We start from the raw sequence: 112,127 nt of genomic DNA on the forward strand, positions 1-112,127 counted from the left end.
GTGTCAGTGGAACTTTGGCAGCAGTGCGTGGAGCTTCTGCGCGATGAACTGCCTGCCCAGCAATTCAACACCTGGATCCGTCCGCTACAGGTCGAAGCCGAAGGCGACGAGTTGCGCGTCTATGCGCCTAACCGTTTCGTTCTCGATTGGGTCAATGAAAAGTACCTGGGTCGTTTGCTCGAGCTGCTAGGCGAAAACGGCAGCGGTATTGCGCCTGCCCTTTCCTTGTTGATAGGTAGCCGTCGCAGTTCGGCTCCGCGTGCTGCGCCCAACGCACCGGTCAGTGCGGCCGTGGCTGCCTCGCTGGCTCAAGGCCAGGCGCACAAGCCTGTACCGGTAGCTGCGGTCGAACCTGTTGCAGTGCCGGTGGCCGAGCCGGTATTGGTCGAGGATCTTGCCGAACCGTCCGCACGCGACAGCTTCGATGCCATGGCCGAAACGGCTGCGGCACCCGTCGTTGGCGGTCGGGCCGAACAGCGCACCGTGCAGGTTGAAGGTGCGCTCAAGCACACCAGCTACCTGAACCGTACCTTCACCTTCGAAACTTTCGTCGAAGGTAAGTCGAACCAGTTGGCGCGTGCGGCTGCCTGGCAGGTCGCGGACAACCCCAAGCATGGTTACAACCCGCTTTTCCTTTATGGCGGTGTGGGCCTGGGTAAAACCCACCTTATGCATGCTGTGGGTAACCACCTGCTGAAGAAGAACCCGAACGCCAAGGTCGTGTACCTGCATTCGGAGCGCTTCGTCGCGGACATGGTCAAGGCTCTGCAGCTGAACGCTATCAACGAATTCAAACGCTTCTACCGCTCGGTGGATGCGTTGCTGATCGACGATATCCAGTTCTTTGCCCGTAAAGAGCGTTCGCAGGAAGAGTTTTTCCACACCTTCAACGCCCTGCTTGAGGGCGGCCAGCAGGTAATCCTGACCTCTGACCGTTACCCCAAGGAGATCGAAGGCCTGGAAGAGCGCTTGAAGTCGCGCTTTGGCTGGGGCCTGACGGTGGCCGTCGAGCCACCCGAACTGGAAACCCGTGTGGCCATCCTGATGAAGAAGGCCGACCAGGCCAAGGTCGAGCTGCCGCATGATGCGGCCTTCTTCATTGCCCAGCGCATCCGCTCCAACGTGCGTGAGCTGGAAGGTGCCTTGAAGCGGGTGATCGCCCACTCGCACTTCATGGGCCGCGATATCACCATCGAACTGATTCGCGAGTCGCTGAAAGACCTGCTGGCGCTGCAGGACAAACTGGTCAGTGTGGATAACATTCAGCGAACCGTCGCCGAGTACTACAAGATCAAGATCTCTGATCTGTTGTCCAAGCGGCGTTCACGTTCTGTCGCTCGTCCACGCCAGGTGGCCATGGCCCTGTCGAAGGAGCTGACCAACCACAGTCTGCCGGAAATCGGCGACATGTTCGGTGGTCGCGACCACACGACCGTGCTGCACGCCTGCCGCAAGATCAACGAACTGAAGGAATCCGACGCGGACATCCGCGAGGACTACAAGAACCTGCTGCGGACGCTGACGACCTGATGGCCGTCTGCGCAGCTAATTGAAGGCAAGGGACTAGACCATGCATTTCACCATTCAACGCGAAGCCCTGTTGAAACCCCTGCAACTGGTCGCCGGTGTCGTCGAGCGCCGTCAGACCTTGCCGGTCCTGTCCAACGTATTGCTGGTTGTGCAAGGCCAGCAACTGTCGTTGACCGGTACCGACCTGGAAGTCGAACTGGTAGGCCGCGTGCAACTGGAAGAGCCGGCTGAGCCCGGCGAAATCACTGTCCCGGCACGCAAGCTGATGGACATCTGCAAAAGCCTGCCGAACGACGCCCTGATCGATATCAAGGTCGACGAGCAGAAGCTGTTGGTCAAGGCCGGCCGTAGCCGTTTCACCCTGTCCACCCTGCCAGCCAATGACTTCCCGACGGTGGAAGAAGGCCCGGGCTCGCTGACCTGCAACCTGGAACAGAGCAAGCTGCGCCGGCTGATCGAGCGCACCAGCTTCGCCATGGCCCAGCAGGATGTGCGCTACTACCTGAACGGCATGCTGCTGGAGGTGTCCCGCAACACCCTGCGCGCAGTGTCCACCGATGGTCACCGCCTGGCGTTGTGCTCCATGACCGCGCCGATCGAGCAAGATGATCGCCATCAGGTCATCGTGCCACGCAAAGGTATCCTGGAGCTCGCGCGTTTGCTCACGGACCCGGAAGGCATGGTCAGCATCGTGCTGGGCCAACATCACATCCGTGCCACCACCGGTGAATTCACTTTCACCTCCAAGCTGGTGGACGGCAAGTTCCCGGACTACGAGCGCGTACTGCCCAAGGGCGGCGACAAGCTGGTGGTCGGTGACCGCCAGGCCTTGCGTGAAGCCTTCAGCCGTACCGCGATTCTTTCCAACGAAAAGTACCGCGGCATTCGTCTGCAACTGGCTGCTGGCCAACTGAAGATCCAGGCCAACAACCCGGAGCAGGAAGAAGCAGAGGAAGAAATCAGCGTGGACTACGAAGGTAGCTCGCTGGAAATCGGCTTCAACGTCAGCTACCTGCTCGACGTGCTGGGCGTAATGACTACTGAGCAAGTTCGTCTGATCCTCTCGGATTCCAACAGCAGTGCCCTGCTGCAGGAAGCGGGCAATGACGATTCTTCCTATGTTGTCATGCCGATGCGCCTGTAACCCATAGCAGGCGACATGTCCCTTCGACGTATCATGGTCACCGCGGTGCGCAATTTGCACCCGGTGACTCTCTTACCCTCCCCCCGTATCAACATACTTTATGGCGCCAACGGCAGCGGCAAGACCAGTGTGCTTGAGGCTGTGCATTTGCTGGGGCTGGCGCGCTCTTTCCGCAGCACACGCCTGAACCCGGTGATCCAGTACGAACAGGCTGTCTGTACCGTGTTTGGTGAAGTGCAGTTGACCGAGGGTGGCACCAGCAACCTGGGCGTCTCCCGGGAGCGCCAGGGGGAGTTCACTATTCGCATCGATGGGCAGAATGCGCGCAGCGCGGCGCAACTGGCGGAGTTGTTACCGCTTCAGCTCATCAACCCAGACAGTTTCCGCCTGTTGGAAGGTGCCCCGAAAATTCGTCGCCAGTTTCTGGATTGGGGGGTGTTCCACGTGGAACCTCGCTTCTTGCCAGCCTGGCAGCGGCTGCAGAAGGCGCTGCGGCAGCGGAACTCATGGTTGCGTCATGGTACACTTGACCCAGCTTCGCAAGCCGCCTGGGACCGGGAACTGTGCCTGGCCAGCGCGGAAATAGATGAATACCGTCGCAACTACATCAAGGCCTTGAAGCCCGTCTTCGAGCGAACCCTGAGCGAACTGGTCGAGCTGGACGGGTTGACCCTGAGCTACTACCGAGGCTGGGACAAGGACCGGGAACTGCAAGAAGTACTCGCCTCCTCTCTCCTTCGCGATCAGCAGATGGGCCATACCCAGGCCGGTCCGCAGCGTGCTGATCTGCGTCTTCGTCTGGCTGCCAACAATGCAGCCGACATCCTGTCGCGTGGTCAGCAAAAGCTGGTGGTGTGTGCATTGCGCATTGCCCAGGGCCACCTCGTTAGTCAGGCTCGCCGCGGTCATTGTATTTATCTCGTGGATGACTTGCCGTCCGAACTGGACGACCAGCATCGCCGCGCGCTGTGCCGCTTGCTTGAAGAATTACGCTGCCAGGTGTTCATCACCTGTGTAGATCAAGAATTACTGAGGGAAGGCTGGCAGACGGAAACGCCAGTTGCTTTGTTCCACGTGGAACAAGGCCGTATCACCCAGACCCACGACCATCGGGAGTGAAGGCATGAGCGAAAATCAAACGTACGACTCCTCCAGCATCAAGGTGCTGAAAGGTTTGGATGCCGTACGCAAGCGTCCCGGCATGTACATTGGCGACACCGATGATGGTAGCGGCCTGCACCACATGGTCTTCGAGGTGGTCGACAACTCCATCGACGAAGCCCTCGCCGGTCACTGCGATGACATCACCGTCATTATCCATCCGGACGAATCCATCAGTGTGCGCGACAACGGTCGCGGCATTCCGGTCGACGTGCATAAAGAAGAAGGCGTTTCCGCAGCCGAGGTCATCATGACCGTGCTGCACGCCGGCGGTAAGTTCGACGACAACTCCTACAAGGTATCCGGCGGCCTGCACGGCGTAGGTGTTTCGGTCGTGAACGCCCTGTCCGAGAAGCTGGTGCTGACCGTTCGCCGTAGCGGCAAAATCTGGGAACAGACTTACGTTCACGGTGTTCCTCAAGCGCCTATGGCGGTTGTCGGTGACAGTGAAACCACAGGTACCCACATTCACTTCAAGCCTTCGGCTGAAACCTTCAAGAACATTCACTTCAGCTGGGACATCCTGGCCAAGCGTATTCGCGAGTTGTCGTTCCTCAACTCGGGCGTTGGCATTCTGCTGAAGGATGAGCGCAGCGGTAAGGAAGAGTTCTTCAAGTACGAAGGCGGTCTGCGCGCATTCGTCGAATACCTGAACACCAACAAGACGCCGGTCAACTCCCAGGTGTTCCACTTCAACGTCCAGCGTGACGATGGCGTGGGTGTTGAAGTTGCTCTGCAATGGAACGACAGCTTCAACGAAAACCTGCTGTGCTTCACCAACAACATTCCGCAGCGTGACGGCGGTACTCACCTGGTGGGCTTCCGTTCCTCGCTGACCCGTAGCCTGAACAGCTACATCGAGCAGGAAGGCCTGGCCAAGAAGAACAAGGTGGCAACCACTGGCGACGACGCCCGTGAAGGCCTGACCGCGATCATCTCGGTGAAGGTGCCGGACCCCAAGTTCAGCTCGCAGACCAAAGACAAGCTGGTCTCCTCGGAGGTGAAAACCGCCGTGGAACAGGAGATGAACAAGTACTTCGCCGACTTCCTGCTGGAGAATCCGAACGAGGCCAAGGCTGTCGTTGGCAAGATGATCGACGCCGCCCGTGCCCGTGAAGCAGCACGTAAAGCCCGTGAGATGACTCGCCGCAAAGGCGCGCTGGACATCGCCGGCCTGCCAGGCAAACTGGCCGACTGCCAGGAGAAGGACCCTGCCCTTTCCGAACTGTACCTGGTGGAGGGTGACTCCGCCGGTGGTTCGGCCAAGCAAGGCCGTAACCGTCGTACCCAGGCGATCTTGCCCCTGAAGGGTAAAATTCTCAACGTCGAGAAAGCGCGCTTCGACAAGATGATCTCGTCCCAGGAAGTGGGCACGCTGATCACCGCGCTGGGCTGTGGTATCGGCCGCGAAGAGTACAACATCGACAAGCTGCGTTATCACAACATCATCATCATGACCGATGCTGACGTTGACGGTTCGCACATCCGCACCCTGCTGCTGACCTTCTTCTTCCGTCAGCTGCCGGAGCTGGTCGAGCGCGGCTACATCTACATTGCCCAGCCACCGCTGTACAAGGTGAAGAAAGGCAAGCAGGAGCAGTACATCAAGGACGACGAGGCCATGGAAGAGTACATGACCCAGTCGGCCCTGGAAGATGCCAGCCTGCACCTGGACGAGTCGGCGCCAGCGGTTTCCGGTGTGCAGCTGGAAAGCCTGGTGAATGAGTTCCGCGGCGTGATGAAAACCCTCAAGCGCCTGTCGCGCTTGTATCCGGAAGACATCACCGAGCACTTCATCTACCTGCCGGAAGTGACCGTGGAGCAGTTGGGTGACCACGCTGCGATGCAAGCCTGGCTGGTCAAGTTCCAGGAGCGCCTGAGCAACAGCCAGAAGTCGGGCCTGGTGTATCAGGCCAGCCTGCGCGAAGACAAGGAGCGCAACGTATGGCTGCCGGAAGTGGAAGTGACCTCCCACGGCCTGGCCAGCTACGTCACCTTCAACCGCGACTTCTTCGGCAGCAACGACTACCGCTCGGTTGTTAACCTGGGTGCCAAGCTCGCCACTCTGTTGGGTGACGGTGCATACGTGCAGCGTGGCGAACGCCGCAAGGCGATCAGTGAGTTCAAGGAAGCACTGGACTGGCTGATGAACGAAACCACCAAGCGCCACACCATCCAGCGCTATAAAGGGCTGGGTGAGATGAACCCTGAGCAGCTGTGGGAAACCACCATGGACCCGACCGTGCGCCGCATGCTCAAGGTCACCATCGAAGATGCGATCGCAGCCGACCAGATCTTCAACACCCTGATGGGTGATGCGGTCGAGCCGCGCCGTGACTTCATCGAAAGCAACGCGCTGTCGGTGTCGAACCTGGACTTCTGATCAGGTGTGATCCGCCACGCACTAAAAAGCCCGCTGATGCGGGCTTTTTAGTGTCTGAAAATCAGTAACCGCTGAGAATGTTAACGATCACACCACTGGCAATAGCCACCAGCACGTAGTCGCCATTCACATACAACCAGCGATGGTCACGCGGTGGCGCATACAAGTGGCGGGCTTTCCAGTCAGTCACCCAGTAGCGGTCGCCACGGTAATGTGGGTCAACCACATGCCCTCGTTGCCACTGCTGGTGAGGCACCGGCATGCCCTGCTGCGGGCGGAAGTTCGGGTTGCGGTAATCGGGTGCACGGCCGTTGTCATGGCGGCCCTGCTGCTTTGGCTGGCCATGCGGCGGGTTGCCTTGGTGCGATGGGCCATCATCATGCCGGTCGGGTGGGCCCGGTTGTGCGAAGCTGGCCAACGGTGCGCTGAGCATGAGCGCGGCGCAGATCACGGTTAGGGTTTTCTTCATTTGAGACGGTCCTCTGCCTGTTAACGCCTGGCGTTCACTGACTGCCAGATTCGGATAACTGATCAGACCACGATTTTTGCCCTTTAATGTCAGGGCGCAGGTAAAGGTCCGGTAAAGTCTGGCGTACGCTTAGTTCAGCCCGAGCGATTTCAAGCGGCGATACAGCGTGCGCTCACTCATGCCAAGATGACTGGCCAGCTCACTGCGTGAGCCCTTGAACTGCTCCAGCGCCTGCGCAAGTTCACCCAGGGCATTGCGACGGCCGCGTCCCTTGACCACCTCGTCAGGCCCGATATCTTCCGGCAAATGCTCTGGCCGGATCAGCCCGTCATCGGCAAACAAACGGGCGCGCTCCAGAATGTTACGCAACTCGCGGATGTTGCCCGGAAATGGATGTAACCCAAGCTGCTGCAAGGCATCCTCACTCAGGCTGGGCGTAGGCTTGCCAGCCATTCGCTGTAACAGGCTTTGCGCGAGCAGTGGCAGATCTTCTACACGCTCGCGCAGCGCAGGCAGGCGAATGGGGAAACCGCTGATGCGGTAATACAGGTCTTCACGGAAGGTGCCCTGCGTGACCATTTGCTTGAGCGGTTTGTGTGTGGCCGAAACCAGGCGGAAGTCCGAGTGCACCGTGCGCAGGCTGCCCACCGGGCGGAAGCTGCCGGATTCGATCAGACGCAGCAGCTTCACCTGCATCGCCAGCGGCACCTCACCGATTTCGTCGAGAAAAAGGGTGCCTCCATGGGCCGCCTCGGCCAGGCCGATCTTGCGTTGGTTGGCGCCGGTGAACGCGCCTTTTTCATAACCGAACAACTCGCTTTCGAACAGCGACTCGGTCAGGCCAGTGCAGTCGACCACCACCAGCGGGCCGTTGGCTCTGGGGCTGCCCATATGCACCGCACGGGCGAACAGCTCTTTACCGCTACCCGATTCACCCTGTAGCAATACCGGGATCTGCGCTGGCGCCGCACGTTGCAGGCTGGCCAAGGCGGCCTTGAAGGCTGGCGCGCGTCCGACCAAGCCCTGCTCCTGAGGTTGCGCTGACGCGAGGGTGATGGTGGTCAGGCGCTCGACAAAGGCCACCACCCTGCCCTGCTCATCCAGGATCGGGCGCAGTTCGACATCGACATGCTCGGGGCCACGTGGTGTGTGATGAATGTGCAATACCCGCTCCGGCACCTTGCTGTCCCAGGCTTTGCGCATCGGGCAATGCTCGCCGGCCTGGTCGCAGGGCACGGCGTAGTGATGCGAGACCTTGTGGCATTTTTCGCCCAACGGGGCTTGCTCGTGGTGGCCGAACTGGCGGCGATAGGCGGCGTTGGCGGCCAGGATGTTGTAGTCGGTGTCCAGCACGATGGCCGGGAGGGCATCGTGCTCAAGGTAGGAAACCAGCGCTAGGATAAGGGGATGAGCTTCAGGCATGACGGCACCGTTGGATGACCGGCGCAGGGTAACAAGGACTGCCAAACACTGCCATTGGCTGACAGTCGACTGCCACATGGGCTGCCAGTATTGCTGCCAGTTGTTTGCAGTAGGCCGGTTTCATTGGCCCAAGCACGTTAAAAAGCCTGGCATGCATCTTGATAAACCTCCTGTTACTGCCTACGCCTTACAAGGCGGGGCGGATAAATTGGAGAACGTGATGATCATCGGCAACAACCTTCACGTGGACGCCTTTTACGACAAGGCGACCTCGACCATCAGCTACCTGGTCATGGACCGTGAAACCCGGCAGTGCGCATTGATCGACAGCGTGCTTGATTACGATCCCAAGTCCGGGCGCACCTGCAGCACATCGGCGGATCGCCTCATCGCACGCGTGACCGAACTGAATGCCAGCGTGCGCTGGGTGCTGGAAACCCATGTACACGCCGACCACCTTTCGGCGGCTGCTTACCTGAAGGAAAAGCTGGGCGGACACACCGCTATCGGTGCTCACATCACCCAGGTGCAGAAAGTGTTCGGTGCGCTGTTCAACGCTGAGCCTGGCTTTGCCCGGGATGGCAGCCAGTTCGATGTACTGTTCGTAGACGAGGAAGGTTTTCGCATTGGCAACCTGCATGCCCGTGCACTGCACACCCCGGGGCACACGCCCGCGTGCATGAGCTTCATGATCGAAGACGCTGGCGAAATTGCGGTGTTTGTCGGCGATACCCTGTTCATGCCCGACTACGGTACTGCCCGCTGTGACTTCCCGGGTGCCGATGCCCGCACCCTGTACCGCTCGATCCGTCGATTGCTGGCTTTCCCCGACCAGACACGGCTGTTCATGTGCCACGACTACCTGCCGGGTGGCCGCGACATGCAGTACGTCACTACCGTGGCCGAGCAGCGCGCCAGCAACATCCACATTCATCAGGGCATCGACGAAGACAGTTTTGTCACCATGCGTGAAGCGCGCGACAAGACCCTCGACATGCCGGTGCTGATCCTGCCTTCGGTGCAGGTGAACATGCGCAGCGGCCAGTTCCCCGCGCCGGAAGAGAATGGCGTGAGCTACCTGAAGATTCCGCTGAACACGCTGTAACCGCCCTGCCCCATAATCAGATTTCCAGGATTTACCGCCATGCCTGCCTTGTTGTCCCCTGCCAATATCGACCATCACAAAGTGGTCATCGTCGGTGCCGGTGCCGCCGGTATCGCTACCGCTTCCAGCCTGATAAGCCGTGACCCGTCGCTGGACGTTGCCTTGATCGACCCCGCCGAAGTGCATTACTACCAACCCGGCTGGACCATGGTCGGTGCCGGTGTGTTCAAGGCTCCGAGCACCGCCCGCACCATGGCCTCGACCATTCCGCGCGGGGTACGCTGGGTCAAGGCGCGGGTGCAGGCTTTCGATCCGTTGGGCCAGTTGGTCGTCCTCGAGGACGGTCGCGCCATCAGCTATGAACAGCTGGTAGTCTGCCCTGGCCTTACGCTGGACTGGGCGGCCATTGACGGGCTCAGCGAAACCCTGGGCCGCAACGGTGTCACCTCCAACTACCGCTACGACCTGGCGCCCTATACCTGGGAGCTGGTGCAGAAGCTCAAGCAAGGCCGTGCCATATTCAGCCAGCCGCCCATGCCGATCAAATGTGCGGGCGCGCCGCAGAAGGCGTTGTACCTGTCTTGCGACCACTGGTTACGCCACGGCCATCTGGGAGCGGTGAAAGCCAGCTTCTTCAATGCTGGCGCTGTGTTGTTCGGTGTGGCGGACTATGTGCCCGCGCTGATGAAGTACATAGACAAATACGCCGTGGACCTCCACTTCTCCCACCGACTGGTGGCCGTGGATGGCCCGAACAAGCGCGCCACTTTCGTGTGCACCCTGCCCGACGGCAGCAGCGAAACGCACATCGAGGCCTTTGACATGCTCCATGTGGTCCCACCCCAGGTGGCGCCGGCCTTCATTCGTGAAAGCCCCTTGGCCGATAGCGCGGGCTGGGTCGATGTCGACCCGCATACCCTGCGCCACCGCAAGTACATCAACATCCATGCCCTGGGTGATGTGGCCAACACCAGCAATGCCAAGACTGCTGCGGCTGCCCGTAAGCAGGCGCCGGTCGTGGCCAACAACGTGTTGGTGGCATTGGGCAGGTTGCCTACCCTCGCCCAGTACGATGGCTATGGCTCGTGCCCGCTGACTGTAGAGCGCGGCAAAATCGTCCTGGCTGAGTTCACCTATGGCGGCAAGCTGGCACCGAGCTTCCCCAGTTGGCTGCTGGATGGCCGCAAACCAACGCGCCTGGCCTGGTTGCTGAAGGCGCAAGCGCTGCCACCGTTGTACTGGCAAGGCATGCTGAAGGGCCGCGAGTGGCTGGCTCGGCCGCAGCCGTTGGGTGCAGAGGGTGGGAAGTGATCGAACATCAATTGTTGGGGGCGGGCCTGGGCGCGATCATCGGCGCGGTCCTGGCATTGACCGGCGCAGGCGGTGGCATTCTCGCAGTGCCTTTGCTGGTGTTCGGGCTGGGGCTGTCGATGGTGGAGGCCGCTCCGGTCGGCCTGCTGGCCGTAGGCCTGGCTGCTGCGGTTGGCGCGGTGCTGGGGCTACGACAGGGGCTGGTGCGTTATCGGGCGGCGCTGTTCATTGCGATGGTGGGTGTGGTTGCCGCGCCGTTCGGGCTGATGCTGGCGCACCGCTTGCCGAACACACCCTTGCAGTTGGTGTTCGCGGGTGTGTTGGTGTATGCCTGCCTGCGTATCTGGCGCAAGGCTGCCAAGGAGCTGCGCGGTGAGGCCAATGACGCCCATCGCTACATCGAACCCTGTGTGTTGAACCCGTTGCAGGGCCGTTTGCGCTGGACCCTTCCCTGCGCGCGCGCCCTGGCATTCACCGGGGCGTTGTCCGGGTTACTGTCCGGCCTGTTGGGTGTGGGTGGAGGGTTCGTCATCATCCCTGCGCTGAACCGCTATACCAACCTGCGCATGGCCAGCATCGTTTCCACGTCGCTGGCAGTAATCGCCCTGGTATCCACCGGCAGTGTGGTCAGCGCCAGCCTGGCGGGGGTCATGCATTGGCAGGTAGGCGCCCCGTTCGCCGCCGGCGCGGTGCTTGGTTTGCTGCTGGCACGGCCATTGACGGCCAGGCTGGCCGGGCCGCGTTTACAGCAGATGTTTGCAGTGGCCGGTTGGGTGGCGGCCTTGCTGCTGGCCGGCAAGGCACTATTGGGCTAGCAATTCGTGCTGTTCTGCCGCACATAGCGCCAGCAGGTAGTCCCACACCACCCGCAGGCGCACCGACTTGTGCAACTCGCGCCGGGTGCAGATCCAGTAGCTGCGCTGGATGGTCTCGCCCGGTAGCACGCGCACCAGCGTCGGGTCGTGGCGAGCCATGTAGTTGGGCAGCACGGCGATGCCCAGGCCGGCACGGGCAGCGGCCTGTTGGGCGATTACGCTAGTACTGCGAAACACCACATTCGGCGCCCGGCAGAAACTGTTCAGAAACAGCAGTTCCTGGCTGAACAGCAGGTCGTCTACGTAGCCGATCCAGCTGTGCCTGGCCAGGTCTTCGCGGTTGCGCAGGGGCGGTGCGCGGTCCAGGTAGTCCTGGCTGGCGTACAGGGCCAGGCGGTAATCGGTGAGTTTGCGGGTGATCAGCAGGTCGGCATTGGGCCGTTCCAGGTGGATGCTGATTTCTGCCTCTCGATTGAGGATGCTGACGAAACGCGGTACGGCGACCAGCTCCACTTCCAGGCCGGGGTAGCGCTCGAACAACGCGTTCATGCGAGGGGTGAAGAACATGATGCCGATGCCTTCGGTCACCCCCAGGCGAATCTTGCCCAACGGGGTGATGGCCTGAGTGATTTCTTCCTGGGCCAACAGCGCGACGTTTTCCATGGCTTCGGCGTGTTTGAGCAAGGCCTGGCCCGAGGGGGTCAGCTCGTAGCCTTGGGCATGCTGCACGAACAGCGCGGTGCCCAGGCTTTGCTCGATGCTCTCGATGTGCCGAGCCACGGTACTGTGGGTGGTGTTGAGGCGCTTGGCGGCGGTCAACAGACGGCCGCTGCGTTGCAGCTCAAGAAAAAACCGTAGATCGTTCCAGTCGAACATGCTGATCCTTTTTGGCAGTTCGTTCCGGCCCGCGAATGGGCCTGTCCAGGCTTGCCCCTGTGCTAAAACGCACAGCGGCTGCGCGAAATCTCGTGTTTCCTCCACGAAATTACTCACTAAGATGGATCGGGACAAGAATAAAAAACAGGCCCGAGGTTGCACATGCCATCAGCCGATTCTGTCTTCGACTACGTGGTCGTAGGGGCCGGTCCCGCCGGTTGCCTGCTGGCCAATCGTTTGTCCGCCGACCCTTCCTGCCGCGTCTTGCTGCTGGAAGCGGGGGGGCGCGATAACTATCCCTGGATCCACATTCCCGTGGGTTATCTCTACTGCATAGGTAACCCGCGCACTGACTGGTGTTTCAAGACCGAAGCCCAGGCTGGTCTTGGCGGTCGGGCACTGGGCTACCCGCGCGGCAAGGTGCTTGGTGGCTGCTCCTCGATCAACGGCATGATCTACATGCGTGGCCAGGCGGCCGACTATGATGCTTGGGCCGAGCAAGGTAACGACGGTTGGGCCTGGAAAGATGTATTGCCGCTGTTCAAGGCCAGCGAGAACCACTTTGCCGGCGCCAGCGAGCACCACGGCGGTGACGGCGAATGGCGGGTCGAGCGCCAGCGCTACAGCTGGCCGATTCTCGATGCTTTCCGCGATGCCGCCGAGCAAAGTGGCGTCGGCAAGGTCGATGACTTCAACACCGGCGACAACCAAGGCTGTGGATACTTTCAGGTCAACCAGCGCAGCGGCGTACGCTGGAACGCCTCCAAAGCCTTCCTGCGACCGATCAAGGACCGCGCCAACCTCACCGTGCTGACCGGCGTTCAGGTTGATCAGGTACTGCTCAACAATACCCGGGCGCGGGCGGTGAAAGCATTTTGGCAAGGCGCTTGGCACGAGTTTGCGGCGCGCCGCGAGATTATCCTTTGCGCCGGCGCCGTTGGTTCACCTGGCATTCTGCAGCGCTCCGGTATCGGCCCGCGCCAACTGCTGGAAAGCCTGGGTATCGGCGTTCGCCACGACATGCCAGGGGTGGGCGGCAACCTTCAGGACCACCTGCAACTGCGCCTGATCTACCAGATCCGCAACACCCGCACCTTGAACCAGATGGCCAACAGCCTCTGGGGCAAGATGGGTATGGGCTTGCGCTACCTCTATGATCGCAGTGGCCCGCTGGCCATGGCGCCGAGTCAATTGGGTGCATTTGTGCGTTCGAGCCCGGAGCAAGCTACCGCCAATTTGCAGTACCACGTGCAGCCGCTGTCACTGGAGCGCTTCGGCGAGCCGTTGCATCCGTTCCCTGCGTTCACCGCTTCGGTGTGCAACCTGCGCCCGGCCAGTCGCGGGCGTATCGATATTCGCAGCACCGACATGAACAGCACGCCGCTGATCGACCCCAATTACCTCAGCGACCCACAGGACCTGCGCGTCGCTGCCGATGCCATTCGTCTTACCCGGCGCATCGTCCAGGCCCCTGCCCTCGCGGCGTTCGAGCCCAAGGAATACCTGCCGGGCCCGGCCCTGCAAACCGAGGAAGAACTGTTCGAGGCCGCTGGCAAAATCGGCACCACCATCTTCCACCCGGTCGGCACCTGCCGCATGGGCTCCGGCGCATTGGATGTTGTGGATAACCAGCTGCGCGTACACGGCATCCCCGGCCTGCGCGTAGCGGATGCCTCGATCATGCCGCAGATCACTTCCGGCAATACCTGCTCACCCACCCTCATGATCGCCGAAAAGGCGGCGCAACTGATTCTCAAAGGAGCTGCGACCCAAACCTATCTGAATGAAGACGCCTTACCGACGCCCTGACCGGGTGCGTGCAGTACCGGCGGCTTGCGGTCAGAGGCTGCCGACAGTGGAACAACAAGAATAATCACTGTGGCCTGCGGGCCGAGGACAGCAACGATGTCGGATTACATCCAAGAGCAGGGTGCGGCGGCCAGCAGCTCCAGCCGCCGTGAAGAACGCAAGATCATTTTCGCGTCATCCCTCGGGACGGTTTTCGAGTGGTATGACTTTTTTCTCTATGGCGCGTTGGCAGCGGTCATCAGCAAGCAGTTTTTTGCGGGTGTGAACGACACCACCGCCTTCATCTTCGCCCTTATGGCCTTCGCCGCCGGTTTCCTGGTGCGGCCCTTCGGTGCACTGGTGTTCGGCCGCCTGGGCGATATGATCGGGCGCAAGTACACCTTCCTGGTTACCATCGTGCTGATGGGCCTGTCCACCTTCGCGGTGGGGCTGTTACCCACCTATGCCAGCATCGGCATCGCAGCACCGATCATCCTGGTGATTCTGCGGATGTTGCAGGGGCTGGCGCTGGGCGGTGAGTACGGCGGTGCTGCCACTTATGTGGCGGAGCACGCACCACCCGGCAAACGTGGCTTCCACACCGGTTTCATCCAGTCCACCGCTACCCTTGGGCTGCTGCTGTCGCTGCTGGTAGTGCTGGGCAGCCGCTACATCAGCGGCGACCAGTTCGAAACCTGGGGCTGGCGCCTGCCGTTCCTGCTGTCGATCGTGCTGCTGGCCATCTCCACCTGGATTCGTATGAGCATGCACGAATCGCCGGCGTTCGTGAAAATGAAGGCCCAGGGCAAGATCAGCAAATCGCCGATCCGTGAGTCGTTCACCTCCTGGCCAAACCTGAAGGTGGTACTTACCGCCCTGTTCAGCATCAACGCCGGGCAAGCCGTGACCTTCTACACGGCACAGTTCTACGTGCTGTTCTTCATGACCCAGATGCTGAAGATGGACCCGGCCCAGGCCAACACCCTGCTGATCATCAGTGTGGTGATTGGTGCGCCGTTCTTCGTGTTCTTCGGCTGGTTGTCCGACCGTATCGGCCGCAAGCCGATCCTGATGCTCGGCCTGCTGCTGGCCACCGTGCTGTACTTCCCGCTGTTCAAGGCGCTGAGCCACTACGCCAACCCACAGATCGATGCCGCCAGCCGCCAGGCGCCGATCGTGGTAACCGCCGACCCGCAAGGCTGCACCTTCCAGTTCGACCCGGTGGGCAAGGCGCGTTTCGACAGCCCGTGCGACAAGGTCAAGACGTTCCTTGTCAAGCAGGGCTTGCCGTACAAATCGGTGAGCGTGGCGGGCAGTGATGTAGTGGTGAATATTGGCGACAAGGCCATCAATGGCTTCGACGAAACCGCCATGCGCGCGGCAATCGAGCAGGCGGGCTACCCAGCCAAGGCCGACCCGGCGCAGGTCAACCAGGTGATGGTGGTGGTGCTGATCGTGGCGATGATTCTGATTGCGACCATGACTTACGGCCCCTTGGCGGCGGTAATGGTCGAACTGTTCCCGACCCGTATCCGCTACACCTCGATGTCGCTGCCCTACCACATTGGCAACGGCTGGTTCGGCGGCTTCCTACCGACGGTCTCGTTCGCGCTGGTGGTGTACACCGGGGATATTTTCTACGGGCTGTGGTACCCGATTCTGGTGACCGGGGTGAGCCTGGTGGTGGGGATCTTCTGCCTCAAAGAAACCAAGGATGTGGATATCGACAAGGTCTGATGCTGTCCACACGCCATAAAAAAACCGGCTGTAAAAGCCGGTTTTTTATGCCCCGAAAAAACTTATGCACGATTTTAAGAAAAATGTCATACGTAGAAATAAACAGCTAATTCAATTACTTAGGGATCACTTGAAGCATTTGATGGAAAAACTGCTCACAAGTTATCCACAGAAAATCAAGCTGTCTGTTCCTGGGGTTTTTCCGCTGCTGGCGGCAGCGAACCCATGGCCCGCTGAGTCGCCTCGTTCCACGCTGCGGCGCGGTCGTTGAGCTCTGCAATGGCACGTGGCCCGCTGCCATTGGCGTACATGGGTTCGCCAATGACCACCTCGATGGTGCCAGAGCGTTTGCCCCAACCCGTCTTTGGCCAGAACTTGCCCGCGTTGTGGGCAATCGGCAGTACCGGCAGCCCGGCATTTACCGCCAGAGCGGTACCGCCACGGGAAAACTTGCCCACCGTGCCGAAGGGCACGCGGGTGCCTTCCGGGAAAATCAGCACCCAGGTCTTCTGCTTGAGCAGTTCGTCACCCTTGCTCGCCACCTGGCGCAGGGCTTCCTTGGGGTTGTCGCGGTTGATCGCGATCGGTCGCAGCATGGCCATGGCCCAGCCGAAGAACGGCACATACAGCAGCTCGCGCTTGAGCACTTGGCTCAACGGCGAGAAGTACTGGGACAGGAAGAAGGTTTCCCAGGTGCTCTGGTGGTTCGACAGGATCACGCAAGGCTCATTGGGCACGTTCTCGGCACCCGTGATCTTGTAGTCGATGCCGAGGATGGTGCGCACCAGGAACAGCGCGCAGCGGCACCAATATACGTTGATGAACTTGTAGCGCTTGGGAAACGACAGGAACGGCGCGACGAAAAAGCTCAGCGAGCACCACAGCAGCGAACTGGTGCCCAGCAGCAGGTAAAAAAGAAAGATTCTGATCGCCTGCAGGATCGACATAGTGGCTTGTACCATTGCGGGGCATGCCCGCCTGAGAAAAGTGCGCCCGAAGGCGCACTGTTTAAATTAGTTCTCTGGCGATAGCTGCCAGATCGTCGAAAATCAGTGTAGTTTCAGGGACACCTTTTTCCAGGGTCCGCTCGCCCTTGCCGGTTTTCACCAACACGGGTTGTGCACCGACGGCCAGGGCGGCCTCCAGGTCACCTTTGCTGTCGCCAACAAACCAGATGCCCTCAAGGCCGACCTGATAATGCTCGGCAATGGCCCGCAGCATGCCAGGCTTGGGCTTGCGGCAATCGCAGCCTTCATCCGGCCCATGCGGGCAATACACGATATGGCCCACCTCGCCGCCCTGCTCGGCCACCAGCACGCGCAGGCGCGCGTGCATGGCCTTCAGGGTTGCCAGTGTGTAATAGCCACGGGCAATGCCGGACTGGTTGGTGGCCACGGCCACCGTCCAGCCCGCCTTGCTCAACTGCGCGATCGCTTCGACCGAGCCCGGGATCGGCACCCACTCTTCCAGCGTCTTGATGTAGGCATCGGAGTCATGATTGATGACCCCGTCACGGTCGAGAATCAGCAGTTTCAAGGCTTACCCCAGCAGCGAAATGTCGGCCACGCCCAGGAACAGACCGCGCAGGCGGCTGAGCAGGGCATAACGGTTGGCGCGTACCTTGGCGTCTTCGGCGTTGACCATCACCGCCTCGAAGAAGGCGTCGACCGGGTCACGCAGGGCCGCCAGGCGGGCCAGCGATTCGCTGTACTGGCGTGCAGCAGCCATTGGTTGCACGGCCTGGTCGGCCTGCTGAATGGCCGAGTACAGGGAGAACTCGTTGGCATTGTCGAAGTACTTCGGCTCGACCTGTTCGGCGATGGCGCCTTCGGCCTTGCTCAGCAGGTTCGACACACGCTTGTTCACCGCAGCCAGGGCTTCGGCTTCCGGCAGCTTGCGGAAGGCCTGCACGGCCTGTACGCGCTGGTCGAAGTCCAGGGCAGAACCTGGCTGCAGGGCACGTACCGACAGGTAGGTGGCCACGTCGATGCCTTCGTCTTCGTAACGTGCACGCAGGCGGTCGAAGATGAATTCCAGCACCTGCTCCGACAAGCCGGCAGCCTTGACCTTGGCACCGAACTGCTTGACGGCGAACTCGACCGCACCGGTCAGGTTCAGGTCCAGCTGCTTCTCGATCAGGATACGCAGCACGCCCAAGGCAGCACGGCGCAGGGCGTACGGGTCTTTGCTGCCGGTTGGCAGCATGCCGATACCGAAGATACCCACCAGGGTATCGAGCTTGTCGGCGATGGCCACGGCAGCCCCGGTAAGGGTCTGCGGCAGCTCGGCGCCAGCACCGCGCGGCATGTACTGCTCGTTCAAGGCCAGGGCTACATCTTCCGGCTCACCGTCGTTGAGCGCGTAGTAGTAACCGGCAACACCCTGCATTTCAGGGAATTCGCCAACCATCTCGGTGGCCAGGTCGCATTTGGACAGCAGGCCGGCACGGCCAGCGCGCTGGGCGTCGCCGCCGATCAGCGGGGCGATGAAGGCAGCCAGCTTGGAAACGCGCTCGGCCTTGTCGTACACAGTGCCCAGCTGGGCCTGGAACACCACGTTCTTCAGGCGCTCGTTGAAGGTTTCCAGCGGCTGCTTTTTGTCTTGCTTGAAGAAGAACTCGGCGTCGGTCAGGCGTGGGCGCACGACCTTCTCGTTGCCTTGCACAATCTGCTTCGGGTCGCGGCTTTCAACGTTGGCCACGGTAATGAAGCGCGGCAGCAGCTTGCCTTCGCTGTCCAGCAGGCAGAAGTACTTCTGGTTGTCCTGCATGGTGGTGATCAGGGCTTCCTGCGGCACTTCGAGGAAACGCTCCTCGAACGAGCACACCAGCGGCACCGGCCATTCGACCAGGGCAGTCACTTCGTCCAGGAGCGCTGGCGGCACGATGGCGGTGCCTTCCTGCTGCATGGCCAGTTCGGCGGTACGCTTGCTGATCAGCTCGCGACGCTCCGCGAAGTCGGCCAGCACGTAGGCCTTGCGCAGGTCTTCGACGTAGTTGGCCGGGGTGGTAAGGACCACGTTCTCCGGGTGGTGGAAGCGGTGACCACGGGATTCACGGCCGGCCTTCTGCGACAGGATGGTGCAGTCGACCACCTGGTCGCCCAGCAGCATTACCAGCCATTGGGTCGGGCGTACGAACTCTTCACGGCTGGCCGCCCAGCGCATGCGCTTGGGGATTGGCAGGTCGTTCAGCGAATCTTCGACGATGGTTGGCAGCAGGCCGGCAGTGGCCTTGCCCGGGATGTGCTGAGAGAAGCGCAACTTGGGGCCGCTCTGGTCGATTTCGGCCAGCTCCACGCCACACTTCTTGGCGAAGCCCAGGGCAGCCTGGGTCGGCTCGCCGTCTTTGAAAGCAGCCTGCAGGGGCGGGCCGTCGATGTTGATGCTGCGGTCAGGCTGCTGCACGTCCAGCTGGCGAATCAGCACGGCCAGGCGACGCGGTGCGGCATACACCTGCTTGCCGGTGTAGTTCAGGCCAGCGGCCTGCAGGCCCTTCTCGATACCGGCCAGGAAGGCTTCGCCGAGGCTGGCGAGGGCTTTCGGTGGCAGCTCTTCGGTGCCCAGTTCTACCAGGAAATCTTGAGCACTCATTGTGCAGCCTCCAGCTTAGCCAACACTTCGTCACGCAATTCAGGGGTGGCCATCGGGAAGCCCAGGCGTGCGCGGGCTTGCAGATAGCTTTGTGCCACGTCCCGGGCCAGGGTACGGACACGCAGGATGTAACGCTGGCGCTCGGTAACCGAGATGGCGCGGCGGGCATCCAGCAAGTTGAAGGTGTGCGAGGCCTTCAGGACCATTTCGTAGGTCGGCAGCGGCAGCTCCAACTTGATCAGGCGGTTCGCTTCGCTTTCGTAGAAGTCGAACAGTTCGAACAGCTTGTCGACGTTGGCGTGTTCGAAGTTGTAGGTCGACTGCTCCACTTCGTTCTGGTGGAACACGTCGCCATAGGTGACCTTGCCGAACGGGCCGTCGGCCCACACCAGGTCGTACACCGAGTCGACGCCCTGGATGTACATGGCCAGGCGCTCCAGGCCGTAGGTGATTTCACCGGTGACCGGGTAGCACTCGATGCCGCCTACCTGCTGGAAGTAGGTGAACTGGGTGACTTCCATGCCGTTCAGCCAGATTTCCCAGCCCAGGCCCCAGGCGCCGAGGGTTGGCGATTCCCAGTTGTCTTCGACGAAGCGGATGTCGTGCACCAGCGGGTCCAGGCCGATGGCTTTCAGCGAGCCGAGGTACAGCTCCTGGAAGTTGGCCGGGTTCGGCTTGAGCACCACCTGGAACTGGTAGTAGTGCTGCAGGCGGTTGGGGTTTTCGCCATACCGCCCGTCGGCAGGGCGACGGCTAGGCTGCACATAGGCGGCGTTCCAGGTTTCTGGACCCACGGCGCGCAGGAATGTAGCGGTGTGGAAAGTGCCGGCGCCTACTTCCATATCGTAGGGCTGAAGCACCACACAACCTTGAGCTGCCCAGTAGTTTTGCAGGGCGAGGATCAGGTCTTGGAAGGTACGCACGGCTGGCGTAGGCTGGCTCACGAAATTCACCTGTATCTGGGGATGCGGATGTAAAGAGCGGGAGTATAACCTGATTCGCCTCGCCCTCTACTCATTGGAGCCTTATGCCACGCTGCTTTTGGTGTACCGACGATCCGTTGTACCAGGCCTACCATGACCAGGAATGGGGAACGCCACAGCGTGACCCGGCGTTGCTCTTCGAGATGCTTTTGCTCGAAGGGTTCCAGGCGGGGCTTTCGTGGATCACTGTTTTGCGCAAACGCGAGCGTTATCGCGAGGTGATGTACGGCTTCGACCCTGTGCAGTTGGCTGCCATGAGCGACGAACGTATCGAAGAACTGATGCAGGATGCCGGCATCATCCGCAACCGGCTCAAACTCAAGGCCGCCCGGCGCAACGCGCAGGCCTGGCTGGCTGTGGATAACCCTGCCGATTGGTTATGGTCGTTCGTTGGCGGGGAGCCGAAGGTCAACCATTTCGCGGGCCGCAGCGATGTACCAGCGGTCACCGATGAAGCCAAGGCCATGAGCAAGGCCCTGCAGAAAGCCGGCTTCACGTTCGTCGGCCCGACCATCTGCTACGCCTTCATGCAGGCCACCGGCATGGTCATGGACCACACCACCGATTGCGATCGCTACGCCGCCTTGCTGCGTTGAGGGGTTACAATGCGCGCCTTGCTGAAATAAGGAATTCGCCTGTGGAAAAGTTCAAGGGCGCCCTGATGGTCGGGGTGCTGCGCCTGTTTGCCAAGCTGCCCTGGGGGGCTGTGCAGCGCGTCGGCGCGGGTATTGGCTGGCTGATGTGGAAGATCCCCAACAGTTCGCGCAACGTGGTGCGCATCAACCTGGCCAAGTGTTTCCCGGAGATGGACCCGGTTGCCCGGGAGCAACTGGTTGGCCAGGCGCTACGGGATATTGGTAAGTCCTTTGTCGAAAGTGCCTGTGCCTGGATCTGGCCGCCGCAGCGTTCGCTGGAGCTGGTCAAGGAAGTGCACGGCCTGGAAGTGCTGGAGCAGGCCCTGGCCTCGGGCAAGGGCGTGGTGGGTATCACCAGCCACCTGGGCAACTGGGAAGTGCTGAACCACTTCTACTGCAACCAGTGCAAACCGATCATCTTCTATCGCCCACCGAAGCTGAAAGCGGTGGATGACCTGCTGCGTGAGCAGCGTGTGCAGATGGGCAACCGCGTGGCGCCTTCGACCAAGGAAGGCATTCTCAGCGTGATCAAGGAAGTGCGCCGGGGTGGCCAGGTGGGCATCCCTGCCGACCCGGAGCCGGCGGAATCGGCGGGTGTGTTCGTGCCGTTTCTCGGTACCCAGGCGCTGACCAGCAAGTTCGTGCCGAACATGCTGGCCGGTGGCAAGGCGGTGGGGGTGTTCCTGCATGCGCTGCGGCTGCCGGATGGCTCGGGCTTCAAGGTGTTTCTGGAGGCGGCGCCGGAGGCGATGTACAGCACCGACGTGACCGAGTCGGCGGCGGCGATGAGCAAGGTGGTCGAGCGCTATGTGCGCGAGTACCCGAGCCAGTACATGTGGAGCATGAAACGCTTCAAGAAGCGCCCGGCGGGCGAGCCGCGCTGGTATTGAGATTGTTGGGGGCGCTTTGCGCCCCTATCGCGACACAAGGCCGCTCCTACAAGGGATCGCGGTCACCTGTAGGAGCGGCCTTGCCGGGGCGCCGGACCGGTCGGATGGGCTGCAAAGCAGCCCCGGCGATCTCAAGCTTTGTTCAATTTCTTGAGAAAAACTGCCATTTCCTTCTCGGCCTGCTTGTCCCCATGGGCCTGCGCCGCCGCGATCCCGTCCTCCCAGGCCTTGCGTGCCGCCGTCAGGTCGCCCTGCAACTGATGCGCCTTGCCCAGCAGCTTCCAGGCCGCCGAATACTTCGGATCCTGCTCCACACACCGAGCCAGGTGCTCCGCCGCTTCAGCGCCGTTGCCTTCATCCAGCCAGGCCTTGCCCAAGCCAAACCGCAACAGCGGGTTATCCACACCCTTGGCCAGCATCTTCTCCAGCGATTCGCGCATGCCCTCTTCTCCTAGAAGAAACTCAAGCCGACGTGGAACAGCTTCTCCACATCCCGAATATGCTTTTTATCCACAACGAACAGGATCACATGGTCACCCGACTCGATCATGGTGTCGTCGTGGGCAATCATCACCTCTTCGTCACGAATGATTGCGCCAATGGTGGTGCCCGGTGGCAGGGCGATGTCTTCGATGGCTTTGCCCACCACCTTGCTCGACTTCGAATCCCCATGCGCCACCGCTTCGATGGCCTCGGCCGCGCCACGGCGCAGCGAGTGCACACTGACAATGTCGCCACGGCGCACGTGCGCCAGCAGGGTGCCGATGGTGGCCAGCTGCGGGCTGATGGCGATGTCGATATCACCGCCCTGCACCAGGTCGACATAGGCCGGGTTGTTGATGATGGTCATCACTTTGCCCGCGCCCAGGCGCTTGGCCAGCAGCGACGACATGATGTTGGCTTCGTCGTCGTTGGTCAGCGCCAGGAAGATATCGGCGTCGGCGATGTTCTCTTCGAGCATCAGGTCCTTGTCCGAAGCGCTGCCCTGCAGCACCACAGTGCTTTCCAAAGTATCGGAGAGGTGCCGGCAACGGGCCGGGCTCATCTCGATGATCTTCACCTGGTAGCGGCTTTCGATGGCCTCGGCCAGGCGTTCGCCGATCTGCCCGCCCCCGGCGATGACAATGCGCTTGTTGGTTTCGTCGATGCGGCGCAGCTCGCCCATCACGGCGCGAATGTCCTTCTTCGCGGCAATGAAGAACACTTCGTCGTCAGCTTCGATTACCGTGTCGCCGCGTGGGGTGATCGGCCGGTCGCGGCGGAAGATGGCCGCCACGCGGGTATCGACGTTGGGCATGTGCGCACGAATCTGGCGCAGTTGCTGGCCGACCAGCGGGCCACCGTAGTAAGCCTTTACCGCCACCAACTGGGCCTTGCCTTCGGCGAAGTCGATCACCTGCAGCGAGCCCGGGTGTTCGATCAGGCGCTTGATGTAGTTGGTCACCACCTGCTCAGGGCTGATCAGCACGTCGACCGGGATATGGTCGTTGTCGAACAGCTCTTCACGGGTGAGGTAGGCCGACTCGCGTACCCGGGCGATCTTGGTCGGGGTGTGGAACAGCGAATAGGCTACCTGGCAGGCGACCATGTTGGTTTCATCGCTGTTGGTCACCGCCACCAGCATGTCGGCGTCGTCGGCACCGGCCTGGCGCAGTACCGTCGGCAGCGAGCCCCGGCCCTGCACGGTACGGATGTCCAGGCGGTCGCCCAGGTCGCGCAGGCGCTCGCCATCGGTGTCGACCACGGTGATGTCGTTGGCTTCGCTGGCCAAGTGCTCTGCCAGCGTACCGCCTACCTGGCCTGCGCCGAGGATGATGATCTTCATCCGCTACTCCCTACCTTTTGTTCTTATCCGCGCGAGGCGGCGATCTTGATCAGCTTGGCATAGTAGAAACCGTCGTGGCCGCCTTCCTGGGCCAGCAGCTGGCGACCGTGGGGCTGGCGCAGCCCGGCCTCGGTGGCCAGGTCCAGCTCACGGGCGCCCGGGGTGCGGGCCAGGAAGGCGTCGATCACTTCGGTGTTCTCGGTCGGCAGGCTGGAGCAGGTGGCGTACAGCAGCATGCCGCCCACTTCCAGGGTTGGCCACAGGGCATCCAGCAGCTCGCCTTGCAGCGAAGCCAGGGCCGGAATGTCGTCGGCCTGACGGGTCAGCTTGATGTCCGGGTGGCGGCGGATCACGCCAGTGGCCGAGCACGGGGCGTCGAGCAGGATGCGCTGGAACGGTTTGCCGTCCCACCAGCTGGCGGTGTCGCGGGCGTCGCAGGCGATCAGTTCGGCGTCCAGTTGCAGGCGGTCAAGGTTCTCGCGTACGCGGGTCAGGCGCTTGGCTTCAAGGTCGATGGCCACTACGTGGGCCAGGCCGGCTTCGGCTTCGAGCAGGTGGCAGGTTTTGCCACCAGGGGCGCAGCAGGCGTCCAGCACGCGTTGGCCGGGGGCCAGTTCAAGCAGGTCGGCAGACAGCTGCGCGGCTTCGTCCTGCACACTCACCCAGCCTTCGGCGAAGCCTGGCAGGCCGCGCACGTCACAGGCCTCGGCCAGCACAATGCCGTCACGGCTGTACTGGCAAGCGCTGGCGCTGACGCCCGCCTCGGCCAGCAGTGCCAGGTAGGCATCGCGGCTGTGGTGGCGACGGTTGACCCGCAAAATCATCGGCGGGTGAGCGTTATTGGCGGCGCAGATGGCCTCCCACTGCTCCGGCCAGAACGCTTTCAGCGACTTTTGCAGCCAGCGCGGGTGGGCGGTGCGTACCACCGGGTCGCGCTCCATGCTTGCCAACAGCTCCTCGCCTTCGCGCTGGGCGCGGCGCAGTACGGCATTGAGCAGCCCTTTGGCCCACGGCTTCTTCAGCTTGTCGGCACAGCCGACGGTTTCGCCGATGGCGGCGTGGGCGGGAATACGTGTATAGAACAACTGATACAGGCCGACCAGCAGCAGCGCCTGCACATCGGCATCGGCGGCCTTGAACGGCTTTTGCAGCAGTTGCGCGGCCAGCAGGTCGAGGCGAGGCTGCCAGCGTGCGGTGCCGAACGCCAGGTCCTGGGTCAGGCCACGGTCGCGCTCGTCGACCTTGTCCAGCTGCGCCGGCAGCGAGCTGTTCAGCGAAGCCTTGCCGCTAAGTACAGCGGCAAGGGCACGGGCGGCGGCGAGGCGTGGGTTCATTGGCCCAGCACCTTGCCAGCGGCGAATTTCTCGCGGCGGCTGTTGAACAGGTCGCTGAAGTTCAACGCTTTGCCGCCTGGCAGTTGCAGCCGGGTCAGGCTCAGTGCCTGGTCACCACATGCTACGACGAGGCCGTCCTTGCTGGCGGAAAGTATTTCGCCGGGGGCGCCCTTGCCTGTGGACAAGTTGGCGGACAGCACCTTCACGCTTTCGCCATCGAGGGTGCTGTGGCACACCGGCCACGGGTTGAAGGCGCGGATCAGGCGCTCCAGCTCGACAGCCGGGCGGCTCCAGTCGATGCGCGCCTCGTCCTTGTTCAGCTTGTGTGCATAAGTAGCCAAGGCATCGTCCTGCACTTCGCCTTGCAGCGAACCGTCGGCCAGGCCGGCGATGGCCTGGACTACAGCAGGCGGGCCCATCTCAGCCAGGCGGTCGTGCAAGGTGCCGCCGGTGTCGTCGGCGCTGATCGGGGTCACCACCTTGAGCAGCATCGGGCCGGTGTCCAGGCCTGCTTCCATGCGCATCACGGTTACACCGCTCTCGGCGTCGCCAGCTTCCACGGCACGCTGGATCGGTGCCGCACCGCGCCAGCGTGGCAGCAGGGAGGCGTGGCTATTGATGCAGCCCAGGCGCGGGATATCCAGCACCACCTGGGGCAGGATCAGGCCGTAGGCGACCACCACCATCAGGTCTGGCTTCAACGCAGCCAGTTCAGCCTGTGCGTCGGCGTTGCGCAGGGTTTGCGGCTGGAACACCGGGATGTCATGGGCCACGGCCAGCGCCTTGACCGCACTTGGCATCAGCTTCTGGCCACGGCCGGCAGGGCGGTCAGGCTGGGTGTAGACAGCCACGATTTCGTACGGGCTGTCGAGCAGGGCCTTGAGGTGTTCGGCGGCAAACTCTGGAGTGCCTGCAAAGACGATGCGCATGGAGTTCTCGCTTCAAAAAAGAAAAAGGCTTGCCGGAGCAAGCCTTCTGGAAGGTGGGGATCAGGCTTGCTGGCGGTGCTGCTTTTCCAGCTTCTTCTTGATCCGGTCGCGCTTGAGCTGCGACAGGTAGTCAACGAACAGCTTGCCGTTGAGGTGATCGAATTCGTGCTGCACGCACACCGCCAGCAGGCCTTCGCATTCCAGCTCGTACGGCTTGCCGTCGCGGTCCTGGGCCTTGACCCGTACGCGCAGCGGGCGGTCGACGTTCTCGTAGAAGCCCGGTACCGACAGGCAGCCTTCCTGATACTGGCCCATGTCATGGGTCAGCTCTTCGACCGTGGGGTTGATGAAGACGCGCGGCTCGCTGCGGTCTTCGCTGAGGTCCATGACCACGACCTGCAGGTGCACGTTCACCTGGGTGGCGGCCAGGCCGATGCCAGGGGCTTCGTACATGGTTTCAAACATGTCGTCGATCAGCTGACGCAGGGCGTCGTCGAACACCGTCACCGGCTTGGCGATGGTGCGCAGGCGCGGGTCCGGGAATTCGAGAATGTTCAAGATGGCCATAAGGTCAGGCAGTCACTGTGCGTTCGGTTGAAAACTGAGCACACATAATAAAGGGAAACGGGGATTTCGGCACCTGGCAAGCTCGTCTAGGGTGTTTATGGGCTTGATAGCCTTCAATCAATGGACAGCTTTTCAAAGTGTTACTCACAGAGTTATCCACAGGTTGTGCCACGTAAATGGCCCTGTTTCGATCAAGGATGATCCCTATGCCAATTCACCATTCGTCGCTCTGTTCGCCTGCCGAACTGGATGCACGATTACGCCTGCACTGCCTTACCGGGATGGGACTGCGACGTTTTCGCACGTTGTTCGATGCCTTTGGCAGTGCCTGCTCTGCACTCAGTGCACCGGGTTCGGCCTGGCGTGCACTGGGCATCCCACAGATCACCATCGACGCGCGGCGCAGTGCCGAAGTGCGCGATGGCGCACTGGCCGCAATGGCCTGGCTAGAGCGACCTGGCCAGCATTTACTGATGTGGGACGGCCCCGATTACCCTGCATTGCTGGCGGAAATCGACGATGCGCCGCCGCTGCTTTTTGTGGCTGGCGAACCTGCGTTGCTCGAACGTCCACAGCTGGCCATTGTGGGCAGCAGGCGTGCCACACCACCGGCGCTCGACACCGCTGCGGCATTTTCCCGCTACCTGGCGCAGGCCGGTTTTACTATCACCAGCGGCTTGGCTGTGGGTATCGATGGTGCCGCTCATCGGGCGGCGTTGCAGGCCGGTGGGGGTACGATTGGCGTGCTTGGCACGGGGTTGCAAAAACTTTATCCACAGCGGCACCTGGAGCTTGCACAGGCGATGATCGACCATGGCGGCGCACTGGTTTCCGAGTACCCGCTGAATGCCGGGCCATTGCCCGGCAACTTCCCACGGCGCAATCGCATCATCAGTGGGCTGTCGCTGGGCGTGCTGGTGGTCGAAGCCAGCCTGGCCAGTGGTTCGCTGATCACCGCCCGCCTGGCGGCCGAGCAAGGCCGCGAGGTGTACGCGATTCCGGGCTCCATTCACCACCCGGGTTCGAAGGGCTGCCACCAGTTGATCCGTGATGGCGCGCTGCTGGTGGAAAGCGTGGATCAGATCCTGGAAAGCTTGCAGGGTTGGCAAAACCTGCCGCCCGCCATTGTGGACAAATTCGACCATCCCCTGCTTGCCCTGCTGCATGCCGCGCCGCAAACCAGCGAAAGCCTGGCGCATTGCAGCGAGCTGTCGCTGGCCGAAGTACTGGCGCAACTGACCGAGCTGGAGCTGGAAGGCCGGGTCAGCAATGAAGCCGGGCGTTGGTTTGCCCGTGCGGGCTAAGTACACTGCACACAAGCAAGGTATATAGGCGGAGAGACAGCAATGGTGAGCAGTTTTCGTGTGCAACAAGCCGCACGTGAGGTACGGGCGGGCGCAGTGATCGCCTACCCGACGGAAGCGGTCTGGGGCCTGGGCTGCGACCCGTGGAACGAGGACGCGGTGTATCGCCTGCTGGCGCTGAAATCGCGGCCTGTGGATAAAGGGCTGATCCTGATCGCCGACAACATCCGCCAGTTCGACTTCCTGTTCGAGGACTTCCCAGAAGACTGGATCGACCGCATGGGCAGCACCTGGCCGGGGCCGAACACCTGGCTGGTGCCGCACCAGGACCTGTTGCCTGAATGGGTGACCGGGCAGCATGACACCGTGGCGCTGCGGGTCAGTGATCACCCGGTGGTGCGTGAGCTGTGCGCGCTGGTGGGGCCGCTGATTTCCACCTCGTGCAACCCGGGCGGGCGCCCGGCGGCGAAGACCCGGTTGCGGGTGGAGCAGTATTTCCATGGCCAGCTGGACATGGTGCTGGGCGGCGCGCTGGGGGGGCGGAAGAACCCGAGTGTGATTCGGAATCTGGCTACTGGCGAAGTTGTTCGGCCGGGCTGATATCGCTGGCGAGGGCTTTGCCCTCGATCGCCGGCAAGCCAGCTCCCACAGGTACTGCACCAGACTTGAAGCTGGTGCGGTCGGTGTGGGAGCTGGCTTGCCGGCGATTGGGCCGCACAGCGGCCCCAGAAACCCGCAGATTTTTCTGATTTTGTCTTGAATGGCTGTCTGGAGCTCAGTTTAGGAAATTTCCTACTGCTCGCGTCCTAAGCTGTCACCTTCCCTGCATAAACCCCTGCCTCTAGCTTGCTAGCCATGCGTCGCATCAGCGGCGCTCGATCTAAGTCGCTAGCAAGAGCCGTCGCATATCGGCGGGAGCACTGGGAAAAATGCCGCTATTCGAAAATGCCGAGTACCTGATAAGGGCGAATCTTGAGCAGCTTGCGTCCAACCACCGGGTCAGGGCGGTGGAAATTGGTAAGTTCACCGCTGATCAATTCGACGCGATCAATAGGCAGAAGGACGGGCAGGATTTGCCACAGCTTGAGGACCCAGGCATCGTTTTCATCGGTAGCCATGCCTACAGAAGCCGGGTAGTACGAGATGGTTACACCATCGATGACATGATTCTGCAGATCAAGGCAGCACTGGCTGCGACGTCGATCTGGAAAAGCGCCACGCACATGACAGCCCTTCGCAGCACGATTGGCCGCAATGATGGCTATGGTAACGAGGTCTTCGATGAGGCGATTTTTGAACTGACGGCACGCAAGCCCAAAGCAGAGCTCTATTCCATTGTCCCTAAAGGAGATAGAAACAAACCCAAAAAATAAAGGCCGCTTAAGCGGCCTAAATAGTGGGGATGCACTCGCCCGGATAACTTGAAACTCAACCGGCGCACCAGCACACCCTCAAGCAGAAAGGCTACGCTTCCGGGTTTGTATGGTCAAGCTGGGACCTATTTCTCACGCGCTGTACGTGGAGCTCATTTTGGGATTCAAGGGAATGCGTCTGGCTCAAGGGATTAGAACAGTCGACCCCACTGTCCTGCGCGCCGACAGCTCCGTCTGCGCCTTGGCCGCCTCACTCAGCGGATACCGCTGCTGGATATCCACAACCAGCTTGCCACTCGCAATCATCGCAAACAGGTCATCAGCCATGGCCTGGGTGTTCTCGGCATTGTTGGCATAGCTCGCCAGGGTAGGCCGGGTGACATACAGCGACCCCTTCTGCGCCAGAATCCCCAGGTTCACCCCGCTCACCGCGCCCGAGGCATTGCCAAAGCTCACCATCAACCCGCGCGGTTGCAGGCAATCCAGTGAGGTCAGCCAGGTATCGGCGCCCACGCCGTCGTACACCACCGGGCATTTCTTGCCATCGGTCAGCTCCAGCACGCGCCTGGCGACATCTTCACGGCTGTAGTCGATGGTTTCCCACGCCCCCAGCGCCTTGGCCCGCTCGGCCTTTTCGGCAGAACTCACGGTACCGATAAGCTTGGCGCCCAAGGCCTTGGTCCACTGGCACGCCAACGAACCCACGCCACCCGCTGCCGCGTGGAACAGGATCACGTCACCCGCTTTCACCTCATAGGTCTGCTTCAGCAAGTACTGCACGGTCAAACCCTTGAGCATCACCGCCGCCGCCTGCTCGAAGCTGATGCTGTCGGGCAGCTTGACCAGGTTGGCCTCCGGCAGTGTATGCACCTCGCTGTACGCACCCAGCGGGCCGCCGGCATGGGCCACGCGGTCACCCACCTTCAACCGAGTAACGCCTTCGCCCACGGCCTCGACCACACCTGCGGCCTCGGTGCCCAGGCCCGAAGGCAGGGTCGGCGGCGCATACAACCCACTGCGGAAGTAGGTATCGATGAAGTTCAGGCCGATGGCATGGTTACGCACGCGCACCTGCTGCGGCCCCGGTGGGGCGGGTTCGAATTCCACAAACTGCAGCACTTCCGGGCCGCCATGCTGGCTGAACTGGATACGCTTGGCCATCTCGCACTCCTGTCGTCGGGATCGGGAAAAGGCCTTCTATCGGACGCCTTTGCTTGATCGCCGTCAACTGCGGCGCGCGCGCTGGCGGTGGTATGCTACGCGGCGAATTCTTCCCTGCCCGTTCCTGGTGACCCGATGACTAGCCGCACCGAGGCCGTGAAAGCCTACCTGCTCGACCTGCAAGACCGCATCTGCTCTGCCCTCGAAACAGAAGACGGCGGCGCCCGCTTCGTCGAGGACGCCTGGGTGCGCGAAGCCGGTGGCGGGGGCCGCACGCGGGTGATCGGCGACGGCAAGGTGATCGAGAAAGGCGGGGTCAACTTTTCCCATGTGTTCGGTGCGGGTCTGCCGCCCTCGGCCAGTGCCCACCGCCCTGAGCTGGCGGGCCGTGGCTTCGAGGCCTTGGGCGTGTCGCTGGTGATTCACCCGCACAACCCGCATGTGCCTACTTCCCACGCCAACGTGCGCTTCTTCATTGCCGAAAAGGAAGGTGAAGAGGCCGTGTGGTGGTTCGGCGGCGGCTTCGACCTGACCCCGTATTACGGCAATGAAGAAGACTGCATCCACTGGCACCGTGTGGCCGAGCAGGCCTGTGCGCCGTTCGGCGCCGACGTGTACCCGCGCTACAAGGCCTGGTGCGACCGCTACTTCCACCTCAAGCACCGGGGTGAGCCACGCGGCATTGGCGGGCTGTTCTTCGATGACTTGAACGAGTGGGATTTCGACACCTGCTTCGCCTTCATCCGCGCCATCGGCGATGCCTACGTCAACGCCTATCTGCCGATCATCCAGCGCCGCAAGGACACGCCCTACACCCCGCAGCAGCGCGAGTTTCAGGAATATCGTCGCGGTCGCTACGTGGAGTTCAACCTGGTCTACGACCGTGGCACCCTGTTCGGCCTGCAGTCGGGTGGCCGTACCGAGTCCATCCTCATGTCGCTGCCGCCGCAGGTACGTTGGGGCTACGACTGGAAGGCTGCGCCCGGCAGCGAAGAAGCGCGCCTGACCGAGTACTTCCTGCAAGACCGCGACTGGCTTGGCCAGTAAGCCTGTGGACAACCAAGGAACCGCCATGGACCAGTACGTCGTTTTCGGTAACCCCATCGGCCACAGCAAGTCGCCGCTGATCCACCGCCTGTTCGCCGAGCAGACCGGCCAGGACCTGGAATACGCCACCCTGCTGGCACCGCTGGACGAGTTCAGCGATTGCGCGCGCGGCTTCTTCAAGCAAGGCAGTGGCGGCAACGTCACGGTGCCGTTCAAGGAAGAGGCCTACCGCCTGTGCGACAGCCTGACCCCTCGTGCACAGCGCGCTGGGGCGGTGAATACACTGAGCAAGCTGGCTGACGGCACGTTGCAGGGCGACAACACCGATGGCGCTGGCCTGGTGCGCGACCTGACGGTGAATGCCGGGGTCGAGCTGGCCGGCAAGCGCATTCTCATCCTCGGTGCTGGCGGCGCCGTGCGTGGCGTGCTGGAGCCGATTCTGGCGCACAAGCCGCAGTCGCTGGTAATCGCCAACCGCACAGTGGAAAAGGCCGAGCAGCTGGCGCGTGAGTTCGATGAACTGGGGCCGGTGGTGGCCAGCGGGTTTGCCTGGTTGCAGGAGCCGGTGGATGTGATCATCAACGCAACCTCGGCGAGCCTGGCCGGGGAAATGCCGCCGATTGCCGATAGCCTGGTCGAGGTGGGGCGCACGGTTTGCTACGACATGATGTATGGCAAGGAGCCGACGCCGTTTTGTCAGTGGGCGACCAAGCTGGGCGCGGCCAAGGTGCTGGACGGGTTGGGGATGCTGGCGGAGCAGGCGGCTGAAGCTTTCTTTATCTGGCGTGGCGTTCGGCCAGATACCGCGCCGGTGTTGGCGGAGCTGCGCCGGCAACTGGCTCGGGGCTGAAATTGTCGGGGCTGCAAAGCAGCCCCAAGAATTTAAGCCTCACTCCTCAAACCGGATCGGGCAAAATTCCACCCCTTCCAGCTTCTGCAATTCCTCGATCACCTGCGGCCTGGCCCGGTGCAGGGTCAAACTCCCCCCTGTGCGCATCAACCGCCGCGCCTCGCGGTGCAACATATCCACACCCGAGTAGTCGATAAAATTCACCTGCCGCGCATCGATCACCACATGCGGTCCCTGGCAGCGCTGCAAGCGCACTTGCAGGTAATGCGCGGCACCAAAGAAGATCGACCCGCCCACCCGCAACACATCCGCGTCCCCTTCACGGCTTTGCTGCACCCGTGGCCGTGACGTGCGCTTCAAATAGAAGAACAGCGACGCCAGCACCCCGGCATAGATCGCCGTCTGCAACTCCAGCAACAACGTCGCCGCCGCCGTCAGCGCCATCACCAGAAACTCCGAGCGGCTGACCCGGAACAGCGCACGAATCCCCCGATGGTCCACCAATCCCCAGCAGATCAGCAAAATGCTGCCAGCCATGGCCGGTATCGGCAGGTGCGCGATCAGGCCGGCGCCGGTAACGGCAAATAACGCCACCCACAGCGCCGAAAAAACGCCGGCCATGGGCGAGCGGGCGCCGGCCTCATAACTCAGGCCCGAGCGCGTGAAGGAACCGGCAGACAGGTAACCGGAGAAAAACGCCCCCGCAATGTTCGACAGGCCCTGTGCCCGTATTTCCTGGTCAGGGTCGATCAGCTGTTCCGAACGTGCCGACAACGAGCGGGCTATCGACAGGCTGGTAACCAGCCCCAGCATGCCCACCGCCACGGCGCTGGGTAACAGGCGCAGCATGAGTTCCACGTCGAGCAAGGGCAGCGGGCTGAAGGGCGGAAGTTGTCCGGTAAACGCGGTCACTCGCGGCACATGGCCAAACAAGCCTGGCAGCAGCCAGGCAGCCAGGCTGACCAGCATCAGGCTTATCAACAGGCTCGGCCAGCGGGGACGCCAAAGTTTGAGCGCCACGCCGATTACCACGGTGGCCAGGCCCAATATCAGGGATGGCAGGTCGACTTCGCCAGCATGGCTGGCCAGATCCTGCACGGTTTTCAGCGCGGTAGCCTGGCTGGGCAGGTCCATGCCCAACAGGTTGGGCAGTTGGCCCAAGGCGATGACGATGGCGGCGCCCAGGGTGAAACCGAGCACCACCGAATGGGAAACGAAATTGACCAGCGCGCCAAACCGCAAAAGCCCCAGCAGCAACTGGAAGATGCCGCCGAGGAATGTCAGAAGCAGTACCAGCGTGATGTAATCGGCGCTGCCCGCTACGGCCAGCGGGCTGATGCTGGCATAGAGGACGATGGAAATCGCGGCGGTCGGGCCGCAGATCAGGTGCCAGGATGAACCCCACAGACAAGCGATCAGCACTGGCACAATGGCGGCGTACAGGCCGTATTCGGCGGGCAGGCCGGCGATCAGGGCATAGGCGATGGATTGCGGCAGGGCGAGGATGGCACCGCTCAGGCCCACCAGCAGGTCCTGGCGCAGGCTGCGGCCCGATTGGCGGGGGAGCCAGGTGAGGAAGGGCAGCAGGTGGATGATGCGATGCATGGGTTATCCACAATCCTTAAGGTTTCGCCAAACCCTGTGGGAGCGGGCATGCCCGCGAAGAAGCCACCGCGGTGGATGGCACCGGCTTCGCCGGTGTTCGCGGGCTTGCCCGCTCCCACAGGGGGGGTGTGTTGCTTGCGAGATTACAGCTTGGCCTTGACGGCCTCCAGGGCATTGCCATCGGCTTTGGTAGTGACCCCAGCCAACCACCCATCCAGCAACTCGGGATGCGTCTTCACCCAAGCCCTGGCCGCATCATCAAAGCTGATCTTCTTGTCCACAACCTCGGCCATGATGCTGTTTTCCATGTCCAGTGTGAACTTCAGGTTACCCAGCAGCTTCGCCGCATTCGGGCAGGCTTGTGGATAACCCTTGCGGGTCAGCGTATACACCTCGCCCTTGCTGCCGAACCACTTTTCCCCGCCGGTCAGGTAATGCATTTTCAGCTTCACGTTCATTGGGTGCGGCGTCCAGCCGAGGAAGGTGATGAACTGCTGCTTCTTCACCGCCCGGTCGACCTGCGCCAGCATGGCCTGCTCGCTGGACTCCACCAGCTTCCACTGGCCGAGGTTGAAATCATTCTTGTCGATGATTTCCTTCAGCGACAGATTGGCCGGTGCGCCGGAGCCGATGCCGTACAGCTTCTTGTCGAACTGGTCGGCATGCTTCTGCAGGTCGGCAAAGTCTTTCACCCCGGCATTCCACACATAGTCGGGCACCGCCAGCGTGAACTCTGTTCCCTCCAGGTTACGCGACAGCTGCTGCACATCGCCGTTGGCGATGAACTTGTCATGGAAGCCTTGCTGTGCCGGCATCCAGTTGCCGAGGAAGGCGTCGACACGGCCGTCCTTCAGGCCACCGTAGATGATCGGTACGGCCAGGCTGTCGATTTTCACCTGGTAGCCCAGGCTTTCCAGTAACAGGCGGGCCACGGCGTTGGTCGAAGCGATATCGCTCCAGCCTGGATCGGCCATTTTCACGGTGCTGCATTGCGCGTCGCTGTCGGCGGCGTGGGCCGTGGCGGCGCCCAGGGCCAGGGCGAACACGGCGGCGGAGAACTTGTGCATGGCGGCCTCTCTTCTCAATCCATGGGTGCGGGCTGTGGATAACGTGCCTTGCGCTCGAGGTCGTCGAGATCGATGTGGTTGCGCATGTACTGTTGGCTGGCGTCCACCATGGGTTGGTGGTCCCAGCTTTTCAGCTTGCCGATGGCCAGCGCTTCGGCCACCAGGCGGCGGCGGCGCTGGCTGGCCAGCACCTGCTGGCGCAGGTTGGGGATATCCCAACGCTGCTGTGCTTCATCGACCAATGCCTGCAGCAGCGCCTGATGGTCCGGGCTGCCGGTGAGGTTCTCCCGCTCGTGCGGGTCGCGGCTCAGGTCATAGAGTAGGCATGGGTCGTCTTCGCTGTACACGAACTTGTACGGCCCACGGCGGATCATCATCAGCGGGCCGACGGTGCCTTCGGCCATGTATTCGCCGATCACTTCGTCATGGCCGCCCTGCCCTTGCAGGTGGCTTACCAGCGAGTGGCCGTCCAGATGCAGGTGGTTATCCACAGCGCCGCCAGCGAGTTCGACCAGGGTTGGCAACAGGTCGCAGGTGGAGACCGAGGCGCTGACCCGGCTTGCTGCGAAGCGCTTCGGCGCATGAACCAGCAACGGCACCCGTGCCGACATCTCGAACCAGTGCATTTTGTACCAGAGGCCACGCTCGCCGAGCATGTCGCCGTGGTCGCCGGAGAACACGATCACGGTATCGTCTGCCAGGTTGCATTCCTCCAGGGTTTGCAACAGCTGGCCGATGTTGTCGTCGATGTAGCTGCAGGCGCCGAAGTAGGCGCGGCGGGCATCGCGGATCTTTTCCACAGGCAGCGGTTTGTTCCACAGGTCGTAGACCTTGAGCAGGCGCTGCGAGTGCGGGTCGAGTTCCGACTGGCTGAACCCGGCGTGGGGCATGGGGATATCCACACCCTCGTAGCGGTCCCAGTAGCGCTTGGGGATGGTGTACGGGTCGTGCGGGTGGGTCATGGACACGGTCAGGCAGAACGGCCGGCCATCGTTCTCGCGCACATGGTCGTACAGGTACTGGCGCGCCTTGAACACCACCTCTTCGTCGAAATCCAGCTGGTTGGTGCGTACGCACGGGCCGGCCTGCAGCACCGAGGACATGTTGTGGTACCAGCTGGGGCGCACATCCGGCTCATCCCAGTTCACCGCCCAGCCATAGTCGGCGGGGTAGATATCGCTGGTCAGGCGTTCTTCGTAGCCGTGCAGCTGGTCCGGGCCGCAGAAGTGCATCTTGCCCGACAGTGCTGTGCGGTAGCCCAGCCGGCGCAGGTAGTGGGCATAGGTCGGTACGTCTGCGGGAAAGTCGGCGGCGTTGTCGTAGGCGCCTATGCGGCTGGGCAGCTGGCCGCTGACCAGGGTGAAGCGCGACGGCGCGCACAGCGGGCTGTTGCAGTAGGCCGAGTCGAACACCACCGCCTGCTCGGCCAGGCGGCTCAGGTGCGGCATCTGGATGGGCGAAGGGGCGTAGATCGGCAGCAAAGGTGCGGCCATCTGGTCGGCCATGATGAACAGGATATTCGGGCGCGTCATGGTGGCTTCCATCGTTGAGGGTTATGCGAACCGCTTGCCTACCAAGATGCGACTGTGGCTAACATGGGTAAAGCCCATGGCGGGCAATGACTGGGATTAGCTGCGCTTATGTTTGATCACCTCGCCGAGCTGTCACTGGATACCTTGCGCGTGTTCGAGGCGGCAGCGCGCTTGCGCAGCTTTACTGCCGCCGCGCTGGAGCTGGGTACCACACAACCGGCCGTGAGCCAGCAGGTGAAACGCCTGGAAGCCCAGCTGGGCACGCGCCTGTTCGACCGGATCTACCGGGGCATCGAGCTGACTGAAGCCGGACAGGTGCTGTTCGAGCAGGTGCATCAGGGATTGCAGGCGATGGATGACGGCATTGCCCAAGCCAGCGGGCGTGGCCAGCGCGAGGTGCTGCAGGTGGCCACTGACTTTGCCTTTGCCGCGTTCTGGCTGATGCCCCGGTTGCAGCGCTTTCACGATGCTTATCCACAGGTGGATGTGAGCCTGGTGACCGGTGAGCGCAGTCAGGGCATGTTGCGGCCGGACATCGATGTGGCGGTGCTGTTTGGCGATGGGCGCTTCCACCAGGGCGAAAGCCGCTGGCTGTTCGATGAGGAAGTGTTCCCGGTGTGCAGCCCCCGGCTGACCCATGGCAAACCCTTGTCAGCCGTGGCTTTGCAGCAGTTGCCCCTGTTGCATTTGAAGGGCGAGCAGGCCAGCCGCTGGTTTGATTGGGCGGGGGTGTTTCGCGGGTTTGGCGTGGCCAGCCCGCCACCTGCGGGGCAGTTGCGCTTTGACAACTACACCTTGCTGATCCAGGCGGCGATTGCCGGCCAGGGTGTGGCGATTGGTTGGCGGCACCTGGTGGATGGACTGGTGGATCAAGGCTTGCTATGTCGGCCATTAGAGGGGAGCCTGACGTCGAGTCGGGGCTATTATCTGGTTTTGCCACCGCGCAAGCGGCGCGGGGCGTTGATCGAGCGGTTCGTCAGCTGGCTGGAGCAGGAGCGCAGTGGCTGATGGCGGTGTAATCGGGAGTTATCGTGCAAAGAATCAAGGGTTATCACGCACACGTTTATTACGACGCGGCAACGATGGAACAGGCACGTGAGCTGTGTGAGGAGGCGGCGCGGCTGTTCCCTGTGACCATGGGGCGTATGCACCAGAAGCCGGTGGGGCCGCACCCGGACTGGAGTTGCCAGCTGGCGTTCGAGCCGGAATTTGTCGGGGTGGTGTTGCCTTGGTTGGCACTGTACCGCAAGGGGTTGGTGGTGTTCATGCACCCGCTGACCGGGGATGAGCTGGCGGATCACCGGGACCATGCGATCTGGATGGGGGCTGTGCGGCCTTTGAAACTGTCGATATTTGGTGGGTAGCTTTGTATTGCCTGTGCCGGCCTCTTCGCGGGTAAACCCGCTCCTACAGGGATATCACAGGGCCTGAGGGCGGCGCTGACCTGTAGGAGCGGGTTTACCCGCGAAGCAGGCGACGCGGTCTAGCGACGAGCGCCGCGCACACCTTCTGCCAATGCCGAGCACAGGCTCAATACATCACTCACTGCCTGATCGGCATTTTTGGCCTGAGCAATCTTGTCGACCAGCGCCGACCCCACCACCACACCATCCGCCAAGCGGGCGATGTTCGCGGCCTGCTCCGGCGTACGAATGCCGAAACCAACGCTGATCGGCAGATCGGTATGCCGACGCAGGCGGGCAATGGCCTCGGTTACGTGTTCAGTGGTCGCCGAGCCGGCACCGGTTACACCGGCCACCGACACGTAGTAGACGAACCCGGAGCTGCGCTCCAGTACGCGTGGCAGGCGCGCATCGTCGGTGGTCGGGGTGGTCAGGCGGATGAAGTCGATGCCGGCGGCCTGGGCCGGGGTGGCCAGTTCGGCGTCGTGCTCGGGTGGCAGGTCGACGATGATCAGGCCATCGACCCCGGCCTGCTTGGCTTCAGCCACGAACTTTTCCACGCCAAAGCGGTGGATCGGGTTGTAGTAGCCCATCAGCACGATCGGCGTGGTGTGGTTATCCACACGGAATTCGCGAACCATCTGCAGGGTCTTGGCCAGCGTCTGGCCAGCTTCCAGGGCGCGCAGGGTGGCCAGCTGGATGGCCACGCCGTCGGCCATCGGGTCGGTGAACGGCATGCCCAGTTCGATCACGTCGGCGCCGGCGGCCGGCAGGCCTTTGAGGATCTGCAGCGAGGCGTCGTAGCCCGGGTCGCCTGCGGTGACGAAGGTGACCAGTGCCGAACGGCCTTCGGCCTTCAGTTCGGCGAAGCGTTGTTCAAGACGGCTCATGCCTGTTTCTCCTGGGCGGCCATGTGGTTCATGACGGTTTGCATGTCTTTGTCGCCGCGGCCCGACAGGCACACGACCATCAGGTGGTCCTTGGGCAGCTTCGGTGCGCGCTTGATCGCTTCGGCCAGGGCGTGGGAGCTTTCCAGGGCCGGGATGATGCCTTCCAGGCGGCAGGTGGCGTGGAACGCATCCAGCGCTTCGTCGTCGGTGATGCTGACGTATTCGACGCGCTTCACTTCGTGCAGGTAGGCGTGCTCAGGGCCGATGCCTGGGTAGTCCAGGCCTGCGGAAATCGAGTGGGCGTCGGTGATCTGGCCGTCTTCGTCCTGCAGCAGGTAGGTGCGGTTGCCGTGCAGCACGCCCGGTACACCGCCGTTCAGGCTGGCGGCGTGTTTGTCGGTGTGTACGCCGTGGCCACCGGCTTCGACGCCGATGATCTGCACACTTGGCTCTTCGAGGAATTCATGGAACAGGCCCATGGCGTTGGAACCACCTCCCACGCAGGCAACCAGGCTGTCTGGCAGGCGGCCTTCCTTTTCTTGCAACTGGGCGCGGGTTTCCTTGCCGATGATCGACTGGAAGTCACGGACCATGGCCGGGTACGGGTGTGGGCCGGCCACGGTACCGATCAGGTAGAAGGTGTCTTCGACGTTGGTGACCCAGTCGCGCAGGGCTTCGTTCATGGCGTCTTTCAGGGTGCCGGTGCCGGCCGTGACCGGTACGATCTCGGCGCCCAGCAGTTTCATGCGGAACACGTTGGCCTGCTGGCGCTCGATGTCGGTGGCGCCCATGTAGATCACGCAAGGCAGGCCGAAGCGGGCGGCAACGGTGGCGGTGGCCACGCCGTGCATGCCGGCACCGGTTTCGGCGATCAGGCGTTTCTTGCCCATGCGCTTGGCCAGCAGCACCTGGCCGATGCAGTTGTTCACCTTGTGCGCGCCGGTGTGGTTGAGTTCTTCACGCTTGAAGAAGATCTTGGCGCCGCCACAGTGTTCGGTCAGACGCTCGGCGAAGTACAGCGGGTTCGGGCGGCCGATGTAGTCGCGCTGGAAGTAGGCCAGCTCTTCGAGGAACTTGGGGTCTGCCTTGGCCGCTTCGTATTCGCGGGCCAGGTCCAGCACCAGTGGCATCAGGGTTTCGGCCACGTAGCGGCCGCCGAACGAGCCGAACAGGCCATTGGCGTCGGGGCCGGGGCGGTATTGGGACTGGGTCATGGGGCGCTCCAGGGCGTAATGAATGAGAGATGGGCTTTACTCTAACCACGGCAAGCCCGGCTGAAAACCGATAAGATTGCGCAAACTTGTCAGAAAAACTCACAGGTAAAATGGCCCACGACCTCCCTCCCCTCAACGCACTGCGGGCATTCGAAGCCACCGCCCGGTTTAACAGCGTCAGCCAGGCGGCCGAAGCCCTTCATGTGACCCACGGTGCCGTCAGCCGGCAGATCAAGGTGCTTGAAGAGCACTTGGGCGTGGCCCTGTTCGTCAAGGACGGGCGTGGCATCAAACTCACAGATGCCGGGGTGCGCCTGCGTGATGCCAGCGGCGAAGCCTTCGACCGGCTGCGCAGCGTGTGTGCCGAGCTCAGCCGTGATGTCAGCGAAGCGCCGTTCGTGTTGGGATGCTCCGGTAGCCTGCTGGCGCGCTGGTTCATCCCGCGGCTGGGGCGGCTACAGGCGGATTTGCCCGAGCTGCGCCTGCACCTGTCGGCGGGTGAAGGTGACCTCGACCCGCGACGACCCGGGCTGGACGCGCTGTTGGTGTATGCCGAGCCGCCGTGGCCTGCGGACATGCAGGTGTATGTACTGGCCGAGGAGCGTATCGGGCCAGTGGTGAGCCCCCATTACGTCGGCTTTGAACGCTTGCAGGGGGCGCCTGCCAAGGCGTTGCTGGGTGAAGCCCTGCTGCACACCACCTCGCGCCCGCAGGCCTGGCCTACCTGGGCGCTGGAACAGAGGCTGGACCCTGCAGCCATTCACTATGGCCAGGCGTTCGAGCACCTGTATTACTTGCTGGAAGCCGCTGTGGCGGGTTTGGGCGTGGCGATTGCGCCACAGCCATTGGTCGCTGATGACCTGCGTGCGGGCCGCTTGAGTGCACCGTGGGGCTTTTCCCCTACCCCGGCGGCGCTGGCGTTGTGGGTGCCCAGGCGCGCCGCAGACGGGCGCGCCGAGCAGTTGGCGCAGTGGCTACGTGCCGAATTGGCGCGGCAGAGCGCTTAGTTACGCTTGCACATCAGGTAAGCGGCCAGAAGGCCCAGTGCGCCAATGGCCACACCAGCGGTGGTGTACGGGTGTTCCTGGGCGTAGTCGCGGGTGGCGATGCCGGTCTGGCGGGTGCGCTGTTTCACCTCTTCGTAGGCATCGCTCAGCAGGCTGCGCGAATGACGAAGGGCACTTTCAGCGTTGCTGCGGATTGCCTTCACCGACTTCTGGGACTCTTCCGACGCATCGTGCTTGAGGTTCTCCAGGCTTTTCAGAAGGCTCTCGATCTCCGCTTCCATGCTTTCCAGGGACGTTTTACGCAGCGAGTTACGGTGCATGTTGACTCTCCTTTGCAGTATGGGCTGTAAGGAGTGCGACCGTTGGTATGCGTGAAAGTGCGATCGAACTTTGGCCATGGGTGACGGCTCGCAGATAAACCAGGCCTGCGCTGCTAGGCTGGCTGCTAGTCTAAAAAAGCACCGTCACCCAAGGAGAGCGCTCATGACCGATCATCACACGTACAAGAAGATCGAACTGGTGGGGTCTTCGCCTACCAGCATTGAAGAGGCGATCAACAATGCCCTGGCCGAAGCGGGCAAGAGCATCAAGCACCTGGAGTGGTTCGAAGTGGTCGATACCCGTGGCCATATCCGCGATAACAAGGCCGCGCACTTCCAGGTCACGCTGAAAGTCGGTTTCCGTATTGCCAACAGCTGATGCTGCGCCGGGGTAGATGATCCCGGCTTGATGGGGTATTTAGGAAGGGGGCGCCTTGGCGGGCGCCCTTTCTGATTTCATCTGCACAAGGAAAGCGATCGATGAACAAACTGATTCTGGCCCTGGGCCTGATGACCCTGGCTGGCGGCGCCATGGCGGCGGGCAAGCCGTGCGAAGAGCTGAAGGCGGAGATTGCGGCCAAGCTCGATGCCAAGGGCGTGAAGGGGTACACCCTGGAGATCGTCAACAAGGGCGATCCGGCGGGCAAGGTGATTGGTAGCTGCGAAGCCGGTACCAAGGAAATTGTGTACCGCCGCGGCTAATGTGCTGAGCACAAGGCCAAAGGTTGCGCTGTACCTGTAGGAGCGGCCTTGTGTCGCGATAGGGCTGCAAAGCAGCCCCGACAATTTGTGCATCTGCGCTGATACCCTGGGGCTGCTCCGCAGCCCTATCGCGACACAAGGCCGCTCCTACAACTGAGGGCGCAATCCTGCCTTGAAGAGGGTCACGCGGTTTTCAGTGCTTGTGCCAGCAATTCATATGACCTCACCCGGTCAGCATGTTCATACAGGTCACAGGTAAAGATCAGCTCATCCGCCCCGGTCTGCTCCAGCAGCACCTCCACCTTGGCCCTTATCTTCTGCGGGCTGCCAATCATCGCCAGGCCCAGGAAGCTGCCCACAGCATCCCGCTCATGCGGCAGCCACAACCCATCCATGCTTTCCACAGGCGGCTTTTGCATCAGGCTCTGCCCGCGAATCAGCGCCAGAATGCGCTGGTATACCGAGGTAGCCAGGTACTCGGCCTTTTCATCGGTTTCGGCCACCACCATGGGGATGCCCAGCATCACATACGGCTTGTCCAGCGTGGTCGATGGTTTGAAGTGGTTGCGGTAAACGCGGATGGCCTCGTGCATGTAGCGCGGTGCGAAGTGCGAGGCGAAGGCGTAGGGCATGCCGCGCATCCCGGCCAGCTGGGCGCTGAACAGGCTGGAACCCAGCAACCACATGGGTACCTCGGTGTCATGCCCCGGTACGGCGATCACTTTTTGATCATCGGTGCGTGGGCCGAGGTAGCGCGACAGCTCCTCGACATCGTCCGGGAAGTCGTCCGGGCCACCGGCGCGGTCGCGGCGCAAGGCGTAAGCCGTCATCTGGTCGGAACCTGGCGCACGGCCCAGGCCCAGGTCGATTCGCCCGGGGTACAGGCTGGCCAGGGTGCCAAACTGCTCGGCGATCACCAGTGGCGCATGGTTGGGCAGCATCACCCCACCTGAGCCCACGCGAATGGTCGACGTCCCCCCGGCCAGGTAACCGATCAGCACCGAGGTGGCCGAACTGGCGATGCCGTCCATGTTGTGGTGCTCGGCCACCCAGAAGCGGTTGTAGCCAAAGCGCTCGACGTGTTGCGCCAGGTCCAGCGAATTGCGCAGCGACTGCGCGGGGCCGGCGTCGGCGCGCACGGGCACCAGGTCGAGGGTGGAAATCTTCAGGTCACGCAGCTGCGTCATTGGAGCCTCCGCAAAGGTGGTTGGCCAGAGGCCTTTTGATCTCTGTATGGGCATATTCGGGGGATTCAATGCTTGCTGTGAGATTGGTCTGAACTTGCCGTAGGCGGCTGGCCTCTGAACCCATAAGCACGTAACCGAAAGACCAGGAGGCAGCATGAAAAAGACAGCATCGGCGATCTGGCAAGGTGGCCTGAAGGACGGCACCGGCCTGCTTTCTACCGAAAGCGGCGCGCTCAAGCAGAACCCTTACGGCTTCAATACCCGTTTTGAAGGCTCGCCGGGCACCAACCCGGAAGAGTTGATTGGTGCGGCGCATGCGGGCTGTTTTTCGATGGCATTGTCGATGATGCTGGGCGAAGCCGGGCTTACGGCCGACCGGATCGACACCGCTGCCGAAGTGACGCTCGACAAGCTGCCCGATGGGTTTGCCATTACCGCCGTGCACCTGGTGCTCAGGGCGAAGGTGCCTGGTGCAAGCGAAGCGCAGTTTCTGGAGATAGCCAACAAGGCCAAGGAAGGGTGCCCGGTGTCCAAGGTGCTGAACGCGAAGATCAGCCTGGATGCCGCGCTGGTTGGCTGAAGCGGCGCAACGGTGGCGGTTTGCTGTAGTCTAAACAGCGTCGGCAGCACGCTGCCTCTTCAGGAGCCGTTCCATGATTCGCGTAGCAATCGCCGTGTTGGCTTCCCTGCTCGCCACCTCCACGTTGGCGGCAGTGAAACCGTGCGAGGAGCTGAAAGCCGAGATCGAGGCCAAGATCCAGGCGCAGGGCGTGCCGTCCTACACCTTGGAGATCGTGCCCAACAGCGAGGTCAAGGACCAGAATATGGTGGTCGGGACCTGCGATGGCGGGTCGAAGAAGATCATCTACCAGAAGAATGACCAGTAGCTTTCAGGCCCGGGGCTGCCTGGCAGCCCCGGCTTTCACGGAATACAGAACACTTCGCTAGGCTCGTTCACCAGCACCTTGCGGCTGGCGTCGTACAGCAGCACTTGCGGCTCCATCACCGGAGCCCGTGCCTCCAGGCGATAGCGCTCGCCGGCCTTGAAGTTGTCAAAGCGCACGGTCAGGTAGCAGGTGCGGTCCCGGGGCTCGCTCATGATGCCGCCGGAGTAGATTTCATAATCGAAGCGCACCACCAGTTCGTGCTTGCCGGGCGTTACCTGGAAGTAACGGCCATCCTCCAGGCGTTTTCCGTCAAGGCGGTCGGCCATGATCACCCGGCCGGGGGTCATGGTGTAGAGGTCGACCCAGGCCTGCTTGGGGTCGACGGGCGGCAAGGGGCTGGCGCAAGCCCCCAGTGCACTGAGGGCGATCAGCATCATGGGCTGGCGCATGGCAAGACTCCCACTTGCGATGTACAAGGTACAAGCATAGCGCCGTTTGCGGGGTTCAGGTGCGTTGGCAGCCTGCAGGCAGGCCTTGGCCGAGCAGTTTTTGCTGCTGGTCGTAGAGCTTGATCCAGGGGCGGAAACCAATGCTGCCGGCTTGCAGCTGGTAGCGCTGCCCGGCGCTGAAGTCCTTGAAGGTCAGCTTGACCTGGCAATCGCGCCACAGCGGCTCATCGACCGGGCCGATGTTGCTGGGTGTAACTGGGAACTGGTAGCGCACGGTCAGCTCGTGGCTGCCAGGTGGTACCTCAAAATAGCGGCTGTCGACCCACTCTCGTTCGTCGACCTGCACGGCGTGCAGCGACGTGTTGTCGTAGGGGGTGAGGTCGATCCAGGCCTGGTTCGGGTCCGGGTCTGGCAACGTTGAACAGGCGGAAAGTAGCAACAGTGAGCCGGCGACCAACAATGCACGCATGGCGAAACTCCCCCTTGGCGAGATAGTCTTGGAGCGAATCGGCCTTGAGCGAGTCAGACAGTCCCGGATGCTTCGACTTTTTCTTATGCAGCGCTCAGGCCCTGGGGCACTCGACCGCGTTTTCATTCGTTTGGTTCCCCTGTTGGCCGCGCTCCTGCTGAACGGTTGCAGCAGCGTTGCCTACTATGGGCAGTTGGCTGAGGGCCAGTGGCAATTGCTGCGTGCGCGGCAGCCTGTCGCGCAGGTGATAGCCGACCCGGCGACGCCCGCGCAATTACGATCGCACCTGGCACACGCTGAACAGGCGCGGGTGTTCGCCAGCCAGCAGCTGAAACTGCCGGATAACCGCAGCTACCGGGTTTACGCCGACATTGGCCGGCCTTATGTGGTGTGGAATGTCTTCGCCACGCCCGAGTTGTCGTTGCAGCCTGTTACGCACTGCTTCCCGATCGCGGGGTGCGTGGCGTATCGCGGCTACTACCAGCAAGGCGCGGCACGTGGGGCGGCGGCGCTGATGCGGCAAGACGGGCTGGATGTGTACGTTGGCGGTGTGGAGGCGTATTCGACGCTGGGGTGGTTCGATGACCCGATTCTTTCTTCGATGGTGGGCTGGGGCGACGAGCGCGTGGCCACGCTGATCTTCCATGAGCTGGCTCACCAGCGCTTTTATGTGCAGAACGACACCGAGTTCAACGAGTCGTTTGCCTCCTTCGTCGAGCAGGAAGGCACGCGGCAATGGCGCGTGGCGCGTGGGCTTGCCGCGACTGGTGGGGATCAGGGACAGCAGCGTGAGCAGTTCATCCGGCTGGTGCTGGCCAGCCGTGAGCGGCTGCAGGCGATCTATGCAGGCCCACTGGATGAAGCGCACAAGCGGCAGGCCAAGCGGGCCGAGTTCGAGCGCTTGAGGCGCGAGTACCGGCAGGTGCGTGATGGCCAGTGGGGCGGAGACAAGCGCTATGACGCCTGGATGTATGGGCCGCTGAACAATGCCAAGTTGTTGCCGTTCGGGCTTTATGACCAGTGGGTGCCGGCGTTTGCGGCGCTGTTCCGCGAGGTGGGCGGGGATTGGGGGCGGTTTTATGAGCGGGTCGAGCAACTGGGGCGGTTGCCGATTGCTGACAGGAAGGCGGCGTTGCAGCGCATGATGGTTAACCAGTGAGATTTTGGGGCCGCGTTGCGGCCCATCGCGACACAAGGCCGCTCCTACAAGGGATCGCGCACCTCCTGTAGGAGCGGCCTTGTGTCGCGATGGGCTGCAAAGTAGCCCCAATGGCCATCAAGCCTTGAGAAATGCCTGATGCATCTCGGCCAAGGTAGCAAAGTGGTAGGCCGGTTCTTCCGCCATCAACTCCTCCTGGCTACCAAACCCATACCCTACTGCCACGGCCTGCAAGCCATTGCTGCGCGCGCCAATCAGGTCATGCTTGCGGTCGCCGATCATCAGCGTCTGTGCCGGGTCCAGCCCTTCTTCGTCCAGCAGGTGGCGAATCAGCTCGACCTTGTTGGTACGGGTGCCGTCCAGTTCGCTGCCGTAGATCACCTTGAAGTGGTGGTCGAAGGCGAAGTGCCGGGCGATTTCGCGGGCGAACTCCCAGGGTTTGGAGGTGGCGATGTACAGCGTGCGGCCTTGCCCGTTCAGGGCTTCAAGCAATTCCGGCACACCCTGGAACACCAGGTTCTCGTACAGGCCGGTGACGCGGAAACGCTCCCGGTAGAAGTTCACCGCCTCCCAGGCCTTGGCTTCGTCGAAGCCGTAAAACTGCATGAAGGCTTGCAGCAAGGGTGGGCCAATGAAGTGCTCCAGGCGGGCCAGGTCCGGTTCATCGATACCCAGCTTGGCCAGGGCGTACTGGATCGAGCGGGTGATGCCCAGGCGTGGGTCGGTCAGGGTGCCGTCGAGGTCGAAAAGGATGTTTTGCTGGTGCATGTTCGTCTCGGTAATCGGGATCATTCCGGTTGGTCGTAGCCTTCGGCCAAGTGCTGGTCCTTGAGCTTCACGTAGTTGCCGGCGCTGTAGGAGAAGAATGCGCGCTCGTTGTCGTTCAGCAGCCGGGCCTGTTTCACCGGGCTGCCCATGTACAGGTAGCCACTGACCAGGCGTTTGCCGGGCGGCACCAGGCTGCCGGCGCCAATGATCACTTCGTCCTCGACGATGGCGCCGTCCATGATGGTGCTGCCCATGCCGACCAGGATGCGGTTGCCCAGGGTGCAGCCGTGCAGCATCACTTTGTGGCCGATGGTCACTTCGTCGCCGATGATCAGCGGGAAGCCGTCCGGGTTGAAAGGGCCGGCATGGGTGATGTGTAGCACGCTGCCATCCTGCACGCTGGTGCGTGCGCCGATGCGGATGCGGTGCATGTCGCCGCGCACCACCGTCAACGGCCAGACCGAGCTGTCTTCACCGATCTCCACGTCGCCCAGCACCACCGCCGATCGGTCGACGAAGGCACGTAGTCCAACTTTCGGAGTGTGTTGCTGGAAGCTTCGGATGGCCATGATAGCGTCTCTCATCTGTGCCGATAGGCAGGCTGCCTGCTGCGGTCGGCGTCGATTGTAATTAAGATGGGGCAGTGTTTCTTCTGCCAAGGTATCCAAACCGTGACTGCGAACAACCCGCTTCTGCAATCCCACGATCTGCCGCCCTTCTCGCAAATCCGTGCCGAACACGTGTTGCCGGCGATCGAAGCGATCCTGGCCGACAACCGTAAAGCCATTGCCGAGATCCTCGACAAGCAGGGCAAGAACCCCTCCTGGGCTGGCCTGGTACTGGCCATGGATGAACTGAACGACCGCCTGGGTGCTGCCTGGAGCCCGGTCAGCCACCTGAATGCGGTGTGCAACAGCGCTGAACTGCGCGAGGCCTATGAGTCGTGCCTGCCGGCGTTGAGCGCCTACTCTACCGAACTGGGTCAGAACCGTGCGCTGTTCGACGCCTACCAGGCTTTGATCGACAGCCCCGAAGCCGCCGGTTTCGACGTGGCGCAAAAGACTATCCTCGAGCACGCCCTGCGTGACTTCCGCCTGTCGGGTATCGACCTGCCGGCAGACAAGCAGCAGCGTTACGCCGAAGTGCAGAGCAAGCTCAGCGAGCTGGGTAGCCGCTTCTCCAACCAGCTGCTCGATGCTACCCAGGCCTGGACCAAGCACGTCACCGACGAAGCCGCGCTGGCTGGCCTGACCGACTCGGCCAAGGCGCAGATGGCCGCCGCTGCCCAGGCCAAGGGCCTCGACGGCTGGCTGATCACCCTGGAATTCCCCAGCTACTACGCAGTCATGACCTACGCCAGCGACCGCGCCCTGCGCGAAGAGCTGTACGCCGCCTACTGCACCCGCGCCTCGGACCAGGGCCCGAACGCCGGCCAGTTCGACAACGGCCCGGTGATGCAGGAAATTCTCGGCCTGCGCCAGGAGCTGGCCGAACTGTTGGGCTACAAGAACTACGCCGAGCTGAGCCTGGCCACCAAGATGGCCGAGTCCAGCGACCAGGTGCTGAACTTCCTGCGTGACCTGGCCAAGCGGTCCAAGCCGTTTGCCGCCCAGGACCTGGAGCAACTGAAGGCCTACGCCGCCGAACAAGGTTGCCCTGAGCTGGCCAGCTGGGACGCCGGCTACTTTGGCGAAAAACTGCGCGAGCAACGCTACAGCGTGTCGCAGGAAGCCCTGCGTGCTTACTTCCCGATCGACAAGGTGCTGAGCGGCCTGTTCAGCATCGTGCAGCGCCTGTACGGCATCGAAATCGCTGAGCTCAAAGGCTTCGACAGCTGGCACCCGGACGTGCGTCTGTTCGAGATCAAGGAAAACGGCCAGCACGTCGGCCGCTTCTTCTTCGACCTGTACGCCCGCGCCAACAAGCGCGGCGGCGCCTGGATGGACGGCGCCCGTGACCGTCGCCGCACTGCCGCTGGCGAGTTGCAGAGCCCGGTGGCCAACCTGGTGTGCAACTTCACCCCGGCCGCACCTGGCAAGCCGGCGCTGCTGACCCACGATGAAGTCACCACCCTGTTCCACGAGTTCGGCCATGGCCTGCACCACATGCTGACCCGCATCGAGCATGCCGGTGTCTCCGGCATCAACGGCGTGGCCTGGGACGCGGTCGAGCTGCCGAGCCAGTTCATGGAAAACTGGTGCTGGGAGCCCGAAGGCCTGGCGCTGATCTCCGCCCACTACGAAACCGGCGCCCCCCTGCCCCAGGACCTGCTGGACAAGATGCTGGCGGCAAAGAACTTCCAGTCGGGCATGATGATGGTGCGCCAGCTGGAGTTCTCGCTGTTCGACTTCGAACTGCATGCCACCCATGGCGACGGCCGCAGCGTGCTGCAGGTGCTCGAAGGCGTACGCGATGAGGTGTCGGTGATGCGCCCGCCGGCGTACAACCGCTTCCCCAACAGCTTTGCGCACATTTTCGCGGGCGGTTACGCAGCCGGCTACTACAGCTACAAGTGGGCCGAAGTGCTGTCGGCCGACGCCTTCTCGCGTTTCGAGGAAGAAGGCGTGCTGAATGCCGAAACTGGCCGCGCGTTCCGTGAGGCGATCCTGGCCCGTGGTGGTTCGCGCGAGCCAATGGAGCTGTTTGTCGACTTCCGTGGGCGTGAGCCTTCCATCGATGCGTTGCTGCGCCACAGTGGCCTCACCGAGAGCGCTGCAGCATGAGCGAGGTTGCTGTGAACAAGACCAAGAAACGCTTCATTGCCGGGGCGGTATGCCCGGCGTGCAGCGAGCCTGACAAGCTGATGATGTGGAGCGAAGACGACACCCCGCACCGCGAGTGTGTTGCCTGTGGTTTCACCGATACCCTCAACGAGCAGGGGCTTTCGGTGCCCAAGGAGCTTGGCACCCGGGTTAATCACCTGGCGCCGAAAGCTGCGCCGGCCAAGGTACAGACGGTGCAGTTCTTCCCGAATCCGAAGCTGAAGAAACCGGCTGAGTAATGCTGTCGTGCCACCCGGGTGCAAGGCCCGGGTGGTAGAAAGTCAGGCCCTCCGGCATACGCTGGCCATGCACGCTCTCTTGCTCCTTTCCACGAGCAAAGTGACGCGCCATGGACAACCCCCTGCTGCAAGCTAGCCACATCCCTATCGATTTCCCTTCCATCACCCTTGAAAGCATGTGTGCGGCTTTCGATCATGTGCTGCTGGCGCACGAGCAAGGGATCGAGCGCATCATCCGTGATCAGCAGGCCATGCCCACCTGGGATGACATGGTGCTGGCCGTGGATGGCCTGGACAGCCAGCTACTGGCGGTGTTGTATGCCGCCACACCATTGGTTGGCAGGGATGCAGCCTGGGCCAACGCCATCATCGAGTTTTACGGTAAAGCAACGGCACGTTTCGAACAGAAGTTCGTCAACATGGGTTTGCATGCACTCTATGAGCGTTTGGCCAACAGTGACATTGGCAAGCAGCTGGATGCCCAGAAACGCGCCACCTTGCGTTGGCATCTGGACAAATTTGCCTCCAGCGGGGCATTGCTCGATGCCGCCGGCAAGGCGCGCCTGGCAGACCTTCAGGCGCAGATCGTTGTTGCCTGCAACGCATTTCGCAGCAACATCAACCGGCCAGGGCTGAGTATTGCCGATGAGTCCGAACTGAGCGGCATCCCACAGCGGATACGCGACACACTGGCTGCACGGGCGCAGGAAGCAGGTGAGCCAGGCTGGTTGATAGCCTGTGACAGCGTGACCACTGATGAGGTGCTCAAGCATGCCGCCAACCGCCAGCTACGTGAGCGTGTTTACCGGGCATTCCACACCCGTGGCGTCAGCCAGGATCCGCAACTGGACAACCGCTCATATCTGCAGCACCTGGCCCGACTGCGCGAGGAAAAGGCTCTTCTGCTCGGTTTTTCCAGCCATCTGGAGCAGAGCCTGCATGTGAAGAGTGCGGGTTCGGTGGCCCAGGTGCGCGGCTTCCTTCATGCCTTGGCCGATGATGTGCGCCCGGCCATGTTGCGCTGGCGCTCCCAGGTGGCGCGTCAGGCTGCCGATCACGGGCTGGAGAACCCGCAACCCTGGGACAACGACTACTTGCAGGCGTCTTCGCGCGGCGAGTTGTCCAGCGAAGCCCTGCGTGACTACTTCCCGCTGAACACGGTTGTCAGCGCGTTGCAGGCGCTGGCGCAGAGGTTGTTTGGTGTGGTGCTCCAGCCCAAGTCGCTCGCTACCTGGGATGAAAGCGTGCAGCCGTTCGAGGTGTGGCAGGACAACGCGTTCATTGGTTTTCTGTATCTGGATGCCGTGCAGCATGAGGGCAAGCAGCCAGACGCAGTGTTCACCACCTACCTACGTAACCGCCGGGTCGATGCCGACGGTGTCTACCAGGCCGCCTCGGTGGTGGTTTTCTGCGATGTGCCGCAAGCACCACCAGGTCGCCAGCCATTGCTCGACCACTTGTCTCTGCGCAAGTTGTTCCATGAGTTCGGCCATGCCCTGCACCATCTACTGGTGCGTACGACGAACCACGTGATGTCCAACGTGACCGAACTGGGCACCGATGGCGTGGAGCTGTTTGGCAAGCTGTTCGAGCGTTGGGTCTGGGATGCGGATTACCTGGTGTCGATCTCGGCTCATGCAAGCGATGGCCGCCCGCTGACCCGGCGGCAAGCCGATGAGAGTCTGGAGGCGCTGCGGCAGCAGGGCGTGGAGGAAATCGCGCGTCATCTGAGCCTGGCACTGTTCGACATAGACCTGCATGCCGCACCGAACGATGGCAGGTCCTTTGAGCAGCGCCTAGATGAGGCCCGTGAGCGTTGTGGCTACTGGCCACTCGCTGATTTCGAGCACCCGGCGCATGCCTTCGACCACTTGGTGAACGGTTACGATGCGGGCTATTACGCCTACCTGTGGTCGGATGTGCATGCCTTTGACGTGTTCACGCGCTTCGAGGCCGAGGGCCTGTTGAACCGGGCCACGGGCCAGGCCCTGCAGGACGCGTTGTTCGCCCCGGGTGCATCGCGTCCACTGCGCGAAGGCATCGAGGTGTTTCTGGGGCGGCAATCTGAACAGGCAGCGTACCTGAGCTGGCATGGCCTGAAGTAGCCAGACCAGAGGTGCTGGAAAGATTTTGGCGCGCATTATACTGTATATGAATACAGTATAAGGGTGAGCCATGATTCCTCCAGCACCGCAAAAGGGCCGTGGCACGGCGCACAACCCACATAACCGCTTTGCCCCGAGCCATTCGGTGGCAGCGGATGATGGCTGGTACCAGGAAGTGCCACAGACGCAGGGCACTGAAGTGCGGGTCGAGACTGCCAAGTCGGTGATCAGTCGTAACACCTCGCCCGACCTGCCCTTCGACCGCTCCATCAACCCTTACCGTGGCTGCGAGCATGGTTGCATCTACTGCTATGCCCGCCCCTCGCACGCCTATTGGGACCTTTCCCCCGGCCTCGATTTCGAGACCAAGCTGATTGCCAAGACCAACGCCGCCGAGGTGCTTGCGCAACAATTGAGCAAACCGGGCTACGTGTGCGCGCCGATCAACCTGGGCTCCAACACCGACCCTTACCAACCGATCGAGCGGGAGCACATGCTCACCCGGCGGCTGCTTGAGGTTTTGCTGCGTTTTCGCCATCCGGTGACCATTGTCACCAAGGGTTCGCTGGTGTTGCGTGATCTCGACCTGCTGGCCGAGATGGCCCGCCAGCGCCTGGCGCGGGTAATGATCAGCCTGACCACGCTGGACGATGATCTCAAGCGGGTGCTGGAGCCACGCGCGGCCTCCCCCGGCGCAAGGTTGAGGGCTATCCGGGTATTGCGCGAAGCGGGTGTGCCGGTGGGTGTGTTGTGTTCGCCGATGATCCCGATGATCAACGACAGTGAACTGGAACGCCTGTTGGAGGCTGCCAGGGAAGCCGGCGCACAGAGCGCGGCCTACATGATGCTGCGCCTGCCGCGGGAAGTGGCGCCACTGTTCGAGCAGTGGCTGCAGGACCATTACCCGCAACGGGCTGCGCATGTACTGAGCCTGATTCGCCAAAGCCGGGGCGGCGAGCTGTACGACAGCCGGTTTGGTGCGCGCATGCGCGGTGAAGGGGTGTTTGCCGAGCTGTTGGCACAGCGTTTTGCCAAGGCCATGAAGCGGCTGAACTTTGAGGGGCGGGAAGCGCAGGCACTGGATTGCTCGGCATTCTGCCCACCGGGGGGCCAGATGGCGTTGTTCTGATGCCTGCAACTCAGCTAATAACACCCAATAATTTTGCTAATCCATATTGGCAACTGATGCTTTTTTGCTATTATCCAGATCCCGCCTTTCCTGTCTGGAACACCCGTTCTAGAGCCTTCGAATTAAGTTTCAGTTAAGTTTTCCCCGCTAGCGTAGGAAATCAGTCCACACCGACTGTGATCAATGGCCCGTGCGTGTCATCTAAATCCCTGCATAGCCAGAATCTTTCACCGGTAAAATGGATTTACCTACACACCGTCAAGAGGATGAATCATGCCCGTCAAGGACCCATCCAAGGTCGTTCCGGATGTACCCGCCGAGGGCGCCGATGCAGCCCTGAAGCACATCGTCGACGGCTTCCTGCGCTTTCACCATGACGTCTTCCCCGAGCAGCAAGAGCTGTTCAAGAAGCTCGCCACTGCGCAAACGCCGCGTGCCATGTTCATCACCTGCGCCGACTCGCGCATCGTCCCCGAGCTGATCACCCAGAGCTCGCCAGGCGACCTGTTCGTGACCCGTAACGTGGGTAACGTGGTACCGCCTTATGGCCAGATGAATGGTGGTGTATCGAGCGCGATCGAGTACGCCGTACTTGCACTGAAAGTGCACCACATCATCGTGTGTGGCCACTCCGACTGCGGCGCAATGCGTGCGGTACTGAACCCGCAATCCCTGACCAAGATGCCAACCGTTTCCGCCTGGTTACGCCACGCCGAAGTGGCGCGTACCGTGGTCGAGAACAACTGCTCGTGCGGTAGCGAACACGAGACGATGCAGGTGCTGACCAAGGAAAACGTCATCGCCCAATTGCATCACTTGCGTACCCACCCTTCGGTTGCCTCGCGCCTGGCAGCCGGTGAGCTGTACATCCATGGCTGGGTCTACGACATCGAGACCAGCAAGATCGAAGCTTACGATGCCGCCAGCGACAGCTTCCTGCCCCTGGCTGCTGGCGAGCCGGTCCCCTGCGCTACCCCGAGAGGCCGCTACTAAGCGACCCATCCACCGCTAGAACCTTGATAGCCGGCTGCACCCTTTAGGGTGTGGCGCGGCCTTCTGCTGCCTTGAATTCCCTGACTGCCCTGCCGGCACGCCCGCTGGCGGCCCGCGCCTGCGCGCTCGTCAGGGGCAAACGTGCCCACGGCCAGGGGAATGGCCGTGTGACTGAGAAAGGAGAAATACGGTGAACATTACACAGTTGAAAGCGGCCCTGCCGCGTGAGTTGCTGGCGTCGGTGGTGGTCTTTCTGGTGGCCTTGCCGTTGTGCATGGGCATTGCGATCGCCTCGGGCATGCCGCCGGCCAAAGGGCTGATTACCGGCATTATCGGCGGCATTGTCGTGGGTTTCCTCGCCGGTTCGCCGCTGCAAGTCAGCGGCCCGGCTGCCGGCCTGGCGGTACTGGTGTTCGAGCTGGTGCGCCAGCACGGCATGGCCATGCTGGGGCCGATACTGCTGTTGGCCGGGGTGCTGCAGTTGCTGGCCGGGCGCCTGCGCCTGGGGTGCTGGTTCCGCGTCACTGCGCCAGCGGTGGTGTACGGCATGTTGGCGGGGATTGGCGTGCTGATCGTACTGTCGCAAGTGCATGTCATGTTCGACGCCGCGCCTCAGCCGTCCGGCATGCAGAACCTGCTGGAGTTCCCGGCAACCGTGGCCGCAGCCCTGCCACAGGAGAGCGCCGGTACCGGCTGGATGGCCGGTGCGCTGGGCCTGGGTACCATCGCCATCATGTGGGGCTGGGAACGCTTGCGGCCGCAGCGGCTGCGCTTCGTCCCGGGTGCCCTGCTGGGTGTTGCGGCGATGACCGGCATCAGCATGTGGCTGGCCTTGCCGGTCAACCGGGTACAGGTGCCGGCAGACTTGTCTGAGGCCATCGACTGGATCCGCCCGGATGACCTGATGCAGCTGGCCGACCCTACCCTGCTGGTCGCTGCCTTCGCCCTGGCCTTCATTGCCAGTGCTGAAACCCTGCTGTCGGCTGCGGCGGTAGACCGCATGCACAGCGGCCAGCGTTCGGACTTCGACCGTGAGCTGTCAGCCCAGGGGATCGGCAACATGCTCTGCGGTGTGTCGGGTGCTTTGCCGATGACTGGAGTGATCGTGCGCAGTTCGGCGAATGTGCAAGCGGGTGCGCAAACCCGGGCTTCGGCGATCTTCCATGGCCTTTGGCTGCTGGCGTTCGTAGTGGCGCTGAGCAGCGTGCTGCAACAGATTCCGGTGGCGAGCCTGGCGGGTGTGCTGGTGTTTACCGGGGTGAAGCTTGTGGACTTCAAGGCGTTTCGCGGGTTGGGCCGTTATGGCCGCATGCCGATGTTCACCTATGCGGCGACAGCGCTGGCGATCATCTTTACCGACCTGCTGACCGGCGTGCTGCTTGGCTTTGCCCTGACTTTGCTGAAGCTGGCGTTCAAGGCGGCGCGGCTGAAGATCAACCTGGTGAGCCTGGAGAAGGCTGGGCACATGGAGCTGCGGCTTAGCGGTGCGGCGACGTTCCTCAAGGTGCCGGCGCTGACTCAGGTGCTGGATACTGTGCCGGCGGGGACCACGCTGCATGTGCCGTTGGGTAACCTGAGCTACATCGACCACTCGTGCCTTGAGCTGCTTGAAGACTGGGGCCGCAGCAATGCGGCGAATGGGTCGCGGTTGTTGATCGAGCAGCGGCGGTTGAAGCGGCGGATCGAGGGGCGGTTGCGGACTACGGCGGGGGTTGGGGCCTGAAACTGAACACCTCTATTGCCTGAACTGGCCTCTTCGCGGGTTTACCCGCGAAGAGGCCGGGACAGGATAATCAGGCCGGTTGACCCAGCTCGACACCCAGCTGCCGCGACAGGCAAGGCCAGCGCTTCCAGGCCTCGCCGGTTTCCGGGCTGCTGAGTTTCTCCCGGTAAGCCTCCACCGATTCAACGGCAAAGCTCTCGTCATTGAGCATTTCGTCAACCGAGTGATGCACCACCTCATCCAGCTGGTTGGCAAATTCCTCGCCAATCAACTGGTGGGCAATCAGATTGGCGACGGTGGTATCGACCGGAATCAGCGGCTGCTGGAAGTGACGGATATACAGATCGTTCACCTCTTCCACCAGCCGGTGCGCCAGGTAGGCCTCGTCCAGCAGGCAGTCCAGGCCCACATGCCCTTGCATCACGCTGGGCGGCTGCAGGAAGTAGGCTTCGGCAATTTTCAGTACCGGTTTGATCTGCGACTCGATCCCGGCCTCGCGGGCAACCGCATGTGCGGCCTCCAGCAGTTCCGGAACCTGGTCGATGTAGGCGCTGACGAAGCGCGCCAAAGTACCCTGGGCGTCCTGCTCAGGCAGTTGGATCGAGGGGTGCAGGTGGGGCAGTTGCAGCTCGAGACGCTGTTTCAATTGGCCAGTCTGGCCTTCATGTTGATGGGCTTGGCTTACCTGCTCGCGTACAGCAGCGATGTTCATGACAACTCCAGGGACATTACGTTTCAAACGGAAGACACTAAATTAGCTCGGTATACAGAATACCTAAGACCCATTTGTTATAAATCTCGCAAACGTGTGCGCTCTCAGGCATATCAAGGTGCCATTATTGCGCCATGCCCCCTCAAGCGTGCGGTTTTCAGGCAATCTGGCCATTTCGTGAAGTTCATTTCACAGGCTTCATTGCGTGCCATTGGTCGCTGTCTATACTCCCGGTGAACGTGATTCGTTGATGAGGCCCGACTGCTTTTAGCAGGGGCTCGGTCGTCGAAGCCAGGCAGTCTTGACCGCCGTTCCCTCTTGCCGCAGGCCACGCCTCCGGGACAACAAGAATTAGAAGGGGAACCCGCAATGATGCGACATCCACATGTCTGGATGGGCCTCCTGTTGTGGTCGGTTTTTGGTCAGGCCAACGCCGCCTGGACCGTGAACATGCACCCGGGGGCGACGGAAGTCTCCAACGCCGTCTTCGACCTGCACATGACCATCTTCTGGATCTGCGTGATCATCGGCATCGTGGTGTTCGGCGCGATGTTCTGGTCGATGGTCATCCACCGCCGTTCCACCGGCCAGCAGGCCGCGCATTTCCACGAGCATACCTGGGTGGAAATCCTCTGGACCGTGGTGCCCTTCCTGATTCTGGTGGCCATGGCCATCCCGGCCACCAAGACCCTGATCGACATCTACGACGCCAGCGAGTCGGACATCGACATTCAGGTCACCGGCTACCAGTGGAAGTGGCACTACAAATACCTGGGCCAGGACGTGGAGTTCTTCAGCAACCTGGCCACCCCCGCCGACCAGATTCACAACAAGGCCCCCAAGGACGAGCACTACCTGCTCGAAGTCGACCAACCGCTGGTGCTGCCGGTGGGTGCCAAAGTGCGCTTCCTGGTAACGGCCGCCGACGTCATCCACTCCTGGTGGGTGCCGGCTTTTGCGGTCAAGCGCGATGCCATCCCCGGCTTCGTCAACGAAGCCTGGACCCGTATCGAGAAGCCCGGCATCTACCGTGGCCAGTGCACCGAGCTGTGCGGCAAGGACCATGGCTTCATGCCGGTGGTGGTCGAGGTGAAATCCAAGGCCGACTACGACACCTGGCTGGGTGAGCGCAAAGCCGAAGCCGCCAAGCTCAAGGAGCTGACCAGCAAGGAATGGACCCTGGAAGAGCTGGTGGAGCGTGGCGACAAGGTCTACCACACCACCTGTGTGGCCTGTCACCAGGCCGAAGGCCAGGGCTTGCCACCGATGTTCCCGGCATTGAAGGGCTCGAAGATCGCTACCGGACCCAAGGAAGGCCACCTGAGCCTTGTCTTCCACGGCAAACCCGGTACCGCCATGGCTGCATTCGGCAAGCAGCTCTCGGAAGTGGACATTGCCGCCGTGGTTACCTACGAGCGCAACGCCTGGGGCAACAACAAGGGCGACATGGTCACGCCGAAGGACGTGCTGGCGCTGAAGCAGGCAGAAGCGCAATGAACCGGGTTACTCGCGGCAATCAATGGGTTGCAGGAGACAGGACATGAGCACAGTGATCGACGACCACGCCCACGGCCATGAGCACGCCCACGGCCCGGCCAAGGGCCTGATGCGCTGGGTGCTGACCACCAACCACAAAGACATCGGCACGATGTACCTGTGGTTTGCCTTCCTCATGTTCCTGCTTGGCGGCTCGTTCGCCATGGTGATTCGCGCCGAGCTGTTCCAGCCCGGGCTGCAAATCGTAGAGCCGGCGTTCTTCAACCAGATGACCACCATGCACGGCCTGATCATGGTGTTCGGTGCGGTGATGCCGGCCTTCGTCGGCCTGGCCAACTGGATGATTCCGTTGATGATCGGCGCGCCCGACATGGCCCTGCCGCGCATGAACAACTTCAGCTTCTGGTTGTTGCCGGCGGCGTTTCTGTTGCTGGTGTCGACCCTGTTCAGCCCTGGCGGCGGGCCGAATTTTGGCTGGACCTTCTACGCCCCGCTGTCCACCACCTATGCACCGGCCAGCGTCACCTTCTTCATCTTCGCCATCCACCTGATGGGCATCAGCTCGATCATGGGCGCGATCAACGTGATCGCCACCATCCTCAACCTACGTGCCCCCGGCATGACCCTGATGAAGATGCCGTTGTTCGTCTGGACCTGGCTGATTACCGCGTTCCTGCTGATTGCGGTGATGCCGGTGCTGGCCGGCGTGGTGACCATGATGCTGATGGACATCCACTTCGGTACCAGCTTCTTCAGCGCCGCCGGTGGCGGTGACCCGGTGCTGTTCCAGCATGTGTTCTGGTTCTTCGGGCACCCCGAGGTGTACATCATGATCCTGCCCGCCTTCGGTGCGGTCAGCTCGATCATCCCGGCGTTCTCGCGCAAGCCGCTGTTCGGCTACACCTCGATGGTGTACGCCACCGGCGCGATTGCCTTCCTGTCGTTCATCGTCTGGGCCCACCACATGTTCGTGGTCGGCATCCCGGTGGTGGGCGAACTGTTCTTCATGTACGCCACCATGCTGATCGCCGTGCCCACCGGGGTGAAGGTGTTCAACTGGGTCAGCACCATGTGGGAAGGCTCGCTCACCTTCGAGACGCCGATGCTGTTTGCCATCGCCTTCGTCATCCTGTTCACCATCGGCGGCTTCTCCGGCTTGATGCTGGCCATCGCCCCGGCGGACTTCCAGTACCACGACACCTACTTCGTGGTCGCACACTTCCACTACGTACTGGTGCCCGGGGCGATCTTCGGCATCTTCGCCTCGGCCTACTACTGGCTGCCGAAATGGACCGGCCACATGTACGACGAAACCCTCGGCAAGCTGCACTTCTGGCTGTCGTTCATCGGCATGAACATGGCCTTCTTCCCCATGCACTTCGTGGGGCTGGCCGGCATGCCACGGCGCATTCCGGACTACAACCTGCAGTTCGCCGACTTCAACATGGTGTCGTCGATCGGGGCTTTCATGTTCGGCGCCACGCAAATCTTCTTCCTGTTCATCGTCATCAAGTGCATCCGTGGCGGCGCACCGGCACCGGCCAAGCCCTGGGATGGTGCCGAGGGCCTGGAGTGGTCGATCCCCTCGCCTGCGCCCTACCACACCTTCCAGACACCACCGGAAGTGAAATAGGAAGCCCGCCATGAACGGCCTGTCGCTCAAACGCCTGGTAACGCGCCTGCTGATGCTGACGGTGGTGATGTTCGCCTTCGGCTTCGCCCTGGTGCCGATCTACGACGTGATGTGCAAGGCCTTTGGCATCAACGGCAAGACTGGCGGGCAATACGAAGGCAGCCAGGTCAGCGACCCGTCGCGTTCGGTGCGGGTGCAGTTCATGTCGACCAATGCCAGCGACATGGTCTGGGATTTCTACTCCACGGCTGACCAGTTGGAGGTCAACCCGGGTGCGGTGAACCAGATGATCTTCATTGCCCACAACCCGACCGACCGGCCGATGAGTGCGCAGGCGATACCCAGCATTACCCCGGCCGAGGCCGCCGCGTATTTCCACAAGACCGAGTGCTTCTGCTTTACCCAGCAGGTGCTGCAGCCCGGCGAACGCATCGAGATGCCGGTGCGCTTCATCGTCGACCGCGACCTGCCGGCCAGCGTGAAGCACCTGACACTGGCCTACACCTTGTTCGACATCACCGCTCGCCACCCGCCGGTCGCGCATGTTGCGGCCCAGGACGTCCAGGGCGCCCGTTAAGGGAAGGAGAACAGCAATGGCAAGTCATGAGCACTACTACGTCCCGGCGCAGAGCAAATGGCCGATCATCGCCACCATCGGCATGTTCATCACGGTGTTCGGCCTGGGCACCTGGTTCAATGACATGAAGGCCGGCCACCCGGAATCGCACGGGCCGCTGATTTTCTTCATTGGGGCATTGTTCCTGGCCTACATGCTGTTTGGCTGGTTCGGCGCCGTGGTGAAGGAGAGCCGCGCGGGGTTGTACAGCCCGCAGCTGGACCGCTCGTTCCGCTGGGGCATGAGCTGGTTCATCTTCTCCGAGGTGATGTTCTTCCTGGCCTTTTTCGGTGCGCTGTTCTATGTGCGTGTGCTGGCCGGGCCGTGGCTGGGGGGCGAAGGGGCCAAAGGGGTTGCGCACATGCTGTGGCCGACCTTCGAGTTCACCTGGCCGCTGCTGCACACGCCCGACCCGAAACTGTTCCCGCCGCCAAAGGAAGTGATCGACCCGTGGCACCTGCCGCTGATCAACACCATCCTGCTGGTCAGCTCCAGCGTGACCATCACCATTGCGCACCATGCGCTGCGCCGTGATCACCGAGGGCCGCTGAAATTCTGGATGGCGCTGACCATTCTTCTGGGTATCAGCTTCATTACGTTGCAGGCCTACGAGTACCACGAGGCCTATACCAAGCTAGGGCTGACGCTGGGTTCGGGGATCTACGGGGCGACGTTCTTCATGCTGACCGGCTTCCACGGCGCCCACGTGACGTTGGGGACGATCATCCTGATCGTGATGTTCGTGCGCATTTTGCGTGGGCATTTCAACCCGGAGAAACACTTCGGCTTCGAGGCGGCCAGTTGGTATTGGCACTTCGTCGATGTGGTGTGGGTGGGGTTGTTCATCTTTGTGTATGTGCTGTAGGAGCGAGGCCAGGCACTCAGAGATTCAGAAGGGAGCATGCGAAACCAGCTGACCACTGATCAAGCCCCAGGCAACCAGGCCAATGGTCAGGGCCGCCAGGGTCACCCGCACGGTCAATGCCTTGAGCAGGCGGGTCGAGTTTTCATCGTCTTTGACCAGAAACACCAGGCCACTGAACAGGCTGGCAATTGTGGCCAACAGCATCAGGACAATCGCGGCCTTGAGCATGGCGCTACTCCGGGGGGGATGCGGTGATGTGGATAAGTATAGCGAGGCGCCCGTGAGGCCGTTTCGCCCAGGTTGGGTACTGACCCTGGTGGTGCTTGCGCTGCTGCCGGGCTTGATCGCGCTTGGCTGCTGGCAACTGGGCCGCGCCGAGGAAAAGCGCGTGCTGCTGGCCACCTATGCCGAGCGGCGGGTCGACGCGCCAATCGCCACGGCTCAGCTGGCATTGAACGAAGACAACGCCTTCCGCCGCGTTCACCTCTATGGCCGCTTCGACGCCGGGCACAGCCTGTTGCTGGACAACCGCATGCGCGACGGCCAGGCCGGTGTCGAACTGCTGCAACCCTTCCATGACCAGGCCAGCGGCCTGTGGCTGCTGGTCAACCGCGGCTGGCTGCCCTGGCCAGACCGCCGCGTGCCCGTGCATTTCGATACCCCTTCTCAGGCCTTGGCGCTGGACGCTTCGGTGTACGTATCACCCGGCAGCACGTTCCAGCTGCATCCCGACCCGGAAGGCGGCCAATGGCCGCATCTGCTCACGGCCGTTGATGCCGCACAGCTCTGGCCGCAGCTTGGCCGCGAAGGTTACGCCCATGAGCTGCGTCTGGAGCCAGGCCCGGCAGCCTATCGTCTGGATTGGCCAGTAGTCGCCATGGGCCCGGAAAAACACCTGGGGTACGCCGTGCAGTGGTTTGCCCTTTCTGCCGCATTGGTTCTGCTCTACCTCTACTTTGGCTGGCACCACAACAAGGAGAAACGCCATGGCCACCGCCACTCCACTGGACGTGCCTGAACGTGGCAAACCCAGAGCCCGCGGGCGTTTGCAGCTATTGCTGATTTTGCTGGTGGTGCTCGGGCCGATGATCCTGGCCACCAGCATGTACAAGCTCAAGTTCTGGGTGCCGGAGGGCCGCAGTTACCACGGCGCCATGATCGGCAACGGTGAAAGCCGTGCTGATATCGGCGTAGCAGGCGAAGACGAGCGCTGGCAGCTGCTGGTCAGCGCGCCGCAAGCTTGTGCTGAAGACTGCCAGCGGCTGGTGTACCTGGCCCGGCAGATCCAGGTCGGCCTGGGCCGCGATGCCAGCCGCGCCAGCCATGCGTTGGCCGCCGCCCAGCCGCTGAGCGCCGACTACCAGGCGCTGCTTGGCCGTGAGTACCCGCAACTGCAACGTTACCCGCTGGATGCCCAGCACTATCTGCAAAAGGTTGGCGAGCCTGGCCCGCAGCTGTGGATCGTCGACCCGCACGGCAACCTGGTGCTGCGCTACGACGGCAAGGTCAACGGCAAGCATGTGCTGGACGACCTGCGCCACCTGCTCAAGCTGTCCAACATCGGCTAGGAGCCTGCCATGGCCAGACCTGGATTCCGCTTGGCTGTATTCGCCACCCTGCTGGCACTGCTGGTCGTCCTGCTCGGCGCCTATACCCGCCTGACCCACGCCGGCCTGGGCTGCCCGGACTGGCCGGGTTGCTACGGCTTCATCAGCGTGCCCAAGAGCGAGGCCCAATTGGCCCATGCCGAGTTGCACTTCCCCGATCACCCCGTGGAAGAGGCCAAGGGCTGGGCCGAGATGGTCCACCGCTACTTCGCCGGCACGCTGGCCATGGTGATTGCCCTGCTCGCCTTCCAGGCGGTGCGCCGGCATGCCCGCGATGGCCAGCCCTATCGCCTGCCTGTGTTGCTACTGGGTGTGGTGCTGGCCCAGGCGGCTTTCGGCATGTGGACGGTTACCCTGAAGCTGTGGCCACAGGTGGTCACCGCGCACTTGCTCGGCGGGTTCACCACGTTGAGCCTGTTGTTCCTGCTATCCCTGCGTCTATCCCGGGCTTTTGCGCCATTGCCCAAGTTGCCGTTGAGCTTGCGCCGGATCGCTGCATTGGCCCTGCTGGTGGTGATCGGCCAGATCGCCTTGGGCGGTTGGGTCAGTGCCAACTACGCAGCGGTCGCCTGCATTGACCTGCCCACTTGTCATGGCCAGTGGTGGCCGACGGCGGACTTCAGCAACGGCTTTCACCTGACCCAGCACGTCGGCCCCAACTACCTGGGCGGGCAACTGGACAGTGACGCACGCACAGCCATCCACATCAGCCACCGGTTGGGGGCATTGTTGGTGACTTGTGTGCTTTTGATGCTGAGCTGGAAGCTTCACCGCTGTGGCCTCCCCGGCCTGGCTCGGCTGGTGCTGCTGGCGCTGGCCCTGCAAGTGGGCCTGGGCATCAGCAATGTGTTGTTTCACCTGCCGCTGGCCGTGGCCGTGGCGCACAACGCGGGTGGGGCGCTGTTGCTGTTGAGCATGGTGCTGGTGAACTACCGCATTCGCGTGGTCGACAAGGTGCGCGTGGGTGTCGGCCACGGCTGGCGCCTGCGGCCGGTGGCCGGCGTGGGCACTTCCCATCACATGAGGAATGATTCGTGGCGACGCTTCTGAGCGCACGGCGGGCCAGCTGGCGCGATTACCTGGAGCTGACCAAGCCCAAGGTGGTGGTGCTGATGCTGATTACCTCGCTGGCTGGCATGTTCCTGGCCACCCGCGCGGGTGTGAGCTGGAGCGTGCTGCTGTTCGGCAACCTGGGCATCGGCTTGTGTGCAGGTGCTGCGGCGGTGGTCAACCATGTGGTGGATCGGCGCATCGATGCGCTGATGGCCCGCACCCACAAGCGGCCGCTGGCCCAAGGCCGGGTCGAGCCACTGCCCGCACTGTCGTTCGCCTTGGCGCTGGCACTGCTGGGCATGGCGCTGCTGCTGACGTTCACCAACGCCCTGACCGCCTGGCTTACCCTGGCGTCCTTGCTCGGCTATGCGGTGCTCTACACCGGCTTTCTCAAGCGTGCCACGCCACAGAACATCGTCATCGGTGGCTTGGCCGGCGCCGCCCCGCCGCTGCTCGGCTGGGTGGCAGTGAGCGGCCATGTCAGCGCCGAACCCTTGCTGCTGGTGCTGATCATCTTCGCCTGGACGCCACCGCACTTCTGGGCCTTGGCCATCCACCGCAAGGAAGAATACGCCAAGGCCGATATCCCGATGCTGCCGGTGACCCACGGCGAGCGCTACACCAAGTTGCATATCCTGCTGTACACCCTGGTATTGCTGGCGGTCAGCCTGTTGCCGTATGCCATCCACATGAGCGGCCCGCTGTACCTGGCCTGTGCCCTGGCACTGGGCCTGCGCTTCCTGCAATGGGCCTGGGTGTTGTACCGTGGCAGCCGGCCGCACGCGGCGATCGGTACCTTCAAGTACTCTATCGGCTACCTGTTCGCGCTGTTCATCGCGTTGCTCCTCGACCACTACCTGTTGCTGAACCTATGACCCGAACCCAGAAAACCGTCTTTATCCTCGTTGCCCTGGTCGCGCTGATCATGGGCCTGACTGTCAACAAGGTGCTCAATGGCCGCGACCAGCCCAACCCTACCGAGCTGATCGACGCCGGCATCATCCTGCTGCCGCAGAGCCGTACCGTGGCGGATGTGACCATGACCAACCAGGATGGCCAGCCAGTGCAACTGGACGACCTGAAGGGCAAATGGTCGCTGCTGTTCTTCGGCTACACCTACTGCCCGGACATCTGCCCGACTACCTTGGCCCAGTTGCGCCAGGTGAAGAGCGAGCTGCCCAAGGAAGCCGTTGACCGGCTGCAGGTGGTGTTGGTGAGTGTGGACCCGAACCGCGACACGCCGAACCAGCTGAAGCAGTACCTGGGCTATTTCGACAAGGATTTTGTCGGGGTGGCGGGGTCGATCGAGGATACCCAGAAGTTGGCCAATGCCTTGAGCATTCCGTTCATTCCGGCCGATACCAGCAAGCCGGGGTATACCGTGGATCACAGCGGCAACCTGGCAGTCGTGGGGCCGGATGGGCGTCAGCGTGGGTTCATTCGTGCGCCGTTCAACAACCAGAAGCTGGTGGCGCAGTTGCCCGGGCTTGTGAAGCGGGATTGATGGGGCTTTAAAAGCTTCGCGGGGCAAGCCCGCTCCCACAGGATTACCGTTAGCCTCAGGCTTGGCGATATCCCTGTGGGAGCGGGCTTGCCCCGCGAAGAATCCAGCGCGATGTTCGGCTTAGAACGCCGGAACCACAGCGCCCTTGTACTTCTCGACGATGAACTGCTTCACCTCAGGCGAGTGCAGCGCAGCTGCCAGCTTCTTCATGTCTTCCGAGTCCTTGTTGTCCGGGCGGGCAACCAGGATATTCACGTATGGCGAGTCGCTGCCTTCGATGGCCAGCGCGTCCTTCTCCGGGTTCAGCTTGGCTTCCAGCGCGTAGTTGGTGTTGATCAGGGCGGCATCGACCTGGGTCAGCACGCGCGGGATGGTGGCCGCTTCCAGCTCACGGAACTTGATGCTTTTCGGGTTCTCGGCCACATCCTTCACGGTGGACAGGATGTTCTTGTTGTCCTTCAGCTTGATCACACCGGCCTTGTCCAGCAGCAACAGGGCGCGGCCGCCGTTGGTGGCGTCGTTGGGGATGACCACGGTGGCGCCGGAAGACAGCTCGTCCAGCTTCTTGATCTTGGTCGAGTACACGCCCAGCGGCTCGATGTGCACGCCGGCTACGCTCACCAGTTGGGTACCCTTGGCCTTGTTGAACTCATCCAGGTACGGCTGGTGCTGGAAGAAGTTGGCGTCCAGGCGCTTTTCGGCCACCTGTACGTTCGGCTGGATGTAGTCGGTGAACTCCTTCACCTTCAGCTCCACGCCCTCTTTCGCCAGCTGTGGTTTGACGAAGTTGAGGATCTCGGCGTGCGGCACCGGGGTGGCGGCAACGGTCAGGGTATCGGCGTGGGCCGAGAAGGCCGCGACAGCGGCAGCAACAGCAAGCAGCTTCTTCATCAATCACTCCTTGTGAGGGCCGCGACGGCCCCCGAACGGGTCGGCCGGGCCGACCCCATTGGGGTTACTTACGGGAAAAATGCACGACCAGTTTGTCGCCCACGCTCTGCAGTACTTGAACCAGTACCAGCAGCAGTACCACGGTCACCACCATCACATCGGTCTGGAAGCGCTGGTAACCGAAGCGGATGGCCAGGTCGCCCAGGCCGCCTGCACCGACCACGCCGGCCATGGCGGTGTACGACACCAGGGTGATGGCCGTTACGGTGATGGCCGCGAAGATGCCCGGGCGGGCTTCCGGCAGCAGCGCGCTGGTGATGATCTGGCGGGTGGTGGCGCCCATCGACTGGGTGGCTTCGATGATGCCGCGGTCCACTTCACGCAGGGCAGTTTCCACCAGACGCGCGAAGAACGGAGTGGCACCTACCACCAGCGGCGGAATGGCGCCGGCAACGCCCAGCGAGGTGCCGGTGATCAGCACGGTGAACGGGATCATCACGATCAGCAGGATGATGAACGGCAGCGAACGCAGGATGTTCACCACCAGCGACAGCAGCGCATAGACGCCCTTTTGCTCGAACATCTGCTTAGGCCCGCAGAGGAACAGCAGCACGCCCAGAGGCAGGCCCAGCAGCACGGTGAAGAACAGCGAGCCGAACAGCATGATCATGGTGTCGACGGTGGCCAGCCAGATTTCGGCCCAGTCAACGTTGGCAAAGAAATTCAGGGCGTCCATCAACGCAGTACCTCCATATGTACGTCAGCTGCCTTGAAGCGGGCGAACGCCGCTTCCATGTCACCGCCGATCAGGGCGAGGGTGAGCTGGCCATAGGGGACATCCTTGATGCGGTCGATACGCCCGGCGAGGATGCTGTAGTCCACACCGGTTTCGCGGGCCACGGTGCCCAGCAGCGGCGCGTAGGTGGCGTCGCCCTGGAAGGTCAGGCGCACGATGCGGCCCGGTACGTGGGCGAAGTCGTCGCGCTGCTCGCCTTCGTCGACCTGCTCGTCTTCCTGGACAAAGCGCTTGGTGGTGGGGTGCTGCGGGTGCAGGAACACATCGGCCACCGAGCCTTGCTCGACGATCTGGCCAGCGTCCATCACTGCCACGCGGTCGCAGACACGGCGGATCACGTCCATTTCATGGGTGATCAGCACGATGGTCAGCTTCAGCTCACGGTTGATCTCGGCCAGCAATTGCAGGACCGAAGCCGTGGTTTGCGGGTCGAGGGCACTGGTGGCCTCGTCGCACAGCAGGATCTTCGGGTTGGTGGACAATGCGCGGGCGATGCCGACGCGCTGCTTCTGGCCACCCGACAACTGCGCCGGGTACTTCTTGGCGTGGTCCGAAAGGCCCACGCGGGCCAGCAGCTCGGTCACGCGCTTGTCGATTTCGCTGCGCGACAACTCACCGGCCAGGGTCAGTGGCAGGGCGACGTTGTCGGCGACGGTCTTGGAGGCCAGCAGGTTGAAGTGCTGGAAAATCATCCCGACCTGCTGGCGGAAGCCGCGCAGCTGGCTGGCGTTGAACGCGGTGACGTCTTCACCGTCGACGATGATCTTGCCGCCGGAAGGCTCTTCCAGGCGGTTGATCAGGCGCAGCATGGTGCTTTTGCCGGCGCCGGAATGGCCGATCAGGCCGAACACCTGGCCATCTTCGATGGTCAGGCTGGTCGGATTCAGTGCGGGGATTTCCCTACCGGCAACGCGGTAGGTTTTATGTACCTGTTGGAACTCGATCACGTAGCGAACCTTGTGGGGCGCATGAAATTTGGGTCAGCGGTTAGCTGGGGTCGCGCATTTTAGCCTTTTCCCATAGCTGTTCTTAGCATTTATTTCGTAATGCACCAATCCATCGGGCATATCGCGACAACCGGTAATCCTGATTGAACGCTCGGCAAAGCCTCCCAGTCACTAGTTGAACAAGCCCGAAACGGGCACGCCTGACGACTGATGAGGAGAGCCGACCATGCCCAGCAAGAAAACGGACGCGCCCAAGCAGAGTGAAGCCGCTGGCACCCAGACCCCGGACCGGGCCAATACCAATGCCAAGTTGCAGAGCCTGGAAACCTTCCGCAGCGATGCCACCGGGCAGGCCCTGCGTACCAACCAAGGGGTGAAAATTGCCGACAACCAGAACAGCCTCAAGGCTGGCGCACGCGGGCCGTCGCTGCTCGAAGACTTCATCATGCGCGAGAAGATCACCCACTTTGACCATGAGCGCATCCCGGAGCGTATCGTGCATGCCCGTGGTACCGGAGCGCACGGCTACTTTCAGAGTTATGGCAACCATGCGGATCTGACCAAAGCCGGTTTCCTGCAAGACCCGGACAAGATCACCCCGGTGTTCGTGCGCTTTTCCACCGTTCAGGGGCCGCGTGGCTCGGGTGATACGGTGCGCGATGTACGCGGCTTTGCCGTCAAGTTCTATACCGACGAGGGCAATTTCGACCTGGTTGGCAACAACATGCCGGTGTTCTTCATCCAGGACGCCATCAAGTTCCCCGACTTCGTGCACGCGGTGAAGCCTGAGCCGCACAACGAAATGCCCACCGGTGGCTCGGCTCACGACACCTTCTGGGATTTCGTATCCTTGGTGCCCGAGTCGGCGCACATGGTGATCTGGGCCATGTCCGACCGCGCCATCCCGCGCAGCCTGCGGATGATGGAAGGGTTTGGCGTGCACACCTTCCGCCTGATCAACGCCGAAGGCGTGGCCAGTTTCGTCAAGTTCCACTGGAAGCCGCGCGAGGGTGTGCATTCGGTGTTGTGGGACGAGGCGCAGAAACTGGCGGGCAAGGATGCTGACTATCACCGCCGCGACCTGTGGGAGGCCATCGAGTCGGGTGATTACCCCGAATGGGAACTGGGCGTGCAGATCGTGCCCGAGGCCGATGAACACAAGTACGATTTCGACTTGCTCGACCCGACCAAGCTCATCCCGGAGGAGCTGGTGCCGGTGACGTTGTTGGGCAAGATGGTGCTCAACCGCAACCCGGACAACTTTTTCGCCGAAACCGAACAGGTGGCGTTCTGCCCGGGGCATATCGTGCCAGGCATCGACTTTACCAACGACCCGCTGCTGCAGGGCCGGTTGTTCTCCTACACCGATACGCAGATCAGCCGTCTGGGCGGGCCGAACTTCCATGAAATCCCGATCAACCGTCCGGTGGCGCCCAACCACAGCAGCCAGCGCGATGCCATGCATCGTATGACCATCGACAAGGGCCGTGCTTCGTACGAGCCCAACTCCATCGACGGCGGTTGGCCGAAGGAAACACCGCCTGCGGCGCAGGATGGCGGTTTCGAGAGTTACCAGGAGCGTATCGATGCGCACAAGATCCGCCAGCGCAGTGCGTCGTTTGGCGACCACTTCTCGCAGGCGCGGCTGTTCTTCCAGAGCATGAGCGCGACTGAACAGCAGCACATCATCAAGGCTTACAGCTTTGAGCTGGGCAAGGTGGAGCGTGAAACCATTCGCGAGCGTGTGGTGAATGAGATCCTGGCGAATATCGACCTGGCGTTGGCGGCGGCGGTGGCGGGCAATCTTGGGTTGCCGGCACCCAAGCGCGGGATGGTCAAGGTGAAAGGCAGCAAGCCCGCGCAGTCAAAGGCGTTGAGCCAGATGAATCACCCCGGTGACGTGGGTATCAAAGGGCGCAAGATCGCGCTGCTGGTGGCCGATGGCGTGGATGCGGCGAGCGTCGACAGGCTGGTCAAGGCACTGGAGGCTGTGAGTGCAAGGCTGATGTTGCTGGGGCCAACGTCGGCGCCAGTGAAAGCCGCGGATGGCAAGCAGCTTTCGGTGGACGCGTCGATGGAAGGGATGCCTTCGATCATGTTCGACGGGGTTGTCGTGCCATCAGGTAAGGCTTCGACGGATGCCTTGGTGGCTAGCGGGCTGGCCAAACATTTTCTGCTGGAGGGTTACAAGCACCTCAAGCCCATGGTGTTGACCAAAGAGTTGGCGAAGGGCCTTGGGTTGAAGGAAGACAAGGGGTTGCTGCTGGGGGATGAACAGAAGGTGGTGGATGCCTTTGTCAAAGCGGTTGAAGGCCATCGGGTGTGGGAGCGGGAGGCGGCTGCGGAAGCTGTGCCGGCCTAAGGGGCTGCTTTGCAGCCCATCGCGACACAAGGCCGCTCCTACAGTAGATTGAGCGGCCTTGTGTCGCGAAAGGGGCGCACAGCGCCCCCAGCGTTTTCAGCGCTGATGCGGTACCAGAACCACCTGCGCCGGTAGCGAACGCTGAATCTCATGCTTCTGCTTCAGCTCGAAACCACTGTCGATCTTGCGCACGCGTTTCTCCAGCAAGGTCTTCAGCCAAGGGGCATCGTCAGTACGCGGCACCTGGAAGACCACTTCGCAGTCATAGCTCACCACATCGGCAGCAATGTCATCGAGCTGGCGGCGCATGGCGCGGCTGTCGGTGGTCTTCAAGGCCACCACCGTGCTTGGCGCTGTCGGGTCGATGATGCGTGCCCTGGGCTTCGCTTCAGCAGCTTTCAAGGCAGCCTCTGCCTTCTCCAGCTCGGCCTTGCGTGCCTGGGACAGGGGATCGCCACCGGTCACTGCCGGTGCCTGCGGCATCAGCGCGCGGGCACGGGCCAACGCGGTAGCTGCTGCGTTCACATCGCCCTTTTGCAGGACGATCTGACTGCGTTGCAGGTAGGCCTCGGCCAACTGGCGCTGGTACTGCTCCAGACGCGCGTCGTCAGGCGACTGGGCCTGCAGGGCTGCCAGCTGGTCTTCGGCGGTGGCCAGCTCATTGCTGGCGATGTTTTGTTGCAACTGCTGCCAGGCATCGGCTTGGGCAGGTACGGCGGCCTGTTCGACCGGCACGCTGGAACAGGCAGCCAGGAACAGGGAAAACGCGGCAACAAGCAGATAACGGGAGGCGAACGGCTTCATTCCTGCGACTCTCTATTTGCGCAAAAAGCGAGCAAGTCTACACCCAGGTGCGCACGCTCGAAAACAGGTCTTACAGACCCTTTACCCGGCAAAAGGTTGCAAGGCGTGCCATCACACGCCCTGTCTTTCAGCGTTTTGGCAGGGCCAGGCTCAGCAAGAATAGCACCGCCGCGCAGACCACGATCGACGGGCCGGCGGGTGTGTCCTTGAACCACGACATGGCCAGGCCACCGCAGACGGCGGTAACGCCGAGCAGGCTGGCGCCCAGGGCCATCTGCTCGGGGGAGCGGGCGTGACGTTGCGCCGCAGCGGCGGGGATGATCAGCAGCGAGGTGATCAGCAAGACACCGACGATCTTCATCGCGACGGCAATCACCACTGCAATCAGCAGCATCAATGCCATGCGCAGGCCGGCAACGGGCAGGCCTTCGACCATGGCCAGTTCCTCGTGCACGGTGACGGCCAGCAGCGGCCGCCACAGCGCAGCCAGCAGCAACAATACCAGCGCACTGCCGCCGAGGATCCAGGCCAGGTCGGTGGTGCTGATGGCCAGCAGGTCGCCGAACAGGTAGGCCATCAGGTCGATGCGCACATCGTGCATGAAGCTCAGCACCACCAGGCCCAGCGACAGAGTGCTGGGGGCGAGGATGCCGAGCAGGGTGTCGGAGGCCAGCGGTTGGCGTTGCTGCAGGGTCACCAGCAGGATCGCCAGCAGCAGGCAGCCCACGGTTACCGCCAAGGCCGGGCTTACGTCCAGCACGAAACCCATTGCCACGCCCAGCAGCGCGGCGTGGGACAGGGTATCGCCGAAATACGCCATGCGCCGCCACACCACGAAAGAGCCGAGTGGGCCCGCAACTACTGCCAGGGACAAACCCGCAAGCAAGGCGTAAAGAAGAAAATCAGCCATGCTTGCAGTGCTCTCCGTGAACATGGGTGCCGGGGGCGACGACCGAGCCGTGCAGGTCGTGGCTGTGGTCGTGATGGTGGTGGTAAACGGCCAGGCTCGGGGCGTTCTGGCCGAACAGTTCGACGAAGGCCGGGTCGTTGCTGACTTGCTCCGGGTGGCCCGAGCAGCATACGTGGCGGTTCAGGCACACCACCTGGTCGGTGGCGCTCATCACCAGGTGCAGGTCGTGGGACACCATCAGCACGCCGCAGCCGTGGCGGTCGCGCAGGCGGGTGATGAGGTTGTACAGCTCGGTCTGGCCGACCACGTCCACGCCCTGCACCGGCTCGTCGAGCACCAGCAGTTGGGGTTCGCGCAGCAGGGCACGGGCCAGCAGCACGCGCTGCATTTCGCCGCCGGAAATGGTCTGGATCGGGCTGTCGATGACCTGCTCGGCGCCCACTTCCTGCAACGCCGACAAGGCTGCCGCGCGGTCTACGCCGGGCACCAGGCGCAGGAAGCGCAGCACTGAAAGCGGGAGTGTGGCATCGACCTGAATCTTCTGCGGCATGTAGCCAATGCGCAGTTTCGGTTTGCGCCACACCTTGCCGCGATGGGGCTTGAGCAACCCGAGCACGGCACGCACCAGGGTGGTCTTGCCTGCGCCGTTGGGGCCGATCAGGGTGACGATCTGGCCCGGTGCGACCGACAAGTCGATGCTGTCGAGTACCGCCTCGCCGCCAAAGGTAACGCCCACCTGTTCCAGGCGGATCAGCGCATCGCTCATGCCGCGCTCCGGCAGTTGCCGCACAGGCCGACCACTTCCACGGTCTGGGTCTCGACCGTGAAGCCCACGCCCTTGGCGCTGTTGATGATGGCCTCGCTGATGCTGCTCTGTTCCAGCTCGATGGCCACATGGCATTCGCGGCAGATCAGGAACTGGCCCTGGTGCACATGCTCGGGGTGGCTGCAGCCGATGAAGGCGTTGAGCGAGGCAATACGGTGTACCAGGCCGTTTTCCAGCAGGAAGTCCAGCGCGCGGTACACCGTAGGCGGGGCGGCGCGGCGGCCGTCCTGCTCGCTGAGCACGGCGAGGATGTCGTAGGCGCCCAGCGGCTTGTGGCTTTGCCACACCAGTTCCAGCACACGGCGGCGCAGCGCGGTCAGGCGCAGGCCCTGGCGGGTGCACAAGGCGTCGGCTTCAGCCAGTGCGCTGTGTACGCAATGGGAGTGATCGTGAGGACGGTTGGCCAGCGGCGTGATGGACATGGGCAGCGACGGTTCTGGATGGAGACGTTATTATGTTACCTGTTTCTGACGACTCGAGTATCCACCGTGTCCCGATTCCTAGCTCTGTTTGTCGCTTTCATCGCATTTTCCGCTCAGGCCGATGTGCGTGTGCTCACCAGTATCAAGCCCCTGCAGCAGATTGCTGCCGCTGTGCAGGATGGCGTTGGCAGCCCTGACGTGCTGTTGCCGCCAGGTGCCTCACCCCACCACTACGCGCTGCGCCCTTCCGACGTGCGGCGGGTAGGCGATGCCGACTTGCTGTACTGGATCGGCCCGGACATGGAGAACTTCCTGCCACGGGTGCTGGGCAGCCGCAGCAAGTCCACGGTGGCCGTGCAGTCGCTGACGGGCATGAAGTTGCGTCATTTTGGCGAGGACAGCCATTCCCATGAGGAAGAGGATCACGACGACCATGACCACGATCACCGCCCGGGCAGCCTGGATGCACATTTGTGGCTGTCGTCGGTCAATGCGCGGGTAATCGCGGCGAAAATGGCTGCTGACCTGGCTCAGGTAGACCCGGCCAACGCTGCCCGCTACCAGAGCAACCTCAAGGCGTTCGATGAGCGCCTGGATGCGCTGGATGGGCGAATCAAGGCGCGGGTGGCCGGTATTGCCGACAAGCCGTACTTCGTGTTCCACGAAGCGTTCGATTACTTCGAGGCCGAGTACGGCCTGAAACACACGGGCGTGTTCAGCGTGGCCTCCGAGGTGCAGCCGGGCGCGCAACATGTTGCTGCCATGCGCAAGCGCTTGCAGGAGGTGGGTAAAACCTGTGTGTTCAGCGAACCGCCGCTGCGGCCGCGCTTGGCCGAGACTCTAACCGCAGGGCTGCCGGTGCGCCTGGCCGAGTTGGATGCACTGGGTGGGACCGACCCGGTGGATGGCAAGGGCTATGAGCGCTTGCTGGAGAAGCTGGGCGGTGACCTGGCTGGGTGTCTGGAGCAGTTGTAAGCCTGTTCCGGCCTTTCGCGAGCAAGCTCGCTCCTACAGGGATAGCGCAAACCGCTAGGGCTGTCGCTGTACCTGTAGGAGCGAGCTTGCTCGCGAAGAAGCAGACGCGGTCTAGAGAGCGAACGGCAGGTGCAAAGCCACCTGCTGGCGCTGCGCCAGACGCACCTCGAACTCGCTCGGGTCATGGATCATCACATCCATCCCGGCAAACGATTCCGCCGCAATCAGGCGCGACAGCCAGAAGCGCACACACCCTACCCGCAACATCTCCGGCCACAGCTCGGCCTCGGCCGCCGTGAACGGCCGCAGCGCCGCATAGGCCGCCAGCAGCGCCTGGGCACGCGGTATATCCACTGCACCCTTCTCATCCAGACACCAGTCATTCACGGTAATGGCGATGTCATACAGCATCGGCCCCGAGCAGGCGTTGTAGAAGTCGATCACACCGGTCAGGTGGGTGCCTTCGAACATCACGTTGTCGCGGAACAGGTCGGCATGCAGGTTGGCCCGTGGCAAGGCCAGGATCTGCGCCTTGTGCGCGGTGATTTCGTCCAGCGCCGGCTGCAGCAGCGCGGCTTGCCCGGCAGTCAGGCGTGGCAGCAGCTCGGCACCCGAGGCCAGCATCCAGTCCAGGCCTCGGTCGGTGCGGCGCTCGATGATGTGCTCGCGGGTGGCCAGGTGGATGTGCGCCAGCAGCTCGCCGACCTGGGCGCAGTGCTGGTTGTTCGGCGCTTTGATGTGCTTGCCCGACAACCGTGGTTGCAGCAGCGCCGGCTTTCCGCACAGCTCGCGCAGGCCGTTGCCGTCGCGGTCACGAATGGCATAGGGCACCGGCATGTCGGCAGCGTGCAGGGTGTCGAGCAGTTCGATGAAGAACGGCATGTCTTCGCTCGGCCCACGCTCGATCAGCGTCAGGACGAACTCCCCCTGTTCGAGGCTGACGAAGAAATTGCTGTTCTCGGTGCCGGCGGCAATGCCCTGGAAGTCGAGCAGACGGCCCAGCTCGTACGGCGCCAGAAAGGTTTCCAGCTCAGGCCGGGTCACGGGGGTGAAGACTGACATGATGAAAAATTGCCCATACGGGCACTTCCGCCGGGAAGTGCCGGGTTGATGTGAACGGTGCGCGTCAGATTACCACTCGAAGATCTTCCAGGACGGAATCAGCATGTCCGGCTGGTCGGAACGAATGAAATTGCCATCAGAGCCATCGGCGCGTACCAGGAAATAAGGCTTGCCGTTTTTCGGCGTGATCTTGATCGCATACAGGAAGCCGTTCTGCCGGTATTCCTGGATGGTTTTGTCGCCTTCCGTGCGAATGGTCACCTCGGGATCGGCCGAGGGGGCGTCGTCCGCCGCCAGGGTAACGACAGGCATGGTTGCCAACAGGCCGAGCAGTAACAGGCGATTGAGTGTACGCATGATAACCTAGTCCCTTTGTCGTCAATGATTCTGGCTATTCTAGCGCCGGACCCGTCGAAAAGGTTGATTCTGCTCATGAGCCAAGCGCCCCTCGTCCTGGTGGACGGTTCCTCCTACCTGTACCGCGCCTTCCACGCGCTGCCGCCGCTGACCACGTCCAAGGGCATGCCGACCGGTGCGGTGAAGGGTGTGCTGAACATGCTCAAGAGCCTGCGCAGGCAATACCCCGACAGCCTGTTCGCGGTGGTGTTCGACGCAAAAGGCGGCACTTTCCGCGATGCCATGTTCGCCGAGTACAAGGCCAACCGCCCCAGCATGCCGGACGACCTGCGGGTGCAGGTCGAGCCGCTGCATGCCAGCGTGAGGGCGCTGGGCTACCCGTTGCTGTGCGTCGAGGGTGTCGAGGCTGACGACGTCATCGGCACCCTGGCCCGCAGCAGCGCCGCCCAAGGGCGCCCGGTGATCATCTCGACCGGTGACAAAGACATGGCGCAGCTGGTGGACGGGCACATTACCTTGGTCAACACCATGACCGGAAGCGTGATGGACGTGGCTGGCGTGCATGAGAAATTTGGCGTCGGCCCGGAACACATCATCGACTTCCTGGCCCTGATGGGCGACAAGGTCGACAACATTCCCGGCGTACCGGGCGTGGGCGAAAAAACCGCGGTGGGCCTGCTGACCGGCATCGGTGGTGGCCTGAGCGATTTGTACGCCAATCTGGACAAGGTTCCGACGCTGGCCATTCGTGGCGCCAAGACCTTGCCCGCCAAGCTGGAAGAGCACCGCGATGCGGCGTTCCTGTCCTATGAGCTGGCCACCATCAAGGTTGACGTGCCGCTGGATGTCGAAGTGGATGCACTGGTGTGTGGCGAGCCAGACCGTGAAGCGCTGCTGGCGCTGTACACCGAGATGGAGTTCAAGAGCTGGGTCGCCGAGGTGCAGCGTGACGCGGCCAAGGCCGGTGCTGACGTGGCGCCGGTCGAGGAGCCTGCCGCCAAGGTCGAGCCCAAGTACGAAACCATTCTCGACCAGGCCCGTTTCGACGCCTGGCTGGAGAAGCTGCGTCAGGCGCCGCTGTTCGCCTTCGACACCGAGACTACCGGCCTGGACGCCCAGCAGGCGCAGATCGTCGGCCTGTCGTTCGCCGTCGAACCGCATGAAGCTGCCTATGTGCCCTTGACCCACGACTATGAAGGCGCGCCGGCCCAGCTGGACCGCGAGGCCGTGCTGCTGGCGCTGAAGCCGCTGCTGGAGGACCCGGCCAAGGCCAAGGTCGGGCAGAACGCCAAGTACGACATCAACATCCTGGCCAACGGCTCGCCTGCCATCGACATGCGCGGCGTGGCGTACGACACCATGCTCGAGTCGTATGTGCTGAACTCCACGGCTACCCGCCACGACATGGACAACCTGGCGCAGAAGTACCTCGACCACACCACCATCGCTTTCGAGGACATCGCCGGCAAGGGCGCCAAGCAGCTCACCTTCAACCAGATCCACCTGGACAAGGCCGGCCCGTATGCCGCCGAAGATGCCGACATCACCCTGCGCCTGCATCACGCACTGCAAGCGCGTCTGGCGCAGACGCCGAGCGTGCAGCCGGTGCTGATGGACATCGAAATGCCGCTGGTGCCGGTGCTGGCCAAGATCGAGCGCCAGGGTGCGCTGGTCGATGCCGCGCTGCTGCAGGTACAGAGCGGTGAACTGGGCGTGAAGATGGCCGACCTGGAGCAACGTGCCTACGAGCTGGCTGGCGAGGAATTCAACCTCGGTTCGCCCAAGCAACTGGGTTCGATCCTTTACGACAAGCTGGGCATGCCGGTGCTGAGCAAGACTGCCAAAGGCCAGCCGTCCACCGCCGAAGCCGTGCTCGACGAGCTGGCCGAGCAAGGCTACCCGCTGCCTGAGGTGCTGATGCAGTACCGCAGCCTGAGCAAGCTCAAGAGCACCTACACCGACAAGCTGCCGGGCCAGATCAACCCGCGTACCGGGCGTATCCATACCTCCTACCAGCAGGCGGTGGCGGCGACTGGCCGGCTGTCGTCGAGCGATCCTAACCTGCAGAATATCCCGATCCGCACTGCCGAAGGCCGCCGCATCCGCCAGGCCTTCATCGCCAGCCCGGGCTACAAGCTGTTGGCGGCGGACTATTCGCAGATCGAGCTGCGCATCATGGCCCACCTGGCCAAGGACGAAGGCTTGCTGCATGCCTTCCGCAATGACCTGGACGTGCACCGTGCCACCGCGGCGGAAGTATTCGGCGTCGCCCTGGAGGACGTCACCACTGACCAACGCCGCAAGGCCAAGGCCATCAACTTCGGCCTGATCTATGGCATGAGCGCCTTCGGTCTGGCCAAGCAGATCGGTGTCGACCGCAAACAGTCGCAGGACTACATCGACCGCTACTTCGCCCGCTACCCGGGCGTGTTGGCCTACATGGAGCGCACCCGCGCCCAGGCCGCCGAGCAAGGCTTTGTCGAAACCCTGTTCGGCCGCCGCTTGTACCTGCCGGACATCAACGCCAAGAACCCGGCCCTGCGCAAAGGCGCCGAGCGCACGGCGATCAACGCGCCGATGCAGGGCACGGCGGCTGACATCATCAAGCGGGCCATGGTCAATGTGGACAACTGGCTGAGCGAGAGCGGGCTGGATGCCCGGGTGATCCTGCAGGTACACGACGAACTGGTACTTGAGGTGCGTGAAGACCTGGTTCAGCAGGTGAAAGATGAAATTCGCCAGCACATGAGCAAGGCGGCGGAACTGGATGTGCCGCTGCTGGTGGAAGCAGGAATTGGCGCGAATTGGGACGAAGCTCACTGATTGAGCGGGGAAAGCTGTGTAGGATCTGCGACGTAGTGACGCGGATCCTGGCACCGCTCAGTGCCATTGGTGCTGAAGTTTCATGAAACTATCGCAAATAGTTTTCAGGGCTTTGGAACTAAACCGGTGAAGCGGAACTCAGAGTAACTGAATGGCTGGTGAAGCCCTTCGATGCTCCTATGTTGTGTTAAGTGTTGGCAGATATCTGGACCCCGCCCTAGCGGTCCGGACTTGGACCCCGAACTTCCCCCTCCCCATACGAAGTCCGGGGTTTTTTTTGCCCGGAATTTCTGGTCTGTGCGGTCCTTGTAGGAGCGGCCTTGTGTCGCGATGGGCTGCGTAGCAGCCCCAGGATTTCAGCGCTGGCGCATAGATTGCCGGGGCTGCTTTGCAGCCCATCGCGACACAAGGCCGCTCCTACATAGAGCGCGGTGCAGCCTTCAGGCTACCGGCTTGTCTTCCAGCTCCATCCAGTCCGCCAGCACCCGGTAGGCGTCGTCCACGCCCAGGCGCTTGGGCGCCGAGAACAGCTGGATGGTCACGCCATCGCCCCAGCCCTTGCGGATTTCCGACTGCACTTTTAGCAAGGTGTTCTTGCCCGCGCCGTGGGTCAGTTTGTCAGCCTTGGTCAGCAGGATGTGCATGGGCATGCGGCTGGCCTTGGCCCAGTCGAGCATCATCTTGTCGAAGTCGGTCATCGGGTGGCGCACGTCCATCATCAGGATCACGCCACGCAGGCATTCCCGGCTACCCAGGTAGGCTTCCAGGTGTTTCTGCCAGTGCTGCTTGAGCGGAATCGGCACTTTTGCATAACCGTAGCCCGGCAGGTCGACCAAACGCCGTTCATCGTCCAGACTGAAGAAATTCAACAGCTGGGTGCGCCCGGGGGTTTTCGAGGTACGCGCCAGGCTGGCATGGGTCAGGGTGTTGAGGGCGCTGGATTTGCCGGCGTTGGAGCGGCCGGCAAAAGCCACCTCGTAACCCTGGTCGTCCGGGCATTGTTCGACCTTGGCAGCGCTGAGGGCGAATTTGGCTTTCTGGCAGAGGCCGAGGATGGGGTTCTTGACTTGCATGGGATATCCGATGTGGGTGTTGCCTGACTCTGAAGGCCCGAGCCTGGCAAGCGGTGTCGTTTCCGTTTGGATGGCGGAAGTATATAATGCCCCAGTTTTTGTGTGCTCATTCTCCCAGCGAAGGGGAAGGAGCATGGGGTGTCGAACAATAGCTCGCGCAACAGAACGCAGCGCGGCCCCCAACCCTGAAGGTCGTTCCGCATGGCGAAATGGCTGCTTGCTGTCGGTATGTTCCTGCCGGTTTTCAGCGCACAGGCTACACAGGATCCCGAGGTGTTGTACAACCGCACGTGTGCGGCCTGTCACACCGGGCAGTTGCCACAGGCACCCAGACGGGGTGACCGGGCAGCATGGGAGCCAAGGCTGGCGCAAGGCATGGAGGTACTGGTGAAGCACGTGACCCAGGGTTTCAAGGCTATGCCGCCGCGTGGATTGTGCATGGACTGCAGTGCCGAGGACTACCGTTTGGTCATCCTTTGGATGAGCGGCAGTCCCGATACATAACATTTCACCCTTAGCCGTGTTGGATTAGCTGATGAACAAACTAGTCGTGAGTCTGCTGTTGACCCTGGGTGTCGCAGGTGCGGCCACTGCTGCGCAACCTATCAAAGGCGATGCCGCCGCCGGCCAGGCCAAGACGGCCGTTTGTGGCGCCTGCCACAACCCCGACGGCAACAGCCTGGCACCGAACTTCCCCAAATTGGCCGGCCAGGGCCAGCGTTACCTGGAAAAACAACTGCACGACATCAAGTCGGGCAAGCGCACCGTGCTGGAAATGACCGGCATGCTGGCCGCGTTCAGCGACCAGGACCTGGCTGACATTGCCGCCTACTTCGCCAGCCAGAAAGGCAGCGTGGGGGCCGCCGATCCCAAGCTGGTCGAGCGTGGCCGTGCGCTGTTCAACGGCGGCGACCTGGAAAAAGGCATGCCGGCCTGCACAGGCTGCCACTCGCCGAATGGCGCGGGCATCGCCCTGGCTGGCTTCCCGCACCTGGGTGGGCAGCATTCGCAGTACGTGACCAAGCAGCTCACGGACTTCCGCGAAGGCAACCGCACCAACGATGGCGATGCGATGACCATGCGCACCATCGCCGGCAAGCTGAGCAACCACGACATCGAAGCGTTGGCCAGCTACATCCAGGGCCTGCATTAACTTTCAGTTAATGTTGTAGGCCAATGATGAAAGGGCGGCCGGGCCGCCCTTTTTTCAGTCCGCAGCCGTTACACTACAGAACTCGAGCCCTTCCCGGCCTGTCCTAGTGCAGGTCGCGTCGTGGCGACCCATGACTGCTCAGGAGTAAAGCATGCGTAAACTGATTCTCAGCGCTGCGCTGGTCGCCGCCAGCGTGTTCGGTATGACAGCCGTCCAGGCCGCCGAGCCTGTCGCCGGCAAGGAATACATCGAGCTGAGCAACCCTGTTCCGGTTTCCGTGCCTGGCAAAGTCGAAGTGGTCGAGCTGTTCTGGTACGGCTGCCCACATTGCTACCACTTCGAACCGGTCATCAACCCATGGGTCGAAAAACTGCCCAAGGACGTCAACTTCAAGCGCGTACCGGCCATGTTCGGCGGCCCATGGGACGCACACGGCCAGATGTTCCTCACCCTTGAAGCCATGGGCGTCGAGCACAAGGTTCACGCGGCGGTGTTCGATGCCATCCAGAACCAGCGCAAGCGCCTGACCGACCCTAACGACATGGCCGACTTCCTCGCCACCCAAGGCGTGGACAAGGACAAGTTCCTCGCCACCTTCAACTCGTTCGCCATCAAGGGCCAGGTCAACCAGGCCAAAGAGTTGGCGAAAAAGTACGAAATCACCGGTGTACCGAGCATGGTAGTCAACGGCAAGTACCGCTTCGACCTGGGCACCGCTGGCGGGCCGGAAGGCGTGCTGAACGTTGCCGACCAACTGATCGCCAAGGAGCGCGCCGCTAAGTAAGCGGCGTAACCCATGCCCCGCTTCCGAGCCACGCGTGGCATTGGCCTGCACCAGCCGCAGGTCAATGAGCATCACCTGCAGGCCTCTGGCCTGCCCGAGGATGGTCGGCTGCGGCTGCTCAGTTTCAATATTCAGGTCGGCATCAGCACCGAGCGCTACCGGCATTACCTGACCCGCAGCTGGCAGCACTTGCTGCCGCACAACGGTCGGGCCGGCAACCTGCAGAAAATCGGCGAACTGCTGGGCGACTTCGACCTGGTGGCCTTGCAGGAAGCCGATGGTGGCAGCCTGCGCTCGGGCTACATCAACCAGGTCGAGCACCTGGCTCAATTGGGGGCCTTCCCCTACTGGTACCAGCAACTCAACCGCAACCTCGGGCGTTTCGCCCAGCACAGCAATGGCGTGCTCAGCCGCCTGAAGCCGCAGTTGCTCGAAGACCACCCGTTGCCAGGCCCGGCCGGCCGTGGGGCGATCCTGGTGCGTTTTGGTGAGGGCGAGGATGCGTTGATCGTGGTGATGATGCACCTGGCGCTCGGCGCCAAGACGCGTGCCCTGCAACTGGGTTATATCCGCGAGCTGATTGGCGGTTATCGTCATCAGGTGCTGATGGGCGACATGAACACCCATGCCACCGACCTGCTGGAGCACTCGCCGCTGCGCGACCTGGGCCTGATTGCCCCGCAAGTCGAGGCCACCTTCCCCAGCTGGCGACCACAGCGTTGCCTGGACCATATCCTGCTCAGCCCAAGCCTCACGCTGGAGCGTGTCGAGGTGCTGGCGCGGCCAATTTCCGACCACCTTCCCGTTGCAGTCGAGATTCGATTGCCTGATGCATTGACTGTGGATACGCTGCCGGTCTTGAGCTAATTGCCATCACCGTTTGCGGACCCGGGCATGACTGAAGACGCTGAGCGCTGGAAAGAAAAATACCTTAAAAGCATCGAGCAGCAAGAAAAGCTCGAACGCCGGTGGGACGCCCGTCTCGACCTGCTTCGTCGTGGCCTGGTGCGCAGCAGCCTGGCTGCAGAAGGCAGTGACAAGGTGGTGGACGCGTGCATGAAGGAAATGCGCGAAGTCATCCGCAGCGACAACATGGACGCCGGCCTCGCCGGTTTGATCCCGCGCCTTGAAAAGGCGGTGCTGGACTCCGAACAGCGCCGTGAAACCCGCATGAACCAGGTCAGCGATGCGCTCGCCGCGCTGGTTGGCCAATTGCAAGGCCTGTCGCTGCCCAGCGATATCTCGCGTCCGCTGAAAAAACTGGCGAAGAAGCTCGATGGTGGCGTTGCCCAGTCCCGCGATCTGCCGCCGCTGCTGGGCGAGTTGAGTGGCTTGCAGGGCCGTGCCCTGTCGGCGCTTGGTAAACCGGAGGATGAAGCCCGGCCTGGGTTCTTGCAGCGCTTGTTCGGTAGCCGCGAGGATGACCCGCAAGGCGAGCCAGTACCTGAGCCGGTGGCAGTGTCTGCTGCCGAAGCGCCGCCTCAGGTTGCGCAGCCCCCTCTCGAAGCCCCGCAGCCCGACGATGTGGATGCGCTGCAACCGTTGCCGGCGCTTGTCCCCGAAGCGAGCGCAGCGGCCGAACCCGAGCCGGAGCTACAGGGCCCGGCGCTGATCGAAACGGCTGAAACACCTACCGTCCAGCAACCGCTGCCGGATGAAGTGCTCGAGCCCGAGGCGGCCGCCAGCGAACCCGTGGCTGCAGCACAACCGGCACCCACGCTCGAAGAGACGTTCGGCGAAGACGGCCCCTATGCCCTGCCCTATGCCGTCGAGCCACCCTACAGCCAGGTTGCCGCGCACATCGAGCAGACCCTGATCGGCCTGCTTGACGACCTCAGCCTGCCCGAGCGGCACAAGGCCCAGGCGCTGGAAATGCGCGAGCGGGTTGCCCGCGGCCTGAACTGGTACGAGCTGATCCCGGTGCTGGATGACCTCGCTGTACTGATGCTGGCAATAACCGACAGCGGCCAGCACGAATTCGAAACCTACCTGCAACAGCTCAACGAACGCCTGGAAGGTTTCCAGAGCCACCTGCAGGAGGCCAGCGCCGGCCATGCCGACAACAGCAGCGCTGCCCGCGAACTGGATACCCAGCTGCGCGAGCACGTCGACGGTTTGCAAAGCAGTGTGCAAGGCGCCGCCGATGTGGACAGCCTCAAGCACATCCTGGAAAACCGGCTGGAAGGCCTGTTGGTCACCATGGACGAGCACAAGCTCGAGCGTGATCGCCGCGAGCAGGAGCTGGCTGGCCGCCTGCAAGGCCTGTCGGAGCGGGTGGCGAACATGGAGCATGAAGCGCTTGGCTACCGTGAACACCTGGAAGAGCAACGGCAGAAAGCCCTGCTCGACCCGCTCACCGGCTTGCCCAATCGTGCGGCCTGGAGCGAGCGGGTAGAACGCGAAATACTCGAATGGCAAGAGGCCGGCGGCCATCTGGCCATGGCGATTCTCGACCTGGACCACTTCAAGCGCATAAACGATAGCTATGGGCACCTGGCCGGGGACAAGGTCCTCAAGATTGTTGCTGACCAGCTGCGCAAACGCCTGCGTGGTCGTGACTTCATTGCCCGTTTCGGGGGCGAGGAGTTTGTCCTGTTGCTGCCGCAGACGTCACCCGCAGCAGCGGCCCAAGTGGCGGAAGTACTGCGCGCCACCGTAGAGGCCTGCCCGTTCCACTTCAAGGGCGAGCGGGTGGTGATCACCACTTCTATCGGCCTGGGGGCGTTTCGCTCTGGCGAGCGTGGCGACCAGGTGCTCAAACGCGCCGATGCGGCGCTGTACCGGGCCAAGGAGCTGGGACGTAACCGCGTCGAGCAGAGCTAGCGTTTGCTGACACTGACCCACGGTAAGCGCGGCCATGGGGAGCACGTTATACTGTAGCGCTCATTTGCTGAGGCCACTGACGTGCTTTCCACGCTTAAAAAAACGCTGATTTCCTTTTTGCTGTTGTCTGTTGCCGGATGTTCGACGGGGTTGCGCATCGACCGCAGCCACCCCTCGGCCAACCAGGACAACCGCATCCAGTTCGTTGTACTGCATTACACCAATGCCTCCCTGGAGCGCTCCCTGGCGTTGCTTACCCAGGGTGAGGTCAGCAGCCATTACCTGATCGGCGACGGCCCGGCCACGGTGTATCAACTGGTGGATGAAAACCGTCGTGCCTGGCATGCCGGCGACAGCCAGTGGCAGGGGCGCACCTGGCTGAACTCGTCGTCCATCGGGATCGAGATCGTCAACCCGGGTTTCACCGACACGCCGAATGGCCGCGTCTGGCACCCTTATAGCGAAGCACAGGTCCAGTCGCTGATCGCGCTGCTCAAGGACATCGTCAAACGTAACAACATCGAGCCCCGGCACATCATTGGCCACAGTGATATCGCACCATCACGCAAGCTGGACCCGGGCCCGCTGTTCCCGTGGAAGCGCCTGGCCGATGCGGGGCTGGGTATCTGGCCTGATGCCAATGCCGTGGCACGCCAACAGGCCTACTTCAGCGTCAACCCGCCAAGCGTTGGCTGGTACCAGCAGGAACTGGCGCGGTTTGGCTATCAAGTCGAGCAGACCGGGGTGCTGGATGTCGCCACCCGCCATGTGATTGCTGCGTTCCAGATGCGCTTCCGTCCGCAGCGTTTCGACGGCATGCCCGATGCGCAGACGGCGGCGATGCTGCAGGTGCTCAACCGGATGCGTTGAGCCTGCAGCGAGGCGCTAAACGGCGAGGATGATTTTTGATCCAGTTGCTATACCTTGGTAATCAACTGGATGCCTTCGATGTCAGCTCTCATTTCTACGCTGCGCCAATTTTTTTACCGTCCCTGGATGCTGGCCACCTTGGCAGCATTGGCCAGCGCAGCACTTTTGCTTACTGCCAGCATCGGCATTGCCCTGCAGCAGATGAAGCAAAGCGAGAGCGAACAGATGAACGCCCAGGGCGAGCGTTTTCTCGACCGCCTCGAGCAGGTATTCGGCCAGTTGCGCGAAGGGGTCGACCTGCTGCAGGCCCAGCCCCTGCGTGGCTGCAGCCCGGCGATGTTGGCGGCGTTGCAGCAGGTTGGCCTGAGTTCGCGGTTCATCTATGAAGCGGCCTATGTGGATGGTGACGTCGCCTGCTCCAACCGTGGCGATGAGCGGGCGTTCGAGCCTTTGCGGGCACCCGACATCCAGGGGCCGACCTACAGCTACTGGTTGAACACCACGACCGAGCCGAACGAGAACCTGGCTGCGTTGATGCTGGGCCGGGGCAAGTTCGTGGTCTCCACCTCGCGTGGGCACCTGACCGACGTGGTCGACCTGCCACCGGGCGGCAGCCTGGTGGTGGTGCTGGACAACGGTGCCCGGGCCATACCCGTGCTCGGCCCGCCACAGGTGTGGCCGCCGCCCTCGGCCTGGTCGACCAGCCACAAGTCGTTGCTCGAACTCAGTGACCGGCTGATCTACCGCATGCCCACCAAGTCGCCGGATTACCAATTGGTGCTGATTGCCCCACGGGCCAGCTTGCCGTTGAGAATGAATGGCATGCTCTGGCTGCTGTTCCCTGGCAGCGTGTTGGCTGCCTGCTGCATCGGCTGGCTGGTGCTGCAGTTGATCCTGCAACGGCGGTCGATGAGTTCGGAGTTGCAGAATGCCTTGCGCCGTGGAGAGCTGCAGGTGCTCTACCAGCCGATCTTCGAACTCGACACACGGCGCTGTGTAGGCGCCGAGGCCCTGGTGCGCTGGCGTCGTCCGGATGGCACGCTGACCAGCCCGGACCTGTTTATCCCGTTGGCGGAAAACACCGGGCAGATACGCCAGATCACGGATTTTGTCTTGCAGCGCGTCCTCGAACAGCTGGGGCAGCTGCTGCGCTCGCACCCCAAACTGTACATATCGGTGAACCTGGCCGCCTGCGATGTGATGGTGCCGCGTATTGGCCGGGTGGCGGCACGCCTGCTGGCCCTGCACCGGGTGGCCGCTAGCCAGATTGCGTTCGAGGTGACCGAGCGCGGCTTGATCGACGTGGTGGTGGCTCGTGACAACCTGCAGGCGCTACGCGCGGTGGGACATCAGGTGCTGATCGACGACTTCGGTACCGGCTATTGCAGCCTGGCCTATCTGCAAACCCTGCCGGTGGACTGCCTGAAGATCGACAAGGCCTTCATCGATGCGCTGGGCCACGATGCCGCCAGCAGCGGGGTAGCCCCGCATATCATTCGCATGGCCCATGACCTGCACCTGCGGGTGATTGCCGAAGGCATCGAATGCGAGGACCAAGCGGTGTTGCTGAACAGTGAAGGGGTCAATTACGGCCAGGGCTGGCTGTTTGCCCGACCGCTGAATGCCCGGCAGTTTGCCGAGCTGGTGACCCGCGGGCAGCTGCCGCGCCGGGTTGAACATTGAGAAGTCCTGCGCCCGCGAAGCGGCCGGTACAGGCGATACTCAAACCGGCAGCGCCATGTAGAACTGTGTCCCCTGCCCTGGCCGGGAAAACACGCCCATGCGCCCGCCATGCAGCTGCACGATTTCCTTGCACAGCGCCAATCCTAGCCCTGCACCGCCCTTCTTGCGCCCTACCTGCACAAACGGCTCGAAAATGCGCCCCTGCTGCCCATAGGCAATCCCTTCGCCTGTGTCCTCGACGCTGATGATCACCCGCTCGGCATGCCGCCGCGCATGCAGGCGGATACGCCCGCCGTTGGCGGTATGGCGGATGGCGTTGTGCAGCAGGTTGTCCAGAACCCGATCAAGTTGCGTAACGTCGGCCTGAATGCGCGGGAGCGGTGGCTCAAGTGCCTTGACCAGTTCAACCTGCTTGTTTGCCGCCTGCTCGGCAAAACGCAGTTGTGCGCGCTCCAGCAATTCGTCGATGGCACAGGGGGCCAGGTCGAGTTTCTGCAGCCCGCTCTGGTAACGAGAGAAGTTGAGCAGGTCGTTGATCAGCTGGGTAAGCCGCTGCATTTCTTCGCCGATGGTTTCCAGCAAGTCATTCTCGCGTGCCTCAGGCGGAAACTTGACCCGCTCGCGCAACAGCCCGAAGGCCATGTGCATGCCGGTTACCGGGGTGCGCAGTTCGTGGGACGCGCGTAGCACGAACTCACTGCGCACGCGTTCGAAGGCCCGTTGCTCGGTCACATCGTGCAGCACCATCACCGCGCCAAGAATCGGCCCTTGCGGGTGGCTCACCGGGGTCAGGCTGTAGGTCAGCAGGCGCGTTTCTTCATCCACCTCCATGGTCAGGTCTTCCGGCGGGCGGTCCAGATTGCCGCCGCGCAGCACCTGACGCAGCTGCTGCTCCAGCTCCGGCCGCCGCAGGGCTTCGGCCAGGCTGCTGCCCACGCGGCTATCATTCCAGCCGAGCTGGCGCTGCGCCACCGGGTTGAGGTGTTCCAGGCGGCCCTGGCGGTCGATGATCAGCAGGCCATCGTCGATGCTGTCGAGCACGGCCTGCAGGCGCTGCTGCCCGGCCAGCAATTCGTCGACGTTGGTAGCCTGGTGCTTGCGCAAGGCATCGGCCATGAGGCCAAAGCGGCGGGTCAGCTGGTTCAGCTCGGTGGCCTGGGTGACTGGCAGGGTGACGTCAAAGTTGCCCTTGCCCAGCTGGTCGGCTGCTTTGGCCAAGGCTTCGATCGGTTGGCCAAAGCGTCGGGCGATGTTGTGTGCAGTAATGAAGCCCAGCACCAGCACCACCAGGCCCATCAGGCCGAGCACGCCGCTGACCAGCAGGGCGCGGTCACGGCTGTATTCCTCGCTGCGGGTGATGAGGTCCAGCGCCTGTTTGTGGGAATCGATCAGGTCGGTACGCACCTGGTTGAAGGCGGCCCCCAAGGGTTGGTCGACACCCATGCTACGCGCGGGCGCGGGGCTGTCACGGTAGGCTTGCAGGAACGCCTGGTAGTTACTGCCGGCCTTGCTGAAGCCGGTGCGCTCTCCGCCTTGCTCCAGGCCCTGGTTCAGCAAGGCCTGGAAGTTTTCTTGCAGCAGCCGCAGGTTTTCCGGGGCCGTGCCTTCATCAAGGATCAGGGTCAACTGTTCGCCAAGGTTCTGCCGCAACTTCAGCCCCACTTCCAGGGCGTGGGTGGTGTCACGCACCAGCTGCTGTTGCACGGTTGCCATCTGCAGCACGCTGACCAGGCCCAGCAGCAGCCCGAGCAAGGCCACCGTGACCAGTGCCGAGATACTCAGGAAAAGCCGCGTGCGCAGCTTCATGGGCGGCCACTTCATAGGTTGTACTGCTTGCGCTTGCGGTACAGGGTGGAGGCGTCGATGCCCAAGGTTTTGGCGGCCTGGTCGAGGGTGTCGCTGGCAGCCAGCACCGCGCCGATGTGGGCGCGCTCCAGCTCGTCCAGGCTCAGCGCGGCACCTACGCGCGGGGCATTGCCAGCCGGCTGTTCGCCCATCCCGAGGTGGCTGATTTCCACGCGCTCCTGCGGGCAGATGATACTGGCCCGCTCTACCACGTTACGCAGTTCGCGAATGTTGCCGGGCCAGCGGTAGTTGAGCAGGGCGGCGCGCGCTTCGTCGCTGAAGCCCCGGGCGGGGCGGGAGTATTCCTTGACGAAGCGGGCAAGGAAGCGGTCGGCCAGGGTCAGGATGTCTTCACTGCGTTCGCGCAGGGGCGGCAGGTGCAGGGTGATGACGTTCAGGCGGTACAGCAGGTCTTCGCGGAAGCGGCTTTCGCGCACCATCTCTTCGAGGTTGAGGTTGGTGGCGGCCAGGATGCGTACATCTGCACGCCGTGTCACGGGGTCGCCCACGCGCTCGTATTCCTTGTCCTGAATGAACCGCAGCAACTTGGGTTGCAGGGTCAGCGGGAAGTCGCCGATCTCGTCGAGGAACAACGTACCCCCATCAGCCTGGCTGACCCGCCCCAACGTGCTTTCGCTGGCACCGGTAAAGGCGCCGCGGGTGTGGCCGAACAGTTCGCTTTCCATCAGCTCGGCGTTCAGCGACGGGCAGTTGATGGTCACGCAGGCTTTGCGGGCACGTTTGCTCCAGCCATGGATGGCCCGGGCCAACTCGCCTTTACCCGTACCGGACTCGCCAAGAATGAGGATATTGGCGTCGGTGGTGGCGACCTGGCGGGCAGTTTCCAGCACCGCCATCATGGCCGGGCTGTGCGAGTCCAGGCCGTCCTTGGGTTTGCGCATTTCGCCTTCCAGGGCCTCCAGGCGTGCTGAAAGCTGGCGCACTTCCAGTTGCTTGGCGGTGGCCAGGCGCAACTGATCGGGGCTGCATGGCTTGACCAGGTAGTCGGCGGCGCCGGCCTGGATGGCATCCACCGCTGTATCGATTGCCGAGTGCGCGGTCACGATCACCACGCGCATCCAGGGTGCCTGGATGCGCATCTGCGCCAGTACATCCAGGCCGTTGTCCTCGCCCAGGCGTAAATCCAGGAAGCAAAGGTCGAACACCTGGCGCTGCAACAGCGTTTCGGCCTGGGCGGCGCTGTTGGCTGTGGCCACGCTGTAGCCTTCGTCTTCCAGGCAGTAGCGGAAGGTGCGCAGGATCGCGGACTCGTCATCCACCAGCAGAATGCGGCCTTGGTTGTCCTGGGCTGATTCCATTTCCTGCGCTCCTTAGGGATAGATCTTCATTTAGTGTGGGAAAAATCGGGCAAGTTGCATGGTCGATTCTGAAGGATTCTGTCCTCTGCATGCTAGCCAATGGCCAATTGGCGCCTGGAAGCTGCGTTAACCCGATGATTTGCTTAGAGGCACGGGATGGCACATTGGTTGCGGAGGTTTTTGCTTTTGCCTACAAAAAACGGCCTCCCGCTTTGTTCCGCCCGTGATGCTGACTTCCAGGGCTGATCGTGCAATTCGCACGACCACACAGGCGGCATCGTGCAGGATACGTCCCTGCTGAACGTTGATTTAAATATTAAGTTATTGATTTTAAAGGTATTTTTTAAAATCAAAAGGCTGGCATGCAGGCTGCAATTACCTGTTCAGGTTTGAACAACAATTACAGCAGGAGGAGCCGGCATGAACCGCCAATCCGTCAACCGCTCGCAGAACGCCGCACTGCCCCTGCGCCAGATGTTGTCTCTCGGCATGGCGCTGCTGCTGACCTTGGCCGCTGGCCTCTTCTATTACAGCTGGCAGACCGCGCGTCTGGCTGAGCAAGTGGCAGCGCAGACTGCTTTGTTGACGCAGATTCAGGCAACCCGTGCCAATACCCTGGTCAAGGCAGCTGAGCCATTGCCTGCCGGCCAGGCCTCTGCCTCACCGGCCACCCTGGAAAATGTCGTCCCCCAGGACCGCTGGGTCTTCTGACCTGCCGGCCGCACCGATTCTGAAAAAGAAAGGAGAACCACCATGCTGAGCTGGGCTATCACTTTCCTCATCATCGCCATTGTCGCTGCCGTACTGGGCTTCGGTGGTATCGCGGGCGCTGCGACGGGTATCGCGAAGATCCTGTTCATTGTCTTCCTGGTGTTGTTCGTAGCCTCCTTCTTCTTTGGACGTGGACGAGGTTGAAGATGGGCAGGAAGCTTTGTACAGCCCTAGCTGCCACCCTGTTGCTGGGTGGCAGTGCGGCGGCGATGGCGGGCAATGACGGCCAGGTCCGGGTCGACCAGTTGCTCAGCTCGGACCCGGAGTACCGGGAAACCTGGCAGGACACGATCAAAGGCGAGGAACGCCTGCCCGATTGGGTGGTCAATCTGACCGGCAGTGCCCAGCAGCAGATGTCCGCCACTACCGAAGATGGCGACAAGTACCTGGTCGGCCCGTTGTGCGAGGCGCAGGACAACTGCACGTACAAGCGGCTGATCGTTGCATTCAGCTGGGACAAGGAGGATGCCTACGGGATGCTCGTGGAGGTGCCCGAAGGCTTGCCGAGCGACAAGTCGCCTACACGCCATGCGCAATATCGCTGGCTGGGCGACCCTGACGACGGCATGAAGGCAATGCTGCAGGAGCAGCTAAAGCGTGACCCGAACTGGTACTGAGCATTTATTGCCGGTACGGATGAAAGGTCACCGACTGTCACGTAATAGAAGCTGAACCTTTCTATATTTCAGCCTTCTATGATGCGCCGCCCCGAGGAGGGGCAGCACATGACCAAGGGGCCGGGCTGTTCTGATTGTTGCAGGATCGGAGTGGCCTAGGGGTACAGGGAGTGCCTCCAGCGATGGGCCGGGTCAGGAAAGGCGGAATCGGAAGTATCAGGTCGGCGGTGTCACAGGGATACCTGACCAGACCTGACTTCCGAGGAGCCATGTAGGAATCGCCCACTTCCTTGCGCGATTTCATCCCTGAGACACATTTTGTCTCGACCGTACATCAAATTTTTTTCGACCTTGCGGGTCCTTCTTCAAGTGGCATTTCGGCCATTCGGATTGTCGAACAAGCCATCTTTCATGCCCTTTGTGTACCGTCAAATCTGCCGAAATATGGCGGTTTGGTCTTGTTCGGGATTCCGAACGTTATAAATCAAGCACTTGCGAACCGCCTGTTTTGGCATGAAACATTATGCATTATCGGCATGGGTCATGTGCTTCCGGCATTAGATTTCCCCCTTTCCCATCGCAATAGTTGCCGCCTTTTTCGCTGGTCAGAGCGCCCTGTCGCTCGCCTGCGGTGTCCTTACATGAAGTCGCCAGACGGGTGCGCTTGAAGCCAGAGGCCTTGCCGATGGCTCTGTTACGCGTGTTTTCGTCGGGTGCCATGACCACTAGAACAAAGGGTAAAGACATGAAGAAGGCAAAACTGAGCCTCGCCTGGCAGATCGTTATCGGTCTCGTCCTGGGCGTTGCAATCGGCGCGCTACTGAATCATTTCAGTGCAGAAAAGGCATGGTGGATCAGCAACGTCCTCCAGCCCGCCGGTGACATCTTCATTCGCCTGATCAAGATGATCGTCGTCCCGATCGTGATTTCGTCGTTGATCGTGGGTATCGCCGGGGTTGGCGATGCGAAGAAACTGGGCAGCATCGGCCTGAAGACCATCATCTACTTCGAAGTGGTGACCACCATCGCCATCGTCGTGGGCCTGGTGTTGGCCAACCTGTTCCACCCGGGCGCTGGCATCGACATGAGCACCCTGGGTACCGTGGACATCTCCAAGTACCAGGCCACTGCGGCCGAGGTGCAGCATGAGCACGCGTTCATCGAGACCCTGCTGAACCTGATCCCGTCGAACATCTTCGCAGCGCTGATGCGTGGCGAAATGCTGCCGATCATCTTCTTCTCGGTCATGTTCGGCCTGGGCCTGTCGAGCCTGCAGGCCGAGCTGCGCGACCCGCTGGTACGCACCTTCCAGGCCGTATCGGAAACCATGTTCAAGGTCACCCACATGATCATGAACTACGCCCCGATCGGCGTGTTCGCCCTGATCGCCGTGACCGTGGCCAACTTCGGCTTCAGCTCGCTGCTGCCGCTGGCCAAGCTGGTACTGCTGGTGTACTTCGCCATCGCCTTCTTCGCCTTCATGGTGCTGGGCCTGGTTGCCCGCGTGTTCGGCTTCTCGGTAATCAAGATCATGCGCATCATGAAAGATGAGCTGATTCTGGCCTACTCCACCTCCAGCTCCGAAACCGTGCTGCCGCGCGTGATCGAGAAGATGGAAAAGTACGGCGCGCCGAAGTCGATCTGTTCGTTCGTGGTACCGACCGGTTACTCCTTCAACCTCGACGGTTCGACCCTGTACCAGAGCATCGCGGCCATCTTCATCGCCCAGCTCTACGGTATCGACCTGTCGTGGAGCCAGCAGCTGCTGCTGGTGCTGACCCTGATGGTCACCTCCAAAGGCATCGCTGGTGTGCCGGGCGTATCGTTCGTGGTGCTGCTGGCCACCCTGGGCAGTGTGGGTATCCCGCTGGAAGGCCTGGCCTTCATCGCCGGTGTCGACCGCATCATGGACATGGCCCGTACCGCGCTGAACGTTGTAGGCAACGCCCTGGCAGCACTGGTCATCGCGCGTTGGGAAGGCATGTACGATGCCGCCAAGGGCGAGAAGTACTACGCCTCGCTGATGGCGGGCAAGCAGGAAGCTGCAGTGGTTGGCGAAGCCGCCAAGCGCTGAACCTGATTGCTGTCCTGAAAAGCCCCGACTTGTCGGGGCTTTTTGTTGTCTGTCTGGATCACAGGCCCCGGTACAAGCAACTTCCGCTATCATTCGGGCATTTTTCAGGGGGAATACGCGGATGCTCAACGGCCTTTGGCTTGGCTTTTTCCTGGTGGCGGCAGTGTCCGCCCTAGCCCAATGGCTGGTGGGTGGTAATGCCGGGATCTTCGCGGCAATGGTCGAAAGCATCTTCGCCATGGCCAAGCTGTCGGTCGAGGTGATGGTGCTGCTGTTCGGCACACTGACCCTGTGGCTGGGCTTTCTCAAGATCGCCGAAAAGGCCGGTATCGTCGAATGGCTGGCCAAAGTGTTGGGCCCGCTGTTCGCCCGCCTGATGCCGGAAGTGCCGCCCGGCCACCCTGCCCTGGGCCTGATCACCATGAACTTCGCGGCCAACGGCCTGGGGTTGGACAACGCCGCCACGCCGATTGGCCTGAAGGCCATGCGTGCGCTGCAGGAGCTCAACCCCAGCAGCACCACAGCCAGCAACGCGCAGATCCTGTTCCTGGTGCTCAACGCCTCGTCGCTGACACTGCTGCCGGTGACCATCTTCATGTACCGGGCCCAGCAAGGCGCGCCAGACCCGACCATGGTGTTCCTGCCCATCCTGCTGGCCACCAGTGTCTCGACCCTGGTCGGCCTGCTGTCGGTGGCGGTGATGCAGCGCCTGCGCCTGTGGGACCCGGTGGTGCTCGCCTACTTCATTCCCGGCGCGTTGCTGCTGGGAGGCTTCATGGCGTTTCTCGGCACCCTGTCGGCCGCCGCGCTGGCCAGCCTGTCGTCGGTCCTGGGCAACCTCACACTGTTTGGCGTGATCATGCTGTTCCTGGTGATTGGCGCCCTGAAGCGGGTGAAGGTGTATGAAGCCTTTGTCGACGGGGCCAAGGAAGGCTTCGATGTGGCCAAGAACCTGCTGCCCTACCTGGTGGCGATGCTGGTGGCGGTGGGTGTACTGCGTGCTTCAGGCGCGCTGGAGCTGGCCCTGGACGGTATCCGCCATGCGGTGAACTGGCTGGGCCTGGACACCCGCTTCGTCGAGGGCCTGCCCACCGCGCTGGTCAAGCCGTTCTCCGGCAGCGCAGCGCGGGCCATGCTGATCGAGACCATGCAGACGCAGGGTGTAGACAGCTTCCCGGCCCTGGTAGCGGCGACCATCCAGGGCAGTACTGAAACGACCTTCTACGTGCTGGCCGTGTACTTTGGCGCGGTGGGTATCCAGCGCGTGCGCCACGCGGTCGGTTGCGCACTGCTGGCCGAGTTCTCTGGCGTGGTCGCCGCGATCTTCGTCTGCTACTGGTTCTTCGCCTGAACCTTGCGTTGTGCCTGGCTGGCCTGGTCGACGGTCCAGGTCACAACTTGCCCCACCAACTGGTCGCTGGCCTGGCCGAAACCGGCGACCACCGCTGACACCTGCTTGTCGGCCAGCGGCTGGCGGATCTCGAAACGTCTGCTGGCGAGGATGCGCTGGTTGCGGCCCTGAACCAGCCGTGCGTCATAGCGAATCACCACCTCCACCGCGCCGCCCGGGCGGTACTCACTCTGGAATGCCTGCAGCTCGCCAGCCAGCTCGTAGTCGGCCTGCAGGTTGCTGTCGTCGGCGCTCAGGCGCTGTACCTGGCCATCACGCTGGAAACCATCGAGCAAGCGGTTGCGCAGCAGCACCGGGGCCGCATCGCTCCAGCGCGCACCTTTGTAGCTGCTGACCACATCGCCCTGTGGAATCACGGCAATGCGCGGGCCGGCCAGCACTTCACTGGCCAGCGGCTTGTTCAGCCGCAATGACCAGTCCAGCGGTGCTGCCGTGCGGCTGGGCTGGTTAACCGGCAAGCGATAGAGGTCGACGGGTTCGCTCTTGGGCAGGATCGAGCAGGCACTGGCCAGGCTCAGCGCGGCCGCCAGGGCCAGTAGGCGCAGCGACGGTTTCATGGCTGGAACTCCTTGTTGTTGTCGCGGCCGAGCAGGTAGCCGCTGGGGTCGGCCTCCAGTTGCCGGGAAATACCTTTGAGTGCGTTAAGGGTTTCGCGCAGTTCGCGAATGGCAGGTGTGAGCTGGTTCAGGCCCTGGGCGCCGTCGCCGATGGCTTCGCTGTTGTTTTTCAGCAGATTGTTGATGGTGGCAGTGCTTTCGGCCAGCGACTGCATGGCCTGCTCGGCGCTGCCGATCGCCTGTTTGCCTTCGCTGCCCAGCAGGCCGTTGGCATTGCGCATCAGCGTTTGGGTTTCGGCCAGGGTGGCGCTGGCCTGCTTGCCCACCTGCACCAGTTGCTCGATGGCCTCGGCGATGCTGCCGTGCTGGCCGGCGAAGGCACCGGTGGTCTTGTCGAGGTTGGCCAAGGTGCTGCTGAGGTGGCCGATGTTGTCTTCGGAGAACATCTGGTTGGCGTTGTGCAACAGCATGTTGATGTTGGTGACCAGGTCGCTGCTGTCATTGAGCAGGCGCGAGATGGGCGACGGTGAGGCGATGATTACCGGCAGCTTGCCGTCCTTGCCCTTCAGCTCGGGGCTCTGTGGCGTGCCGCCGCTGAGCTGGATGAACGCGTTGCCGGTCACGCCGGCCAGGGTCAGCTTGGCCTGGGTGTCTTCCTTCACCGGGGTATCGCCGCTCAGGCGAACGCGGGCCAGTACCCGGCGCGGGTCTTTCGGGTCCAGGCGCAAGGTAGACACATCGCCCACCTTGATGCCGTTGTACTGCACCGGGCTGCCACGGGACAGGCCGGAAACGGCCTCGTTGAACACCACTTCGTAGTCCTTGAACGCGTCGTCGACACTGGACTTGGTCAGCCACAGGCCAAACAACATGGCGCCGGCCACCACCAGGACGGTGACCAGGCCGATTAGTACGTGATGGGCTCGGGTTTCCATTGCTCAGCGCTCCTGCCCGGCACGGGTGGCGGCCTGCTCGGCTGCACGCCCGCGGGGGCCATGAAAGTATTCTTGAATCCAGGCGTCGTTGGTCTGCTCGACTTCAGCCAGCGGGCCGGCCACCAAAACCTTCTTTTGTGACAGCACCGCGATGCGGTCGGTGATGGTGTACAGGGTGTCGAGGTCGTGGGTGATGAGGAACACCGACAGGCCAAGGGCATCGCGCAGGGTAAGGATCAGCTGGTCGAACGCGGCAGCGCCGATCGGGTCCAGGCCTGCGGTGGGTTCATCGAGGAACAGGATGTCAGGGTCCAGTGCCAGGGCTCGGGCCAGCGCGGCACGTTTGATCATGCCCCCCGACAGCGAAGACGGGTACTTGTCGGCGGCGGATATCGGCAGCCCGGCCAGGGCCAGCTTCACGCCGGCCAGGTGTTCGGCGTCGGCGCGGGACAGCCCGGCGTGCTCGATCAGCGGCAAGGCCACGTTCTCGGTAACGGTCAGCGAAGAGAACAGCGCGCCCTTCTGGAACAATACGCCAAAGCGCCGCTCGACCAGGGAACGCTGCTCTTCACGCAGGCCGGCGAGGTCCTGGCCAAACACCTTGATCTGCCCTTCGTTGGGCCGGCGCAGGCCAATGATGCTGCGCAGCAGCACCGACTTGCCGCTGCCCGAGCCGCCCACCACGGCGAGGATTTCGCCGCGGTACAGGTCCAGGTCGAGGTTTTCATGCACCACCTGGCGGCCGAAGCGGTTGCAGATGCCGCGCGCCTCGATAACGGTTTCCTGGCCACTCACCAGCCCATCTCCATGAAGAACAGGGCAGCCACCGCGTCCAGCACGATGACCACGAAAATCGACTGCACCACTGCCGATGTTGTATGCGCGCCCACTGACTCGGCGCTGCCACTGACCTTGAAGCCTTCCAGGCAGCCGATGGCGGCGATAAGGAAGGCGAAGAACGGCGCCTTGGCCAGGCCCACCAGGAAGTGCTGCACGCCGATGTCGCTTTGCAGCAGTGACAGGAACATGGCCGGTGAGATATCCAGCGTCAGGGCGCATACCACTGCGCCACCGACAATGCCGCAAATCATCGCGACGAAGGTGAGCAGGGGCAGTGAGATCAGCAGTGCAAGTACCCGTGGAACCACCAGCAGTTCCATCGGGTTCAGGCCCAAGGTGCGGATGGCGTCGATTTCCTCGTTGGCCTTCATCGAGCCGATTTGCGCGGTGAACGCGCTGGCGGTGCGGCCGGCCATGAGGATGGCGGTGAGCAGCACGGCGAATTCGCGCAGGAACGAGAATGCCACCAGGTCGACCGTGAAGACCGTTGCACCGAAGTCGGCCAGCACCGTGGCGCCGAGAAAGGCCACCACCGCACCCACCAGGAAGGTCAGCAAGGCGACGATGGGGGCCGCGTCCAGGCCGGTCTGCTCGATGTGGGCCACAACCGGGGTAATGCGCCAGCGGTGTGGTTGCAGGGCACGACGCAGCAAGGTTTCGAGGATCACGCCGACAAAGCCTAGCAATTGCATGCTGTCCTGCCACAACGTGCCGACGGCGCGGCCGATGCGTTCCAGCAGCAACATCAGCACATTGCGCTCGGGTTCCTTGATCGGGATGCAGTAGTCCTGCACCGAACAGTAAACGTTCTTGAGCAGCGCACGGCTGGCTTCGGGCAGGTCTTGGGTGCAGTGGGACAGGCGCTCGGAACCCAGCAGTTCGGCCAGCAACGAGGCGCCCGCGGTGTCCAGGCGGCCCAGCTGGCTGAGGTCGGCGACGGTGTCGGTGGTGGACTGCGCTCGCAGGCGTTCGCTCTCGCGCTTGAGGCTGGCGTAGTGCGCCAGGGTCCAGTCACCGGTTATGCGCAGGCAGGCCGGTTGGCTGCTGGTGTCCAGGGTGGCACTGGGGGTGGTCATTGGCTCCATGCTACTGACTCGGCGCTAAGGCTTAGGGGCTGATCATAGCGCAGCAGGCATGGGCTGTTTGGTGATTATGTGCTGTCTGGTGGGTTTGGAGGCCGCAAAGCGGCCCCCTTTCAATCACTGTGCCGGTGCGTCATCGACCACCTTGAAGCGCAGCACGCCAATCACCTGGCCATCCTCGGTCAGCACCCGCACCTGCCATTTGCCCACAGGGTTTGGCGGGAAGTTCTGCTTGTGGGTCCAGGCCCGGTAGCCTTCCTTGCGCCCGCCGTGGATGTCCAGGGCAATGCGGTCGACCTCTTTGCCGTCTTTTTGCCACACGTGGTAAATCCGCTCGTTCAGGCCGCGTGGTGCGTTGATGGCGGTATAGGCGTACAGGCCGCTGCTGCGAATGCGGCTGGCGGCTATTTCGTCCAACGAGTCGCCCGGTTGGCGATTCAGCACTTCGGTGCTCACCGCCACTTCGGTCATCCACAGGGTGGCCGGCGGTACCCAGGAGCGCAGCAGCCAGCCCCCGGCACCCACCGACAGGGTAACCAGCACCAGGGCGACGCCGCGCCGCCAGGTGTTGATCGGGAAGCTGCTGGCCAGGCTGGGGAACGACAGGGCCATGGCGGCGATCAGGGCCAGCTTGAAGCTTTGCGCGGTGGTCAGGTGCAGGATGATCGGCAGCGCGGTCAGCAGGGCGGCAAACAATGTCAGGGTATGCAGCGCCAGGAACAGCCAGCGCCGAGGCGCCAGCCACTTGTAGTACAGCGGGTCGGTGATCGAAATCAGGCCTGCGGCGCCGAGCAAACCGGTAAACACCAGCTGGCCGCTGTTCCAGGTGGTGGTGATGAAGAAAAACGGCAGCACGAAGAACAGCGTTTCCTGGTGGATCATCTGCGTCGCGTAGCGCAGCAGCGGCTGCGGGATTTCGCGATTGAAGGTGCGGGCGAAGAGGCCGGTCAGGGTGTTCTCCAGCATCAGCCAGACCCAGCTGACCAGCATGAGCACAGCTACCCAGCTGGCCAGGCCGGCCTGGCGGTCGACCAGGATGAAGCTGCCGATACCAGAGAGGAAACCACAAAGCGCGATGATGCCGGGGTAGCGTTTGAGCAGTTCGATGATGCGCAGGACGATATGGGGGATTTGGGGCATTGGGTCTACAACAGGAGAGGATTAGGTGGCTGTGCCGGCCTCATCGCGGGTAAACCCGCGAAAGGGCCGGTACTGGCAAAAGGATACCGCTGATCTACCGCTGTCGTGTAGCACCACTCGGCCGTTGCGGGCCATGCCGCCGCCAGCGCAGCAACCCGGCCGCCAATATCAGCCCCACTATCAGCGCGGCCAGCCCGTACAGCTCGTCATAGCCGAGCAATGGCTTCTCGATACGCAGGTAACCCTCTTCCTTCAGCAACGCCTTCAGCGCCTCATTGGCCTGCTCCAGGCTAACCTGTCGCAACTTGCGCACCGGGTTGGCAAAGCGCCCGTCGGTGTAGTCGTTCAGCGCCCCCCAGTAGTAGTCGGCCAGGGCGCTGTTGCCCTGGGTGCTCCAGCTTTCCTTGGCAACGCTGGCGTCCTTGACGCGGGCGAAGGTGTCCGGGTCGAGGCCTTCCTTGCGCAGGTGCTCGAACAACGCCTGCATCACCTTCACCGCCTTGTCGATGTCGTCGCGTTCCAGGTCGGCATTGAGGCTGAGCAGGCCGGTATCGCCAAAGCTTTCACGCTGCACCGATGGCCCGTAGGACAGCCCGTTGCGCAGGCGTAGCTGGTCGTACAGCGCCCAGTCCAGGTAACGCGACAGCAGGTCGAGGGTGGCCTGATGGTCGTTGTCCAGCACCGGCTCGATGAACAGCCAGTGCAGCTTGACGCTGTCGCCCAACCAGCCCCGGGTCAGGTCGCGGCGCTGCTCGGCCTGATGGGTGATGCTTTCCAGGTTGCGGCGTTCTTCCGGCTCGGTGGCTGGCAGTTCGCCAAAGGTGCGTTCCAGGTAGGCTGGCAGCAAGCGATCGAGGCCGCCGACCATGATCAGGGTCATGTTGTTGGCGGCGTACCAGCGGTCACGCAAGGCCTGTACCTGCTCCAGGGTCATGTCGTCGATATTGGAGCGCTCGGGGCATTTCAGGCCCAGCTCGGTCGCCAGCTGGTCACTGGCAGGGTGGCCGATATCCTGGCGGTCGAGCCAGCGCTGCAGGTGCCCATAGTGGCCGCCATCTTCGCGCTCGATGATGCGCTTGGCGGTGGCCAGGGCTTTGGCATCGATACGGGTGTCGCGGATTATCGCCAGCAGCAGGTCGAGCACTTTGCGCTGGTTGCGTGCGGGGGCTTCGATGACAAACGTGGTGTCGGCGCTGCTGGTGTAGGCATTCCACTCGCCGCCGAGCGATTGCAGGCGCTCTTCCAGGCCGCCCTCGCCGGTTTCGTCGATGCCGCTGAACAGCAGGTGCTCAAGCAGGTGCGGCAGCTCTTTCTGTTCGCAATCGAAGTCGTCCAGGCCCACCCCGACCACCAGGCGAATCGCCACATGGTCGCGCTCGTAGCCGTTTTTCAGAATGACCTGCAGGCCGTTGGGCAGCAGGTAGCCCTCAACCCGGGAGCGGTCGAGGGCCAATGAGGGCAGGCTGCAGATCAGCAGGCAAACGAACATCAGGCAACGCATGGGCGAGCTTCGGTCCTCAGGTAGGCATTCACGGCAGACGGGCTTCGTCCGGCACGCTGTCGAGCATCAGCCCGCCGGTGTCGGAGCCGCCCAGTACCACATAGGCACTGCTGCAGAACAAAGAGTTCAACCGCTTCATGTCGGCGATCAGCTCCAAGTGTAGCGAACTGGTTTCGATGCTTTGCACCACCTTACGCTGCAAGCGGCTGACGTGGGCATGCGCCAGGCGCCGTTCCTGGGCGCGAAAACGGCGTTTTTCCTTGAGTAGCAAACGGGCGCTTTCCGGGTCGGCGCTAAGGAATACCGACAGGCCAAGGCGCAGGTTGGCTAACAATTGCTCTTGCAGCCCGGTCAGTTCTTCCAGCCCCACCTGGGAAAACTCCCGGCGCTGGCTGGTTTTCTGCTGCTGGACCTTGCGCAACATGCGCTCGATGAGGTCGCAGGCGAGCTTGAGATTGATGGCCAGCTCGATGATCTCGGCCCAGCGGCGGTTGTCCTGCTCGCTGAGGTCTTCGCGCGACATCTGAGCAAGGTAGAGCTTGATGGCGCTGTACAGGGCTTCGGCATCTTCACCCAGGGCGCGAACCTGCTGTGGCAGGGCGGTCTGGGTGCCGCGCAGGGCCCCGAGCATGGCTTCGAGCAGGCTGTCGACGATATCGCCCAGGCGCAGGGTTTCACGGGCAGCGTTGGCAAGCGCCAGGCTCGGTGTTTCCAGCGCCGAGGCGTCGAGGTGGCGCGGGCGGATCTGGCCGTTGCCGTTTTCCCGCTCGGGCAGCAGGCTGTTGCACAGCCGGCCCATGAGTTTGACCGTGGGCAGCATGAGCAGGCAGCGCAGGGTGTTGTAGAGCAGGTGGAAGCCGATGACCAGCTCTTGCGGGCTGAAGCTGAGCGAGTCCATCCACTCCACCAAGGGGTGCAGCACGGGGATGATCAGCAGCAGGCCGATCAGCTTGTAGAGCAAGCTGCCCAACGCCACGCGGCGCCCGGCAGTGTTCTGCATGCTGGTACTGATGAAGGCCAGCAACCCGCTACCGATGTTGGCACCGACCACCAGGCCGATGGCCACTGGCAGGCTGATGACCTCGGCACCGGCCAATGTTGCGGTAAGCAGCACGGCAGCGAGGCTGGAATAGGAAATCATGGCGAACATGGCGCCGACCAGGGCGTCGAGCATGATGTCGCCAGTCAGCGAAGCAAACAGCACTTTCACGCCTTGGGCGTGGGTGATCGGCGCAGCTGCCTGCACGATCAGCTCCAGTGCCAGGATGATCAGGCCAAGCCCGATACCGACACGGCCCAGCTGGCCAGCCCGTGTCTGCTTGCGCGAGAGGAAGAAGATCACGCCCAGGAATATCAGCAAGGGTGATAGCCAGGACAGGTCGAAAGTGAGTACCCGGGCCATCAGCGCGGTACCCACATCGGCACCCAGCATGATCGCCAGGGCCGGGGTCATGGCCATCAGGCCCTGGCCGACGAAGGACGTGACCAGCATGGCCGTGGCGTTACTGCTCTGCACCATGGCCGTGACCAGTATGCCGGCAATGAACGCCAGCGGGCGCTTGTCCATGTTCTGGCTGATGATGCGCCGCAGGTTCGAGCCGAACACGCGGAGAATGCCGGTACGTACGATGTGGGTGCCCCAGACCAGAAGCGTCACGGCCGAGAGCAGGTTGAGCAGGGTCAGCATGGCGAAAGCCCCCTGTTGCACTGGCCCAGCGGGCCAAGAAAAGAAACGTGAGCGTTTGAAGAATTTTCGGTGCTCACTCAAAGCTTTAGTTGTTTTGCGCAGCTGTCGCCAGCTTCGCATGGCTGTCATGTGTTTGAAACCGATCAGACATGAAAAAGGGCCCTGCGAAGGGCCCTTTGTGTTTTGCGCTTCCTGGTCTTATTGACCTGGAATGTCCTTGCGCAGTTTCACCGGGTCATGCTCTTTGCCTTCCTTGCGGGCCGCGGCGGTGCGCATGCGGATGTTGATGGCTTCCACCGCCAGCGAGAAGGCCATGGCGAAGTAGACGTAGCCCTTCGGCACATGCACGTCGAACGCTTCGGCGATCAGCACGGTACCGACCACGATCAGGAACGACAGCGCGAGCATCTTCAGCGAAGGGTGCTTGTCGATGAAGTTGCTGATGGCGCCGGCGCACAACATCATCACCAGCACGGCAACGACGATGGCGGCGATCATCACCGGTACGTGGGAAACCATACCCACCGCAGTGATTACCGAGTCCAGCGAGAACACGATGTCGATAATGGCGATCTGGATGATGGTGTAGAAGAACTTGCCGCCCGCACCTTTCGGCTCTTCGGCGTTTTCGTCCTCGCCTTCCAGGCCGTGGTAGATCTCTTGCGAGCTTTTCCACAGCAGGAACAGGCCACCGAAGAACAGGATCAGGTCACGTCCGGAGATGCCTTGGCCAAATACCACGAACAGGTCGGCGGTAAGGCGCATGACCCAGGTAATCGATAGCAGCAGCATGATACGGGTGACCATGGCCAGGGCCAGGCCGAAGATCCGGGTGCGTGGCTGCATGTGCTTGGGCATGCGGCTGACCAGGATCGAGATCATGATGATGTTGTCGATACCGAGGACGATCTCAAGCGCGGTAAGGGTGAAAAAGGCAACCCAGATTTCCGGGCTGGTCAGCCATTCCATGTGTTTTCCTTCGAACGATAAAGGCGACGCGCCCCTGTCGAGGCGCGTCGCGTCAGACTAATACGTGTTTATTAAAGACTACTGAACAGCGGGAAAATCCCCATCAGCAGCGCGGCGAACATTATGCACAGGCATACCAGCACTGCCCACTTCAGGGTGAAGCGCTGATGATCGCCGAATTCGATACCGGCCAGAGCCACCAGCAGGTAGGTCGAGGGCACCAGCGGGCTGAGCAGATGTACCGGCTGGCCGACGATCGACGCACGGGCCATTTCCACCGGGGTGATGCCGTAGTGGCTGGCGGCTTCGGCCAGTACCGGCAGCACGCCGTAGTAGAACGCGTCGTTGGACATGAAGAAGGTGAACGGCATGCTCACGATCGCGGTGATCACAGCCAGGTATGGACCAAGCGCTTCAGGGATGACGGCCAGCAGGCTCTTGGACATGGCGTCGACCATGCCGGTACCCGACAGGATACCGGTGAAGATACCGGCGGCGAAGATCAGCCCGGTCACGGCCAGCACGCTGCCGGCGTGGGCGGCGATACGGTCCTTCTGCTGCTGCAGGCACGGGTAGTTGACGATCATGGCGATGCTGAAGGCGATCATGAACAGCACGGGCAGCGGCAGCACACCGGCGATCAGCGCGACCATCAGGGCGGCGGTCAGGGCACCGTTGAAGTACAGCAGCTTGGGCCGGCGCGCGTCAGGGTACTGCGAAACGGTGATTTCGCTGTGGTCGATGTCGTCAGTCGGCAGGTGCAGTTCACCCAGGCGGGCACGTTCACGTTTACCGTACATGTAGGCGATGGCCAGAATTGCCAGCACGCCGAACAGCATGGCCGGGATCATCGGTACGAAAATGTCTGATGGGTCTACGTGCAGGGCACTGGCGGCGCGGGCGGTCGGGCCACCCCACGGGGTCATGTTCATCACCCCACCGGCCAGGATGATCAGGCCGGCCATGATCCGCGGGCTCATGCCCAGGCGGCTGTACATCGGCAGCATGGCGGCGCAGCAGATCATGTAGGTGGTGGCGCCGTCACCGTCGAGCGAGACCACCAGGGCCAGCACGGCGGTACCGACAGAGACTTTGAGCGGGTCGCCCTTGACCAGTTTGAGGATCTTGCGCACGGCCGGGTCGAACAGGCCGGAGTCGATCATCAGGGCGAAATAGAGGATGGCGAACATCAGCATCACGCCGGTAGGCGCGAGCTTGCTGATGCCTTCGAGCATCATGGGGCCGATCTTGGCGGAGAAACCGCCGAACAGGGCGAACAGGATCGGTACCAGAATCAGCGCGATCAAGGCCGACAGGCGCTTGGTCATGATCAGGTACATGAAGGTGATGACCATGGCAAAGCCGAGGAAGGTCAGCATGGCAATACTCCAGGCGTGGCGCGGCGAAAGGAATGTCGATTCGGGCGGATCAGCGCGTCGGGCGCTGCGCAGGGAGCATGCGGAGGGGGACTACAGAAAGGCGGGCACAGGAATACATCAGAATCACCATTGTTGTTGTTGATTGGGCCGGGCTCGGTAATTACCGGGTGCCTTGGCTGACCGGTCTTGTGCCGGTAGTGGGGGCTATCCTATGAGCGCAAGCTTTCAGCCAGCTTTCGCCGAAGCAAAGGCGACGAGAGGTAGGTGATGCAGGATGTAACCGAAGGGGGCTGCCATTGTGGCGCCTTGCGTTACCGGCTGGTGGGTGACCTGACAGACATCGCCCACTGCCATTGTTCGATTTGCCGGCGGGTAAGCGGTGGGTTGGTGGTGACCTGGCTCACCCTGCCCCGCTCGGGGTTTCAGTGGTTGGCGGGTGAGCCGAACTGCTATGTGGCACCGGCCAGTTGCAGCCGGTACTTCTGTGGGCAGTGCGGGGCGCATGTGGCGCTGATGACTACCCATAGCCCGGAAACGGTCGATGTGACGGTGGCGACGCTGGATCACCCGGAGCGGGTCAGGGCCAACCGGCATATCTGGGTGGGTAGCCGGTTGCCTTGGTTGCATCTGGATGAACAGCTGCCTTCCGAGGCTGAGGAGAACCTGTAGGAGCGGCCTTGTGTCGCGAAAGGGCTGCAGAGCAGCCCCAGCAATAGGCGGGGCGACGCTGAAGTCCTGGGGCCGCTCTGCGGCCCTTTCGCGACACAAGGCCGCTCCTACAGAGGGCTATGCAAGCTGAACACTTCTTACAACTGCAGGCCACCCGCAGCTTTGTGCAGTGCCCGCAAATGTTCGCCAATCTGCTTCACGTTGGCCTCGACAGCCGCAATTTCCTTGGCCCGCGACGGCTCCAGCAGCGCCCTCACCTCTTTGTCCAGGCTGGTGCTCAAACGCAACAACTGTGCCTGGCGTTCGCTGCTCACCTGCTCAAGGTGCTTGCGCTCCTCGGGCTGCGGCAGCCCGTAGCCCTTGGCATCGAGCAGTTCTGCCGGGCGGCTGAGAAAGCCGCTGTTGGCGAGCATCTGCTTGAGGGTCGCATCGGCCTTGCTGACGCTGCCATCTTTCAGGGCAGCGGCATTCAGGTAGCGCTGCTTGACCTCGTCCTGGGCCAGCAGCAGTTGCCGGCGCAAGCTGGCCTGTTCGAGCAGCAGTAACGCGGCGCTGGTGCGCAGGTCGGCCTTGGCAAACCATGGGCGGCGCTGCTCGGCATCCAGTGCCAGCCAGTCTTCGACCAGGGCCTGCTTGATCGGCAGCTGTTTGCGCAGCACCTCGAACATGGCCTGGTAGCGGTCGCGATAGGAATCGAACCGGTAGCCCAGACGCAGCGCCTCACGCGGGTCATCCAGCACGCTGGTGTCTGCCAGCCCCCTGCCCTTGAGCACCGCCAGCAAGCCGTTGGGCATGATGCTGTCGAGGTCGTTGAGGCGTGGGTTGGCGGTACCGCTGCGCAGCAATTTCAACGACTCCACGGCACAGTTGTTGGACAGGAACCAGTAGTTGCCGTCATAGCTCCAGTGCATTTCGGCGGCCTGGCGTACCAGCTCCTCGATTTCGTTGCGGCTGAGCTTCAACGGTACCGAGGCAAGGCTGCGCAGCTCGGTCTTGGTGTATTCGTCGATTACCTGGCCCAGCGGCAACACGAATAGCCGCGAGGGGTAGTTGCCGACCAGGCCGTCCCAGCTGGACAGCTGTACATCGTTGACGAAGGCGCGGTACGACAGCACCAGGCTCTGGTCGAGGTCCAGGCGGCAGTCCGGCCCGCGTGGGCGGCCCGGCTTGCAGATCACCAGGCGCAGCATGCTGTGGCCCCAGCGGCTGACCAGGTTCTGGTTGGCTTCGGCCAGCAGGTAGTCCACTTCATAGACCCGCTCAGGGTCGATTTCACCCAGCGGCTGGCGGGCAAAGTCGCTGCCGGCATTGATGAACGGCAGGCCCTTGGCGCAGGTGTCCTGTTGCGGTGCCCAGCCGAAGTGCTCGCGCAGGTACTGGTTCAGCGCCGGGCGGCGGCAACCGTAGCTCGGGTCGAGGAGGAAGTACTCCATGTTGACCGCGATGTACTCCTTGGGGCTGCTCAGTTCATAACTGTCGGGGCTGCGCACGAACTGACCATTGTGCTGCTCGCGCTCGCCACGACGGCCTACGTACTGTTGCCAACCCGCCAGGTCGAGCAAACGCGGGTCGTCGCTGAGGGTGAAGCGGCGTTCGGCCTGGCCCCGGCACGCTTCGGGCAGGCCGATTTTGCCCAGCGTGCCTTGCTGGCGCTTGCAGCGGGCAATCAGCGAATGCTCGGCAGCGGGCCACAGGCGGGCACGGTCGTAGATATGGGTAAGCTCGTGCAGCACGGTGGCCAGCAATTCTTCGCGCACCGTGCCATGGGGGCGGTGGGTGCGTTCGGTAGCAGCGCTGCCGTCGGTGAGACCGGGCAGCAGGCGTCGATTGAGCTCAAGGGTGGACACCAGCGATGCCTGGCCGTAGGCATCTGCCGGCATGCTGTCGCTCCAGCTGACCCGCACGCGGCGGTCCAGCTGCTGCTTGAATCGGGGGGGCAGCTTGCCCAAGGCCTCATCGAGCAGGGCCTGGGTGGCTTGGGTTTGCTGCGGGTCCAGGCCGGTTGCCTGCAGCTGAAGCTGCAGGTCGGCCAATACGGGCGTGCCGGGCAGCGTCAGGGCGCAGCCGAGCAGCCAGGCACGCACGCGTTTCACAGTGCGAGGATGGCTTCGGCCAGTACCTGGTCGCTGGCGCCACGCGCTTCTGGCACGCGCTCGCGCAGGGTGTTGAAGGCCGCCTCAAGCTGGGCGCCGCGAATGTCACCGTTGCTGGCGACGAAGCTGGCAGCGTCGTCATGGGCTTCGCGCACCACTTTGGAGTCGCGAATCGAGGTGGTGGTGTCCGAGGTGAAGTCGATCGAGCGGCCAAAGGCACGCACGATGATATTGCTGGTGGCCACCAGGGTCTGTGCCTGGGCCAGGTCGGCCAGCAGCAGCATGCCGAGGGTAGCGGCAATCAGCGGTTTACGCATGGAGCATCTCCGAAAAATACAGGGAGTCAGATGTAGTTATTGGACGAGAATTGCCTGCGCCAGTTCCAGGTCGCCGACGGTGTGCCGTGCACAATTGTGGCGTAATGATTCCAGCGCAGCTTCCAGCCGCACACCGCGGATCTGGCCGTCGCTGGCCACGAAGGCCGCTGCATCGTCGCGCGCCTGGCGGACCAGTTTGCGATCGAAGGGTGCAGTGGTGACCTGGCTGGTAACATAGCCGGTAATGACCAGGCTTTGCGTGGTGGTATCCATGGCATGGGCGCTGGCCATGCCTGCAACGGAAAACAGCAGCGGCAACAGATAACGCATGGGCTCTACAACAGCTGGAAAGGTGGGGCGCAAAGGTTGGATGGCTGTGCTGGTAGTCACCAGCACAGCCAGAGGGCTCAGCTGGCGTCAGAGTGCCAGGATGGCCTGGGCCAGTTGCGCATCGCTGGCCTGCAACGCGGGTGCTTGCGAGCGGATGTGCAAGAAGGCGCTTTCCAGTTTGGCACCGCGGATGTCGCCCTGGCTGCCAACAAAGGCAGCGGCATCGTCGCGGGCGGCCTTGACGATCTTGTCGTCTTTGAACGAGGAGGAGATATCGGAAGTGGCATCGGTGGACGCGGCTACCGCGCCAACGACGGCGTCGGTGGTGACAACGAAGCTGGTGGCGTTTGCGGTGCCGGCCAGGCTCAGCATCAGGGTGGCGCCAATCAGGTATTTACGGGACATGATCGTGGACTCCTGGACTAGGGTCGGGGGGTTCTGCTTATCGGACGCTCGCACAGCTCGTCACGGTACTTTTAACAGTGGGTTCTACCAGACTGTGAAGCCAAGCGTATCACGCGCCGGTGTTTCCGGATGTTAATGAAAAGCGCGCCAACAAACTGTACCTATGTGTTTTTGTGATTATAAAAACTGTATTGGTTTGTTTGAGAGAGGCTCTAGCATGCGGCCTGGATGCAAAAAACCCGTTGCAGTTACCTGCAACGGGTTTCGGGAATTCGCGGTGCCGGCCGAAGCCGGCAAGCCGGTGCTTAGCGCCAGAAAGGCTTGCTCAGCTCTTCGTAACGCTGCGACTCGCTGATACCAGCGTCGGCCAGCAGGCGGGCGTCCAGGCGAGCCAGTTGACGGCGGCTAGCCATACGGCGCTGCCACAGCAGCAGGGTGGACAGTGCGCGCAGCGGCAGCGAGGCGTTGGATTGCTGGGCGTTGCTTTCAAAAACCAGACCGGAACTGAGGGTACGTTCCATGATGCTTCATCCTTCCGCTTATGGCGGGATTAGGTAGTGATTTAACTGATGCCAATGATCCTCCTCTGTCGTCCATAACAGTAGATACAGTTCAGTTGAAAGACGATGGCTCAGTTAACTGTGTAACCCTACTGTTGCACCCGAAACAAGCGCAACTGTACTGGTCTGCACGGTATTGGTGCGTTTCTGGCTGATGAGAGGATTTCACAAGGAAGGGACTGGCAGAAATACCAGTACAGTAGAACAGTTTTTATCAGTGATTGTGAGGGTGTTGTGGGAGCGGGCTTGCCCGCGAATCAGGCGACACGGAGGATGGCACCGGCTGTGCCGGTATTCGCGGCTAAAGCCGCTTCTACAGAGAGCGTGACCGGAACAGCACACGCTGTTCCGGATCACGAATTGATCAGCTAGCCAGCATGCGCCCGGTTTCTTCCAGGTTTTCGTGCCAGCTCAGCGCTTCACGCAGAATGTGTGGGGTATGGCCGCCACGCTGGCAGGCACGATCGAAGTAATCGTTCAGCGCAGCGCGGTAGTCTGGGTGCACACAGTTGTCGATGATCGCCCGTGCCCGCTCGCGTGGCGCCAAGCCACGCAGGTCGGCCAGGCCTTGTTCGGTGACCAGGATGTCCACGTCGTGCTCGGTGTGGTCGACATGGCTGACCATCGGCACCACGCTGGAAATCGCGCCGCCTTTGGCAATCGACTTGGTGACGAACACAGCCAGGTGGGCGTTCCGGGCGAAGTCACCCGAACCACCAATCCCGTTCATCATTCTGGTGCCGCACACGTGGGTGGAGTTGACGTTGCCGTAGATATCGAACTCCAGTGCGGTGTTGATACCAATAATCCCTAAGCGACGCACCACTTCCGGGTGGTTGGAGATTTCTTGCGGGCGCAGCACCAGCTTGTCCTTGTAGCGCTCCAGGTTGCCGAATACGTCGGCATTACGGCGAGTGGACAAGGTGATCGAGCTGCCCGAAGCGAAGCTCAGTTTGCCGGCATCGATCAGGTCGAAGGTGGAGTCCTGCAGTACTTCGGAGTACATGGTCAGGTCTTCGAACGGCGATTCGATCAGGCCGCACATTACGGCGTTGGCAATGCTGCCGATACCGGCCTGCAGCGGGCCGAGCTTGTTGGTCATGCGGCCAGCTTCAACTTCTTTCTTGAGGAAGTTGATCAGGTGGTCGGCAATGCCCTGGGTTTCGTCATCCGGCGGCAGCACGGTGGATGGGGAGTCCGGCTGGTCGCTGATGACGATGCCGACGATCTTGGCCGGGTCGATCGGGATGGCGGTGCTGCCGATACGGTCGTCGACCTTGACCAGCGGGATTGGCGTGCGGGTCGGGCGGTAGGTAGGGATATAGATGTCGTGCAGGCCTTCCAGGTTGGGGTTGTGCGAGAGGTTGATCTCGACAATCACCTGCTTGGCGAAGATCGCGAAGCTGGCCGAGTTGCCTACCGACGTGGTTGGCACGATGTGGCCTTGCTCGGTAATGGCCACGGCTTCGATGACGGCGATGTCCGGCAATTTCAGCTGCTGGTTGCGCAGTTGCTCGACAGTTTCCGACAGGTGCTGGTCGATGAACATCACCTGGCCGTCGTTGATGGCCTTGCGCAGGGTGCTGTCGACCTGGAATGGCATGCGGCGAGCCAGCACGCCGGCCTCGGTCAGTTGCTTGTCCAGGTCGTTGCCCAGGCTGGCGCCGGTCATCAGGCTGATTTTCAGTGGCGACTGCTTGGCACGTTCGGCCAGTGCATGCGGTACGGCTTTGGCTTCGCCGGCGCGGGTGAAACCGCTCATGCCGACGGTCATGCCGTCCTCGATCAGACCAGCGGCATCAGCCGCACTCATTACCTTGCTGTGCAGGGAGGACAAGCGGATACGATCACGGTACATGGATTGTTATCTCGGGCTACTGAAACTACTGCAGCGCAGTCTAGAGATTTCGCCCATTGCCGTCCCACGACCATGGTCGTATGAGAAGCCCTGAAGTAGAGCCGTTGATCCGGATCAATAAAAGAAAAGCCCCGGCAGATTCTGACCGGGGCTTCCTTTATATCAGCTGGTTTTCAGCAGTGGATGTCAGTCCACAGCCTTGACCATGTCTTCGATCACTTTCTTGGCGTCACCGAACACCATCATGGTCTTGTCCAGGTAGAACAGTTCGTTGTCCAGGCCGGCATAGCCGCTGGCCATGGAGCGTTTGTTGACGATGATGGTCTTGGCCTTGAAGGCTTCGAGGATCGGCATGCCGGCAATGGGCGATTTCGGATCGTTCTTCGCCGCCGGGTTGACCACGTCGTTGGCACCCAGCACCAACACCACGTCGGCCTGACCGAACTCGGCGTTGATGTCTTCCATTTCGAACACCTGGTCGTAAGGTACTTCGGCCTCGGCCAGCAATACGTTCATGTGCCCGGGCATACGGCCTGCCACTGGGTGGATCGCGTACTTCACGGTTACGCCGTTGTGGGTCAGCTTTTCGGTCAGCTCCTTCAGCGCGTGCTGGGCACGGGCCACCGCCAGGCCGTAACCTGGCACGATGATTACGCTGTCGGCGTTGCTGAGCAGGAAAGTGGCGTCGTCGGCCGAGCCGGACTTCACCGGGCGCTGCTCTTTGGAGCCTTGCGCCGCCCCGGTATCGGTGTCACCGCCGAAGCCGCCAAGGATGACGTTGAAGAACGAACGGTTCATCGCCTTGCACATGATGTACGAGAGGATGGCACCGGACGAACCCACCAGGGAACCTGCAATGATCAGCATCGAGTTGTTCAGC

108 protein-coding genes and 1 pseudogene (1 of these 109 running past the window's edge) are annotated in these 112,127 nt (G+C 62.2%); 55 read left to right on the plus strand and 54 right to left on the minus strand.

Annotated elements, in window-relative coordinates; all coding sequences use genetic code 11:
• Genes dnaA through gyrB form a run of 4 tightly spaced genes read left to right on the plus strand, consistent with a single transcriptional unit; the run spans position 1 to position 6,218 of the window.
• Positions 1–1,530: a chromosomal replication initiator protein DnaA gene (gene dnaA / locus QQ992_RS00005; protein WP_286111844.1), complete on the plus strand. Its 1,530-nt coding sequence runs from the start codon at positions 1–3 to the stop codon at positions 1,528–1,530.
• Positions 1,531–1,570: 40 nt separating this feature from the next.
• Complete coding sequence (gene dnaN, locus QQ992_RS00010; protein ID WP_016712777.1) at positions 1,571–2,674, plus strand: DNA polymerase III subunit beta; 1,104 nt, start codon at positions 1,571–1,573, stop codon at positions 2,672–2,674.
• A 15-nt stretch (positions 2,675–2,689) separates the two neighbouring features.
• Positions 2,690–3,793, plus strand: a complete 1,104-nt coding sequence (recF, locus tag QQ992_RS00015) for a DNA replication/repair protein RecF (protein ID WP_286111847.1) — start codon at positions 2,690–2,692, stop codon at positions 3,791–3,793.
• 4 nt (positions 3,794–3,797) lie between these two features.
• Positions 3,798–6,218, plus strand: a complete 2,421-nt coding sequence (gyrB, locus tag QQ992_RS00020) for a DNA topoisomerase (ATP-hydrolyzing) subunit B (protein ID WP_105947112.1) — start codon at positions 3,798–3,800, stop codon at positions 6,216–6,218.
• Between the two features lie 61 nt (positions 6,219–6,279).
• On the opposite strand, the gene QQ992_RS00025 is transcribed toward gyrB, so the two are convergent.
• Both QQ992_RS00025 and QQ992_RS00030 read right to left on the minus strand, forming a co-directional pair.
• Entirely contained in the window at positions 6,280–6,687 is a 408-nt protein-coding gene (locus QQ992_RS00025; protein ID WP_105947111.1) for an RcnB family protein, read from the minus strand.
• Positions 6,688–6,816: 129 nt separating this feature from the next.
• Positions 6,817–8,109, minus strand: a complete 1,293-nt coding sequence (locus QQ992_RS00030) for a sigma-54 interaction domain-containing protein (protein ID WP_286111849.1) — start codon at positions 8,107–8,109, stop codon at positions 6,817–6,819.
• Between the two features lie 220 nt (positions 8,110–8,329).
• Here QQ992_RS00030 and QQ992_RS00035 point away from each other — a divergent pair, with 220 nt between their 5' ends.
• Genes QQ992_RS00035 through QQ992_RS00045 form a run of 3 tightly spaced genes read left to right on the plus strand, consistent with a single transcriptional unit; the run spans position 8,330 to position 11,340 of the window.
• Positions 8,330–9,214, plus strand: a complete 885-nt coding sequence (locus QQ992_RS00035; RefSeq protein WP_286111851.1) for an MBL fold metallo-hydrolase — start codon at positions 8,330–8,332, stop codon at positions 9,212–9,214.
• Between the two features lie 39 nt (positions 9,215–9,253).
• Entirely contained in the window at positions 9,254–10,525 is a 1,272-nt protein-coding gene (locus QQ992_RS00040; protein ID WP_286111853.1) for an NAD(P)/FAD-dependent oxidoreductase, read from the plus strand.
• Positions 10,522–11,340 (plus strand): sulfite exporter TauE/SafE family protein, encoded by an 819-nt coding sequence (locus QQ992_RS00045; protein WP_028699546.1) that lies wholly within the window; start codon positions 10,522–10,524, stop codon positions 11,338–11,340. The genes QQ992_RS00040 and QQ992_RS00045 overlap by 4 nt, the downstream gene beginning before the upstream one ends.
• On the opposite strand, the gene QQ992_RS00050 is transcribed toward QQ992_RS00045, so the two are convergent.
• Complete coding sequence (locus QQ992_RS00050) at positions 11,329–12,216, minus strand: LysR family transcriptional regulator (protein ID WP_060499867.1); 888 nt, start codon at positions 12,214–12,216, stop codon at positions 11,329–11,331. The two genes, QQ992_RS00045 and QQ992_RS00050, sit on opposite strands and share 12 nt — an antisense overlap.
• A 162-nt stretch (positions 12,217–12,378) precedes the next feature.
• On the opposite strand from QQ992_RS00050, the gene QQ992_RS00055 reads away from it, so the two are divergent.
• Positions 12,379–14,025, plus strand: coding sequence for a GMC family oxidoreductase (locus tag QQ992_RS00055; protein WP_286111855.1), 1,647 nt, complete (start codon positions 12,379–12,381; stop codon positions 14,023–14,025).
• Between the two features lie 96 nt (positions 14,026–14,121).
• The gene (locus QQ992_RS00060) at positions 14,122–15,741 is read left to right on the plus strand and encodes an MFS transporter (protein ID WP_016712787.1); all 1,620 of its coding nucleotides are present in this window, start codon (positions 14,122–14,124) and stop codon (positions 15,739–15,741) included.
• 176 nt (positions 15,742–15,917) lie between these two features.
• Here the strand turns inward: QQ992_RS00060 and QQ992_RS00065 are convergent, their stop codons facing one another.
• Genes QQ992_RS00065 through glyQ form a run of 4 tightly spaced genes read right to left on the minus strand, consistent with a single transcriptional unit; the run spans position 15,918 to position 20,276 of the window.
• On the minus strand, positions 15,918–16,703 hold the full coding sequence (locus tag QQ992_RS00065; protein WP_019099404.1) for a lysophospholipid acyltransferase family protein: 786 nt from the start codon (positions 16,701–16,703) through the stop codon (positions 15,918–15,920).
• 46 nt (positions 16,704–16,749) lie between these two features.
• A complete protein-coding gene (gmhB, locus tag QQ992_RS00070; protein ID WP_286111857.1) occupies positions 16,750–17,277 on the minus strand; it encodes a D-glycero-beta-D-manno-heptose 1,7-bisphosphate 7-phosphatase in 528 nt (175 codons plus the stop codon).
• Positions 17,278–17,280: 3 nt separating this feature from the next.
• On the minus strand, positions 17,281–19,332 hold the full coding sequence (gene glyS / locus QQ992_RS00075; RefSeq protein ID WP_286111859.1) for a glycine--tRNA ligase subunit beta: 2,052 nt from the start codon (positions 19,330–19,332) through the stop codon (positions 17,281–17,283).
• Complete coding sequence (gene glyQ / locus QQ992_RS00080; RefSeq protein WP_003253126.1) at positions 19,329–20,276, minus strand: glycine--tRNA ligase subunit alpha; 948 nt, start codon at positions 20,274–20,276, stop codon at positions 19,329–19,331. Before glyQ ends, glyS begins: the two co-directional genes overlap by 4 nt.
• 83 nt (positions 20,277–20,359) lie before the next feature.
• Here glyQ and QQ992_RS00085 point away from each other — a divergent pair, with 83 nt between their 5' ends.
• Positions 20,360–20,911 (plus strand): DNA-3-methyladenine glycosylase I, encoded by a 552-nt coding sequence (locus tag QQ992_RS00085; protein WP_286111861.1) that lies wholly within the window; start codon positions 20,360–20,362, stop codon positions 20,909–20,911.
• Between the two features lie 41 nt (positions 20,912–20,952).
• A complete protein-coding gene (locus QQ992_RS00090; RefSeq protein WP_016712792.1) occupies positions 20,953–21,840 on the plus strand; it encodes a lysophospholipid acyltransferase in 888 nt (295 codons plus the stop codon).
• A 131-nt stretch (positions 21,841–21,971) separates the two neighbouring features.
• Here QQ992_RS00090 and QQ992_RS00095 read toward each other — a convergent pair whose 3' ends face one another.
• The 5 genes from QQ992_RS00095 to def are packed head-to-tail and all read right to left on the minus strand — an operon-like array spanning position 21,972 to position 26,495.
• Positions 21,972–22,280 carry a tetratricopeptide repeat protein gene (locus tag QQ992_RS00095; protein WP_286111862.1) on the minus strand — a complete coding sequence of 103 codons (309 nt, stop codon included), beginning with the start codon at positions 22,278–22,280 and terminating at the stop codon, positions 21,972–21,974.
• A gap of 11 nt (positions 22,281–22,291) precedes the next feature.
• Positions 22,292–23,665 carry a Trk system potassium transporter TrkA gene (gene trkA / locus QQ992_RS00100; RefSeq protein ID WP_284356960.1) on the minus strand — a complete coding sequence of 458 codons (1,374 nt, stop codon included), beginning with the start codon at positions 23,663–23,665 and terminating at the stop codon, positions 22,292–22,294.
• 23 nt (positions 23,666–23,688) lie between these two features.
• Positions 23,689–24,999 carry a 16S rRNA (cytosine(967)-C(5))-methyltransferase RsmB gene (gene rsmB, locus QQ992_RS00105; protein ID WP_286111866.1) on the minus strand — a complete coding sequence of 437 codons (1,311 nt, stop codon included), beginning with the start codon at positions 24,997–24,999 and terminating at the stop codon, positions 23,689–23,691.
• Complete coding sequence (gene fmt, locus QQ992_RS00110) at positions 24,996–25,928, minus strand: methionyl-tRNA formyltransferase (RefSeq protein WP_286111868.1); 933 nt, start codon at positions 25,926–25,928, stop codon at positions 24,996–24,998. Before fmt ends, rsmB begins: the two co-directional genes overlap by 4 nt.
• Before the next feature lie 60 nt (positions 25,929–25,988).
• Positions 25,989–26,495, minus strand: a complete 507-nt coding sequence (def, locus tag QQ992_RS00115; RefSeq protein WP_016712797.1) for a peptide deformylase — start codon at positions 26,493–26,495, stop codon at positions 25,989–25,991.
• Positions 26,496–26,701: 206 nt separating this feature from the next.
• On the opposite strand from def, the gene dprA reads away from it, so the two are divergent.
• The 3 genes from dprA to QQ992_RS00130 all read left to right on the plus strand — a co-directional run bounded on the left by dprA (position 26,702) and on the right by QQ992_RS00130 (position 29,172).
• On the plus strand, positions 26,702–27,799 hold the full coding sequence (gene dprA / locus QQ992_RS00120; RefSeq protein ID WP_286111869.1) for a DNA-processing protein DprA: 1,098 nt from the start codon (positions 26,702–26,704) through the stop codon (positions 27,797–27,799).
• A 42-nt stretch (positions 27,800–27,841) separates the two neighbouring features.
• On the plus strand, positions 27,842–28,399 hold the full coding sequence (gene tsaC, locus QQ992_RS00125; RefSeq protein ID WP_060499858.1) for an L-threonylcarbamoyladenylate synthase type 1 TsaC: 558 nt from the start codon (positions 27,842–27,844) through the stop codon (positions 28,397–28,399).
• Between the two features lie 329 nt (positions 28,400–28,728).
• Complete coding sequence (locus QQ992_RS00130) at positions 28,729–29,172, plus strand: hypothetical protein (RefSeq protein ID WP_286111871.1); 444 nt, start codon at positions 28,729–28,731, stop codon at positions 29,170–29,172.
• Positions 29,173–29,355: 183 nt separating this feature from the next.
• On the opposite strand, the gene QQ992_RS00135 is transcribed toward QQ992_RS00130, so the two are convergent.
• Positions 29,356–30,333 carry an NADPH:quinone reductase gene (locus QQ992_RS00135; protein WP_286111872.1) on the minus strand — a complete coding sequence of 326 codons (978 nt, stop codon included), beginning with the start codon at positions 30,331–30,333 and terminating at the stop codon, positions 29,356–29,358.
• A gap of 135 nt (positions 30,334–30,468) precedes the next feature.
• Between QQ992_RS00135 and hemF the strand changes: the two genes are divergently transcribed.
• Both hemF and aroE read left to right on the plus strand, forming a co-directional pair.
• Positions 30,469–31,380, plus strand: coding sequence for an oxygen-dependent coproporphyrinogen oxidase (hemF, locus tag QQ992_RS00140; protein WP_104833667.1), 912 nt, complete (start codon positions 30,469–30,471; stop codon positions 31,378–31,380).
• 25 nt (positions 31,381–31,405) lie between these two features.
• A complete protein-coding gene (gene aroE / locus QQ992_RS00145) occupies positions 31,406–32,230 on the plus strand; it encodes a shikimate dehydrogenase (RefSeq protein ID WP_286111873.1) in 825 nt (274 codons plus the stop codon).
• A 39-nt stretch (positions 32,231–32,269) separates the two neighbouring features.
• Here aroE and QQ992_RS00150 read toward each other — a convergent pair whose 3' ends face one another.
• From QQ992_RS00150 to betC, 3 genes are all read right to left on the minus strand, one after another.
• Complete coding sequence (locus QQ992_RS00150) at positions 32,270–33,835, minus strand: SulP family inorganic anion transporter (RefSeq protein WP_286111874.1); 1,566 nt, start codon at positions 33,833–33,835, stop codon at positions 32,270–32,272.
• Between the two features lie 143 nt (positions 33,836–33,978).
• On the minus strand, positions 33,979–34,902 hold the full coding sequence (gene choX, locus QQ992_RS00155) for a choline ABC transporter substrate-binding protein (protein ID WP_286111875.1): 924 nt from the start codon (positions 34,900–34,902) through the stop codon (positions 33,979–33,981).
• A gap of 14 nt (positions 34,903–34,916) precedes the next feature.
• Positions 34,917–36,434 carry a choline-sulfatase gene (betC, locus tag QQ992_RS00160; protein ID WP_286111876.1) on the minus strand — a complete coding sequence of 506 codons (1,518 nt, stop codon included), beginning with the start codon at positions 36,432–36,434 and terminating at the stop codon, positions 34,917–34,919.
• Between the two features lie 108 nt (positions 36,435–36,542).
• On the opposite strand from betC, the gene QQ992_RS00165 reads away from it, so the two are divergent.
• Positions 36,543–37,442 carry a choline sulfate utilization transcriptional regulator gene (locus QQ992_RS00165; protein ID WP_016712806.1) on the plus strand — a complete coding sequence of 300 codons (900 nt, stop codon included), beginning with the start codon at positions 36,543–36,545 and terminating at the stop codon, positions 37,440–37,442.
• A gap of 23 nt (positions 37,443–37,465) precedes the next feature.
• Entirely contained in the window at positions 37,466–37,798 is a 333-nt protein-coding gene (locus QQ992_RS00170; protein ID WP_016712807.1) for a DOPA 4,5-dioxygenase family protein, read from the plus strand.
• A 119-nt stretch (positions 37,799–37,917) separates the two neighbouring features.
• On the opposite strand, the gene trpA is transcribed toward QQ992_RS00170, so the two are convergent.
• Positions 37,918–38,727, minus strand: coding sequence for a tryptophan synthase subunit alpha (gene trpA, locus QQ992_RS00175; protein ID WP_286111877.1), 810 nt, complete (start codon positions 38,725–38,727; stop codon positions 37,918–37,920).
• Positions 38,724–39,941: a tryptophan synthase subunit beta gene (gene trpB / locus QQ992_RS00180; RefSeq protein WP_015268451.1), complete on the minus strand. Its 1,218-nt coding sequence runs from the start codon at positions 39,939–39,941 to the stop codon at positions 38,724–38,726. Before trpB ends, trpA begins: the two co-directional genes overlap by 4 nt.
• Before the next feature lie 110 nt (positions 39,942–40,051).
• Here trpB and QQ992_RS00185 point away from each other — a divergent pair, with 110 nt between their 5' ends.
• Positions 40,052–40,948, plus strand: a complete 897-nt coding sequence (locus QQ992_RS00185) for a LysR family transcriptional regulator (protein WP_286111878.1) — start codon at positions 40,052–40,054, stop codon at positions 40,946–40,948.
• On the opposite strand, the gene QQ992_RS00190 is transcribed toward QQ992_RS00185, so the two are convergent.
• Positions 40,945–41,268: an ElaB/YgaM/YqjD family protein gene (locus tag QQ992_RS00190; protein ID WP_016712811.1), complete on the minus strand. Its 324-nt coding sequence runs from the start codon at positions 41,266–41,268 to the stop codon at positions 40,945–40,947. The genes QQ992_RS00185 and QQ992_RS00190 overlap by 4 nt on opposite strands.
• Before the next feature lie 163 nt (positions 41,269–41,431).
• Here QQ992_RS00190 and QQ992_RS00195 point away from each other — a divergent pair, with 163 nt between their 5' ends.
• Both QQ992_RS00195 and QQ992_RS00200 read left to right on the plus strand, forming a co-directional pair.
• Complete coding sequence (locus QQ992_RS00195) at positions 41,432–41,647, plus strand: dodecin (protein ID WP_003253076.1); 216 nt, start codon at positions 41,432–41,434, stop codon at positions 41,645–41,647.
• 101 nt (positions 41,648–41,748) lie between these two features.
• Positions 41,749–41,970, plus strand: a complete 222-nt coding sequence (locus QQ992_RS00200; protein WP_019098081.1) for a DUF1161 domain-containing protein — start codon at positions 41,749–41,751, stop codon at positions 41,968–41,970.
• Between the two features lie 182 nt (positions 41,971–42,152).
• Here the strand turns inward: QQ992_RS00200 and QQ992_RS00205 are convergent, their stop codons facing one another.
• Complete coding sequence (locus QQ992_RS00205; RefSeq protein ID WP_286111879.1) at positions 42,153–43,157, minus strand: LLM class flavin-dependent oxidoreductase; 1,005 nt, start codon at positions 43,155–43,157, stop codon at positions 42,153–42,155.
• A 154-nt stretch (positions 43,158–43,311) separates the two neighbouring features.
• Here QQ992_RS00205 and QQ992_RS00210 point away from each other — a divergent pair, with 154 nt between their 5' ends.
• Positions 43,312–43,737, plus strand: coding sequence for an OsmC family protein (locus tag QQ992_RS00210; RefSeq protein WP_016712814.1), 426 nt, complete (start codon positions 43,312–43,314; stop codon positions 43,735–43,737).
• Between the two features lie 73 nt (positions 43,738–43,810).
• On the plus strand, positions 43,811–44,044 hold the full coding sequence (locus QQ992_RS00215; RefSeq protein ID WP_286111881.1) for a DUF1161 domain-containing protein: 234 nt from the start codon (positions 43,811–43,813) through the stop codon (positions 44,042–44,044).
• Positions 44,045–44,079: 35 nt separating this feature from the next.
• Here the strand turns inward: QQ992_RS00215 and QQ992_RS00220 are convergent, their stop codons facing one another.
• Both QQ992_RS00220 and QQ992_RS00225 read right to left on the minus strand, forming a co-directional pair.
• On the minus strand, positions 44,080–44,493 hold the full coding sequence (locus QQ992_RS00220; RefSeq protein WP_105947085.1) for a PA0061/PA0062 family lipoprotein: 414 nt from the start codon (positions 44,491–44,493) through the stop codon (positions 44,080–44,082).
• A 55-nt stretch (positions 44,494–44,548) separates the two neighbouring features.
• Positions 44,549–44,962, minus strand: coding sequence for a PA0061/PA0062 family lipoprotein (locus QQ992_RS00225; RefSeq protein ID WP_286111882.1), 414 nt, complete (start codon positions 44,960–44,962; stop codon positions 44,549–44,551).
• A gap of 85 nt (positions 44,963–45,047) precedes the next feature.
• On the opposite strand from QQ992_RS00225, the gene QQ992_RS00230 reads away from it, so the two are divergent.
• Positions 45,048–46,121, plus strand: a complete 1,074-nt coding sequence (locus QQ992_RS00230; RefSeq protein ID WP_286111883.1) for an aminopeptidase — start codon at positions 45,048–45,050, stop codon at positions 46,119–46,121.
• Positions 46,122–46,238: 117 nt separating this feature from the next.
• Here QQ992_RS00230 and QQ992_RS00235 read toward each other — a convergent pair whose 3' ends face one another.
• Both QQ992_RS00235 and QQ992_RS00240 read right to left on the minus strand, forming a co-directional pair.
• A complete protein-coding gene (locus tag QQ992_RS00235) occupies positions 46,239–46,889 on the minus strand; it encodes an HAD family hydrolase (RefSeq protein WP_198753353.1) in 651 nt (216 codons plus the stop codon).
• Positions 46,890–46,909: 20 nt separating this feature from the next.
• Entirely contained in the window at positions 46,910–47,458 is a 549-nt protein-coding gene (locus QQ992_RS00240) for a gamma carbonic anhydrase family protein (protein ID WP_286111884.1), read from the minus strand.
• A gap of 66 nt (positions 47,459–47,524) precedes the next feature.
• On the opposite strand from QQ992_RS00240, the gene prlC reads away from it, so the two are divergent.
• From prlC to QQ992_RS00270, 6 genes are all read left to right on the plus strand, one after another.
• The gene (gene prlC, locus QQ992_RS00245) at positions 47,525–49,612 is read left to right on the plus strand and encodes an oligopeptidase A (RefSeq protein WP_286111885.1); all 2,088 of its coding nucleotides are present in this window, start codon (positions 47,525–47,527) and stop codon (positions 49,610–49,612) included.
• Positions 49,609–49,890, plus strand: coding sequence for a YheV family putative zinc ribbon protein (locus QQ992_RS00250; protein ID WP_016712822.1), 282 nt, complete (start codon positions 49,609–49,611; stop codon positions 49,888–49,890). Before prlC ends, QQ992_RS00250 begins: the two co-directional genes overlap by 4 nt.
• A 110-nt stretch (positions 49,891–50,000) precedes the next feature.
• Positions 50,001–51,995 (plus strand): M3 family metallopeptidase, encoded by a 1,995-nt coding sequence (locus tag QQ992_RS00255; protein WP_286111887.1) that lies wholly within the window; start codon positions 50,001–50,003, stop codon positions 51,993–51,995.
• Positions 51,996–52,065: 70 nt separating this feature from the next.
• Entirely contained in the window at positions 52,066–53,124 is a 1,059-nt protein-coding gene (locus QQ992_RS00260; RefSeq protein WP_286111888.1) for a PA0069 family radical SAM protein, read from the plus strand.
• Positions 53,125–53,397: 273 nt separating this feature from the next.
• The gene (locus QQ992_RS00265; RefSeq protein WP_016712825.1) at positions 53,398–54,117 is read left to right on the plus strand and encodes a carbonic anhydrase; all 720 of its coding nucleotides are present in this window, start codon (positions 53,398–53,400) and stop codon (positions 54,115–54,117) included.
• A 190-nt stretch (positions 54,118–54,307) separates the two neighbouring features.
• The gene (locus QQ992_RS00270; protein ID WP_286111889.1) at positions 54,308–55,840 is read left to right on the plus strand and encodes a SulP family inorganic anion transporter; all 1,533 of its coding nucleotides are present in this window, start codon (positions 54,308–54,310) and stop codon (positions 55,838–55,840) included.
• A 70-nt stretch (positions 55,841–55,910) separates the two neighbouring features.
• Here QQ992_RS00270 and QQ992_RS00275 read toward each other — a convergent pair whose 3' ends face one another.
• Positions 55,911–56,552, minus strand: a complete 642-nt coding sequence (locus QQ992_RS00275) for a hypothetical protein (protein ID WP_286111891.1) — start codon at positions 56,550–56,552, stop codon at positions 55,911–55,913.
• Between the two features lie 369 nt (positions 56,553–56,921).
• Between QQ992_RS00275 and coxB the strand changes: the two genes are divergently transcribed.
• Genes coxB through QQ992_RS00295 form a run of 4 tightly spaced genes read left to right on the plus strand, consistent with a single transcriptional unit; the run spans position 56,922 to position 61,163 of the window.
• Positions 56,922–58,049: a cytochrome c oxidase subunit II gene (coxB, locus tag QQ992_RS00280; protein WP_286111892.1), complete on the plus strand. Its 1,128-nt coding sequence runs from the start codon at positions 56,922–56,924 to the stop codon at positions 58,047–58,049.
• Positions 58,050–58,092: 43 nt separating this feature from the next.
• Positions 58,093–59,682, plus strand: coding sequence for a cytochrome c oxidase subunit I (gene ctaD, locus QQ992_RS00285; protein ID WP_119368387.1), 1,590 nt, complete (start codon positions 58,093–58,095; stop codon positions 59,680–59,682).
• Positions 59,683–59,692: 10 nt separating this feature from the next.
• The gene (locus tag QQ992_RS00290) at positions 59,693–60,259 is read left to right on the plus strand and encodes a cytochrome c oxidase assembly protein (RefSeq protein ID WP_016712829.1); all 567 of its coding nucleotides are present in this window, start codon (positions 59,693–59,695) and stop codon (positions 60,257–60,259) included.
• Between the two features lie 16 nt (positions 60,260–60,275).
• Positions 60,276–61,163 carry a cytochrome c oxidase subunit 3 gene (locus tag QQ992_RS00295; RefSeq protein WP_119368388.1) on the plus strand — a complete coding sequence of 296 codons (888 nt, stop codon included), beginning with the start codon at positions 60,276–60,278 and terminating at the stop codon, positions 61,161–61,163.
• A gap of 24 nt (positions 61,164–61,187) precedes the next feature.
• Here QQ992_RS00295 and QQ992_RS00300 read toward each other — a convergent pair whose 3' ends face one another.
• Positions 61,188–61,391, minus strand: a complete 204-nt coding sequence (locus QQ992_RS00300) for a twin transmembrane helix small protein (RefSeq protein WP_003253030.1) — start codon at positions 61,389–61,391, stop codon at positions 61,188–61,190.
• Positions 61,392–61,443: 52 nt separating this feature from the next.
• Here QQ992_RS00300 and QQ992_RS00305 point away from each other — a divergent pair, with 52 nt between their 5' ends.
• Genes QQ992_RS00305 through QQ992_RS00325 form a run of 5 tightly spaced genes read left to right on the plus strand, consistent with a single transcriptional unit; the run spans position 61,444 to position 65,327 of the window.
• Entirely contained in the window at positions 61,444–62,181 is a 738-nt protein-coding gene (locus tag QQ992_RS00305; RefSeq protein WP_286111894.1) for an SURF1 family protein, read from the plus strand.
• Positions 62,150–62,731, plus strand: a complete 582-nt coding sequence (locus QQ992_RS00310; RefSeq protein ID WP_286111895.1) for a PA_0111/PP_0108 family redox-active disulfide protein — start codon at positions 62,150–62,152, stop codon at positions 62,729–62,731. Before QQ992_RS00305 ends, QQ992_RS00310 begins: the two co-directional genes overlap by 32 nt.
• Before the next feature lie 9 nt (positions 62,732–62,740).
• A complete protein-coding gene (locus QQ992_RS00315; protein WP_286111896.1) occupies positions 62,741–63,820 on the plus strand; it encodes a COX15/CtaA family protein in 1,080 nt (359 codons plus the stop codon).
• Positions 63,805–64,698 (plus strand): heme o synthase, encoded by an 894-nt coding sequence (cyoE, locus tag QQ992_RS00320; protein ID WP_286111898.1) that lies wholly within the window; start codon positions 63,805–63,807, stop codon positions 64,696–64,698. The genes QQ992_RS00315 and cyoE overlap by 16 nt, the downstream gene beginning before the upstream one ends.
• Positions 64,695–65,327, plus strand: a complete 633-nt coding sequence (locus QQ992_RS00325) for an SCO family protein (protein ID WP_060499831.1) — start codon at positions 64,695–64,697, stop codon at positions 65,325–65,327. The genes cyoE and QQ992_RS00325 overlap by 4 nt, the downstream gene beginning before the upstream one ends.
• Positions 65,328–65,447: 120 nt before the next feature.
• Here QQ992_RS00325 and QQ992_RS00330 read toward each other — a convergent pair whose 3' ends face one another.
• The 3 genes from QQ992_RS00330 to QQ992_RS00340 all read right to left on the minus strand — a co-directional run bounded on the left by QQ992_RS00330 (position 65,448) and on the right by QQ992_RS00340 (position 67,961).
• Positions 65,448–66,218 (minus strand): MetQ/NlpA family ABC transporter substrate-binding protein, encoded by a 771-nt coding sequence (locus QQ992_RS00330; protein WP_016712836.1) that lies wholly within the window; start codon positions 66,216–66,218, stop codon positions 65,448–65,450.
• 64 nt (positions 66,219–66,282) lie between these two features.
• Positions 66,283–66,954, minus strand: a complete 672-nt coding sequence (locus tag QQ992_RS00335) for a methionine ABC transporter permease (RefSeq protein ID WP_010951513.1) — start codon at positions 66,952–66,954, stop codon at positions 66,283–66,285.
• Complete coding sequence (locus QQ992_RS00340; protein WP_286111900.1) at positions 66,954–67,961, minus strand: methionine ABC transporter ATP-binding protein; 1,008 nt, start codon at positions 67,959–67,961, stop codon at positions 66,954–66,956. The genes QQ992_RS00335 and QQ992_RS00340 overlap by 1 nt, the downstream gene beginning before the upstream one ends.
• A 226-nt stretch (positions 67,962–68,187) precedes the next feature.
• Here QQ992_RS00340 and katE point away from each other — a divergent pair, with 226 nt between their 5' ends.
• Positions 68,188–70,323, plus strand: a complete 2,136-nt coding sequence (katE, locus tag QQ992_RS00345; protein ID WP_286111901.1) for a catalase HPII — start codon at positions 68,188–68,190, stop codon at positions 70,321–70,323.
• A gap of 96 nt (positions 70,324–70,419) precedes the next feature.
• Here the strand turns inward: katE and QQ992_RS00350 are convergent, their stop codons facing one another.
• From QQ992_RS00350 to zur, 4 genes are all read right to left on the minus strand, one after another.
• Complete coding sequence (locus QQ992_RS00350; RefSeq protein ID WP_286111903.1) at positions 70,420–71,127, minus strand: PA5502 family lipoprotein; 708 nt, start codon at positions 71,125–71,127, stop codon at positions 70,420–70,422.
• A 127-nt stretch (positions 71,128–71,254) separates the two neighbouring features.
• Positions 71,255–72,037 carry a zinc ABC transporter permease subunit ZnuB gene (znuB, locus tag QQ992_RS00355; protein ID WP_274081509.1) on the minus strand — a complete coding sequence of 261 codons (783 nt, stop codon included), beginning with the start codon at positions 72,035–72,037 and terminating at the stop codon, positions 71,255–71,257.
• Entirely contained in the window at positions 72,030–72,803 is a 774-nt protein-coding gene (gene znuC / locus QQ992_RS00360) for a zinc ABC transporter ATP-binding protein ZnuC (RefSeq protein WP_016712841.1), read from the minus strand. The genes znuB and znuC overlap by 8 nt, the downstream gene beginning before the upstream one ends.
• Positions 72,800–73,285, minus strand: coding sequence for a zinc uptake transcriptional repressor Zur (zur, locus tag QQ992_RS00365; protein WP_105947068.1), 486 nt, complete (start codon positions 73,283–73,285; stop codon positions 72,800–72,802). The genes znuC and zur overlap by 4 nt, the downstream gene beginning before the upstream one ends.
• Before the next feature lie 18 nt (positions 73,286–73,303).
• On the opposite strand from zur, the gene QQ992_RS00370 reads away from it, so the two are divergent.
• A complete protein-coding gene (locus QQ992_RS00370) occupies positions 73,304–74,260 on the plus strand; it encodes a zinc ABC transporter substrate-binding protein (RefSeq protein WP_286111906.1) in 957 nt (318 codons plus the stop codon).
• 111 nt (positions 74,261–74,371) lie between these two features.
• On the opposite strand, the gene QQ992_RS00375 is transcribed toward QQ992_RS00370, so the two are convergent.
• Together QQ992_RS00375 and QQ992_RS00380 are read right to left on the minus strand one after the other, a co-directional pair.
• A complete protein-coding gene (locus QQ992_RS00375; RefSeq protein ID WP_286111907.1) occupies positions 74,372–75,322 on the minus strand; it encodes a homoserine kinase in 951 nt (316 codons plus the stop codon).
• Positions 75,323–75,391: 69 nt separating this feature from the next.
• The gene (locus QQ992_RS00380) at positions 75,392–75,679 is read right to left on the minus strand and encodes a DUF2782 domain-containing protein (protein ID WP_013970316.1); all 288 of its coding nucleotides are present in this window, start codon (positions 75,677–75,679) and stop codon (positions 75,392–75,394) included.
• A gap of 75 nt (positions 75,680–75,754) precedes the next feature.
• On the opposite strand from QQ992_RS00380, the gene polA reads away from it, so the two are divergent.
• Positions 75,755–78,502: a DNA polymerase I gene (gene polA, locus QQ992_RS00385; protein ID WP_286111908.1), complete on the plus strand. Its 2,748-nt coding sequence runs from the start codon at positions 75,755–75,757 to the stop codon at positions 78,500–78,502.
• A gap of 440 nt (positions 78,503–78,942) precedes the next feature.
• On the opposite strand, the gene yihA is transcribed toward polA, so the two are convergent.
• The gene (gene yihA / locus QQ992_RS00390; RefSeq protein WP_286111909.1) at positions 78,943–79,575 is read right to left on the minus strand and encodes a ribosome biogenesis GTP-binding protein YihA/YsxC; all 633 of its coding nucleotides are present in this window, start codon (positions 79,573–79,575) and stop codon (positions 78,943–78,945) included.
• Between the two features lie 201 nt (positions 79,576–79,776).
• Here yihA and QQ992_RS00395 point away from each other — a divergent pair, with 201 nt between their 5' ends.
• From QQ992_RS00395 to QQ992_RS00425, 7 genes and pseudogenes are all read left to right on the plus strand, one after another.
• Positions 79,777–80,079 (plus strand): c-type cytochrome, encoded by a 303-nt coding sequence (locus QQ992_RS00395; RefSeq protein WP_016712845.1) that lies wholly within the window; start codon positions 79,777–79,779, stop codon positions 80,077–80,079.
• A gap of 31 nt (positions 80,080–80,110) precedes the next feature.
• Positions 80,111–80,728 (plus strand): c-type cytochrome, encoded by a 618-nt coding sequence (locus tag QQ992_RS00400; RefSeq protein WP_016712846.1) that lies wholly within the window; start codon positions 80,111–80,113, stop codon positions 80,726–80,728.
• A 151-nt stretch (positions 80,729–80,879) separates the two neighbouring features.
• Positions 80,880–81,512: a thiol:disulfide interchange protein DsbA gene (dsbA, locus tag QQ992_RS00405; RefSeq protein ID WP_105947064.1), complete on the plus strand. Its 633-nt coding sequence runs from the start codon at positions 80,880–80,882 to the stop codon at positions 81,510–81,512.
• Between the two features lie 34 nt (positions 81,513–81,546).
• Positions 81,547–82,379 (plus strand): annotated as a pseudogene (locus tag QQ992_RS00410) (endonuclease/exonuclease/phosphatase family protein).
• Between the two features lie 27 nt (positions 82,380–82,406).
• Positions 82,407–84,335, plus strand: a complete 1,929-nt coding sequence (locus QQ992_RS00415) for a GGDEF domain-containing protein (RefSeq protein WP_286111910.1) — start codon at positions 82,407–82,409, stop codon at positions 84,333–84,335.
• 81 nt (positions 84,336–84,416) lie between these two features.
• Positions 84,417–85,205, plus strand: coding sequence for an N-acetylmuramoyl-L-alanine amidase (locus tag QQ992_RS00420; protein WP_105947061.1), 789 nt, complete (start codon positions 84,417–84,419; stop codon positions 85,203–85,205).
• Between the two features lie 78 nt (positions 85,206–85,283).
• Entirely contained in the window at positions 85,284–86,888 is a 1,605-nt protein-coding gene (locus tag QQ992_RS00425) for an EAL domain-containing protein (protein WP_105947060.1), read from the plus strand.
• Between the two features lie 39 nt (positions 86,889–86,927).
• Here QQ992_RS00425 and QQ992_RS00430 read toward each other — a convergent pair whose 3' ends face one another.
• On the minus strand, positions 86,928–88,709 hold the full coding sequence (locus QQ992_RS00430; protein WP_119368404.1) for a KinB sensor domain-containing domain: 1,782 nt from the start codon (positions 88,707–88,709) through the stop codon (positions 86,928–86,930).
• The gene (algB, locus tag QQ992_RS00435) at positions 88,706–90,052 is read right to left on the minus strand and encodes a sigma-54-dependent response regulator transcription factor AlgB (RefSeq protein ID WP_286111911.1); all 1,347 of its coding nucleotides are present in this window, start codon (positions 90,050–90,052) and stop codon (positions 88,706–88,708) included. Before algB ends, QQ992_RS00430 begins: the two co-directional genes overlap by 4 nt.
• Before the next feature lie 420 nt (positions 90,053–90,472).
• Here algB and QQ992_RS00440 point away from each other — a divergent pair, with 420 nt between their 5' ends.
• The 5 genes from QQ992_RS00440 (at position 90,473) to QQ992_RS00460 (ending at position 94,865) form a co-directional block, all read left to right on the plus strand.
• Entirely contained in the window at positions 90,473–90,763 is a 291-nt protein-coding gene (locus QQ992_RS00440) for a hypothetical protein (protein ID WP_119368405.1), read from the plus strand.
• Positions 90,764–90,805: 42 nt separating this feature from the next.
• Complete coding sequence (locus tag QQ992_RS00445) at positions 90,806–90,967, plus strand: DUF1328 domain-containing protein (RefSeq protein WP_003252966.1); 162 nt, start codon at positions 90,806–90,808, stop codon at positions 90,965–90,967.
• Positions 90,968–90,969: 2 nt separating this feature from the next.
• The gene (locus tag QQ992_RS00450; protein WP_286111912.1) at positions 90,970–91,440 is read left to right on the plus strand and encodes an inhibitor of vertebrate lysozyme family protein; all 471 of its coding nucleotides are present in this window, start codon (positions 90,970–90,972) and stop codon (positions 91,438–91,440) included.
• Between the two features lie 745 nt (positions 91,441–92,185).
• Positions 92,186–93,514 carry a glutamate/aspartate:proton symporter GltP gene (gene gltP, locus QQ992_RS00455; protein ID WP_119368407.1) on the plus strand — a complete coding sequence of 443 codons (1,329 nt, stop codon included), beginning with the start codon at positions 92,186–92,188 and terminating at the stop codon, positions 93,512–93,514.
• Between the two features lie 121 nt (positions 93,515–93,635).
• The gene (locus tag QQ992_RS00460) at positions 93,636–94,865 is read left to right on the plus strand and encodes a nucleoside recognition domain-containing protein (protein WP_019099192.1); all 1,230 of its coding nucleotides are present in this window, start codon (positions 93,636–93,638) and stop codon (positions 94,863–94,865) included.
• On the opposite strand, the gene QQ992_RS00465 is transcribed toward QQ992_RS00460, so the two are convergent.
• From QQ992_RS00465 to QQ992_RS00505, 9 genes are all read right to left on the minus strand, one after another.
• Complete coding sequence (locus QQ992_RS00465) at positions 94,847–95,482, minus strand: ABC-type transport auxiliary lipoprotein family protein (protein WP_286111914.1); 636 nt, start codon at positions 95,480–95,482, stop codon at positions 94,847–94,849. The genes QQ992_RS00460 and QQ992_RS00465 overlap by 19 nt on opposite strands.
• On the minus strand, positions 95,479–96,417 hold the full coding sequence (locus QQ992_RS00470; protein ID WP_016712860.1) for an MlaD family protein: 939 nt from the start codon (positions 96,415–96,417) through the stop codon (positions 95,479–95,481). The genes QQ992_RS00465 and QQ992_RS00470 overlap by 4 nt, the downstream gene beginning before the upstream one ends.
• 3 nt (positions 96,418–96,420) lie before the next feature.
• The gene (locus tag QQ992_RS00475) at positions 96,421–97,212 is read right to left on the minus strand and encodes an ABC transporter ATP-binding protein (protein ID WP_105947054.1); all 792 of its coding nucleotides are present in this window, start codon (positions 97,210–97,212) and stop codon (positions 96,421–96,423) included.
• On the minus strand, positions 97,209–98,342 hold the full coding sequence (locus QQ992_RS00480; RefSeq protein ID WP_286111915.1) for an ABC transporter permease: 1,134 nt from the start codon (positions 98,340–98,342) through the stop codon (positions 97,209–97,211). The genes QQ992_RS00475 and QQ992_RS00480 overlap by 4 nt, the downstream gene beginning before the upstream one ends.
• Positions 98,343–98,456: 114 nt before the next feature.
• Positions 98,457–99,479, minus strand: a complete 1,023-nt coding sequence (locus QQ992_RS00485; protein WP_016712863.1) for a DUF5924 family protein — start codon at positions 99,477–99,479, stop codon at positions 98,457–98,459.
• A 94-nt stretch (positions 99,480–99,573) separates the two neighbouring features.
• Positions 99,574–100,980: a M16 family metallopeptidase gene (locus QQ992_RS00490; RefSeq protein WP_286111916.1), complete on the minus strand. Its 1,407-nt coding sequence runs from the start codon at positions 100,978–100,980 to the stop codon at positions 99,574–99,576.
• A 28-nt stretch (positions 100,981–101,008) separates the two neighbouring features.
• Entirely contained in the window at positions 101,009–102,667 is a 1,659-nt protein-coding gene (locus tag QQ992_RS00495; RefSeq protein WP_119368412.1) for a Na/Pi cotransporter family protein, read from the minus strand.
• A gap of 198 nt (positions 102,668–102,865) precedes the next feature.
• A complete protein-coding gene (locus QQ992_RS00500; protein ID WP_286111918.1) occupies positions 102,866–103,636 on the minus strand; it encodes a TerC family protein in 771 nt (256 codons plus the stop codon).
• A gap of 71 nt (positions 103,637–103,707) precedes the next feature.
• The gene (locus QQ992_RS00505; protein ID WP_016712867.1) at positions 103,708–105,015 is read right to left on the minus strand and encodes a CitMHS family transporter; all 1,308 of its coding nucleotides are present in this window, start codon (positions 105,013–105,015) and stop codon (positions 103,708–103,710) included.
• Positions 105,016–105,282: 267 nt separating this feature from the next.
• On the opposite strand from QQ992_RS00505, the gene QQ992_RS00510 reads away from it, so the two are divergent.
• The gene (locus tag QQ992_RS00510) at positions 105,283–105,684 is read left to right on the plus strand and encodes a GFA family protein (protein WP_274081497.1); all 402 of its coding nucleotides are present in this window, start codon (positions 105,283–105,285) and stop codon (positions 105,682–105,684) included.
• 137 nt (positions 105,685–105,821) lie between these two features.
• Here QQ992_RS00510 and QQ992_RS00515 read toward each other — a convergent pair whose 3' ends face one another.
• The 7 genes from QQ992_RS00515 to QQ992_RS00545 all read right to left on the minus strand — a co-directional run.
• A complete protein-coding gene (locus QQ992_RS00515) occupies positions 105,822–107,777 on the minus strand; it encodes a DUF7844 domain-containing protein (RefSeq protein WP_286111920.1) in 1,956 nt (651 codons plus the stop codon).
• Positions 107,774–108,094 (minus strand): DUF2388 domain-containing protein, encoded by a 321-nt coding sequence (locus tag QQ992_RS00520; RefSeq protein ID WP_012316830.1) that lies wholly within the window; start codon positions 108,092–108,094, stop codon positions 107,774–107,776. The genes QQ992_RS00515 and QQ992_RS00520 overlap by 4 nt, the downstream gene beginning before the upstream one ends.
• Before the next feature lie 36 nt (positions 108,095–108,130).
• The gene (locus QQ992_RS00525; protein ID WP_286111922.1) at positions 108,131–108,424 is read right to left on the minus strand and encodes a DUF2388 domain-containing protein; all 294 of its coding nucleotides are present in this window, start codon (positions 108,422–108,424) and stop codon (positions 108,131–108,133) included.
• Positions 108,425–108,511: 87 nt separating this feature from the next.
• Positions 108,512–108,829, minus strand: a complete 318-nt coding sequence (locus QQ992_RS00530) for a DUF2388 domain-containing protein (RefSeq protein ID WP_286111923.1) — start codon at positions 108,827–108,829, stop codon at positions 108,512–108,514.
• Positions 108,830–109,134: 305 nt separating this feature from the next.
• Positions 109,135–109,350 (minus strand): DUF1127 domain-containing protein, encoded by a 216-nt coding sequence (locus tag QQ992_RS00535; RefSeq protein WP_003256968.1) that lies wholly within the window; start codon positions 109,348–109,350, stop codon positions 109,135–109,137.
• 403 nt (positions 109,351–109,753) lie between these two features.
• The gene (gene scpC / locus QQ992_RS00540) at positions 109,754–111,247 is read right to left on the minus strand and encodes a succinyl-CoA:acetate CoA-transferase ScpC (protein ID WP_119368416.1); all 1,494 of its coding nucleotides are present in this window, start codon (positions 111,245–111,247) and stop codon (positions 109,754–109,756) included.
• 186 nt (positions 111,248–111,433) lie between these two features.
• Positions 111,434–112,127: the 3' portion of an NAD(P)(+) transhydrogenase (Re/Si-specific) subunit beta gene (locus QQ992_RS00545; protein WP_105947046.1), read on the minus strand. It continues 743 nt past the right edge of the window; the window shows 694 of its 1,437 coding nt (coding positions 744–1,437); the start codon falls outside the window, past its right edge; it ends in the stop codon at positions 111,434–111,436.

Source organism: Pseudomonas kurunegalensis (assembly GCF_030291635.1).
In the GTDB taxonomy this organism is placed as follows: domain Bacteria; phylum Pseudomonadota; class Gammaproteobacteria; order Pseudomonadales; family Pseudomonadaceae; genus Aquipseudomonas; species Aquipseudomonas monteilii.

Excerpts from the sequence above, each read along its gene's own strand:
- dnaN (WP_016712777.1), top strand. The coding sequence starts at position 1,571 with ATGCATTTCACCATTCAACGCGAAGCCCTGTTGAAACCCCTGCAACTG.
- recF (WP_286111847.1), top strand. The coding sequence starts at position 2,690 with ATGTCCCTTCGACGTATCATGGTCACCGCGGTGCGCAATTTGCACCCG.
- gyrB (WP_105947112.1), top strand. The coding sequence starts at position 3,798 with ATGAGCGAAAATCAAACGTACGACTCCTCCAGCATCAAGGTGCTGAAA.
- QQ992_RS00025 (WP_105947111.1), bottom strand. The coding sequence starts at position 6,687 with ATGAAGAAAACCCTAACCGTGATCTGCGCCGCGCTCATGCTCAGCGCA.
- QQ992_RS00030 (WP_286111849.1), bottom strand. The coding sequence starts at position 8,109 with ATGCCTGAAGCTCATCCCCTTATCCTAGCGCTGGTTTCCTACCTTGAG.
- QQ992_RS00035 (WP_286111851.1), top strand. The coding sequence starts at position 8,330 with ATGATCATCGGCAACAACCTTCACGTGGACGCCTTTTACGACAAGGCG.
- QQ992_RS00040 (WP_286111853.1), top strand. The coding sequence starts at position 9,254 with ATGCCTGCCTTGTTGTCCCCTGCCAATATCGACCATCACAAAGTGGTC.
- QQ992_RS00050 (WP_060499867.1), bottom strand. The coding sequence starts at position 12,216 with ATGTTCGACTGGAACGATCTACGGTTTTTTCTTGAGCTGCAACGCAGC.
- QQ992_RS00055 (WP_286111855.1), top strand. The coding sequence starts at position 12,379 with ATGCCATCAGCCGATTCTGTCTTCGACTACGTGGTCGTAGGGGCCGGT.
- QQ992_RS00060 (WP_016712787.1), top strand. The coding sequence starts at position 14,122 with ATGTCGGATTACATCCAAGAGCAGGGTGCGGCGGCCAGCAGCTCCAGC.
- QQ992_RS00065 (WP_019099404.1), bottom strand. The coding sequence starts at position 16,703 with ATGGTACAAGCCACTATGTCGATCCTGCAGGCGATCAGAATCTTTCTT.
- glyS (WP_286111859.1), bottom strand. The coding sequence starts at position 19,332 with ATGAGTGCTCAAGATTTCCTGGTAGAACTGGGCACCGAAGAGCTGCCA.
- QQ992_RS00085 (WP_286111861.1), top strand. The coding sequence starts at position 20,360 with ATGCCACGCTGCTTTTGGTGTACCGACGATCCGTTGTACCAGGCCTAC.
- QQ992_RS00095 (WP_286111862.1), bottom strand. The coding sequence starts at position 22,280 with ATGCGCGAATCGCTGGAGAAGATGCTGGCCAAGGGTGTGGATAACCCG.
- trkA (WP_284356960.1), bottom strand. The coding sequence starts at position 23,665 with ATGAAGATCATCATCCTCGGCGCAGGCCAGGTAGGCGGTACGCTGGCA.
- rsmB (WP_286111866.1), bottom strand. The coding sequence starts at position 24,999 with ATGAACCCACGCCTCGCCGCCGCCCGTGCCCTTGCCGCTGTACTTAGC.
- fmt (WP_286111868.1), bottom strand. The coding sequence starts at position 25,928 with ATGCGCATCGTCTTTGCAGGCACTCCAGAGTTTGCCGCCGAACACCTC.
- def (WP_016712797.1), bottom strand. The coding sequence starts at position 26,495 with ATGGCCATCTTGAACATTCTCGAATTCCCGGACCCGCGCCTGCGCACC.
- dprA (WP_286111869.1), top strand. The coding sequence starts at position 26,702 with ATGCCAATTCACCATTCGTCGCTCTGTTCGCCTGCCGAACTGGATGCA.
- tsaC (WP_060499858.1), top strand. The coding sequence starts at position 27,842 with ATGGTGAGCAGTTTTCGTGTGCAACAAGCCGCACGTGAGGTACGGGCG.
- QQ992_RS00130 (WP_286111871.1), top strand. The coding sequence starts at position 28,729 with ATGCCGCTATTCGAAAATGCCGAGTACCTGATAAGGGCGAATCTTGAG.
- QQ992_RS00135 (WP_286111872.1), bottom strand. The coding sequence starts at position 30,333 with ATGGCCAAGCGTATCCAGTTCAGCCAGCATGGCGGCCCGGAAGTGCTG.
- hemF (WP_104833667.1), top strand. The coding sequence starts at position 30,469 with ATGACTAGCCGCACCGAGGCCGTGAAAGCCTACCTGCTCGACCTGCAA.
- aroE (WP_286111873.1), top strand. The coding sequence starts at position 31,406 with ATGGACCAGTACGTCGTTTTCGGTAACCCCATCGGCCACAGCAAGTCG.
- QQ992_RS00150 (WP_286111874.1), bottom strand. The coding sequence starts at position 33,835 with ATGCATCGCATCATCCACCTGCTGCCCTTCCTCACCTGGCTCCCCCGC.
- choX (WP_286111875.1), bottom strand. The coding sequence starts at position 34,902 with ATGCACAAGTTCTCCGCCGCCGTGTTCGCCCTGGCCCTGGGCGCCGCC.
- betC (WP_286111876.1), bottom strand. The coding sequence starts at position 36,434 with ATGACGCGCCCGAATATCCTGTTCATCATGGCCGACCAGATGGCCGCA.
- QQ992_RS00165 (WP_016712806.1), top strand. The coding sequence starts at position 36,543 with ATGTTTGATCACCTCGCCGAGCTGTCACTGGATACCTTGCGCGTGTTC.
- trpA (WP_286111877.1), bottom strand. The coding sequence starts at position 38,727 with ATGAGCCGTCTTGAACAACGCTTCGCCGAACTGAAGGCCGAAGGCCGT.
- trpB (WP_015268451.1), bottom strand. The coding sequence starts at position 39,941 with ATGACCCAGTCCCAATACCGCCCCGGCCCCGACGCCAATGGCCTGTTC.
- QQ992_RS00185 (WP_286111878.1), top strand. The coding sequence starts at position 40,052 with ATGGCCCACGACCTCCCTCCCCTCAACGCACTGCGGGCATTCGAAGCC.
- QQ992_RS00190 (WP_016712811.1), bottom strand. The coding sequence starts at position 41,268 with ATGCACCGTAACTCGCTGCGTAAAACGTCCCTGGAAAGCATGGAAGCG.
- QQ992_RS00195 (WP_003253076.1), top strand. The coding sequence starts at position 41,432 with ATGACCGATCATCACACGTACAAGAAGATCGAACTGGTGGGGTCTTCG.
- QQ992_RS00200 (WP_019098081.1), top strand. The coding sequence starts at position 41,749 with ATGAACAAACTGATTCTGGCCCTGGGCCTGATGACCCTGGCTGGCGGC.
- QQ992_RS00205 (WP_286111879.1), bottom strand. The coding sequence starts at position 43,157 with ATGACGCAGCTGCGTGACCTGAAGATTTCCACCCTCGACCTGGTGCCC.
- QQ992_RS00210 (WP_016712814.1), top strand. The coding sequence starts at position 43,312 with ATGAAAAAGACAGCATCGGCGATCTGGCAAGGTGGCCTGAAGGACGGC.
- QQ992_RS00215 (WP_286111881.1), top strand. The coding sequence starts at position 43,811 with ATGATTCGCGTAGCAATCGCCGTGTTGGCTTCCCTGCTCGCCACCTCC.
- QQ992_RS00220 (WP_105947085.1), bottom strand. The coding sequence starts at position 44,493 with ATGCGCCAGCCCATGATGCTGATCGCCCTCAGTGCACTGGGGGCTTGC.
- QQ992_RS00225 (WP_286111882.1), bottom strand. The coding sequence starts at position 44,962 with ATGCGTGCATTGTTGGTCGCCGGCTCACTGTTGCTACTTTCCGCCTGT.
- QQ992_RS00230 (WP_286111883.1), top strand. The coding sequence starts at position 45,048 with ATGCAGCGCTCAGGCCCTGGGGCACTCGACCGCGTTTTCATTCGTTTG.
- QQ992_RS00235 (WP_198753353.1), bottom strand. The coding sequence starts at position 46,889 with ATGCACCAGCAAAACATCCTTTTCGACCTCGACGGCACCCTGACCGAC.
- QQ992_RS00240 (WP_286111884.1), bottom strand. The coding sequence starts at position 47,458 with ATGGCCATCCGAAGCTTCCAGCAACACACTCCGAAAGTTGGACTACGT.
- prlC (WP_286111885.1), top strand. The coding sequence starts at position 47,525 with ATGGGGCAGTGTTTCTTCTGCCAAGGTATCCAAACCGTGACTGCGAAC.
- QQ992_RS00250 (WP_016712822.1), top strand. The coding sequence starts at position 49,609 with ATGAGCGAGGTTGCTGTGAACAAGACCAAGAAACGCTTCATTGCCGGG.
- QQ992_RS00255 (WP_286111887.1), top strand. The coding sequence starts at position 50,001 with ATGGACAACCCCCTGCTGCAAGCTAGCCACATCCCTATCGATTTCCCT.
- QQ992_RS00260 (WP_286111888.1), top strand. The coding sequence starts at position 52,066 with ATGATTCCTCCAGCACCGCAAAAGGGCCGTGGCACGGCGCACAACCCA.
- QQ992_RS00265 (WP_016712825.1), top strand. The coding sequence starts at position 53,398 with ATGCCCGTCAAGGACCCATCCAAGGTCGTTCCGGATGTACCCGCCGAG.
- QQ992_RS00275 (WP_286111891.1), bottom strand. The coding sequence starts at position 56,552 with ATGAACATCGCTGCTGTACGCGAGCAGGTAAGCCAAGCCCATCAACAT.
- coxB (WP_286111892.1), top strand. The coding sequence starts at position 56,922 with ATGATGCGACATCCACATGTCTGGATGGGCCTCCTGTTGTGGTCGGTT.
- ctaD (WP_119368387.1), top strand. The coding sequence starts at position 58,093 with ATGAGCACAGTGATCGACGACCACGCCCACGGCCATGAGCACGCCCAC.
- QQ992_RS00290 (WP_016712829.1), top strand. The coding sequence starts at position 59,693 with ATGAACGGCCTGTCGCTCAAACGCCTGGTAACGCGCCTGCTGATGCTG.
- QQ992_RS00295 (WP_119368388.1), top strand. The coding sequence starts at position 60,276 with ATGGCAAGTCATGAGCACTACTACGTCCCGGCGCAGAGCAAATGGCCG.
- QQ992_RS00300 (WP_003253030.1), bottom strand. The coding sequence starts at position 61,391 with ATGCTCAAGGCCGCGATTGTCCTGATGCTGTTGGCCACAATTGCCAGC.
- QQ992_RS00310 (WP_286111895.1), top strand. The coding sequence starts at position 62,150 with ATGGCCACCGCCACTCCACTGGACGTGCCTGAACGTGGCAAACCCAGA.
- QQ992_RS00315 (WP_286111896.1), top strand. The coding sequence starts at position 62,741 with ATGGCCAGACCTGGATTCCGCTTGGCTGTATTCGCCACCCTGCTGGCA.
- QQ992_RS00325 (WP_060499831.1), top strand. The coding sequence starts at position 64,695 with ATGACCCGAACCCAGAAAACCGTCTTTATCCTCGTTGCCCTGGTCGCG.
- QQ992_RS00330 (WP_016712836.1), bottom strand. The coding sequence starts at position 66,218 with ATGAAGAAGCTGCTTGCTGTTGCTGCCGCTGTCGCGGCCTTCTCGGCC.
- QQ992_RS00335 (WP_010951513.1), bottom strand. The coding sequence starts at position 66,954 with ATGGACGCCCTGAATTTCTTTGCCAACGTTGACTGGGCCGAAATCTGG.
- katE (WP_286111901.1), top strand. The coding sequence starts at position 68,188 with ATGCCCAGCAAGAAAACGGACGCGCCCAAGCAGAGTGAAGCCGCTGGC.
- QQ992_RS00350 (WP_286111903.1), bottom strand. The coding sequence starts at position 71,127 with ATGAAGCCGTTCGCCTCCCGTTATCTGCTTGTTGCCGCGTTTTCCCTG.
- znuB (WP_274081509.1), bottom strand. The coding sequence starts at position 72,037 with ATGGCTGATTTTCTTCTTTACGCCTTGCTTGCGGGTTTGTCCCTGGCA.
- znuC (WP_016712841.1), bottom strand. The coding sequence starts at position 72,803 with ATGAGCGATGCGCTGATCCGCCTGGAACAGGTGGGCGTTACCTTTGGC.
- zur (WP_105947068.1), bottom strand. The coding sequence starts at position 73,285 with ATGTCCATCACGCCGCTGGCCAACCGTCCTCACGATCACTCCCATTGC.
- QQ992_RS00370 (WP_286111906.1), top strand. The coding sequence starts at position 73,304 with ATGGAGACGTTATTATGTTACCTGTTTCTGACGACTCGAGTATCCACC.
- QQ992_RS00375 (WP_286111907.1), bottom strand. The coding sequence starts at position 75,322 with ATGTCAGTCTTCACCCCCGTGACCCGGCCTGAGCTGGAAACCTTTCTG.
- QQ992_RS00380 (WP_013970316.1), bottom strand. The coding sequence starts at position 75,679 with ATGCGTACACTCAATCGCCTGTTACTGCTCGGCCTGTTGGCAACCATG.
- polA (WP_286111908.1), top strand. The coding sequence starts at position 75,755 with ATGAGCCAAGCGCCCCTCGTCCTGGTGGACGGTTCCTCCTACCTGTAC.
- yihA (WP_286111909.1), bottom strand. The coding sequence starts at position 79,575 with ATGCAAGTCAAGAACCCCATCCTCGGCCTCTGCCAGAAAGCCAAATTC.
- QQ992_RS00395 (WP_016712845.1), top strand. The coding sequence starts at position 79,777 with ATGGCGAAATGGCTGCTTGCTGTCGGTATGTTCCTGCCGGTTTTCAGC.
- QQ992_RS00400 (WP_016712846.1), top strand. The coding sequence starts at position 80,111 with ATGAACAAACTAGTCGTGAGTCTGCTGTTGACCCTGGGTGTCGCAGGT.
- dsbA (WP_105947064.1), top strand. The coding sequence starts at position 80,880 with ATGCGTAAACTGATTCTCAGCGCTGCGCTGGTCGCCGCCAGCGTGTTC.
- QQ992_RS00415 (WP_286111910.1), top strand. The coding sequence starts at position 82,407 with ATGACTGAAGACGCTGAGCGCTGGAAAGAAAAATACCTTAAAAGCATC.
- QQ992_RS00425 (WP_105947060.1), top strand. The coding sequence starts at position 85,284 with ATGTCAGCTCTCATTTCTACGCTGCGCCAATTTTTTTACCGTCCCTGG.
- QQ992_RS00430 (WP_119368404.1), bottom strand. The coding sequence starts at position 88,709 with ATGAAGTGGCCGCCCATGAAGCTGCGCACGCGGCTTTTCCTGAGTATC.
- algB (WP_286111911.1), bottom strand. The coding sequence starts at position 90,052 with ATGGAATCAGCCCAGGACAACCAAGGCCGCATTCTGCTGGTGGATGAC.
- QQ992_RS00440 (WP_119368405.1), top strand. The coding sequence starts at position 90,473 with ATGAACCGCCAATCCGTCAACCGCTCGCAGAACGCCGCACTGCCCCTG.
- QQ992_RS00445 (WP_003252966.1), top strand. The coding sequence starts at position 90,806 with ATGCTGAGCTGGGCTATCACTTTCCTCATCATCGCCATTGTCGCTGCC.
- QQ992_RS00450 (WP_286111912.1), top strand. The coding sequence starts at position 90,970 with ATGGGCAGGAAGCTTTGTACAGCCCTAGCTGCCACCCTGTTGCTGGGT.
- gltP (WP_119368407.1), top strand. The coding sequence starts at position 92,186 with ATGAAGAAGGCAAAACTGAGCCTCGCCTGGCAGATCGTTATCGGTCTC.
- QQ992_RS00460 (WP_019099192.1), top strand. The coding sequence starts at position 93,636 with ATGCTCAACGGCCTTTGGCTTGGCTTTTTCCTGGTGGCGGCAGTGTCC.
- QQ992_RS00465 (WP_286111914.1), bottom strand. The coding sequence starts at position 95,482 with ATGAAACCGTCGCTGCGCCTACTGGCCCTGGCGGCCGCGCTGAGCCTG.
- QQ992_RS00470 (WP_016712860.1), bottom strand. The coding sequence starts at position 96,417 with ATGGAAACCCGAGCCCATCACGTACTAATCGGCCTGGTCACCGTCCTG.
- QQ992_RS00480 (WP_286111915.1), bottom strand. The coding sequence starts at position 98,342 with ATGGAGCCAATGACCACCCCCAGTGCCACCCTGGACACCAGCAGCCAA.
- QQ992_RS00485 (WP_016712863.1), bottom strand. The coding sequence starts at position 99,479 with ATGCCCCAAATCCCCCATATCGTCCTGCGCATCATCGAACTGCTCAAA.
- QQ992_RS00490 (WP_286111916.1), bottom strand. The coding sequence starts at position 100,980 with ATGCGTTGCCTGATGTTCGTTTGCCTGCTGATCTGCAGCCTGCCCTCA.
- QQ992_RS00495 (WP_119368412.1), bottom strand. The coding sequence starts at position 102,667 with ATGCTGACCCTGCTCAACCTGCTCTCGGCCGTGACGCTTCTGGTCTGG.
- QQ992_RS00500 (WP_286111918.1), bottom strand. The coding sequence starts at position 103,636 with ATGGAATGGCTGACCAGCCCGGAAATCTGGGTTGCCTTTTTCACCCTT.
- QQ992_RS00505 (WP_016712867.1), bottom strand. The coding sequence starts at position 105,015 with ATGCTGACCTTCCTCGGCTTTGCCATGGTCATCACCTTCATGTACCTG.
- QQ992_RS00510 (WP_274081497.1), top strand. The coding sequence starts at position 105,283 with ATGCAGGATGTAACCGAAGGGGGCTGCCATTGTGGCGCCTTGCGTTAC.
- QQ992_RS00520 (WP_012316830.1), bottom strand. The coding sequence starts at position 108,094 with ATGCGTAAACCGCTGATTGCCGCTACCCTCGGCATGCTGCTGCTGGCC.
- QQ992_RS00525 (WP_286111922.1), bottom strand. The coding sequence starts at position 108,424 with ATGCGTTATCTGTTGCCGCTGCTGTTTTCCGTTGCAGGCATGGCCAGC.
- QQ992_RS00530 (WP_286111923.1), bottom strand. The coding sequence starts at position 108,829 with ATGTCCCGTAAATACCTGATTGGCGCCACCCTGATGCTGAGCCTGGCC.
- QQ992_RS00535 (WP_003256968.1), bottom strand. The coding sequence starts at position 109,350 with ATGGAACGTACCCTCAGTTCCGGTCTGGTTTTTGAAAGCAACGCCCAG.
- scpC (WP_119368416.1), bottom strand. The coding sequence starts at position 111,247 with ATGTACCGTGATCGTATCCGCTTGTCCTCCCTGCACAGCAAGGTAATG.